Origin of the sequence: Streptomyces sp. NPDC048825, from assembly GCF_043198355.1 — a bacterium.
Classification (GTDB): domain Bacteria; phylum Actinomycetota; class Actinomycetes; order Streptomycetales; family Streptomycetaceae; genus Streptomyces; species Streptomyces xiangluensis.
On the sequence record NZ_JBICUR010000008.1, the window covers coordinates 57,672 to 171,448 of the forward strand.

100 protein-coding genes, 1 tRNA gene and 8 pseudogenes (2 of these 109 cut by a window edge) are annotated in these 113,777 nt (G+C 69.7%); 60 read left to right on the plus strand and 49 right to left on the minus strand.

Annotated elements, in window-relative coordinates; all coding sequences use genetic code 11:
- The 3 genes in view from ACGFNK_RS20550 to ACGFNK_RS20560 are tightly spaced (at most 10 nt apart) and all read right to left on the minus strand, a layout consistent with a single transcriptional unit that may run on beyond the window.
- A protein-coding gene (locus ACGFNK_RS20550; RefSeq protein ID WP_393417790.1) for an acetate--CoA ligase family protein crosses the window boundary here: on the minus strand, positions 1-709 show its start. The gene continues 1,493 nt to the left of window position 1, outside the view; 709 of the gene's 2,202 nt are visible here — the first part of the coding sequence; its start codon is at positions 707-709; its stop codon lies beyond the left edge, outside the window.
- A 3-nt stretch (positions 710-712) separates the two neighbouring features.
- Positions 713-1,990, minus strand: coding sequence for a formyl-CoA transferase (frc, locus tag ACGFNK_RS20555; RefSeq protein WP_393417792.1), 1,278 nt, complete (start codon positions 1,988-1,990; stop codon positions 713-715).
- 10 nt (positions 1,991-2,000) lie between these two features.
- Positions 2,001-3,686 carry a thiamine pyrophosphate-binding protein gene (locus ACGFNK_RS20560; protein WP_393417794.1) on the minus strand — a complete coding sequence of 562 codons (1,686 nt, stop codon included), beginning with the start codon at positions 3,684-3,686 and terminating at the stop codon, positions 2,001-2,003.
- A gap of 188 nt (positions 3,687-3,874) precedes the next feature.
- Between ACGFNK_RS20560 and sucC the strand changes: the two genes are divergently transcribed.
- The 4 genes from sucC to ACGFNK_RS20580 all read left to right on the plus strand — a co-directional run bounded on the left by sucC (position 3,875) and on the right by ACGFNK_RS20580 (position 7,861).
- Positions 3,875-5,005: an ADP-forming succinate--CoA ligase subunit beta gene (sucC, locus tag ACGFNK_RS20565; protein WP_393417796.1), complete on the plus strand. Its 1,131-nt coding sequence runs from the start codon at positions 3,875-3,877 to the stop codon at positions 5,003-5,005.
- 11 nt (positions 5,006-5,016) lie between these two features.
- Positions 5,017-5,913 carry a succinate--CoA ligase subunit alpha gene (gene sucD / locus ACGFNK_RS20570; RefSeq protein WP_393417798.1) on the plus strand — a complete coding sequence of 299 codons (897 nt, stop codon included), beginning with the start codon at positions 5,017-5,019 and terminating at the stop codon, positions 5,911-5,913.
- A gap of 87 nt (positions 5,914-6,000) precedes the next feature.
- Positions 6,001-7,542 carry an aldehyde dehydrogenase family protein gene (locus ACGFNK_RS20575; RefSeq protein ID WP_393417800.1) on the plus strand — a complete coding sequence of 514 codons (1,542 nt, stop codon included), beginning with the start codon at positions 6,001-6,003 and terminating at the stop codon, positions 7,540-7,542.
- Positions 7,543-7,776: 234 nt separating this feature from the next.
- Positions 7,777-7,861, plus strand: a tRNA-Leu gene (locus ACGFNK_RS20580).
- Between the two features lie 201 nt (positions 7,862-8,062).
- Here ACGFNK_RS20580 and ACGFNK_RS20585 read toward each other — a convergent pair.
- Both ACGFNK_RS20585 and ACGFNK_RS20590 read right to left on the minus strand, forming a co-directional pair.
- The gene (locus ACGFNK_RS20585; RefSeq protein ID WP_393417802.1) at positions 8,063-8,278 is read right to left on the minus strand and encodes a tautomerase family protein; all 216 of its coding nucleotides are present in this window, start codon (positions 8,276-8,278) and stop codon (positions 8,063-8,065) included.
- Between the two features lie 263 nt (positions 8,279-8,541).
- Complete coding sequence (locus ACGFNK_RS20590) at positions 8,542-9,324, minus strand: SDR family oxidoreductase (RefSeq protein WP_393417804.1); 783 nt, start codon at positions 9,322-9,324, stop codon at positions 8,542-8,544.
- A gap of 198 nt (positions 9,325-9,522) precedes the next feature.
- Between ACGFNK_RS20590 and ACGFNK_RS20595 the strand changes: the two genes are divergently transcribed.
- From ACGFNK_RS20595 to ACGFNK_RS20610, 4 genes are all read left to right on the plus strand, one after another.
- Positions 9,523-10,395, plus strand: coding sequence for a helix-turn-helix transcriptional regulator (locus tag ACGFNK_RS20595; protein WP_393417806.1), 873 nt, complete (start codon positions 9,523-9,525; stop codon positions 10,393-10,395).
- 405 nt (positions 10,396-10,800) lie between these two features.
- Positions 10,801-11,673, plus strand: coding sequence for a helix-turn-helix transcriptional regulator (locus ACGFNK_RS20600; protein WP_393417808.1), 873 nt, complete (start codon positions 10,801-10,803; stop codon positions 11,671-11,673).
- A 103-nt stretch (positions 11,674-11,776) separates the two neighbouring features.
- On the plus strand, positions 11,777-12,637 hold the full coding sequence (locus tag ACGFNK_RS20605; RefSeq protein ID WP_393417810.1) for an oxidoreductase: 861 nt from the start codon (positions 11,777-11,779) through the stop codon (positions 12,635-12,637).
- Positions 12,583-13,317 (plus strand): SDR family NAD(P)-dependent oxidoreductase, encoded by a 735-nt coding sequence (locus ACGFNK_RS20610; RefSeq protein ID WP_393417812.1) that lies wholly within the window; start codon positions 12,583-12,585, stop codon positions 13,315-13,317. The genes ACGFNK_RS20605 and ACGFNK_RS20610 overlap by 55 nt, the downstream gene beginning before the upstream one ends.
- Positions 13,318-13,825: 508 nt before the next feature.
- Here ACGFNK_RS20610 and ACGFNK_RS20615 read toward each other — a convergent pair.
- From ACGFNK_RS20615 to ACGFNK_RS20625, 3 genes are all read right to left on the minus strand, one after another.
- Positions 13,826-14,590, minus strand: a complete 765-nt coding sequence (locus ACGFNK_RS20615; protein WP_393417814.1) for an SDR family oxidoreductase — start codon at positions 14,588-14,590, stop codon at positions 13,826-13,828.
- A gap of 422 nt (positions 14,591-15,012) precedes the next feature.
- A complete protein-coding gene (locus ACGFNK_RS20620; RefSeq protein ID WP_393417816.1) occupies positions 15,013-15,999 on the minus strand; it encodes an NAD(P)/FAD-dependent oxidoreductase in 987 nt (328 codons plus the stop codon).
- A gap of 95 nt (positions 16,000-16,094) precedes the next feature.
- Positions 16,095-17,135, minus strand: coding sequence for a methyltransferase (locus tag ACGFNK_RS20625; RefSeq protein ID WP_393417817.1), 1,041 nt, complete (start codon positions 17,133-17,135; stop codon positions 16,095-16,097).
- 452 nt (positions 17,136-17,587) lie between these two features.
- On the opposite strand from ACGFNK_RS20625, the gene ACGFNK_RS20630 reads away from it, so the two are divergent.
- Both ACGFNK_RS20630 and ACGFNK_RS20635 read left to right on the plus strand, forming a co-directional pair.
- The gene (locus ACGFNK_RS20630; protein ID WP_393417819.1) at positions 17,588-18,613 is read left to right on the plus strand and encodes a helix-turn-helix domain-containing protein; all 1,026 of its coding nucleotides are present in this window, start codon (positions 17,588-17,590) and stop codon (positions 18,611-18,613) included.
- 93 nt (positions 18,614-18,706) lie between these two features.
- The gene (locus ACGFNK_RS20635) at positions 18,707-18,829 is read left to right on the plus strand and encodes a hypothetical protein (protein WP_393417821.1); all 123 of its coding nucleotides are present in this window, start codon (positions 18,707-18,709) and stop codon (positions 18,827-18,829) included.
- A 26-nt stretch (positions 18,830-18,855) separates the two neighbouring features.
- On the opposite strand, the gene ACGFNK_RS20640 is transcribed toward ACGFNK_RS20635, so the two are convergent.
- The 10 genes from ACGFNK_RS20640 to ACGFNK_RS20685 all read right to left on the minus strand — a co-directional run bounded on the left by ACGFNK_RS20640 (position 18,856) and on the right by ACGFNK_RS20685 (position 28,472).
- Entirely contained in the window at positions 18,856-19,290 is a 435-nt protein-coding gene (locus ACGFNK_RS20640) for a carboxymuconolactone decarboxylase family protein (RefSeq protein WP_393417823.1), read from the minus strand.
- On the minus strand, positions 19,287-19,625 hold the full coding sequence (locus tag ACGFNK_RS20645) for an NIPSNAP family protein (RefSeq protein ID WP_393417825.1): 339 nt from the start codon (positions 19,623-19,625) through the stop codon (positions 19,287-19,289). The genes ACGFNK_RS20640 and ACGFNK_RS20645 overlap by 4 nt, the downstream gene beginning before the upstream one ends.
- On the minus strand, positions 19,622-21,304 hold the full coding sequence (locus ACGFNK_RS20650) for a bifunctional 3-(3-hydroxy-phenyl)propionate/3-hydroxycinnamic acid hydroxylase (RefSeq protein WP_393417827.1): 1,683 nt from the start codon (positions 21,302-21,304) through the stop codon (positions 19,622-19,624). The genes ACGFNK_RS20645 and ACGFNK_RS20650 overlap by 4 nt, the downstream gene beginning before the upstream one ends.
- A complete protein-coding gene (locus ACGFNK_RS20655; protein WP_393417829.1) occupies positions 21,301-22,173 on the minus strand; it encodes an alpha/beta fold hydrolase in 873 nt (290 codons plus the stop codon). Before ACGFNK_RS20655 ends, ACGFNK_RS20650 begins: the two co-directional genes overlap by 4 nt.
- A gap of 1 nt (position 22,174) precedes the next feature.
- Entirely contained in the window at positions 22,175-22,777 is a 603-nt protein-coding gene (locus ACGFNK_RS20660; protein ID WP_386341515.1) for an amino acid synthesis family protein, read from the minus strand.
- Between the two features lie 86 nt (positions 22,778-22,863).
- On the minus strand, positions 22,864-23,391 hold the full coding sequence (locus ACGFNK_RS20665) for a VOC family protein (RefSeq protein ID WP_386341517.1): 528 nt from the start codon (positions 23,389-23,391) through the stop codon (positions 22,864-22,866).
- A gap of 2 nt (positions 23,392-23,393) precedes the next feature.
- Positions 23,394-24,416: a WD40/YVTN/BNR-like repeat-containing protein gene (locus tag ACGFNK_RS20670; RefSeq protein WP_393417831.1), complete on the minus strand. Its 1,023-nt coding sequence runs from the start codon at positions 24,414-24,416 to the stop codon at positions 23,394-23,396.
- A gap of 63 nt (positions 24,417-24,479) precedes the next feature.
- Entirely contained in the window at positions 24,480-25,274 is a 795-nt protein-coding gene (locus tag ACGFNK_RS20675) for an SDR family NAD(P)-dependent oxidoreductase (RefSeq protein WP_393417833.1), read from the minus strand.
- A 76-nt stretch (positions 25,275-25,350) separates the two neighbouring features.
- Positions 25,351-26,871, minus strand: a complete 1,521-nt coding sequence (locus ACGFNK_RS20680; RefSeq protein ID WP_393417835.1) for an aldehyde dehydrogenase family protein — start codon at positions 26,869-26,871, stop codon at positions 25,351-25,353.
- Positions 26,872-26,882: 11 nt separating this feature from the next.
- A complete protein-coding gene (locus tag ACGFNK_RS20685) occupies positions 26,883-28,472 on the minus strand; it encodes an acetolactate synthase large subunit (RefSeq protein ID WP_393417837.1) in 1,590 nt (529 codons plus the stop codon).
- A 115-nt stretch (positions 28,473-28,587) separates the two neighbouring features.
- Between ACGFNK_RS20685 and ACGFNK_RS20690 the strand changes: the two genes are divergently transcribed.
- From ACGFNK_RS20690 to ACGFNK_RS20700, 3 genes are all read left to right on the plus strand, one after another.
- Positions 28,588-29,367: an IclR family transcriptional regulator gene (locus tag ACGFNK_RS20690; protein WP_393417838.1), complete on the plus strand. Its 780-nt coding sequence runs from the start codon at positions 28,588-28,590 to the stop codon at positions 29,365-29,367.
- A 373-nt stretch (positions 29,368-29,740) separates the two neighbouring features.
- Positions 29,741-31,210 (plus strand): APC family permease, encoded by a 1,470-nt coding sequence (locus ACGFNK_RS20695; RefSeq protein WP_393417840.1) that lies wholly within the window; start codon positions 29,741-29,743, stop codon positions 31,208-31,210.
- Positions 31,211-31,271: 61 nt separating this feature from the next.
- The gene (locus ACGFNK_RS20700) at positions 31,272-33,218 is read left to right on the plus strand and encodes a primary-amine oxidase (protein ID WP_393417842.1); all 1,947 of its coding nucleotides are present in this window, start codon (positions 31,272-31,274) and stop codon (positions 33,216-33,218) included.
- An 80-nt stretch (positions 33,219-33,298) separates the two neighbouring features.
- Here ACGFNK_RS20700 and ACGFNK_RS20705 read toward each other — a convergent pair whose 3' ends face one another.
- Positions 33,299-34,006: an IclR family transcriptional regulator gene (locus ACGFNK_RS20705; protein ID WP_393417844.1), complete on the minus strand. Its 708-nt coding sequence runs from the start codon at positions 34,004-34,006 to the stop codon at positions 33,299-33,301.
- Between the two features lie 210 nt (positions 34,007-34,216).
- On the opposite strand from ACGFNK_RS20705, the gene ACGFNK_RS20710 reads away from it, so the two are divergent.
- On the plus strand, positions 34,217-35,716 hold the full coding sequence (locus ACGFNK_RS20710; protein ID WP_393417846.1) for an aldehyde dehydrogenase family protein: 1,500 nt from the start codon (positions 34,217-34,219) through the stop codon (positions 35,714-35,716).
- A 56-nt stretch (positions 35,717-35,772) separates the two neighbouring features.
- The gene (gene wrbA / locus ACGFNK_RS20715; RefSeq protein WP_393417848.1) at positions 35,773-36,408 is read left to right on the plus strand and encodes an NAD(P)H:quinone oxidoreductase; all 636 of its coding nucleotides are present in this window, start codon (positions 35,773-35,775) and stop codon (positions 36,406-36,408) included.
- 183 nt (positions 36,409-36,591) lie between these two features.
- On the opposite strand, the gene ACGFNK_RS20720 is transcribed toward wrbA, so the two are convergent.
- The gene (locus tag ACGFNK_RS20720; RefSeq protein WP_393417850.1) at positions 36,592-38,079 is read right to left on the minus strand and encodes an APC family permease; all 1,488 of its coding nucleotides are present in this window, start codon (positions 38,077-38,079) and stop codon (positions 36,592-36,594) included.
- 80 nt (positions 38,080-38,159) lie between these two features.
- Positions 38,160-39,815: an amidohydrolase gene (locus tag ACGFNK_RS20725; protein WP_393417852.1), complete on the minus strand. Its 1,656-nt coding sequence runs from the start codon at positions 39,813-39,815 to the stop codon at positions 38,160-38,162.
- 181 nt (positions 39,816-39,996) lie between these two features.
- On the opposite strand from ACGFNK_RS20725, the gene ACGFNK_RS20730 reads away from it, so the two are divergent.
- The 3 genes from ACGFNK_RS20730 to ACGFNK_RS20740 all read left to right on the plus strand — a co-directional run bounded on the left by ACGFNK_RS20730 (position 39,997) and on the right by ACGFNK_RS20740 (position 43,853).
- Complete coding sequence (locus ACGFNK_RS20730) at positions 39,997-40,611, plus strand: TetR/AcrR family transcriptional regulator C-terminal domain-containing protein (protein WP_393417854.1); 615 nt, start codon at positions 39,997-39,999, stop codon at positions 40,609-40,611.
- Between the two features lie 55 nt (positions 40,612-40,666).
- Positions 40,667-41,230, plus strand: coding sequence for an MBL fold metallo-hydrolase (locus tag ACGFNK_RS20735; RefSeq protein ID WP_393417856.1), 564 nt, complete (start codon positions 40,667-40,669; stop codon positions 41,228-41,230).
- A 148-nt stretch (positions 41,231-41,378) separates the two neighbouring features.
- Positions 41,379-43,853: a SpoIIE family protein phosphatase gene (locus ACGFNK_RS20740; protein ID WP_393417858.1), complete on the plus strand. Its 2,475-nt coding sequence runs from the start codon at positions 41,379-41,381 to the stop codon at positions 43,851-43,853.
- Positions 43,854-43,869: 16 nt separating this feature from the next.
- Here ACGFNK_RS20740 and ACGFNK_RS20745 read toward each other — a convergent pair whose 3' ends face one another.
- Entirely contained in the window at positions 43,870-44,922 is a 1,053-nt protein-coding gene (locus ACGFNK_RS20745) for a LacI family DNA-binding transcriptional regulator (protein ID WP_393417860.1), read from the minus strand.
- Positions 44,923-45,313: 391 nt separating this feature from the next.
- On the opposite strand from ACGFNK_RS20745, the gene ACGFNK_RS20750 reads away from it, so the two are divergent.
- Positions 45,314-46,651: a ferric reductase-like transmembrane domain-containing protein gene (locus tag ACGFNK_RS20750; RefSeq protein WP_393417862.1), complete on the plus strand. Its 1,338-nt coding sequence runs from the start codon at positions 45,314-45,316 to the stop codon at positions 46,649-46,651.
- A gap of 155 nt (positions 46,652-46,806) precedes the next feature.
- Here ACGFNK_RS20750 and ACGFNK_RS20755 read toward each other — a convergent pair.
- From ACGFNK_RS20755 to ACGFNK_RS20825, 15 genes and pseudogenes are all read right to left on the minus strand, one after another.
- A pseudogene (locus ACGFNK_RS20755) lies at positions 46,807-47,313 on the minus strand (sensor histidine kinase); the annotation flags it as partial.
- 78 nt (positions 47,314-47,391) lie between these two features.
- Positions 47,392-48,663 (minus strand): discoidin domain-containing protein, encoded by a 1,272-nt coding sequence (locus ACGFNK_RS20760; protein WP_393417864.1) that lies wholly within the window; start codon positions 48,661-48,663, stop codon positions 47,392-47,394.
- A 147-nt stretch (positions 48,664-48,810) separates the two neighbouring features.
- The gene (locus ACGFNK_RS20765; protein ID WP_393417866.1) at positions 48,811-50,721 is read right to left on the minus strand and encodes a prolyl oligopeptidase family serine peptidase; all 1,911 of its coding nucleotides are present in this window, start codon (positions 50,719-50,721) and stop codon (positions 48,811-48,813) included.
- A 771-nt stretch (positions 50,722-51,492) separates the two neighbouring features.
- Positions 51,493-52,419, minus strand: coding sequence for an ABC transporter permease (locus ACGFNK_RS20770; protein ID WP_393417868.1), 927 nt, complete (start codon positions 52,417-52,419; stop codon positions 51,493-51,495).
- Positions 52,406-53,203, minus strand: coding sequence for an ABC transporter ATP-binding protein (locus ACGFNK_RS20775; RefSeq protein ID WP_393417870.1), 798 nt, complete (start codon positions 53,201-53,203; stop codon positions 52,406-52,408). Before ACGFNK_RS20775 ends, ACGFNK_RS20770 begins: the two co-directional genes overlap by 14 nt.
- Positions 53,204-53,242: 39 nt before the next feature.
- The gene (locus tag ACGFNK_RS20780) at positions 53,243-54,349 is read right to left on the minus strand and encodes an ABC transporter substrate-binding protein (RefSeq protein ID WP_393417872.1); all 1,107 of its coding nucleotides are present in this window, start codon (positions 54,347-54,349) and stop codon (positions 53,243-53,245) included.
- 235 nt (positions 54,350-54,584) lie between these two features.
- Positions 54,585-54,686, minus strand: a complete 102-nt coding sequence (locus tag ACGFNK_RS20785; RefSeq protein WP_393417874.1) for a putative leader peptide — start codon at positions 54,684-54,686, stop codon at positions 54,585-54,587.
- 263 nt (positions 54,687-54,949) lie between these two features.
- Complete coding sequence (locus ACGFNK_RS20790) at positions 54,950-55,849, minus strand: TauD/TfdA dioxygenase family protein (protein WP_393417876.1); 900 nt, start codon at positions 55,847-55,849, stop codon at positions 54,950-54,952.
- A 364-nt stretch (positions 55,850-56,213) separates the two neighbouring features.
- Complete coding sequence (locus tag ACGFNK_RS20795) at positions 56,214-57,560, minus strand: LLM class flavin-dependent oxidoreductase (protein ID WP_393417878.1); 1,347 nt, start codon at positions 57,558-57,560, stop codon at positions 56,214-56,216.
- Between the two features lie 116 nt (positions 57,561-57,676).
- Positions 57,677-58,636, minus strand: a complete 960-nt coding sequence (locus ACGFNK_RS20800) for an ABC transporter permease (RefSeq protein ID WP_393417880.1) — start codon at positions 58,634-58,636, stop codon at positions 57,677-57,679.
- A complete protein-coding gene (locus ACGFNK_RS20805) occupies positions 58,633-59,481 on the minus strand; it encodes an ABC transporter ATP-binding protein (RefSeq protein WP_393417882.1) in 849 nt (282 codons plus the stop codon). Before ACGFNK_RS20805 ends, ACGFNK_RS20800 begins: the two co-directional genes overlap by 4 nt.
- Positions 59,482-59,485: 4 nt before the next feature.
- Positions 59,486-60,529, minus strand: a complete 1,044-nt coding sequence (locus tag ACGFNK_RS20810) for an ABC transporter substrate-binding protein (protein WP_393417884.1) — start codon at positions 60,527-60,529, stop codon at positions 59,486-59,488.
- A gap of 221 nt (positions 60,530-60,750) precedes the next feature.
- On the minus strand, positions 60,751-60,834 hold the full coding sequence (locus tag ACGFNK_RS20815) for a putative leader peptide (RefSeq protein WP_393418244.1): 84 nt from the start codon (positions 60,832-60,834) through the stop codon (positions 60,751-60,753).
- Between the two features lie 179 nt (positions 60,835-61,013).
- Positions 61,014-62,243 carry an acyl-CoA dehydrogenase family protein gene (locus ACGFNK_RS20820; protein WP_393417886.1) on the minus strand — a complete coding sequence of 410 codons (1,230 nt, stop codon included), beginning with the start codon at positions 62,241-62,243 and terminating at the stop codon, positions 61,014-61,016.
- 13 nt (positions 62,244-62,256) lie between these two features.
- Positions 62,257-62,826 (minus strand): winged helix-turn-helix domain-containing protein, encoded by a 570-nt coding sequence (locus ACGFNK_RS20825; protein WP_393417888.1) that lies wholly within the window; start codon positions 62,824-62,826, stop codon positions 62,257-62,259.
- 965 nt (positions 62,827-63,791) lie between these two features.
- Between ACGFNK_RS20825 and ACGFNK_RS20830 the strand changes: the two are divergent.
- The 17 genes and pseudogenes from ACGFNK_RS20830 to ACGFNK_RS20910 form a co-directional block, all read left to right on the plus strand.
- Positions 63,792-64,145, plus strand: a pseudogene (locus ACGFNK_RS20830) (LLM class flavin-dependent oxidoreductase); the annotation flags it as partial.
- Positions 64,146-64,159: 14 nt separating this feature from the next.
- Complete coding sequence (locus ACGFNK_RS20835) at positions 64,160-64,696, plus strand: GNAT family N-acetyltransferase (protein WP_393417890.1); 537 nt, start codon at positions 64,160-64,162, stop codon at positions 64,694-64,696.
- 104 nt (positions 64,697-64,800) lie between these two features.
- Positions 64,801-65,838 carry an amino acid ABC transporter permease gene (locus tag ACGFNK_RS20840; protein ID WP_393417892.1) on the plus strand — a complete coding sequence of 346 codons (1,038 nt, stop codon included), beginning with the start codon at positions 64,801-64,803 and terminating at the stop codon, positions 65,836-65,838.
- Complete coding sequence (locus tag ACGFNK_RS20845; RefSeq protein ID WP_393417894.1) at positions 65,835-66,641, plus strand: amino acid ABC transporter ATP-binding protein; 807 nt, start codon at positions 65,835-65,837, stop codon at positions 66,639-66,641. The genes ACGFNK_RS20840 and ACGFNK_RS20845 overlap by 4 nt, the downstream gene beginning before the upstream one ends.
- 38 nt (positions 66,642-66,679) lie before the next feature.
- Entirely contained in the window at positions 66,680-67,663 is a 984-nt protein-coding gene (locus tag ACGFNK_RS20850) for an ABC transporter substrate-binding protein (RefSeq protein WP_393417896.1), read from the plus strand.
- A gap of 112 nt (positions 67,664-67,775) precedes the next feature.
- Complete coding sequence (locus ACGFNK_RS20855) at positions 67,776-68,885, plus strand: LLM class flavin-dependent oxidoreductase (RefSeq protein ID WP_393417898.1); 1,110 nt, start codon at positions 67,776-67,778, stop codon at positions 68,883-68,885.
- A 52-nt stretch (positions 68,886-68,937) separates the two neighbouring features.
- Positions 68,938-69,495, plus strand: coding sequence for an NADPH-dependent FMN reductase (gene ssuE, locus ACGFNK_RS20860; RefSeq protein ID WP_393417900.1), 558 nt, complete (start codon positions 68,938-68,940; stop codon positions 69,493-69,495).
- A 114-nt stretch (positions 69,496-69,609) separates the two neighbouring features.
- On the plus strand, positions 69,610-70,743 hold the full coding sequence (locus ACGFNK_RS20865) for an LLM class flavin-dependent oxidoreductase (protein WP_393417902.1): 1,134 nt from the start codon (positions 69,610-69,612) through the stop codon (positions 70,741-70,743).
- Positions 70,744-70,969: 226 nt separating this feature from the next.
- Positions 70,970-71,893 carry a glutathione S-transferase C-terminal domain-containing protein gene (locus tag ACGFNK_RS20870; protein ID WP_393417904.1) on the plus strand — a complete coding sequence of 308 codons (924 nt, stop codon included), beginning with the start codon at positions 70,970-70,972 and terminating at the stop codon, positions 71,891-71,893.
- Positions 71,894-71,979: 86 nt separating this feature from the next.
- Entirely contained in the window at positions 71,980-72,102 is a 123-nt protein-coding gene (locus ACGFNK_RS20875; protein WP_393417906.1) for a putative leader peptide, read from the plus strand.
- A 266-nt stretch (positions 72,103-72,368) separates the two neighbouring features.
- Positions 72,369-73,589 (plus strand): LLM class flavin-dependent oxidoreductase, encoded by a 1,221-nt coding sequence (locus ACGFNK_RS20880; protein ID WP_393417908.1) that lies wholly within the window; start codon positions 72,369-72,371, stop codon positions 73,587-73,589.
- A gap of 20 nt (positions 73,590-73,609) precedes the next feature.
- Positions 73,610-74,995 carry an NtaA/DmoA family FMN-dependent monooxygenase gene (locus tag ACGFNK_RS20885; protein WP_393417910.1) on the plus strand — a complete coding sequence of 462 codons (1,386 nt, stop codon included), beginning with the start codon at positions 73,610-73,612 and terminating at the stop codon, positions 74,993-74,995.
- A complete protein-coding gene (locus ACGFNK_RS20890) occupies positions 74,992-75,273 on the plus strand; it encodes a hypothetical protein (protein ID WP_393417912.1) in 282 nt (93 codons plus the stop codon). Before ACGFNK_RS20885 ends, ACGFNK_RS20890 begins: the two co-directional genes overlap by 4 nt.
- A complete protein-coding gene (locus ACGFNK_RS20895) occupies positions 75,266-76,414 on the plus strand; it encodes an LLM class flavin-dependent oxidoreductase (protein WP_393417914.1) in 1,149 nt (382 codons plus the stop codon). Before ACGFNK_RS20890 ends, ACGFNK_RS20895 begins: the two co-directional genes overlap by 8 nt.
- 168 nt (positions 76,415-76,582) lie before the next feature.
- Positions 76,583-77,704, plus strand: coding sequence for an amidinotransferase (locus tag ACGFNK_RS20900; RefSeq protein ID WP_393417916.1), 1,122 nt, complete (start codon positions 76,583-76,585; stop codon positions 77,702-77,704).
- Positions 77,705-77,973: 269 nt separating this feature from the next.
- Positions 77,974-78,057 (plus strand): annotated as a pseudogene (locus ACGFNK_RS20905) (Hsp20/alpha crystallin family protein); the annotation flags it as partial.
- Between the two features lie 91 nt (positions 78,058-78,148).
- A complete protein-coding gene (locus ACGFNK_RS20910) occupies positions 78,149-78,544 on the plus strand; it encodes a DUF2267 domain-containing protein (protein ID WP_393417918.1) in 396 nt (131 codons plus the stop codon).
- 141 nt (positions 78,545-78,685) lie between these two features.
- Here the strand turns inward: ACGFNK_RS20910 and ACGFNK_RS20915 are convergent, their stop codons facing one another.
- Positions 78,686-79,387: a winged helix-turn-helix transcriptional regulator gene (locus ACGFNK_RS20915; protein WP_393417920.1), complete on the minus strand. Its 702-nt coding sequence runs from the start codon at positions 79,385-79,387 to the stop codon at positions 78,686-78,688.
- 252 nt (positions 79,388-79,639) lie between these two features.
- On the opposite strand from ACGFNK_RS20915, the gene ACGFNK_RS20920 reads away from it, so the two are divergent.
- The 3 genes from ACGFNK_RS20920 to ACGFNK_RS20930 all read left to right on the plus strand — a co-directional run bounded on the left by ACGFNK_RS20920 (position 79,640) and on the right by ACGFNK_RS20930 (position 82,647).
- On the plus strand, positions 79,640-80,539 hold the full coding sequence (locus ACGFNK_RS20920) for a class I SAM-dependent methyltransferase (protein WP_393417922.1): 900 nt from the start codon (positions 79,640-79,642) through the stop codon (positions 80,537-80,539).
- A gap of 109 nt (positions 80,540-80,648) precedes the next feature.
- Positions 80,649-81,461, plus strand: coding sequence for an N-formylglutamate amidohydrolase (locus tag ACGFNK_RS20925; protein WP_393417924.1), 813 nt, complete (start codon positions 80,649-80,651; stop codon positions 81,459-81,461).
- A gap of 382 nt (positions 81,462-81,843) precedes the next feature.
- Positions 81,844-82,647 carry a ribonuclease BN gene (locus ACGFNK_RS20930; protein ID WP_393418246.1) on the plus strand — a complete coding sequence of 268 codons (804 nt, stop codon included), beginning with the start codon at positions 81,844-81,846 and terminating at the stop codon, positions 82,645-82,647.
- A gap of 215 nt (positions 82,648-82,862) precedes the next feature.
- On the opposite strand, the pseudogene ACGFNK_RS20935 reads toward ACGFNK_RS20930, so the two are convergent.
- The 3 genes and pseudogenes from ACGFNK_RS20935 to ACGFNK_RS20945 form a co-directional block, all read right to left on the minus strand.
- Positions 82,863-82,976: pseudogene (locus ACGFNK_RS20935) on the minus strand (ATP-binding protein); the annotation flags it as partial.
- A gap of 198 nt (positions 82,977-83,174) precedes the next feature.
- Positions 83,175-83,405, minus strand: a complete 231-nt coding sequence (locus ACGFNK_RS20940) for a D-alanyl-D-alanine carboxypeptidase (RefSeq protein ID WP_393418248.1) — start codon at positions 83,403-83,405, stop codon at positions 83,175-83,177.
- On the minus strand, positions 83,324-84,397 hold the full coding sequence (locus ACGFNK_RS20945; RefSeq protein WP_393417926.1) for a D-alanyl-D-alanine carboxypeptidase: 1,074 nt from the start codon (positions 84,395-84,397) through the stop codon (positions 83,324-83,326). The genes ACGFNK_RS20940 and ACGFNK_RS20945 overlap by 82 nt, the downstream gene beginning before the upstream one ends.
- A gap of 125 nt (positions 84,398-84,522) precedes the next feature.
- Between ACGFNK_RS20945 and ACGFNK_RS20950 the strand changes: the two genes are divergently transcribed.
- Positions 84,523-84,792: a hypothetical protein gene (locus ACGFNK_RS20950; protein ID WP_393417928.1), complete on the plus strand. Its 270-nt coding sequence runs from the start codon at positions 84,523-84,525 to the stop codon at positions 84,790-84,792.
- 205 nt (positions 84,793-84,997) lie between these two features.
- Here ACGFNK_RS20950 and ACGFNK_RS20955 read toward each other — a convergent pair whose 3' ends face one another.
- Positions 84,998-85,603, minus strand: coding sequence for a hypothetical protein (locus ACGFNK_RS20955; RefSeq protein WP_393417930.1), 606 nt, complete (start codon positions 85,601-85,603; stop codon positions 84,998-85,000).
- Positions 85,604-85,896: 293 nt separating this feature from the next.
- On the opposite strand from ACGFNK_RS20955, the gene ACGFNK_RS20960 reads away from it, so the two are divergent.
- Positions 85,897-86,118: a hypothetical protein gene (locus ACGFNK_RS20960; protein WP_393417932.1), complete on the plus strand. Its 222-nt coding sequence runs from the start codon at positions 85,897-85,899 to the stop codon at positions 86,116-86,118.
- 60 nt (positions 86,119-86,178) lie between these two features.
- On the opposite strand, the pseudogene ACGFNK_RS20965 reads toward ACGFNK_RS20960, so the two are convergent.
- Positions 86,179-86,283, minus strand: a pseudogene (locus ACGFNK_RS20965) (ATP-binding protein); the annotation flags it as partial.
- 126 nt (positions 86,284-86,409) lie between these two features.
- Here ACGFNK_RS20965 and ACGFNK_RS20970 point away from each other — a divergent pair.
- On the plus strand, positions 86,410-87,498 hold the full coding sequence (locus ACGFNK_RS20970; RefSeq protein WP_393417934.1) for a MerR family transcriptional regulator: 1,089 nt from the start codon (positions 86,410-86,412) through the stop codon (positions 87,496-87,498).
- Positions 87,499-87,702: 204 nt separating this feature from the next.
- Here ACGFNK_RS20970 and ACGFNK_RS20975 read toward each other — a convergent pair whose 3' ends face one another.
- Positions 87,703-88,485 carry a DUF5937 family protein gene (locus tag ACGFNK_RS20975; protein WP_393417936.1) on the minus strand — a complete coding sequence of 261 codons (783 nt, stop codon included), beginning with the start codon at positions 88,483-88,485 and terminating at the stop codon, positions 87,703-87,705.
- Positions 88,486-89,073: 588 nt separating this feature from the next.
- Here ACGFNK_RS20975 and ACGFNK_RS20980 point away from each other — a divergent pair.
- The 6 genes from ACGFNK_RS20980 to ACGFNK_RS21005 all read left to right on the plus strand — a co-directional run bounded on the left by ACGFNK_RS20980 (position 89,074) and on the right by ACGFNK_RS21005 (position 98,617).
- Positions 89,074-89,517: a hypothetical protein gene (locus tag ACGFNK_RS20980; RefSeq protein WP_393417938.1), complete on the plus strand. Its 444-nt coding sequence runs from the start codon at positions 89,074-89,076 to the stop codon at positions 89,515-89,517.
- 177 nt (positions 89,518-89,694) lie between these two features.
- Complete coding sequence (locus ACGFNK_RS20985) at positions 89,695-90,108, plus strand: VOC family protein (protein ID WP_393417940.1); 414 nt, start codon at positions 89,695-89,697, stop codon at positions 90,106-90,108.
- Between the two features lie 144 nt (positions 90,109-90,252).
- Positions 90,253-93,495 carry an FtsX-like permease family protein gene (locus ACGFNK_RS20990; protein ID WP_393417942.1) on the plus strand — a complete coding sequence of 1,081 codons (3,243 nt, stop codon included), beginning with the start codon at positions 90,253-90,255 and terminating at the stop codon, positions 93,493-93,495.
- Between the two features lie 217 nt (positions 93,496-93,712).
- Positions 93,713-96,490, plus strand: a complete 2,778-nt coding sequence (locus tag ACGFNK_RS20995) for a hypothetical protein (protein ID WP_393417944.1) — start codon at positions 93,713-93,715, stop codon at positions 96,488-96,490.
- Complete coding sequence (locus ACGFNK_RS21000; protein WP_393417946.1) at positions 96,487-97,431, plus strand: ABC transporter ATP-binding protein; 945 nt, start codon at positions 96,487-96,489, stop codon at positions 97,429-97,431. Before ACGFNK_RS20995 ends, ACGFNK_RS21000 begins: the two co-directional genes overlap by 4 nt.
- Positions 97,432-97,729: 298 nt before the next feature.
- Positions 97,730-98,617: a universal stress protein gene (locus ACGFNK_RS21005; RefSeq protein WP_393417948.1), complete on the plus strand. Its 888-nt coding sequence runs from the start codon at positions 97,730-97,732 to the stop codon at positions 98,615-98,617.
- Here the strand turns inward: ACGFNK_RS21005 and ACGFNK_RS21010 are convergent.
- Both ACGFNK_RS21010 and ACGFNK_RS21015 read right to left on the minus strand, forming a co-directional pair.
- Positions 98,547-99,806, minus strand: coding sequence for a cation:proton antiporter (locus ACGFNK_RS21010; protein ID WP_393417950.1), 1,260 nt, complete (start codon positions 99,804-99,806; stop codon positions 98,547-98,549). The two genes, ACGFNK_RS21005 and ACGFNK_RS21010, sit on opposite strands and share 71 nt — an antisense overlap.
- Before the next feature lie 3 nt (positions 99,807-99,809).
- A complete protein-coding gene (locus ACGFNK_RS21015; RefSeq protein ID WP_393417952.1) occupies positions 99,810-100,289 on the minus strand; it encodes a cation:proton antiporter regulatory subunit in 480 nt (159 codons plus the stop codon).
- A gap of 284 nt (positions 100,290-100,573) precedes the next feature.
- Here ACGFNK_RS21015 and ACGFNK_RS21020 point away from each other — a divergent pair, with 284 nt between their 5' ends.
- The 5 genes and pseudogenes from ACGFNK_RS21020 (at position 100,574) to ACGFNK_RS21040 (ending at position 103,593) form a co-directional block, all read left to right on the plus strand.
- Entirely contained in the window at positions 100,574-101,455 is an 882-nt protein-coding gene (locus ACGFNK_RS21020; protein ID WP_393417954.1) for a universal stress protein, read from the plus strand.
- Between the two features lie 17 nt (positions 101,456-101,472).
- Positions 101,473-101,667, plus strand: a pseudogene (locus ACGFNK_RS21025) (cation-transporting P-type ATPase); the annotation flags it as partial.
- 178 nt (positions 101,668-101,845) lie between these two features.
- Positions 101,846-101,983 (plus strand): annotated as a pseudogene (locus ACGFNK_RS21030) (hypothetical protein); the annotation flags it as partial.
- Between the two features lie 133 nt (positions 101,984-102,116).
- Entirely contained in the window at positions 102,117-102,428 is a 312-nt protein-coding gene (locus tag ACGFNK_RS21035) for a cation transporting ATPase C-terminal domain-containing protein (protein ID WP_393417956.1), read from the plus strand.
- Positions 102,429-102,687: 259 nt separating this feature from the next.
- Positions 102,688-103,593 (plus strand): universal stress protein, encoded by a 906-nt coding sequence (locus tag ACGFNK_RS21040; protein ID WP_393417958.1) that lies wholly within the window; start codon positions 102,688-102,690, stop codon positions 103,591-103,593.
- 205 nt (positions 103,594-103,798) lie between these two features.
- On the opposite strand, the gene ACGFNK_RS21045 is transcribed toward ACGFNK_RS21040, so the two are convergent.
- Entirely contained in the window at positions 103,799-104,017 is a 219-nt protein-coding gene (locus ACGFNK_RS21045) for a heavy-metal-associated domain-containing protein (RefSeq protein WP_393417960.1), read from the minus strand.
- Between the two features lie 168 nt (positions 104,018-104,185).
- Here ACGFNK_RS21045 and ACGFNK_RS21050 point away from each other — a divergent pair, with 168 nt between their 5' ends.
- The gene (locus ACGFNK_RS21050; RefSeq protein WP_393417962.1) at positions 104,186-105,088 is read left to right on the plus strand and encodes a DUF5134 domain-containing protein; all 903 of its coding nucleotides are present in this window, start codon (positions 104,186-104,188) and stop codon (positions 105,086-105,088) included.
- A 16-nt stretch (positions 105,089-105,104) separates the two neighbouring features.
- On the opposite strand, the gene ACGFNK_RS21055 is transcribed toward ACGFNK_RS21050, so the two are convergent.
- Positions 105,105-107,378 carry a heavy metal translocating P-type ATPase gene (locus tag ACGFNK_RS21055; protein ID WP_393417964.1) on the minus strand — a complete coding sequence of 758 codons (2,274 nt, stop codon included), beginning with the start codon at positions 107,376-107,378 and terminating at the stop codon, positions 105,105-105,107.
- 189 nt (positions 107,379-107,567) lie between these two features.
- Here ACGFNK_RS21055 and ACGFNK_RS21060 point away from each other — a divergent pair, with 189 nt between their 5' ends.
- Positions 107,568-108,560, plus strand: coding sequence for a hypothetical protein (locus ACGFNK_RS21060; protein WP_393417966.1), 993 nt, complete (start codon positions 107,568-107,570; stop codon positions 108,558-108,560).
- A gap of 200 nt (positions 108,561-108,760) precedes the next feature.
- Here the strand turns inward: ACGFNK_RS21060 and ACGFNK_RS21065 are convergent, their stop codons facing one another.
- Positions 108,761-109,591 carry a CDP-alcohol phosphatidyltransferase family protein gene (locus ACGFNK_RS21065; protein WP_386341636.1) on the minus strand — a complete coding sequence of 277 codons (831 nt, stop codon included), beginning with the start codon at positions 109,589-109,591 and terminating at the stop codon, positions 108,761-108,763.
- Between the two features lie 166 nt (positions 109,592-109,757).
- Here ACGFNK_RS21065 and ACGFNK_RS21070 point away from each other — a divergent pair, with 166 nt between their 5' ends.
- The 5 genes and pseudogenes from ACGFNK_RS21070 to ACGFNK_RS21090 all read left to right on the plus strand — a co-directional run.
- Positions 109,758-110,744, plus strand: a complete 987-nt coding sequence (locus ACGFNK_RS21070; RefSeq protein WP_393418250.1) for a zinc-binding alcohol dehydrogenase — start codon at positions 109,758-109,760, stop codon at positions 110,742-110,744.
- Positions 110,745-110,932: 188 nt separating this feature from the next.
- Positions 110,933-111,331 (plus strand): 6-pyruvoyl tetrahydropterin synthase family protein, encoded by a 399-nt coding sequence (locus tag ACGFNK_RS21075; RefSeq protein WP_386341638.1) that lies wholly within the window; start codon positions 110,933-110,935, stop codon positions 111,329-111,331.
- Positions 111,332-111,354: 23 nt separating this feature from the next.
- Positions 111,355-112,455, plus strand: a complete 1,101-nt coding sequence (locus ACGFNK_RS21080; RefSeq protein ID WP_393417968.1) for a glycosyltransferase family 4 protein — start codon at positions 111,355-111,357, stop codon at positions 112,453-112,455.
- Positions 112,456-112,463: 8 nt separating this feature from the next.
- The gene (locus ACGFNK_RS21085) at positions 112,464-113,402 is read left to right on the plus strand and encodes a class I SAM-dependent methyltransferase (protein ID WP_393418252.1); all 939 of its coding nucleotides are present in this window, start codon (positions 112,464-112,466) and stop codon (positions 113,400-113,402) included.
- Positions 113,399-113,777 (plus strand): annotated as a pseudogene (locus ACGFNK_RS21090) (lysylphosphatidylglycerol synthase transmembrane domain-containing protein); its annotated part runs 626 nt beyond the window's last position; the annotation flags it as partial. The gene ACGFNK_RS21085 and the pseudogene ACGFNK_RS21090, both read left to right, overlap by 4 nt.

The following is a 113,777-nucleotide window of genomic DNA, read 5'->3' on the forward strand; positions in this document are numbered from 1 at the left end:
CCGCGAGGATCACACGGATATCCGCCGCGATCGCCCCCTCCGGAGTGGCGATCACCGGATTGAGGTCCACCTCGGCGATCTCCGGGAAGTCCGCGACGAGTTCGGAGACCCGGCGGATCTGCTCGGCGATCGCCCACCGGTCCACGGCCGGCGCGCCGCGCACCCCATGCAGGATCTCCGCCGAGCGGATCGAGTCCAGCATCGACAGCGCTTCGTCGGCGTCCACGGGGGCGAGGCGGAAAGTGACGTCCTTCAGGACCTCCACCAGCACCCCGCCGAGCCCGAAGGCGATGACTTTCCCGAACGTCGGATCGGTCACCGCTCCGACGATGACCTCCTGCCCCTGGGGCAGCAGCTCCTGCACCTGTACGCCCTCGATACGGGCATCGGGCGCGTACGCGCGCGCGTTGTCGATGATTTCGCGGAAGGCGGCCCGTACGTCGGTCGCGCCTTCCACTCCGACGATCACGCCGCCCGCGTCGGTCTTGTGCAGGATGTCCGGGGAGACGATCTTCATCACGACAGGCCCGCCGAACCGCGCCGCGTACGCGACCGCCTCGTCGACGTCCGTCGCCAACTCCTCGCCGGGGACGGCGATCGCGTACGCGTCGGCGATCACCTTGCCCTCGGGCGCGGTCAGCGCGGTCCGGCCCTCGGCCCGTACGGCGTCGAGGAGCCGACGCACCCTCAGCACCCGGTCTTCGGCCATCAATCAGATCACTCCGTTCGACTTGAGCAGGCGCAGCTCCTCGTCGCCGAGGCCGAGCTCGCCGACGTACACCTCTTCGTTGTGCTCGCCGAGCAGCGGCGAACTGGTCACGTCCACGGGGGAGTCGGAGAGCTTCAGCGGACTGCCCACGGTCACGAACTCGCCCCGTTCGGGATGCGGCACCTTCACGACCATCTCGTTGGCGACCAGCGACGGATCCTCGATGATCTCCTTGGTCGACAGGATCGGCCCGCATGGGATGTTGTGGGCGTTGAGCCTCTCCAGGACCTCCCACTTGGGGAGCGTGGCCGACCACTCCTCGATCAGCTGGAACATCTTGTTGAGCTGCGGCAGTCGCGCCTCCGGCGTCGCCCACTCGGGGTCGTCCGCCAGCTCCGGCCGTCCGATGAGCTCGGTGATCGGCTTCCAGCCGACGGGCTGCACGATGACGTACACGTAGTCGTTGGGCCCGCCCGGCGCGCACTTGACGGCCCAGCCGGGCTGGCCGCCGCCGGACGCGTTGCCGGACCGGGGAACTTCGTCGCCGAAATCGTCGTTCGGATATTCAGCGAGCGGGCCGTGTGCCAGGCGCTGCTGATCGCGCAGCTTCACCCGGCAGAGGTTGAGCACAGCGTGCTGCATGGCCACATTGACCCGCTGACCGCGCCCGGTGTTCTCCCGCTGAAGCAGCGCCGCGAGAATCCCCGCCACGGCGTGGATGCCCGTGCCCGAGTCACCGATCTGGGCCCCCGTCGCCAGCGGCGGCCCGTCCTCGAAACCGGTGGTCGACATCGACCCGCCCATGGCCTGAGCGACGACCTCGTACGCCTTGAAGTTGGTGTACGGGCCGTCCCCGAACCCCTTGATGGAGGCATAGACGATACGCGGATTGATCTCCTGGATACGGTCCCAGGTGAAGCCCATGCGGTCGATCGCGCCCGGTCCGAAGTTCTCGACCATGACATCCGAGCGCCGGATCAGCTCGGTGAGGATCTCCTTGCCGCGCTCGGTCTTGGTGTTGAGGGTGATGCTCCGCTTGTTGCAGTTGAGCATCGTGAAGTAGAGGGAGTCGACGTCCGGGAGGTCACGCAACTGCTTGCGCGTGATGTCACCGGTCGGCGCCTCCAGCTTGACCACGTCCGCCCCGAGCCAGGCCAGCAACTGGGTTGCGGAGGGGCCGGACTGGACGTGCGTCATGTCGAGGACACGGATGCCTTCGAGAGCCTTGGGCGCGAGGTTCGGTGCTTCGTTCGTCGCGGTGTGCGTCGCGGTGCTGGTCATGGCGGGCACCTCACTTGTACATCGTCTGGTTCATGGTTCCGGGGGCGTACGCGTCCGGGTCGACCCAGACGTTGATCAGCGAGGGCTTGCCCGACTCGCGGGCGCGCCTCAGGGCGGGACCGATGTCGGCGGGGTCGCGGACCTCCTCGCCGTAACCGCCGAGCATCTGGGCGAACTTGTCGTACTGGACGTCGCCGAGGGTGTTGCCGACGCGCTCGCGTGCCTCGCCGTACTTGGCCTTCTGGCCGTAACGGATCTGGTTCATCGAGGAGTTGTTGCCGACGATCCCGACGAAGGGAAGGTTGTAGCGGACGAGAGTCTCGAAGTCCCAGCCGGTGAGCGAGAAGGCACCGTCTCCGAAGAGGGCCACCACTTCCTTGTCGGGCCGCGCCTGCTTGGCCGCGAGCACGAACGGGACGCCGACACCGAGCGTGCCGAGCGGTCCCGGGTCCATCCAGTGCCCGGGTGACTTGGGCTGCACGACCTGACCGGAGAAGGTGACGATGTCGCCGCCGTCGCCGATGTAGATGGAGTCCTCGGTGAGGAAGTCGTTGATCTCGCTGACGAGCCGGTACGGGTGAATGGGCGAGGTGTCTGACTTCAGGCTGGGCAGCCGCTTCTCGATGGCCGTCTGCTCGGCCGCGCGCAGTTCGTCGAGCCACTCCTTGCGCTTCGACGCGCCCCCGTTGAGACGTCCGGAGGCGGCTTCGGTCACCGACTTCAGGATGAGGCCCGCGTCGCCGACGATCCCGAGGTCGATGTCCCGGTTCTTGCCGACGGTCCGGTAGTCGAGGTCGATCTGCACCACCGTCGCGTCCGGCGACAGCCGCTTTCCGTAGCCCATACGGAAGTCGAAGGGCGTGCCGACGATGACGATGACATCGGCGTTGGAGAAGGCGTACCGGCGGGAGAGCTGGAAGTGGTGCGGGTCCCCGGGCGGCAGGGTGCCGCGTCCCGCGCCGTTCATATAGGCGGGGACGTTCAGGGCACGTACGAGATCGATGGCGGACTCGGTGCCGCGGGTCGTCCACACCTGGCTGCCCAGCAGGATCGCGGGCTTCTCGGCATGCACGAGGAGGTCGGCGAGCTTCTCGATCGCCTCGGGGTCGCCGGCCGAGCGGGTCGAGGCCCGGTAGTGGCCGGCGGCGGGGACCCGGGCCTTCTCGGCCGGCACCTTGGCGTCGAGCACATCGCGCGGGATCTCCAGGAAGGAGGGCCCGGGCGCGCCGTGGTAGCACTCGCGGAAGGCCATGGACACCATGTCGGCGGCGCGTGCGGTGTCCGGCACGGTCGCCGCGAACTTCGTGATCGGCGTCATCATGTCGACGTGCGGCAGGTCCTGCAGGGATCCCATCTTGTGCTGCGTGTGCGCCCCTTGGCCGCCGATCAGCAGCATGGGGGACTCCGCACGGAAGGCGTTGGCGACACCCGTCACGGCGTCGGTCGTGCCGGGACCCGCGGTGACGACCGCGCAGCCGGGCTTGCCGGTGATACGCGCGTAGCCGTCGGCGGCGTGGGCGGCGACCTGTTCGTGGCGTACGTCGACGACCTCTATGCCTTCGTCGACGCAGCCGTCGTAGATATCGATGATGTGGCCGCCGCACAGGGTGTAAATGACCTCCACACCCTCGGCTTTGAGTGCCTTGGCGACCAAGTGCCCACCGGAGATGAGGTTCTGGCTGTTGTCGTCGGGCATGGCGAAGTCCTGTCCCTTCGTAGGGGATCGGGCACGCGAACCTGCACTTCGGACACGGTTCGCGCACTGCTCATGGCTGCCGTCGCGGTTGATTGCATACAGTCGACGAATACTGTATGAAACTTGTTATCCCGCATCCGGTGGGTGGTGTCCAGGGGGCGTGCGGCACTTTTGAGGCAGGAGCCGGAATGGACCTGTACGAACACCAGGCAAGGCAACTCTTCGAGGAACACGGCATCTTGGTGCCGCGGGCCGAGACCACCGACTCGTCCAAGGAGGCACGCGAGATCGCCCGCAGGCTGGGCGGGCGCGTCGTCGTCAAGGCGCAGGTGAAGACCGGTGGACGCGGCAAGGCGGGCGGGGTGAAACTCGCAGCCGACCCGGCCGCCGCCGAACTGACGGCACGCCAGATCCTCGGCATGGACATCAAGGGGCACACCGTCGGCAAGGTGATGCTGGCCCAACCGGTCGACATCGAGAGCGAGTTCTACGTCAGTTACGTACTCGACCGTGCCGCCGGCCGTTTCCTCGCGATCGCCTCGGCCGAGGGCGGCATGGAGATCGAGGAAGTGGCCGCGACAAGGCCGGAAGCCGTGGCACGCATCCCCATCGACCCGGCTGAGGGCGTCACCGCGGCGAAGGCGGCGCACATCGCCGACACGGCGGGCCTGCCTCCGCAGACCGTCGACGTCCTCGTACGACTCTGGGAGGTGCTGACCCGCGAGGACGCCGTACTCGTCGAGGTCAACCCTCTCGTGCGTACCGCTCGAGGGCAGATCCTCGCGCTCGACGGCAAGGTCACCCTCGACGACAACGCCCGTTTCCGGCAGGCCCGCTGGGGCGAACAGGAGTCGGCGCACGATGACGCGCTGGAGGCGGCGGCAGCCGCGAAGGGCCTGAACTACGTGAAGCTGGACGGCGAGGTCGGCATCATCGGCAACGGCGCGGGCCTCGTCATGTCGACCCTCGACGTGGTCGCCGGCTGCGGTGCCCGCCCCGCCAACTTCCTCGACATCGGCGGCGGAGCCAGTGCACAGATCATGGCCGACGGCCTCTCCGTCATTCTCTCCGACCCGGCCGTCAAGTCCGTCTTCGTCAACGTCTTCGGCGGCATCACCGCCTGCGACGCGGTCGCCGACGGCATTGTGCAGGCCCTGGAGGCCGTCCAGTTGACCAAGCCGCTGGTCGTACGCCTCGACGGAAACAACGCTGGACGCGGTCGGGCGATCCTCGACGACCGCGCGCATCCCCTGGTCCAGCAGGCCACCACCATGGACGGCGCCGCGCGCCGCGCCGCCGAACTCGCCAACGCCGGCTGAAGGAGCGGGACATGGCCATCTATCTCACCAAGGAGAGCAAGGTCCTCGTCCAGGGCATGACCGGCGGCGAGGGCATGAAGCACACCCGGCGCATGCTCGCGGCCGGCACCGACGTCGTCGGCGGCGTCAACCCGCGCAAGGCCGGGCAGACCGTCGACTTCGACGACCGGGCCGTACCCGTCTTCGGCTCCGTACGCGAAGGAATCGAAGCGACCGGCGCCGACGTCACCGTCGTCTTCGTCCCACCCGCCTTCACCAAAGCGGCAGTTGTGGAGGCCGCCGACGCGGGCATCGGACTCGCCGTGGTCATCACGGAGGGCATCCCCGTCCACGACTCGGTCGCCTTCGCCACGTACGCGAAGACGAAAGGCACCCGGATCATCGGCCCCAACTGTCCGGGCCTGATCACCCCCGGACAGTCCAACGCGGGCATCATCCCCGCCGACATCACCAAGTCCGGCCGCATCGGCCTGGTGTCCAAGTCGGGCACGCTCACCTACCAACTCATGTACGAACTCCGCGACATCGGCTTCTCGACCTGCGTGGGCATCGGCGGCGACCCTGTGGTCGGCACGACTCACATCGACTGCCTGGCGGCTTTCGAAGCGGACCCCGAGACCGAACTCGTCGTGCTGATCGGGGAGATCGGCGGCGACGCCGAGGAACGAGCGGCCGCATACATCCGAGAGCACGTCACCAAGCCAGTCGTCGGCTACATCGCGGGCTTCACCGCGCCGGAGGGCAGGACGATGGGGCACGCCGGCGCGATCGTGTCCGGTTCGTCCGGCACGGCGCAGGCGAAGAAGGAGGCACTGGAGGCGGCCGGGGTCCGCGTGGGTGGTACGCCGACTGAGACGGCGCAACTGGTGCTCGCCGTACTGGCCGCGGAGCCGTGCCGTCACTCATAGTTGAGCAGAGGTGACGTTCCGAAGTCACGTCACCTCGCACCGTTATGTCCCCCGCCCCCGACTGTGCACCGAGAGCGGAGCAATCGCATGGCATCCACCCTCACCCTCAAATCAGGCACGTCCTGGACCGACGCCTGGCAGCGTTGCCTGGCCGTGGCCCCCGAGGCGTTCCGGGACGACCGTGTCCTCAACCTCTGGAACGCCGCCTGGCAGGCGGACGGCCGGGCCCTGCCCGCCACCAGCCCCGTCGACGGCAGCCCGATCGCCGGGCCGCCCCGCCTCGACGGCGCCACTGCCCGGCAGGCCGTACGCGCCTGTCTCGACCAGCACCGCGCCTGGCGCCACGTACCCCTGGACGAACGCCGCGCCCGCGTCGCGGCCACCCTCGACGCCCTCACCCAGCACCGCGAACTCCTCGCCCTCCTCCTGGTGTGGGAGATCGGCAAGCCCTGGCGGCTCGCGCAGGCGGACGTCGACCGGGCCATCGACGGCGTGCGTTGGTACGTCGACGGAATCGAGCCCATGCTCGAGGACCGGACCCCGCTCGACGGGCCCGTGTCCAACGTCGCGAGCTGGAACTACCCGATGAGCGTGCTCGTTCACGCAGTACTGGTACAGGCATTGGCAGGGAACGCGGTCATCGCCAAGACCCCGACCGATGGTGGCGTCGCGTGCCTCACCCTGGCCTGCGCGCTCGCCGCACGCGAAGGGATTCCCGTCACCCTCGTCAGCGGCAGCGGAGGCGAACTGTCGGAGGCGCTCGTGCGCGCGCCCGAAATCGGCTGCGTCTCCTTCGTCGGCGGCCGCGACACGGGCGCCGCGGTGGCCACGGCCGTCGCCGACCTCGGCAAGCGACACGTACTCGAACAGGAGGGACTCAACACCTGGGGCATCTGGAACTACACGGACTGGGACGCGCTCACGGCGGTCGTCCCGAAGCTCTTCGACTACGGCAAGCAGCGCTGCACGGCGTACCCACGCTTCGTCGTCCAGCGTTCACTGTTCGACGAGTTCCTCGCCGCGTACCTGCCGGCCGTACGCACCTTGCGGATCGGCCACCCGCTCGCGGTGGAGCAGCCCGACGACCCGTATCCGCAGCTCGACTTCGGGCCGGTGATCAACGCGGCCAAGGCGAAGGAGCTTCACGACCAGGTCGCCGAGGCCATCGACCGGGGCGCCGTCCCGTTGCATCGCGGCAAGCTCACCGACGCGCGCTTTCTGCCCGGCCAGGACACGGCGGCCTACGTCCAGCCCGTCACGCTGCTGAACCCGCCGCCGTCCTCACCGCTGCACCACGCGGAGCCCTTCGGCCCGGTCGACACGATCGTCCTGGTCGACACAGAGGCCGAGCTGCTGGCAGCCATGAACGCGTCAAACGGCGCCCTGGTCGCCACCCTCTCGACCGACGACCCGGCCACGTACGAGCGGCTGGCCCCGCAGATCCGGGCGTTCAAGGTCGGTCACGGGAAACCACGCTCCCGCGGCGACCGGGATGAGCTGTTCGGCGGCTTCGGAGCGTCCTGGCGCGGCGCCTTCGTGGGCGGCGAGCTGCTCGTGCGCGCGGTCACCCAGGGCCCGGCGGGGGAGAGGCTGCCCGGCAACTTCCCTGACTACCACCTGATGCCCTGAGTCACACGACGTGACCACGTGACTGCGTGACCGCGTGACCGGGGGAGCTCCGCACGTCGTCGGCCTGCTGCGACTCCTCGGCGTTGTGGCCGCCCGATTACTCGCGGTGCCTCCCCCGGTTTGCTCTCCCGCCCCCTGTGCGGCCCGGATACGCAGGTGAATCGACGTCCCAAAGCTTGGTATTGTTGTCCCTGTCGCCGCGCGGAACACTCCCCGCAAGGCGGCAGACACCTGGTCCGGGTGGCGGAATGGCAGACGCGCTAGCTTGAGGTGCTAGTGCCCTTTATCGGGCGTGGGGGTTCAAGTCCCCCCTCGGACACATACCGTATTCCCAACTTGTGCGGGTCGAGCTGAGCCTCGGCCCGCACGAGCTGTTTTCCGGGGTCGTAGGTGAGCCGGAGCCCGAGGTTTTGGTAGACGTCGGCCTTGTCGTGTGGTTCGGCGTCGGCGAGTGCGTCGCGGATGTTGCCGAGTGATGTGATCATCGCGCCTGGGCGCTTGCCGTGGGTGTCTGGAGGCGTCAGGCCTCGGGCGATTGCTCCAGCATGGCGAGTGTCAGGACGTTGCCGCCGATGCCCCAGCCGCCGTCGGCGACCTCCTCGACCAGGACCATGGTGCTGGCGCGGGCTCGTTCGCCGTAGATCTCGACGTAGAGCTCGGTGGTGCGGGTGACGATCTTCTCCTTCTGCTTCTCGTCGAGGGTGCCGGCAGGGACCTTGAAGTTGGCGAACGGCATGGGGGTTCTCTTTTCTGGAATGGGTTACAAGGAGGTGCGGCCGCGCGGTCGGTGTCGGCGGGTGCACCGGCGTGGACGAAGTGGTTGGTGCCGGAGGTGAAGGCGCCGGGGGCACTGTCGACGCCGAAACGCAGCACTTCAGGACGTGGGCGATGGCGGCGTCGGCGGATGCCTGGGAGGTGACGTCGAGTTTCGACGGCGTGCAGGTCGGCGTTGTGGCCGACGGCGTAACGCCTCATGTCTTCCAAAGGCGCCGTGGTCGGTCAGATGATGCCGCCGTTGGCGCGGACGACCTGGCCGTTGACCCAGTGGCCGGCCGGCGAGGCGAGGAAGGCGACGACCTCGGCGATGTCAGCGGGGGTGCCAAGCCGTTCCAGCGGGGCCTGGGCGGCCAAGCGGGCGATGGTCTCCTCGTCCTTGCCCTCGAGGAACAGGTCGGTGGCCGTTGGACCGGGGGCGACGGCGTTGACGGTGACGTCCCGGCCGCGCAGCTCTCGGGCGAGGATCATCGTGAGCGCCTCGATGGCACCCTTGCTGGCGCTGTAGGCACCGTAGCCGGGAAAGGCCAGGCCTACTACGGAAGTTGAGAAGGTGACCATTGCTCCGCCGCTGCGGATCTTCCGGGCGGACTGCTGGGCGACGACGAAGCTCCCGCGGATGTTGGTGCGGTGGACCGCGTCCAGCTCCGCCAGGTCCAGGTCAGCGACCGGGGCCAAGTACAGCCGGCCGGCCGCGTGGACGACTACGTCGACGCCGCCGAACTCGGATTCGGCGGTGTCGAACAGCGTGGCCACCTGCTGCTCGTCGGCGACGTCCGCCTGGACGGCGATGGCCCGGCCGCCGGCGGCGGTGACCTTCTTGGCGGCGGCCTCGGCCAGTTCACGATTGCCCGCGTAACCGACCACGACGGCGAATCCGTCGGCGGCCAGCCGACTCACCGTCTCGCGGCCGATACCGCGGGAGCCTCCGGTGACGATGGCGACGCGGGGCTGGTCTGCATGGTGGTTGAGCGCGGTGCGACTCGCCGCGGTTTCTTGGGAGGACATGGAGACTCCTGTGAGAGATGTCAGAGGTGGGATGCCACGAGGGGTGGATCGTGGCGGGGGGGGCGTCGGCGCTGTCGCCGGCTGCTCCCTGTTTGCGTCTCCAGCGTGGGCCGGTGCTGCCGCGACAGCCATGGCTGTCTCTACCCAGGGGTTGCCACCCCCTGGCTCAGAACGCCGGTGCGAGTGACGATAGGCAGCGTGAACCACTCCGAACTCGCCGCGTTTCTGAAGTCCCGGCGCGCCCGAATCCGCCCGCCCGACGTCGGCCTGCCGACCGGTCCGCGGCGCCGGGTGCCCGGACTGCGACGCGAGGAGGTCGCCCAGCTGGCGGGCCTGTCCGCCGACTACTACACCGAGTTGGAACGTGGACGCGGCACCCAGCCCTCTGCTCAGGTGCTGGCCGCGCTGGCCCGGGCGCTGCGTTTGAACGGCGACGAACGCGACCACCTGTTCCACCTCGCCGACCGGATGGTCCCCCCGGCTGCGCACGCCCCGACCGCGCACGTCCAGCCTGGCCTGCTCGGCCTGCTGGACCAGTTGACCACCACTCCCGCCCAAGTCATCACCGACCTGCACGAAACCCTCGTCCAAAACCCCCTGGCAGTCGCGCTCGTCGGCCGGCCCCCGGCGGCGCGCGGCCCCGCGGCAAGCTTCGTCTACCGCTGGTTCACCGATCCCGATGCCCGCACCCTCTACCCGGCCGAGGACCACCCCTACCACTCCCGGGTCTTCGTCGCCGACCTACAGGCGGTCGCCGCCCGGCGCGGCCGCGACACCGAAGTGACCCAGATGGTGGCCGCGCTTCGACGGCGCAACCAGGAGTTCGCCGGACTGTGGGACACCCACGACGTCGCCCTCCGACGGACCGACCACAAACGCATCGTGCACGCCACGCTGGGCGTCATCGAGCTGGACTGCCACAGCCTGTTCAGCGAGGACGGACGCCAGCGTCTGCTGTGGTTCAGCGCCCCACCCGGCACCGAAGGCGCCGCCCAGCTGCAACTTCTCTCCGTCATCGGCACCCAGGACATGACTCCCAGCGCGAACGAACTCGGACGGCCACAGGCCTGAGCAGGGTCTTCAAGCGGCACGGTAGCGGCCAGACCGGGAGCGCGGGTACGCCGCCGCGCGCAGGTGCAACGAGCGGGAGGCGCACTTGCGGTGCCGTACCGTCCACGATGAAGGCGCCGCCTCGTGGGGCAGTGGATGGTGGAACAACGCTGCGCGTACGGGCCTGCCATAAGCCGGGCGAGCGCACCGAACGACTGGAGGCCCTCGGCGTGGCCTGGGGCGCCGCTCGCTCTCGGCGCCCGCGTAGCCGGGGTCGCCAGGACGCCGACGACGATCCCGCGAGACCGGTGAGACCGGACAAGCACGGGGTGAGGTCCCGTTCCGCCCGGGCATGGCGATCCTAGGAGTATCGCGGCCACCCTGCGCTGCTGCATGGAGTGTGGTGCCGGGGCTACCGTCGATGGCATGGACAGCGACAACCTTCTGGGGCAGTTTCTGCGAGCTCGACGCGGCCTTGTGCGGCCCGAGGAGCAGGGCGTGCCCGTGATCGGCCAACGTCGTGTGGCGGGCTTGCGCCGGGAGGAAGTGGCCATGCTGTCCGGGCTGAGCACCGACTACTACGTGCGCCTGGAACAGGGCCGCGAGAGGAACCCCTCGGTTCAGGTGGTCGACGCGCTGGCCCGAGCACTGATGCTGGACGACGACGCGATCGCCCATCTTCACCGGCTGGCCCGGCCCGTGCCGGGACGCTCCCGCAAGAACACCCGGCGCCAGCGGGTCAGTCCCGCTCTGCTGCAGATGATGAACAGCTGGACCGGCACACCTGCCGTGATCCTGGGGCGCCGTATGGATGTGCTGGCGCACAACCCCCTGGGCGGCGCCCTGTTCGCCGGCCACACCTACAGCGGGGACCTGATGCGGCTCGTCTTCCTCGACCCCGACGCCCGGGATTTCTACCCGGACTGGGACCGGGTCGCCGCCAACACGGTCGGCGGCCTGCGCGAGGCAGCGGGAACCGACTACGACGACCCGCAGTTGATCGAGCTGGTGGGCGAACTGTCACTCAAGAGTGAAGCGTTCCGTACGTTGTGGGCGCGTCATGACATCCGCCAGAAGAGGCATGAGACCAAACGCTTCCGGCATCCGGTCGTCGGCGAACTCACCCTGCACTACGAGTCCTTGACCATCAACAGCGCGCCGGGTCAGCAACTTGTCGTCTACCAGGCCGAGCCCGGCAGCTCCTCCGCCCACGCACTGTCGCTGCTCGGCAGCCTCACCGCGACGGAGACGGCGCAACCTTCGGATTCCGTGCGGCAGGACATCGCCGCAGACGACTGAGTTCACTCCGGCCGCATTCCTTGGAGTCCGCCGCGCCCGTATGCCGCGGCGTCTCACTCAATGACGCGCTCAACGACGCGCTCAACGAAGGGACATATCTCCTATGTCAGTAAATGCTGAGCCCGTCTGGTTCATCACGGGCTGCTCGACCGGACTCGGCCGCGCCCTGGCCAATGCGGTTCTCGACCGGGGTTGGCGAGCGGTGGTCACCGCCCGCGACACGCGGTCAGTGGCGGACATCGTCGCCCGCCACGAGGACCGAGCACTGGGCCTCGCGCTCGATGTCACCGATGCCCAACAGATCGGCGAGGCCGTCGCGGCCGCGCAGGAGTCCTTCGGCCACATAGACGTACTCGTCAACAATGCGGGCTACGGCTACCTCGCGGCTCTCGAGGAGGGCGAGGACGATGAGATCCGCGCCCTGTTCGACACGAACGTCTTCGGCCTCGTGGATGTCACGCGCGGCGTTCTGCCGGGAATGCGCGCCCGCCGCCGCGGCCACATCGTCAACATCTCCTCTCTCGGCGGCCTGGCCGCCTTCGGCGCCACGGGTTACTACCACGCCACCAAATTCGCCGTCGAAGGGCTCTCCGAATCGCTCGCGGCCGAGGTGTCACCGCTGGGCATCAACGTGACGATCGTCGAGCCCGGAGCCTTCCGCACCAACTGGTCCGGTCCCTCCATGCGCCAGTCGGCCACGCAGATCGACGACTACGCGGACACCGCCGGCGCCCGCCGCAAGAGCACCCTGGACACGTACGGGCACCAGCCCGGCGACCCCGAACGCGCCGCCGCCGCCATCGTCGAAGCGGTGCAGTCCGAAAACCCTCCGCTGCGCCTGCTCCTGGGCAAGGTCGCTCTCGACGTCGCCCTTGCCCGGCTCGACACCCTCAAGACCAACTTCACCGCATGGCGCGACGCCACCCTCAGCGCCGACTACCCCGAGGACCGCACCGCTGTCTGACGGAAACGACCCCTTACTGGAGGAGACATGCCCACCCTGGCGATCATCGGAGCCGGACCGAACCTCGGTCTGGCCGCTGCCGCCAGATTCGGAGCGGAAGGCTTCGACGTAGGCCTGGTCGCACGCAACCGCGACAGGCTGCAGCACATGCAGGACACACTGAAGAGAGAGGGCATCACTCCTGCGGCGCGGCAACGGACATCACTCGTCCGCAGGCCGCAGCCGCTGCACTGACGGAGTTGGCGGAGCGCCTCGGCCCGATCGATGTTCTGCTGTACAGCCCGCTGCCTTCCCTGGACTGGATCAAGTCCGTCACCCACACCGCCTCCGACGACGTCCGGTTGTCGCTGGGACTGAGCGTCCTCGGCGCCATCGACTCGGTTCAGGCCGTGCTGCCCGCCATGCGAGAGCGTGGCCGAGGAACCCTTCTCTTCACCACAGGAGGTGCCGCCGTCGCACCCAGCACCGCGCGTGCCAGTTCCGCCGTCTCCTACGCCGCGGAGGTGGCGTACGCCCGTCTGCTGCACGAAGAACTGAGCCCCGAAGGCATACGTGTGGCACACACCGCGATCGTCGGCGCCCTTGGCCCCGGGCTACAGCATGAGCCCGCGACGGTGGCCGAACTCCTGTGGCGACAGCATGCCGAGGGCGGCGACTTCCAAACCGTCTGCGCGAGATGAAGCCATTGGCCCACAGGGTCGTGCACCGGGACTCGACGTTCGGATGTGGTGCGGCTCGCGCGGGCCGCGTTGTCCGGGCATTTCGCGGTGCGCCGTCAGCGACGAGGCCGGATGGGGCGCCTCGCTGGTGTCGGGGGATCAGCCGGTGCCGCCGATGGCTGACAGCAGCCGTTCTCGGGTGGGCGAACATGGTCCGCACACGCTCCGGATCCGGTGGGTGAGCGGACGGTGGATACGGCTCCACTCTCAGCCGCCGACCAGGCCCGGACCAGCCCTTTCCCTGTCCGCTAGTTGTTCACTTCGCGCTCAGTCGACCTTCGCTCCCGGCGCACCCGCGTCGTGCTCCAGCTCCCTGGGACCGTCAGGCCACCGATGCCGGTTCGTCAGCGAGATCGGCGTGCGCGACACCGTCGCCCACGCCAATTGTCGCCGCTTCGACCAGCACGGAGTGCTCGTTGTGCACCGACATGCGCACGCCTGCGGGCGCAGACCGCCAACAGCCGCGACGCTACGGGCGCTGCCGCACAGGCCGGATGACCAACTCGTTGACGTCGACATCGGCGGGCTGGCTGATCGCATAGGAGATCGCACGAGCGATGGCATCGGGCGAGATGGCCGCCGAGCGGTAAGCCTTCATTGCCGCCGCGGCTTCCGGTTCGGTGATGGTGTCGGCCAGTTCGGACTCGACCACGCCAGGTGAGACGGTGGTAACCCGGATGAAGGGCTCGGCCTCCTGCCGCAGTCCTTCTGTGATCGCCCAGGCCGCATACTTCGTGGCGCAGTACACAGCAGCCGTGGGAACCACGGAGTAGGCACCGATCGATGCAATGGTGATGAAGTGCCCGCTGTTCTGCCGCTGGAAGTGCGGCATGGCCGCGGCGATGCCGTGCAGCAGACCCTTGACGTTGACATCGATCATCCGGTCCCATTCGTCCACCAGCAGTGAGTCAAGGCGCGACAGCGGCATGACGCCGGCGTTGTTGACGATCACGTCGATGTGCCCCCGGGCAGTAACCGTTTCGTCGACGAACCTGGCCACGTCGGCCCGGTCGGTGACATCGAGACGGCGTACATCGATGCTGCCGCCGTCGGCTCGGACGCTCTCCGCCAGGCTGGTCAGCCGATCCTCTCGACGCCCACCGGCAACGACGTGGTGGCCTTCCGCAGCAAGCCGCCTGGCGATGCCTTCGCCGATGCCGCTCGTGGCACCCGTGACGAGTACGACCTTCCGGTTGCTGCCCTGCTCCGTGGTCTCCGGGGTAGTCCGTGTCACCGCGTCCTCCTTGCTCAGTCAGGGCAGAAGCCCCGTTGACGGATCGTTCACCTGCGAACTTGCCGTACTTTCCTTGGCACAAGAAGGCCGGGATCTTCCTAGGAGCACTGCACCCACCGCACTGGCTGACGAGGCAGTGCGGCCGTCACTGACACACCCCGCGTCGGGTCACAAGGTCAAGTCCGCGGCGATCCACTCGGTGACCGAGCCGTGGCGGGGCTTCCAGCCGAGAATGTCGCGGGCTCGTGTGGCGCGGACGCGACTGTTGGAGGCCAGGGCCTCGGTGGTGAATTGGGGCCCCAGAAGGCGCCGACGGCCTCGAAGATCTCCTGAGGTCGGGGGCACGGTGCGGTCTCAGCTCACTCGGCCAGGGACACGAGGCGAATGCGCGGTGCCCCGATTGGGCGGGTGTTGTGGGACGTTCACCGGCTCCGACGAGTGGCCACGGCCTGGCGGGTGTCCTCGGATACGAGGTCGGCGTTGATGGCCGCTGCCGTGTTGACGCCGGCGGCAGCGGCGCCGATCACCTGCTCGGCGAGGTTGGTGACGTTGCCCGCCAGCCACACACCGGCCACCTCCGTGGCGCCGGTCGGATCGGTGGCCGGCACGTAGGTGCCGATGCGCTGTGTGCCGAACTGCTGCGAGGTCGTGCGCAGGCCGAGCGAGACGAGTACATCGGCGCGGGCATGGGCGTTGGGCGGGACGACGACGGCACGCACCGCGACGGTAGGCCCGTCGTGAAGCCGGACACCGCTGATCCCGTCGTCGGTGACCTCCAGACTTTCCACCGTGCCCTCCACGAGGGCGACCTGCCGTGCCGCGAGCTGTTCTCGTTCCTGGTCGGTGAGTTCCAGGCTGCCGTTGAGGAACACGGTCAGGTCGGTGGTCCACTGCCGCCACAGCAGGGCCTGGTGCATGGCGGCCGGGCCCTGGGCCAGGATGCCGATGGGCTGGTCACGAACCTCCCAGCCGTGGCAGTAGGGGCAGTGCAGTACGTCGCGGCCCCAGCGCTCGGCCAGCCCGGGAATGTCCGGCAGTTCGTCCACCACGCCGGTCGCTACGAGGAGACGCCGTGACTCCACCGCGGAACCGTCGGCGAGGACGACCCGGAAGTGTCCTTCGGCGAGGCGTTCCGCCGAGAGGACGCTGCCGTCTCGGAATTCGCCGCCGTAGCCGGCGACCTCGGTCCGCCCGGTCGCGAGCAGCTCCAGCGGCGAAATGCCCTCCCGGCCCAAGTAGTTGTGCGCGTGGGCGGAGGGTGCGTTGCGTGGCTTGCCGGAGTCGATCACCAGGACGGAGCGGCGAGCTCGGCTCAAGGTCAGGGCGGCGCTCAGCCCCGCTGCCCCGCCGCCCACCACGACGACATCGAAGCGTCTGCCCTGCGAGGGCTCGGTCATCTGAGCGTTCATGTCGTCAGAGTGAGTCGACCGCCACCGGACTGGCCAAATCGCTTGCGGTTTCGGCAATTCTGGGTTCGACCGGCACCGCCCACGTCGCTCAACCGTCAGACGGCGACGAGCTCCATGCCGAAGTAACCGCCACCCACGGGGTACGTCTGCGAGCGGCGCCATCCCGAGGCCGCGAAGAGGACGTCGAATTCGTCCAGATCGCGTTCCATGCCGTTTGTCATGGTGAGCATGGTCATGTCCGCCCGGGTGGCGAAGTCGGGCTTACCGATCTCGCCGATGACCATCTCGACGACCAGTGCGCGTCCCCCCTCGTTCACGGCTGACCGGCAGTTCCGAAGGATCACCGCGCATTGGGTGTCGTCCCAGTCGTGCATGATCGTCTTGAGGAGGTAGAGGTCCGCGGAAGGAACCTCCGCGAAGAAGTCGCCCGCCACCGCGGAGAAGCGGTCGGACAGACCACGCTTCTCGGCCTCGCCGCGTGCGCTCTCGACAGCGTGAGGCAGGTCGAGCACCTGTCCGCTCAGCTGGGGGTTGGCCTCCATCAGCGCCAGGACGAAATCACCGTTGGCACCGCCGACGTCGACAACGGTGGACACACCGGCGATGGAGACCGCGCCCACCGCTCCCTGCGTCACCAGGCCGGACAGGTCTCCCATCGCCTGAGCGAAGAGCGCGGCTTCGTCAGCGTTCTCCGGTTGCGCGAAGTACTCGAAAATGTCCGATCCCAGCGCCTTCTTGGTCTGAGAGGCTCCCTGGCGCACCGCATCGGGGAAGTGGGCCCAGGACTGCCAGTGCGAGTGCCCAGTCTGGGTCAGTACCAACGAGCGCAAGGAGCCGGGCACACCTGAACGCAACAGCCGGCCTCGCCCGGTGAGAGCGAATCGATGACGCCCCTCGTGGCTCAGCAGGCCCAACGACGAGGCCGCGCGCATCAGCCGGTACGTGGCCTGCGGATGACTGCCCTCGCGCTCGGCCAACTCTTCGGCCGTCATGGCTCCGTCGGCGAGGTGATCGGCTATGCGCAGCGCGGCCAGGGCGCGCAGGGTCTGGGCGACGACGACGCCGCTCAGCAGGTCGAAGACAGCGGCGGCATCCGCTGCGGGATCGCTCGGCACGACGTCAGTGCCACGCACCATGTCAACCTCATCAGCCTTATCGGGCATATCAGTCATAACAGTTGGAAACCTCTCAGGGTTCAGAATGGGCCGGAGACTGTCGAAGGCAAGCGCGGGAGACCCGATCCGGCGGCGCGGCGGCTCCTCGAGCGGCACGACGCTGGAACGAGCTGACCTCCGTCCGCACGGGACCGAGCTGCTGTCCGTCCGCTGCAGAAAAGGCGAAACCCGGCCTCCGCGCTCCGCGGCATCGGCCCCACCACTCACCCTAAGGAGATCGCTGCGGCGCACGCTTGTACCGCAGCGTCACTCCGGTTGAACGTCAGCGTCATGGACGGGGCGTCATGGACGGGGCGTCATGGTGAAAGATGAGGCCGTGTAAGCCTGCGAGCCACTGTCGAGTTGGGAGGTTGGCAATGAGCAACACGGGAAGCACCGCAACGAGGGCCGGAGGGCCAGGCAGGAACTTCTTCGTGGATGTCACGGCCCCGACCGCCAGGCGGGACGGCTTCGACGTCTTCCGACGCGAGTGGGAGGGACAGGTCGGAGAGGCGCTCCCGCTGCCCCCCTTCGAGCCGCTCGGGTCCGGTGACTTCCGGGTCATTGTCCGCGCCTCCAAGGTGCACGACACGGTGATCGCGGACGTCTACGGTGAGTCGATGGCCGGCGGCACCCGGGGTGCCTCCCACCACTTCGACGACCGGGTCCTGGTGCATGTGATGCAGCGCGGCAAGTGGCGCTTCGTCCGACCGCGCGACCGTGGCGAGGCCACCGTGCCGGCCGGGCGTTTCCTCGTGCGGCACAACGGCCCGCCGGTGCGGTTCGAGATAGAGCCGCGCACGGCAGCGAAGGTGCTGATCCTGCCGGCCTCGCAGCTCGGACCGCTGGGCGACCGGCCGATCGTCGGAGCGGCCGACTCGACCGAAGTACGTCTGCTCATGGCCTACGCCAAGTTGGTCGACGCGACGCTGAACGACCTCACGCCCACCGGTGTACAAGCCGCCCGCAGCGCTCTGATCGAACTGGTCAAGGGAGTGCTGACACAGGGGTTCGACGACAACGAGCCCCGGCTGGCCCCCGCGCTGGCCCAAGCGGCGAAGGACCTCGTGGACAGCCGCCTCACCGATCCTGATCTCTCCCCCTCGGCCCTGGCCCGCGAACTCAACGTCTCCGTACGGACATTGCACCGGGCGTTCGCCACGGCTGAGGAGTCAGTGAGCGCGTATGTCCGCCGCAGGCGGCTGGAACAGGCCCGCCTTGAGCTCGCGTCATCGGCCGGCCGACCGAGCACTTCCGAACTCGCCGCCCGCTGGCGATTCGCCGACAGCAGTCACTTCATCCGTGCCTTCAAGAAGCAGTACGGCCAAACGCCCACCCAGTTCGTCCGGTCGGGCAGCACGGTGCCTGGACGACCCACCAGTTCCGTAATTCATGGCCATGGCTCCATGACGTCCGAGGCGATCGAACCTCCAATTGCACCCACAGTCGACAGGCGCTGACGTCGGCAGGTGCTGAGTCCGTCCAGGGTGAGGTCGAGAGGGCGCGGGCCGCATGTCCAGAACGGCGAAGCCACCTCGGTAGTGCTTGCTGCCGTGACCGACTCCCTCGGCCCGTGGGCCACCGACACGATGGCCGTCCTGCTCGTCTCCTCGCTGCTCGCAGCCTCTGGCCAGGCACGCCAGGAGGGGCGGTCTCCAGGAGACCGCCCCTCCTGACGCTGCGGCACCGGGGTCCGTGCCGCTCACTGTGTCGTGCCGGAACCGCCCTCGTGAACGGCGGCCCTCGGCTCGATTCCGGTGGCACCGACCGTCTCCCGCCAGGCCTCCAGGCCTGCCTGGAACGCGACGATGCCCGCCTCCGGGAGGGCGATCTCGATCGCCTCCAGGATCTCCTGCGGCGTGACCCCGAGGTCGAGGGCCACCCGGATATGGCTCTGGATGTGTCCTTTGCCGGCCCTCATCACGGTGAGGCTGAGGATGAACAACAGCTCCTTGGTGCGGCGATCCAGGGCACGGGGCCTCAGATAGGCCGCCTCGACCAGGCCGTTCGTCGCCTGGAGGACATCGAAGTCGTGCTGCGCCATGACCTTGTGATAGTCGAGGACGTACCCGCGGTCGCGGGCCATGGCGTCGATGTACTCCTCCGCGGTCTGCGGGGGGACCGTGTCGGCGGTCATCCTCGGCCTCCTTCGTGCAGGGCGGTACGGATGTGAGGTGTGGCGGGGACGAGGAGGCGGTTGGTCTGGCGCACGAGCAGCTCGCGCACGCGCCCTCGGAAGGCCGTGAAGTCGTCGTCGCCCGCCAGTTCGGCACGCCTCTTGGCACGGTCTTCCAGACCCTCGAAACCCCAGAAATAGACCACCGTGTTGAGTTCACCGACCTCGGTGGTGCAGCAGCCGAGCAGGTTGCCGAGGATCCGTACCTGAGGCTCGCGGCCGTACTCTTCCCACAGCCGGACGTAATGGGCCGCCGCACCCGGCTTGAGAACGTAGTCACGTTGCTCGATGATCACGACGCCTCTCCCTCCGCAACGGGAACCGAGCGCCAGGCATCCTTGAACTCCGCGGACCGCGAAGGCGCGAGAAGTCGTTCGAAGGCGTCGCTCACCGTCGCCAGGTCGCGGGGATCGGTCAGGGCCGCGAGATACCGATCGGGCCGGACGACGGCGACGCTGCCCTGATGCTGGGCGAACCAGTCCCGCAGCGTGCCGTCGACGTCCTCCACCGTCACCGAGTCGGTCATCGACGTGCGCCGCTCGGTACGGGACCGACCGGAGCGGGATTCGACGACGGTGATGTAGCGAGTGCCGATACGGTCCCAGAAGGCACGGGAGTCGGCATCCAGATGTACGAGCGGATCAGTGCCGTAGCCGATGAGGGCGAACCACTCGCCGAGTGTCTCGTCGAGCGGCAGCACCCGCCCTTCGGCGGTCTCGACCCTGGGCTGGATGATCATCCGGCCCGCCGGTGAACTCTTCCGCACGGTCCCGTGGCGGTGCAGCATGATGCCCTCGCTGTACCGGGGCAGGGGCTTGAACCGCATCTGTATGACCCAGTCGCGCACTGACGGTGCCACCGTGAGTCCGCGCAACAGGGTGTCGCGCGCGCGGGCCACGGTGGCACTCGTCGGTGAAAGGAACCGGCCGAGGGCGTCCGACAGTTTCACCATCGTCTTGGCGTGCTCGCGCCGCTCGGTGTCGTATGTGGCGAGAATCCTCGGATGGGCGCGGCCGGTGACGACCGCCGCCAGCTTCCAGGCGACATTGGTCGCGTCCCGTATGCCGGTGTTCATGCCCTGCCCTGCCCATGGGGGCATGAGGTGGGCGGCGTCGCCCACGAGGCAGATCCGGCCGTCCACGAAGCGGTCAGCGACCCGCGAATGGTGCGTGTAGACGCGGGCTCGGATGATGTTGAGCGCCGTGGGATCGGGCACGTGCCCGCTGAGGAGTTCGCGTACCTTCTCGGGCCGGAGCATGGCCTCGGCGTCCTCGCCGGGGAACAACATGAACTCCCAGCGGCGGTAGTTGTAGGGCAGGTCCAGGCAGACGTACGGGCGCTTCGGGTCGCCGTGCAGTCCCGTGTACGGGGCGTCGAGCGGATCGTTGTCGCACTCGATCACCACCCACTTGCGCGGGTGGGTGTCGCCGCTCAACGGGATGCCGAGTTGCTCGCGTACGGTGCTGCGGCCGCCGTCGGCGGCGACCACGTACTCGGCGTGGACGAGTACGCGTTCGCCCTGGGGGTCTGTGACGTGGAGCCGTGCTTCGGTGCCGTCCTGCTCCACACGTATGAGTTCGTGCCCCAGCAGAGGCCGGACGTGGGGATAGCGTTGGAGGCCGACGCGCAGCGTGCGCTCGGCGAGTTGCTGCATGAAGATGTTGCGCCGGGGCCAGCCGTACTCCTTGGTTTCCGGCCGGATGTCGGCGAGACAGAAGCCGTTCGCGGCGAACATCCTCAGCGGAACGTTCTGGATCATGTCGGCCAGCATCTCGTCGGCGAGCCCGATGCCCTGGAAGCTGCGCAGGCATTCGTCGTCCATGCCGGCCGCGCGCGGGTAGTCGACGATTTCCTCACTGCGGTCGATCAGCAGGGTGCGCACACCGTAGAGGCCGAGGTAGTTCGCGACCGTCGCTCCGACGGGTCCGGCGCCGACGACGGCGACCTGGGTGCGGTGTTCGACGGGTTCGGTCATCGGAGAACCTCCGAACTCCTGAGGAATCTTGTGAGGTGGTGATGGAAGAGATCCGGGGCGTCGTCGTGCACGTAGTGGCCTGCCCCGGGGATCTCCACCGTGTGGATGCGCGGGTTGCGTTGCGCCATCGCGGCCATGGTGGTGGCGGGGAGGAAGTCCGACTCCCCGCCCCGGACGATCAGGGTCGGGCACCGCAGGGCCTCGACGTACGGCCACAGGTCCACCTGCCGGGCCGGATCCGGGTCGAGGCGGGCTGCCGCGATGCCCGCCAGGTCGAGCTTCCAGCGCCACCGTCCCTCGTCGTCCGGAGCGAGGGTGTGCCGCACCCTGGATTCGAGGGCGTCTTCGGAGATGTGCGGACGGATGCCGCGCCAGTACGCGCGGGCCGCCTCCCGGCTGGGGAAGTCGCGGGGGGTGTTCGCCACTTCGCGTTTGATGCGCTCGGCTCCCTCGCCGGACAGCGACGAGCCGGGTCCGATGTCCTCGACGACCGCCGCGCAGACCCGTTCGGGGTGACGCGCCGTGTAGACGTACGTGGTGGTGCCGCCCATGGAATGGCCCAGCAGCACGAACCGGTCCAGGCAGAGGCGGTCGGCGAACTGCTCCAGATCGGCGACGTAGGACTCCGTGTAGTACTCGCCTTGCGGATCCCAGTCGCTGTCACCTCGCCCACGAGCGTCCGGGGCCAGGACGCGGTAGCGGTCGCCGAGCCGCGCGGCCAGCGGCTCGAACGTCCGGGCGTAGCTGCGCAGGCCGTGCAGCATGACGATCGCGGGCCGGTCCTCGTCGCCCCACTCGACATAGTGCGTGCGCAGGCCGCCCAGCGTGATGAAGCGGTCCTGCCCCACTGCGGTGGTGTCGGCGGCCATCTCAGTGCAGCCCGTCCTGGCCCTGCACCTCGTCGGCGCTGATGCCGCCCAGCCGGGCGTGCAGCCGGCCACGCGTGGCGAACGCGAACACGACCACGACCTCGTCCGGGTTCGGGGTGTCGGAGAAGCTCACCGTGACGGTGTCGTAGTGCGAACGGACGTAGAGAGCGTCCTTGTGGGCCAGCGGAACGTCGAGGACGGTACCGGGCCCGCCCCGCTTTCCGGTCGAGGGCACCCACGCTTTCCCGCCGCCGACCGCCTCGCGCACCGGGTCCGCGAAGACCGCTGTGAGGAAGGCGTTGCCGTGTTCGTACTCGCCTGCCGTGCCGACCAGGCACGCCTTCCCGTAGCTCTGGACGGCACGGCCGCCGGCCGCCTCCTGGATGCGCCGGCCGAACTCCTCACCCAGCTTGGGCGAATCGGCGACGATGTCGCCGAGGTCCTGGCTGAACCGTCCGGCGTAGGGATTGTGGATCGCCGCCGCAATGACGATCTTGCTCACGGGCTCGCCGTCCGCGAGGGCGCCTGTCTCGTTGGCGAGGGTGTCCTCGGTCTGGGTGAACCACTTGCGGATGTGGTAGCCGGCGAAGTTGGGCTGGGGCACGGGTGTTTCCTCGGGGTACGGATGGGGACGGGATGCGGGCATGGCGGACTCCGGTGAAGAGGCGGGGCGGGTCAGAGGTGGCAGGACTAACCGCGCAGCGGTTCGATCTCCATCGGGTCGCTCGGGGCGCCGTAAAGACCGAGGATGCGCTTGCCCTCCTCGTCGTCGGTGACCGTCTCGTGGAAGAACTCGAAACGGTTGCCGTCCGGATCCGTGAAGTAGAGACCGAAGCCGATCTTGTGATCGGTGGTCTTGACCACGGGCACGTCCTTGGCCAGCAGCATCCCGTACAGCCGCCGCCACTCGTCGAGGTCGCCCTCCACCTCCAGCCCGTAGTGCTGCAGGCCGAGGCCTCCGGTGGCGGCTCCTTCCTCGGCGCGGATGAGGGCGATGTCATGGTGCTTCTTCCCGAAGGACAGGAACACCCACTGCGGGCCGCGTGCGGTGACCTCCATGCCGAGGACGTCCTCGTACCACTTGGCCGAGGCCTCCGGGTCGCGGACGAACAGCGACAGATGGGTCCGGCGCACCCGCGGCTTCACGATGTCCTGCGGATCGGCGGAGATCGGCGTGGGCTCCTCATGCGGGCCGAGCACGCGCTCGTCGGGCTCCATCTTCAGTGTCCTTCCGTGGTGGGGGCTATTGCCGGGGTCCAGGTCACGTCGGTGATCTCGCTGAACTCGCGCCACTCCTTGCGCCAGGTGCGACCGGCGTCGGTGGAGCGCAGGAGATGGCCGTACTTCGTTCCCGCGAAGACCAGTTCCGGGTCGGCGGGGTGGGTTCCGAAGGCCCAGACGGTCGAGTTGGCGGGCGTGTCCAGGGCGGTGTCCTGCCAGGTGCGCCCCAGATCTTCGGAGCGCAGGATCTTGGTGGTGGTGCCGGGGGTGCCGTCGCCGATGCCGAGGAGCAGGTCGTTGGTGCCGGGGAGCTGCCGGACCAGCCGGGTGTAGTAGATGCCGAACGTCTTGCGGGAGTCGGTACGGGTCCAGGTCTCACCGTCGTCCTGGCTGACGAAGAGCGCGTTGACGACGGCGACGACGATCGTCTTCGGCGGGCCCTCCAGGACGAGCACACAGTGGATGTCGGAGTTGGTGACGCCTTGGGGCAGGGTGGCGGGTGTGCCGTCGATCCGCTCCCAGGTGTCGCCCCGGTCGCCGCTGCGCCACAGGCCGCCTTCCTCGATGCCGAACCACATGTTCTTGGGGTCGTAGCGGTCGACGACGCAGGTCAGGATCCTGGGACGGTTGACGCCCGCGCAGAATTCCGGGATTTCAGGGGGGAGTTGTTCCCAGGTCGCCCCGCCGTCCGTGGTGCGGAACATGGCGGCCCGGGAGGGAGCGCCGGTTCCGACGAGCATCGTGTCCGGATGTGTGGGGTCGATCGCCAGCGACCAGATGGTCCGGTCGTCCATGGGCGAGTCGACGCGGCGCCAGGTGACGCCGGCGTCGGCGCTGCGCACGAGTCCCGCGTCGGCGCCTGCGAAGACGACGTCGGGCTGTTCGGGGTGTACGGCCAGGCAGCGGACGACGGCGTCGAACTCCAGGGCCTGCCCGAGTCCGAGACGGGACCAGGTGGCGCCGTCGTCGGAGGAGCGCAGGACGCCCTGGCCCGCGGTGGCGACCAGGATGGTGCCTTCCATGTCGTGGGTTTCCCTTCGGAACTGCGGAACGAACGGGTGGGGTGAGGGGCTGGTGGCCGTGGGCTAGAGGAAGATGCCGCGCGTGAGACCGCCGTCGATGCCCAGTGACTCGCCGGTGATCGCGGCGGCCCTGGGTGAGGCGAGGAAGCACACGGTCTGGGCGATCTCGACCGCCTCCAGAATTCGGCGGATCGGTGTACGGGCGACGAAGTCCGCCTCGACGTCGGCCGCGGTGATGCCGCGCTTGGCGGCCTCCTTCTCGTACAGCTCGTGGATGTGCTCGGTCTCCACCACGCCGGGATGCAGGGTGTTGACGGTGATGCCGGACGGGCCGAGCTGGTCGGAAAGGGCCTTCGTCAGGTGGACGATCGCGAGGTTGCGCATGCCGGAGAGAGCGTGGCTGGAACGGCCGGTCAGTCCGCCGATGTTGATGATGCGGCCGTAGCCGCCCGCCTTCATGCGCGGGGTGACGGCCTGCGCGCAGCGGAAGTAGCCGACGACCTTGGTGTTGATGTCGGCCAGCAGCAGTTCGGGGTCGGCTTCCTCGACCGAGTTGCGCACCAGCCCGGAAGGGGCGGCCGCGCCGTTGACGAGGATGTCGATCCGCCCAAGGTCGTCGGCCACGCGCCGCACCATGGCGCGTACGGACTCGGTGTCGTTGGTGTCCGAGGTGAGAGGGATGACCCGGCCGCCGGTCTCGGCCTCGAGTTCCTTGGCGGTGCGTTCCAGCAGGGGCAGCCGACGGGCGGTGATGACGACGGTCGCACCCTCGGCGGCCAGTTCACGGGCGGTGGCTCGGCCGATGCCCAGACTGCCGCCGGTGACGATGGCGGTCCTGCCGCCCAGTTCCAGGTCCATGCGTGTCTCCCACAGAGGCGATTGGCAATAAGGGGCTTCAGTGACAAGGTGTTTCGGCGACAAGGGCCTTCGGATGTCAGCTGAGGTTGACCCAGACGCTCTTGACCTCGGTGTAGTGGTCGAGCACGGTCCGGCCCATCTCCCGGCCCCAGCCGGACTGCTTGAACCCTCCGAAGGGCGACGCGGGATCCGTGAGGTTGTAGCAGTTGATCCACACCGTGCCCGCCTGCAGTTCGTCGGCGATGCGGTGGGCGTGGCCCAGGTCGGAGGTCCAGATGCCGGCCGAGAGTCCGAAGGGGGAGTCGTTGGCCCGCTCGACCAGGTCGTCCACGTCGTCCCATCGCATCGCCGCCAGCACGGGACCGAAGATCTCTTCCTGGACGATGCTCAGGCTGTCGTCGGGCGCCACGAACACGGTGGGTTCGACGAAGTAGCCGCCGTCGTACGGCGTGTCGAGGTCGGGCCGCCCGCCACCGGCGGCCAGTCGGGCGCCCTGCTCCCGGCCGGCGGCGATGAACCCGGCGACTCTCTCGTGGTGTCTGGCGGAGACCAGCGGCCCCATCTCGGTGGCCGGGTCGCTGCCGGGCCCCACGACGATGTTGCGGGCGCGCTCCGCGACGGCGTCCAGCACCTCGTCGAAGATCTTGCGGTGCACGTACAGCCGCGAGCCGGCCGTGCAGACCTGGCCCTGGTTGAAGAAGACGGCCTGGGCGGCGGCCTCGGCGACGGCCTGCGGATCGGCGTCGGGAAGCACGATGTTCGGGGACTTGCCGCCGAGTTCGAGGGAGACCTTCTTCAGGTTCCCGGCGGCGGCACGGACGATGGCGCGGCCCGTCTCGGTGGACCCGGTGAAAGCGATCTTGTCGACTCCGTCGTGCGCGGCGAGGGCGGCGCCCGCCGTGGCACCGCGCCCGGTGACGACGTTGACGACACCGTCCGGCACCCCTGCCTCCTGGAGCAGCTCGGCGAGCCGCAGCGTGGACAGCGGGGTCTCCTCGGCTGGCTTGAGGACGACCGTGCAGCCGGTGGCCAGCGCGGGCGCGAGCTTCCAACAGGCCATCGACACGGGGAAGTTCCACGGCACGATCAGACCGGCCACGCCCACCGGCTGCCGCGTGGTGTAGTTCAGCACCCGCAGTCCGCCACGCGGCGAGACGGGGATCGTGCTGCCTTCCAGCTTGCTCGGCCAGCCCGCGAAGTAGCGGAAGAGCTTCACACTGGTGCCCACGTCCACGGCCCGCGCCACCGAGACCGGCTTGCCGTTGTCGCGTGACTCCAGCAGGGCCAGTTCCTCGGCGTGCGCCTCGATGACGTCGGCGACATGGTTCAGCAGCGCGCCCCGCTCCATGGGGCTCATCCGACGCCAGCCGGGGTCGTCGAAGGCGCGGCGCGCCGCTTGGACGGCGCGGTCGATGTCGGCGGCGTCGCCGTCGGGAACGGTGGTGAGCACGGTACTGGTGGCGGGGTCGATGCTCGGATACGAGCGGCCGCTCAGGGCCCCGACCCAGTGGCCCCCGATGAACATGGTCCGCGGTTCGGCCAGGAAGCGAGTGACCGCTTCCGCCGCGCCGGTGACCGGGGCTGCTGCGCTGTGCATGGTGGCTCCTCTCACAGGGCCATCTCGATGAGCTGAGGACCGTCGGCTGCGAGCGCGCGGCCGAGTTCGCGCCGAAGCGCCTCGCCCGTCTCCACCCGTGTGCCGGGCACGCCGTAGCCGCGGGCCAGCGCGGGCCAGTCGAAGGCCGGGTCGTCCAGGCTGGTGAGCGCCGTCGCGCCCGGGCCCGGCCGGCTCTGTCCATGCCGGCCGAGCTCTGTGCGCAGCACGTTGTAGGCGCGGTTGGAGGCGATGAGCGTCACGACGGGCAACTGCTCGCGGGCCATCGTCCACAGCGACTGGATGGTGTACTGCGCGCTTCCGTCGGACTGCAGGGCGACGACCTTGCGGCCGGGTGCGGCGATCGCGGCGCCGACGGCGGCGGGCAGGCCCTGGCCGATGGCTCCGCCGGTGTTGGTCAGTGCGGTGTGGCGGGCGGCGCGCGACGACGCGGTGAAGAAGGGGTAGCCGCAGGTGCCGCCCTCGACCGAGACGATGGCGTGTTCGGGCAGCATCGCCGAGACGATCCGGCCGACCGACTGCGGCGTCAGCGCTCCGTCCGGGAGCCCTTCACCGTCCGGTCGGGGCTGTGCTGCAGGCTCGGCAGCCCCGAGCGTGTCCGCGAGGACTTCCAGAGCGAGTGCGCCGTCCTCTTCCGGAGTGCTCAGCACCTCCACGGTGCCCGGCGGAGCCAGCAGGCTGGGAATCCCTTCGTACCCGAAGTACGACACCGGTTCCAACGCGCCCGCCAGCACGACCAGTTGAGCCTTGGCCAGGGCTTCGACGGCCTTCTCCGGGAAATAGGGGAGCCGGTCGAGGTCCGGAAGGCCGCCACCGCGCTCGGCGGCGGCCGGGAAGGTCTCGCTGTACAGCACCGCCCCGGTGGCGGCGGCGATCCGGGCAGCCGCCCGTTGACCGCGCTCGTCGAGTGCCGCACCGCCCAGCAGGAGGACGGCGCGCTCCCCGGCGCGCAGCCGCTCGGCGATCGGGTCGATGACCTCCGCCGCCACGTCCCGCCTGAGCCGGGTGTCGGGCAACTCCACGTCCACGGGAGCCGTGAGCACCTCTTGTTGGAAGTCGGCGGGGGCGATGAGCGTGGCCCCGCAGCCGGGCGGGGCGGTGGCGGCCGCGATGGCGCGGGCGGTGAGCTGGGCGAGGCCCGCGCCGGAGGCCGCGGTGCCGACCCAGCCGGAGACGGGGCTCGCGAGCGAGACGATGTCCGAGGTCAGGGGAGCGTCATGTACGAGATGCCAACTGGCGTGATCTCCGATGACGTTGAAGACCGGCGAGTGGGCCCGCCGTGCGTTGTGCAGGTTCGCGATGCCGTTGGCGAAACCGGGGCCCAGGTGCAGCAGCGTCATCGCCGGCCGGCCGGCGATGCGGGCGTAGCCGTCGGCCGCTCCGGTGCAGACACCCTCGAAGAGCCCGAGCACCGCGCGGGTGCCGGGAACCGAGTCCAACGCGGCGACCAGGGGCATCTCCGTGGTCCCCGGGTTGGCGAAGCAGACGTCCACTCCGGCGGCGAGCGAGGTCTCGATCAGGGCCTCGGCCCCGGTCAGGTCGCCGGACCTGTTCGCCTGCCAGACGGTGGTGGCGTGGGTCATGGAAGTTCCTCCGTGCACTATGCGCACCGTCCGTGCGTATAGTGCACAGCATCAGCATGGGACGACTCCGGCGTCAACCCCCGGGGCCAACAGACCCGTGCCATACGCTGAACGCGTGAGCGGAACTCGGAAGGTGGTAGGCGGCGTGCGGGCAGAGGCCGCGAACGACACGGGGGGCGGCGCCGGTGACGGACGCGAGGAGAAGGCGAAGCGCCCCAGTCAGCCGCCGTCGCAGACGCTCGTCCGAGGTCTGGCCGTCCTGCGGGCCGTCGCTCACCAGCCCCGTGGCCTGACGGTCGCCGAGATCGCCGCCCGGACGGGGCTGCACCGGACCGTCGTGCACCGCCTCGCGGGCACACTGGCCGCGGAGGGATTCCTGGCGAAGAGCGCGGACGGCGCGTACGTACCCGGGGGAGAACTGCACACGCTCGCGGGTGCTTCGCGGCCGACCCTCGCCGAGTTCGTCCAGCCGCTGCTGCAACAGCTCGCGGACCGGTACGGCGGTACGGCGATCCTGTTCTTCCCGGAACCGGACTGTGTCGTCGCCGTGGCCACGGCGGTTCCCCAGGACGCCGACTACCACCTCGCCTACCGCAAGGGGTCTCGCCAGCCGTTGGACCGCGGGGCCGCCCCGTGCGCGATCCGGGCCGGGCGGGCGCCCGCCGCCGACGACTCGGACGCCGTGCGTGAGGCGCGCCGCCGGGGATGGGTCACCACTCATGGCGCGGTGGAGCCCGGAGCCCACGCGGTCGCCGCTCCGCTGGCCCGCGACGGAGACGTACTGGACGCCTGCGTCATGTTCGTCTCGCACCGGCAGGACCGCGTCGACGAGGCCACACCAGAAGTGGTCTCCGCCGCGCGAGCGGCCCGAGCGTTCCTGCTGGGCCCGCGCTGAGCGCTCCGCCGATAGTGGCGCGCTGTGCCGTCTTTCGTCTGCGGCGCCGTCGTGGCTGGTCGCTCCCCCACTCTCGGCTTCTCCCCCACTCTCGGCTTCGCTCGAGCGGGGGGACCCCCATGAGCGGGGGGACCCCCATCGCGGCGGAGCCGCACATTGATACAGCCCCGCGCCCCTTAGGGGCGCTACCGAGCAGCCCATCTCGAATTTCTCCCCGGTCAACCACCGCCCCCACCGAAGGACTTCGGTGGGGGCGGTCGCATTTGTGTCCGCCGGGCCTTGACACCTGCCACGAGCCACAACACGATGTGCTCTCAACAAACGTACACCATGTACGAATAGCGCACAGCGGCGAAACTGGAGGCTGATCGGGATGACAAGCCCTGATCGCACCACCCTGGCCCAAGGCCGCCTGTCCCTGATCGGCGTCCTCACTCAATCACTCGGCTTCATGGGACCGGTCTTCTCGGTCGCGGCCCTACTGCCCCTGATCGTCGGTCTGTCGGCCACGGGACGCGGTGCCGGCGTCGCCACGCCGGTCGCGATCATCATCGCGGGCATCGGCATGTGCGGCGTGGGATGGATCATCGCCCAGTACGCGAAGCGCATCCATCTGTGCGGCTCTCTCTACGAGTATGTGAGTGACACCGCCGGACCGCGCATCGGTGTGATCACCGGATGGCTCTACTACGGAGCCATGATGGTTCTGGGAGCCGCGACATTCCTCGTCCTCGGCGGACTCACACAGGCATGGCTCAAGAGCGCCATGTCCGTGGACGTGCCGTGGTGGCCGCTGTCCCTGGGATACGCCGCTGTCGCCTTCACGATTCTCGTGGTGGGCGTCAACGTCTCGATCCGGGCGCAACTCATCCTCGCCCTGAGCGCCATGGTCGTCGTCCTTGCTTTCTCGCTGGTCATCATCTTCCGCGGCGGCCAGAACGGCGAAAGCTGGTCCGTCGAACCCTTCAATCCCTTCGCCGTGGGGAGTCTGAATCTTCTCTTCGGTGTGCTGTACGGCATCAACATGTTCATCGGGTTCGAGTCGGCGGCCAATCTCGCTGAGGAGACCTCGGACCCCAAGCGCCATGTGCCGCGGGCGGTCATGCTGTCGCTGGGCATCGTCGGGGTCTATTACGTGGTGGTTGCCTACGCGCAGGTCATGGGGTTCGGCCTCGACGCGGAGGCGTGGAAGAACAGTGTCTTCCCGCTGGAAACGCTCTCGTACGGTGGGGAGTTCGGGTCTGCCGCGTTCGGAAACTTCCTGGCGGTCCTGATCATTCTCGACATTCTCGCGGTGGCAATCGGAGTCGGCGTCGCATCGACTCGAGGCATGCTCTCGATGGCCCGCAGTGGTCGGCTGCCCTCGAAGCTGGCGGTTCTGCACCACCGGTTCCGTACTCCTGTATGGGGCGCCGTACTGATGGGCGCTGTTTCGTGTGTAGCCATCGTCGGTGTGCGCGTGGGGGGCGACCGGATGTTCGGCCAGGGGACCGGTCAGCCGCAATGGGCGTCGGCGTTCGGCTGGATGGCCGGCTTTGGCGGAACAGGCATGGCGATCATGTATCTCGTCGTCGGTGCCGCGGGGGTGAAGGGCCTCTGGAACCATGTCAGCCGAACCAAACTGCTCATCGCGGGAAGCGCCGGTGTAGCAGTGGCGGCCGGTGCGGTGTTCGGTTCGTTCTACCAGGCGGCCAGCCCTCTCGACACCGTTCCCTGGGCTCTGCTCGTGTGGGTGGCACTGGGCGCGGTCTGGTCCTTCTTCGCGCTCGGCCGGTCCTCCCGCCAGGGAGAACCCGTGACGGACCAGGCGGCGGAAGGCACCAGTGCAGTGACCCCACTTTGACGACAACCCGGACCACCACTCACCTCACCCTTCATCGCCCATGCCATCAGGAGGAAAGGCAGTGACCACCACCACGGCACACCCGTACGATCCGCTGAGCGCCAAGGAGATGGAGCAGGCCGTCGGCGTGGTGCGTGCCGGTCAGGCGCAGCGAAAGGCGATCAAGTTCCCGCTGATACGTCTGGACCTGCCGGACAAAGAGCTGGTGCGGGAGTTCGATCCCTCGCGCCCGATCCCCCGCGTGGCGTTCCTCGTCGTCTACGACCCCGAGGCCAGTGCCATGTTCGAGGCGCGGGTCGAACTCACCGACGACAGCATGGTCTCCTGGGAGCATCTTCCCGGCATGCAACCGCCGATCATGATCGACGAGTTGATGGCGCTCGACGAGATCGTCAAGAACGACCCGGCCTCGGTGGAGGCCCTGGCACGGCACGGTGTCGACGATCTCTCGCAGGTGCAGTTCGACCCCTGGTCGACGGGCACGCTGCCGATCGAGGGTGTGGACGCGCGACGACGCGTGATCCGCGCGACCGCGTACGTCCGGCACTTCACCGCGGACAACGGCTACGCCAGACCCGTAGGGAACCTCGTCTTCGTCATCGACTGCGACACCCGCTCGGTGGCGGCCATCTCGGAGGGGGATCCGCTGCCGCTCCCGCCGGAGAGCGGGAACTACGACGCGGGCAGCGTGGGACCGCTGCGCGACGACCTCCGCCCGATCGAGATCACGCAGCCCGAAGGACCCTCCTTCACGGTGTCCGGCAATGTCATCGAGTGGCAGCGATGGCGGCTGCACGCCCACATCGACGTGGTGGAGGGCCTGGTCATCAGCGATGTCTCCTACCAGGACGGGGGACGTCGGCGCCCGATCGTGCACCGGGCCGGCATCAGCGAGATGGTGGTGCCCTACGGCGACACCAGCGACGACTTCTACTTCCGGAACGTCTTCGACGCGGGCGAATACAGCCTGGGGAAGACCGTGGGGTCGCTCAGTCTCGGATGCGACTGCCTCGGGGAGATCCGGTACCTCGACGCCGTGCTCTCCGACGAGTCGGGCACCCCGCACACCATCGCCAACGCCATCTGTCTGCATGAGGAGGACTACGGAATCCTCTGGAAGCACTGGGACTTCCGGTATGTCGAGCAGGCGGAGGTCAGGCGTTCCCGGCGTCTCGTCGTGTCGTCGATCCACACGATCGGCAACTACGAGTACGGCTTCTTCTGGTACTTCTACCTCGACGGGACGATCCAGTTCGAAGCCAAGCTGACCGGAATCGTCCAGACGCGGGCCGTGGCTCACGGCGAGAAACCCGCCTACGGAACGCTCGTGGCGCCCCAGTTGGACGCGCCGAACCACCAACACCTGTTCAACATGCGACTCGACATGGAAGTGGACGGGCCGCGCAACACGGTCGTGGAGATCGACGCGGTGGGTCTCCCGATGGGACCGGACAACCCGTACGGAAACGCGATCGTCGCCCGCCGCACGGAGATCACCAACGAACGTGACGGCCGCAGGATGTGCGATCCGCTCACCGCTCGCACCTGGAAGATCACCAATCCCGGTGTGCGCAACCGCTTCGACGAGCCCGTCGCGTACAAACTGGTCCCCTTCGTCGGCCCGACGCTGCTCGCCGCTCCCGAAAGCGATCTGGCACGACGCGCCGAGTTCGCGCGGGCGCATCTGTGGGTGACCCGGTACAGCCCGGACGAAGTGCATGCGGCCGGCGACTACCCGAACCAGCACCCCGGGGACGGGATCGGCAAGTGGATCGAGCAGGAGCGCGACCTGGCCGACACGGACGTGGTGCTCTGGCACACCTTCGGCACCTCGCATCTGCCACGGCCGGAGGACTGGCCCATCATGCCGTGCGAGTACGTCGGATTCGCGTTGAAGCCGGTCGGGTTCTTCGACCGCAACCCCTCGTTGGACGTGCCGCCCCCGGCCGGGCATGGCGCGAAGAGCTGTCACCCCGCACCGCAGCCGGGTGACCGGCACGGCGAGTGACCTTGCCGGGCCCGCACCCGTACACCGGACGCGTGCGGGTTTCCGGCTGTCCCGCCGGGGCGACGCACCGGCGTGGGGCGCTATCGCCTGACCACTTCCGGGGCGGCCGCGCCGACCAACTGGGTCGCGGCCGTCCCGGCGGCCTCCGTCACCAGATGGGGAACCTGGTCGTCGACGAGCTTGAGGCCGAGTTGCACCACTCCGAGGCTCGCGGTCGACCAGTCCGAGACCCGAATGGGGGCCGCGATGCCGATCGCACCTTCCTGGATCGAGCCCACGCTGACGGCGTAGCCGCGACGACGGGCCTCGCGGACGTCGTCGGTGTCCTCGTCGCTCTCCGGCCTGCCGGCGAGGATGGCGATGCCGTCCGCGCCGATGGTCAGAGCGTGCCGGGCGCCTTCCCGCATGGCGAGGTGCATGGTGGAGTTCGGCGGCTCCGCCGTCAGCAGGATCAGGGCCTGGTCGTCGTCGGCGACGCTCAGCAGCGCCGTGCTGTTGGTCTGTTCGCTGAGCCGTCGCAGAATCGGCAGGACGGTGGCCTGCAGCCGTGGTTTGAGTTGCCCGGCCAATTCGGCCACGCCGAACCCGAGGATGTATCGCGTGCCGATACGGGCGACGAGGCTGTGTGCCTCCAGGGTGCGCAGAAGACGGTAGACGGCCGCCCGGGCGATGCTCAGCTGCTCGGCGAGCTCCGCCGCCGTGAGACCGTCGGCGTTTCGTGCGAGCAATGACAACACCGTCAGCCCGCGGTCAAGAGTCAGGGACGTTTCCCCGCCGGTCGCCGCCACGATCTTCTCTCGCCTCCTGCCCTTTTGTGCCGGACATCATGTCACGGCCGCCCGAACGGCCCCCTGCCCGCGGGACGAACTCTCGTCCCCCGGCGCTCCCCTGACACGGGATGCGGCGCGCGATCCCCGCATGGTTCCGACCCCTTGACCGGGGGTCGCCCTCATCCCTATGGTTTCGAATATCGTCCAAATAGAACGGTAATCGTACTCATGCTAGCACGCACAGAAGCCGAACAGCTGGTCAGCACGGTTCCGACGGAGCCCTACTTCGCCGGGCGATGGGGCAGCGGTCAGAGCATCGACACCTTCGACGTGATCGACCCGGTGACCGAACGAAGGCTCACCACCGTGGCCGCCGCCGGGGCCCGGGAAGTACACGAGGCCGTATCCCACGCCCGGTCCGCTCTGGATGAAGGTGAGTGGGGGAGAACGGACGGAAGCGCCAGGGCGCTCCTGCTGCACCGTCTGGCCGATCTCGTCGAGGCCCGGAGTGAGGAGTTCGCGACGCTGGAGTCGCTGGACATCGGCAAGCCCGGCTTCGAGCCGCGGGCCATCGACCTGCCCCAGGCGATCGGGGCCTTCCGGTACTTCGCCGGCTGGGCCGACAAGCTGGAGGGCCGCTCCGTCCCGACGTCCCCCTACATGGGCCGGCCCACGCACAGTTACACCGTGCGCGAGCCGGTCGGAGTCGTCGCGGCCATCACGCCCTGGAACTCGCCGACCATGATCGGATCGTGGAAGATCGCGCCCGCGCTCGCCGCGGGGTGCGCCGTCGTCCTGAAGCCTCCGGAGGACGCGCCCCTCACCTCTCTTCTCCTCGCGTCGCTGATCGAGGAAGCCGGGTTTCCGGCCGGGGCGTTCAGTGTGCTTCCGGGGCTCGGAGCCGTGACGGGCCAGGCGCTCATCGATCACCCGGGGGTGGACAAGATCTCGTTCACCGGAAGCCCCGAGACGGGATACAAGGTGGCCGTGGCGGCCGCGAAGGGATTTCGGCGCACGACCCTGGAACTCGGCGGCAAGAGCCCCCAGATCGTCTTCGGGGACGCCGATCTGGACGAAGCCTCGCAGGGAGTGGCGGTCGGAATCTTCGCCAATCAGGGCGAGGTGTGTGCCGCGGGCAGCCGCATCCTGGTCGCGCGTTCCGTGTACGACGAGTTCGTCGAACGTCTGGTGGCGCGTGCCCGCGACATCAAGGTCGGCGACCCGTTCGACGACGACACCACGATGGGCGCGTTGATCAACGCACGGCAGCTGGAGCGCGTTTCCCAGTACGTCGCGGCCGGAATCGACGACGGCGCCCGCCTGATCACCGGGGGCGGCCTACCGGACGGCAAGGGCTTCTTCGTCGAACCGACATTGTTCGCCGAAGTCGACAACACCATGATGATCGCCCGGCGGGAGATCTTCGGGCCCGTGGGTGCGGTCATCCCCTTCGACTCGGAATCCGATGCGATCGGGATCGCCAACGACAGCGATTACGCGCTGGCCGCCACCTTGTGGACGTCCGACGTCAGCAGGGCGCATGTGGTCGCTCGCCGCGTGAAGGCCGGGGCTGTCGCGATCAACGGCTGGGCGCCCCTCGACCCCCGCCTGCCGTGGGGCGGTTCCAAGCTCAGCGGTCAGGGGCGGGAACTCGGCTGGGCCGGTATCGAAGCGAACACCGAGGAGAAGACGGTCACCGCCGTCCTCTCGTACACACCTGACAAGTGAACCGGCGCCAGGCGCCCACTTCGTGATCGAGCATCATCCCTCGGAAGGGGTTTTCCGTGTCAGCACACGTGTTGGTCGTCTACTACAGCGCGACGGGGTCCGTGCATCAGCTGGCGAAGGCAGTGACCGAAGGAGCTGAATCCGCGGGCGCCGAGGTACGGCTCCGCAGGGTAGCCGAACTCGCTCCCGCCGAGGCGATAGCCGCGAATCCGGACTGGGCCGCGCATCGGCAGGAGACGGAATCGACCGTCGAGGTGGTCGAACTCGCCGACCTGGAGTGGGCCGACGGATACGCCTTCGGCACACCGACGCGTTACGGCGCGCCGGCGGCCCAGCTGAAGCAGTTCATCGACACCGCGGGAAGCCTCTGGCAGGCGGGGAAGCTGTCGGACAAGCCGGTGACGACCTTCGTCTCCTCGGCCGAGCAGCACGGCGGCCAGGAGTCGACGATCCTGTCGCTGAACAACGTCTTCTACCACTGGGGCGCGGTCATCGTCTCTCTCGGCTACACGGACGACATCGTCTACGCCGCCGGTGGGAACCCCTATGGGACATCGTGGCCCGCAGGATTCCCCTCGAACGCCCCGGACGAGGTCACGCTGGATTGCGCCCGTTTCCAGGGAGCCCGGTTGGCGCGGTTCGCGACGCTGCTCGCGGCGGACAGGGCGCAGGCGTCCGCCGCGCAGGGCTGAGCGGGCAGTCAGGACGCGGTGACCGTCACACCGGTCCCGCAGGGCGCCCGACGTGAACCGATGAGGCACTGCGCCCCGTGAGTTGGAACGTCGACTCCTCGCCGGCGCGGCGGCGAGACGTCGGCGTGCGGCTGCGGCCCCGTCGCGGTGATCTGCCGTCCCGCGACGGGGCCTGCCCGTCGGTCACACGGAGTCGACGTCGGTGGTGGCGAGCTTCGCGTAGACCTCCGGCCGCTTACGGCGGATCCGCATCGCGAGGACCGCGCCGATGGCGAAGACGACCGGAGTGAGCGCGGCGAGCGTCCAGTTGACGGCGGGCGGGGCGCCGGTGAAGAGATTGAGGCGGGTGCAGACCAGCCCTGTGATCGCGGCCAGGAGGAGTGCGGCGGTCGCGGGTGCGGCGACCGTGCGCAGGCGTCCGGCCCCGCCGGCACCGGGGTTGCGGCGGAAGAAGACGACCACGGCGCAGGCAGCGAGTGTCTGCAGCGCGAGGATGCCGACCACTCCGGGGGTGTTCACCCACAGCAGGAACTCGTTGTACGGGTGCGCGCCGATCGCGGCGAAGACGGCGGTGACGACGGCCGCCAGCACGGTCTGCGCGATGCCGGATATCCAGGGCGAGCCGTGCCGGGGGTGGATGCGGCCCAGGCGGGCGGGGGCGGCGCCCTCGACGGAAAGTGCGTAGCCGTAGCGGGTGATGGCGTTGTGGAAGGCCAGCAGGGAGGCCAGGAGGCTGCTGACGATCAGGACGCGCTGGAGGTCGGTGGCCCAGTCGCCCACGTAACGGGTCATGGCGGTGAAGAACATCTCGGCGGGGTTCTTTGCCGCTGTCCCGACGGCTTTATCGTCGCCGAAGGCCTGGACGATGACCCAGACGATGAACGTGTAGAAGAGGCCGAGGAAGCCGACGGCCAGGTAGGTGGCGCGGGGCACGGTGCGGTCGGGATCGCGGGCCTCCTCGCGGTAGAGGACGGTGGCCTCGAAGCCGATGAAGGCGGCGATGGCGAGTCCCAGCGGTGCGCTCATCTGCGAGGTGAAGACGTTGGAGGGGGCGAAGGAGGCCAGGCTCAGGCCGTCCGCACCGCCCTTGACGAGGATCGCGCCGGCCAGCAGCACCAGGATGGCGGTCTCCGCGATCAGCAGGGCGCCGAGGACCTTGGCGCCCACGTGGATCGACCGGAAGCCGAGGAACCACACCACGGCGATCGCGGCGAAGGCGTAGACCGGCCAGGGCAGGTCGACACCCAGAAGGTCGTTCGCGGTGCCGGCGGCGAAGAAGCCGAAGGCGCCGTAGGTGCCGATCTGCAGGGCGTTGTAGGAGAACAGCGCCAGCAGCGCCGCTCCCAGTCCGGCAGGGCGGCCCAGGCCCCGGGCGATGTACGAGTAGAAGGCGCCCGCGTTGCGGATGTGAGGCGTCATGGCGGTGAAACCGACCGCGAACAGGCACAGCACGACGCCGACCGCCAGATAGGCGACCGGGGCGCCGATGCCGCCGAAGAGGATGGCGAGCGGGGCGATACCGGCCATCACGGTGAGGGGAGCGGCGGCCGCCACGACGAAGAACACGATGTCGGTGACGCCGAGCGCGGCCCGCTGTAGTTGGCGGGTCGGCTCCGACCCGGGGGCCGTTGGAGGCTGTTGGGGAGCGGTGGAGGTGTTGGGCTCGGTCATGGAGGTCTCCGCGTGATGCGTGAGGTCGACGGGTGGGTTACTGACCTGGTGCGCGGTCCTGCCGTGACGGCGCCTTTCGGCTACCGTCCTTCGGCAGGAACGGGGGAGGGGACGTAGGAGCCGTAGGTGCGCCGTCCGGCGAGCCACGTGCCCAGGACGGGCAGGCCTGCCAGGTCGCGCGGAGCGATCTCGACCGGGTCGGCGGCGAGATGCACCAGGTCGGCCCACATACCGGGGCGCAGGACGCCCCACTTCTTCTCCTCGAACGCCTGGTAGGCGCATCCGGCGGAGTAGGCGGCCAGGGCGGTCGCGGTGTCGATCCGCTCCTGGGGGAGCCAGCCGCCGTCGGGGATTCCCTCGGGCGTCTGGCGGGTCACGGCGGTGGCGATGCCCCGCAGTGGTTCGTGATCGGTGACCGGCCAGTCGCTGCCGAAGGAGATGCGGGCGCCGGAGGCGAGCAGGGCGGCGATCTGGTACTGCCGCGCGCCGCGTTCCGGGCCGATCTTCGGCAGGATGAGCTCGGTCATCAGCCTGTCGGGCTGGGCCCACAGCGGCTGGAGATTGGCGATCACCCCGAGTTCGGCGAAGCGGGGGAGGTCGGCGCGGTCGATCAGCTGGGCGTGGGCGATGACCGGGCGGCGGTCACGGGTGCCGTTGGTGCGCACCGCGGCCTCGATCGCGTCGAGGGCGACCCGGACGCCGCCGTCGCCGAGCGCGTGGATGTGCGGCTGGAAGCCGAGGGCGTCGACCGCGGTCACGGCCTTCGCCAGCTCCGCCGGTGTCCAGTTGGCGATGCCGTGGGAGTGGGGGCAGTCGCTGTACGGCTTGAGGAGGGCGGCCGTGCCGGATTCGATGACCCCGTCGGCGAAGAACTTCACGGTGTGCGCGGTGAGCAGCCCGGGGGCGGCACCCTCCACACGTTCACGCTCGGCAGCGAGCCCGGCGATCCGTTCGCCCCAGTGCTCAGGCCCCACGAAGAAGCCGAGGTCGGCACGGACGGGAAGCCCTGAACCGCTGGTCGCCGCTGTGATCCAGACATCGGCATGGTGCGGTTCCACCCAGGCGTCCTGCACCCAGGTCACGCCGGAGGCGGCGAATCGGGCGGCGGTCTCGCGCAGCGCATCCACCTGCGCTTCGTGGGACGGCTGGGGTACGAGGTCAAGTACGGGCAGCACGGCACCGAACTCCCGAAGCGTGCCCAGCGGTTCGGTGGAGCCTTCCCGGCGCACTATCTCCCCGCCGTCCGGGTCGGGCGTGGCGGCGGTGAACCCGGCCCGGCGCAGCGCCTCGGTGTTCACCCACGCCGTGTGGTGATCCATCGTGCGCAGTACCACGGGCCGGTCGGGGACGGCCGCGTCCAGCCAGCGGGCGTCGAAGCGACCGTCAGGGGCGAGCCAGGCGTCGAAGCCGTCGCCGGTGATCCACTCGGCCTCGGGGTGCCCGTCGGCCCAGTGCCGTACGGCCTCGACGATCCCCTCCATGGAGGTGCACTCGCGCACGGGTGCTCCGAGCAGGCCCAGACCGCCCATCACCGGGTGCGCGTGTCCGTCGCCGAACGCGGGCAGCAGCGCGCCTCCTCCTAGATCGACGACGGTGGTGTCCCTGCCCCGGGCGGCGAGCGCCTCCGGCCCGAGCGCACTGATCCTGCCGCCCGTGACGGCGAGTGCGTCGAGCACCGGGCTTTCGGCGGCCCCGGTCCTGACGGTCCCTCCGGTGAACACGATGTCGGCATGCATGGCGGTGACGCCCTCCCGTCGTACGACGACTTAACTGAAAGCCATTCGGTTTTCGGTAATGTAGGGGTCCCTCGAACAGCCGGGAAGAGTTTTACTGAAAGTCATTCGGTAAAGTTCCGGTGACGTCGTGCAGGCGACCGTGCCGCCTGCCGCACGGGGAGACATACGAAGAGGAGCCCTAGTGCCAAGGCCGCGCACCCCTCTGCTGGACCGCCGACGCATCGGTGCGGCAGCGCTGAGACTCGCCGACGAGCAGGGCGTCCTCACCATTCCCGCCCTGGCCAGGGAGCTCGGCGTCGCCCCGTCCGCGCTCTACCACCATGTGTCCGGCCGGGGCGAGATCATCTCGCTCATGCGGGAAGAGCTGGCCCTGGAGACCAGCCCCGACGACTGGAACTCGTCACAGCCCTGGGAGCAGGCCCTGGAGGAATGGGCCCGCTCCTACCGCAAGGCCTTCGCCGCGCACCCCGGGGCGGTGCCCCTGCTCGCCACCGCCCCGCTCGCCGAACCCTTCATGCACGTGATGTACGAGAAGGTCGCCGAACTCCTGCTGACCGCCGGCTTCACCGCGAGCCAGGTCATGCCTCTGATCACCGCCATGGAGAGCTTCATCCTCGGCTCCGCTCTCGACCTCGTGGCCCCGCCGGTGATGGTCTCCGACGTGACCCGCGAAACCGCCCCGCACCTCACCGCCGTACTCGACGACACCCCCACCGACCACCGCCGCGCCGAACTCGCCTTCGACGTCGGTCTCCGCGCCCTGATCACCGGCTTCCGGGCGCTCCTTCCCCGGTGACCGGCTCGCACGGCCCCACACCCGCCACTCAAGGCCTCACCAGAGGAGCCCCGTCATGACCGCCTCGTTCCACGTCCTGACCACCGGCTACGCCGACACGCGGGTCGCCGGCACCGTCACCCTGGTCGTCGACGGCGCGACCGTCGCGATAGTCGACCCCGGCATGGTCGCGGACCGCCGGCTCATCCTGGACCCGCTGGCGCCCCACGGGCTCGCCCCCGAGGACGTCACCGACGTGATCTTCAGCCACCACCACCCGGACCACACGCTGAACGCCGCCCTGTTTCCCGAAGCCCGCTTCCACGACCACATGGCCATCTACCAGGACGACGTCTGGGAGGACCGGAACGCCGACGGATACCGGCTCTCCTCGTCGATCACTCTCATGACCACGCCCGGCCACACCGCCGAGGACGTCAGCACCCTGGTGACGACGGACGAGGGCCTGGTGGTCCTGACCCATCTGTGGTGGACCGCCGAGGGGCCGGCCGACGACCCCTTCGCGCCCGACCGTGATCAACTGCGCGCGGCCAGGGAGAAGGTCCTGGCTCTCGGCCCGGCCCTGATCGTGCCGGGACACGGGGCACCCTTCGTGCCTTCGGCGTCGACGCCCCTCTAGCCCCGGCTTGTCCTCGAGGCTCGTCGGCCGCCTGGCCTGCTGCGGCCGGTTGAGCGCCGTGTCCCGCGGCGGGATGCTGGAGGCAGCACCCGTGACGGGTGACGCAGCGCCGTGCCGGGGCGCGGCAGGAACGAGGTCGGGATACCCCATGGACGATGAGCCCGACACGACCATAGGAGCAAGGGGAGTAGCCGCACCCGACGACTTCGCGGTCGTCATCGACGCCCGCGGAGCCGTCATGGTGTGGAGCGCCGGAGCCGGGCGGCTGCTCGGGTACGAGCCGGAGGAAGTGACGGGGCGGCCGGCCGCCGACCTGCTCGCCGCGGAGCTGCCCTATGCCATGCGGCACCACGTGGCCGCCAGGGAGCCATGGACGAGCGATCTGGCGCTGCGGAACCGGGATGGAGACCGTGTCACCGTGCAGCTCCGGGGCACGCCGCTGGTGGACGCGGACGGAGGCACCCACTGGATCGTCACCCCGGCGGCGGTGACGTACGCCTCCGGGCCGACCGATGCGGGGACGGCGGAGCTGTGGGACCTCACGCTCGCGCAGTTCCCGTTGCCCGTGGCCGTCTACGACAGCGAGGCGCGTTTTGTCACCTGCAACCAGGTGATGAGCCAGGCCATGGGGCTGACACCGGAGGAGATGAGGGGCCAGACGTTGTGGGAGATCTATCCCACCCCGCCCCTGGACGAGATCGACCGCCTCCAGCACCAGGTTGTGCGCACCGGCGAGATGATCTTCCGCGAGGAGCAGCCGTTCCGGGCCTCGGGTGAAGTCCGCGACCACGCGTGGTCGCTCTTCCTCTCCCCGCTCAAGGACCGGGCGGGCGCGGTGCTGGGGTTGTCGGCGCTGGTGATCGACATCACCGAGCAGTACTGGGCCCGGCGTCGCCTCGCCGTGCTGAACGACGCCGGCGTGCGCATCGGCAGCACTCTGGATGTGACCCGGACAGCCGAGGAACTGGCCGAGGTGGCGGTGACGGGGTTCGCCGACTTCGCCACCGTCGATCTGCTGGAGTCGGTCGTCCAGGGACATGAGCCGCAACCGATACCGCCCGCCACGCCGGTCGTCTGCCGCCGTACCGCGCAACGGTCGGTGTTCGCAGGGTGCCCGGAATCCGTGGTCGCTGTGGGCGACACCGACGTCTGGCCTCCCGGCTCGCCACCGGCCCAGGTGCTGATCACCGGCCGGGGCAGCCACTACAGTGCGGGCGATCCGCTGCTGCGCGCATGGTCGACGGCTTCCCCGGCCCGCGCCGAGAGTATGAGCCGATTCAAGACCCATTCGGTGATGATGGTGCCGCTGAGCGCGCGGGGCGTCACCCTGGGCGTGATGCACCTCGTGCGGCACCGTACTGCGGATCCCTTCGTCCAGGACGATCTGACGCTCGCCGAGGAGATCGCCGCCAGGGCGGCGGTGAGCATCGACAACGCCCGCCGTTACACCCGCGAGCACCGGACCGCGCTCACCCTGCAGCGCAGTCTGCTGCCCGAGCGGCTGACGGGAGCGGAGGCGGTGGACCTCGCCCACCGATACCTCCCCGCCGGTTCGGGGGACGAGATCGGCGGAGACTGGTTCGATGTGATCGCCCTGTCCGGGGGACGGGTCGCGCTGGTGGTCGGCGACGTCGTGGGCCACGGCGTGCACGCCTCGGCCACGATGGGCCGCCTGCGCACAGCGGTACGGACCCTCGCCGACGCCGATTTCACCCCCGACGAGCTGCTCACCCGGCTGGACGACCTGGTCATCCGCCTAGACCGGGAGGAAGGCCCGGATACGCGAGGGCAGGCGGAGGGGGCGGTGGGAGAGGTCGGGGCCACCTGCCTCTACGCCGTCTACGACCCCGTCACCGGCCGCTGCGACCTGGCACGGGCAGGGCACCCGCCGCCCGTCCTGGTGAGCTCCGACGGCACCGTACAAGTACTGGACCTGCCCGCCGGGCCACCGCTCGGCCTGGGCGGACTGCCCTTCGAGGCCGCCCGGATCGAGATGGGCGAGGGCAGCCTGCTCGCCCTCTACACCAACGGCCTGATCGAGACCCCCGACCGCGACATCGACGTCGGACTCGACCTGCTGTGTGAAGCGCTGCGCCGCCCGGCAGCCGAACTGGAGGAAACCTGCGACGAAGTGCTGCGCAGGGTTTTGCCCGAACCCCCTGCCGACGACATCGTCCTGCTCCTGGCCCGCACCTCCACGCTCGGCGCGGACCAGGTGCACACCTGGCAGCTGCCCATGGATCCCGCGGCCGTCGCCGGGGCCCGCAAGGTGGCGGGTGAGCAGCTCGACGCCTGGGGGCTGGCCGAGCTCGAGTTCGCCACCGAGTTGATCGTCAGCGAGCTGGTCACCAACGCCATCCGGTACGGCCACGACCCCGTCCAGCTGCGGCTCATCCGCGCCGACGCACTCATCTGCGAAGTCTCCGACGGCAGCAGCACCGCCCCGCACCTGCGGCGGGCCCGCATCTTCGACGAGGGCGGACGCGGACTGCTGCTCGTCGCCCAGGTCGCCGAGCGCTGGGGCAGTCGTCAGACCTCCGTCGGCAAGACGATCTGGGCAGAACAGCCCCTGCCGGATGAGCGTGCGCGCGAGCGCGACAGCCGGCCCAGTGTGAGCGCCTGACGCACACCCGCCGCGGTCAGGGTGTGCCGTTCTCTCGCCGTACCGGGCGTCGTGTGGACCGGCGAGGGACCAGGACCGGCTGCACGAGCCGATGCCGGTCCACACCGCTACGGGCGTTGATGAGAGCGATCAGCAGGTCGACCGCTTCGTCGCTCACCCGGTCCGGGCGGAGGCTGAGGGTGGTGACGGGCGGGTTCGTCGTCGCGTAGTCCGGATCCTCACTGATGCACGCCACCAGCAGATCCTGCGGCACTCGAAGCCCGTGGTGCCGGGCGGCGGCGAGGATGTTGTGACCGGAGTCGGAGTAGATGCCGATGACGGCGTCCGGTCGTGGATCGCGGTTGAGCAGCCGGCTGACCGCGTCCCGTTCAGCCGTGAAGTAGTCGGGCAGCGCGGCGTACTCCTCGACGAGGGCGGGCATGTCCTGCTCGGCGCACCAGGAGGCGTAGGCGCGTCCGATCAGGTGCGGGTACTCGTCGTCGTGCAGCGGCTGGGAGAGTGCGATCCGCCGGGCGCCGGCCTCCGTGAGGTGGTCGAGCAGGAGGCGCAGGCCCGCGTCGTAGTCGGTGTCCACCCACACGTCGCCCCAGTGCGGCTGGGGCGGCCGGCCGTCGCAGACCATGGGGATGCCCCGCTTCCGTAGGAGGGAACCCACCGGGTCGTCGGCGCGCGGTTCGACGTGGATGACGCCGTCCATCGGCGTGTTGAGCCACATCCACGGTGACAGCGAACATGGCATCACCATGAGCAGGTAACCGCGCTCATGCGCTGCGGCGATGGCGCTCAGCGCCAGCTGTGCGTAGTACGGGATCTCGGTGTACGGGACGGGAAGGTCGCCGTATGTCGTCATGGTCAGACCGAGCACTCCGGTGCCGCCGCGGGCCAGGGCACGGGCCGTGCTGGCCGGGGCGTAACCGAGTTCGCGTGCCGCGGCGAGCACGCGCTGCCTGGTCGTCTCGGACAGCCGGCCGGTGCCGTTGAGCGCGTTCGACACCGTGGCAGTGGACACCTCGGCCCGTGCGGCCACGGCACCGAGCGTGGGGCGTTGCCAGACACGCGAGCTTCTCATGTGTACCCCAACAGCGCCTGTTGTTCCCCAACAGCCCCATGACGGCTTGTGGTTAACACCTTAATCACTCAGCGTACCCGGCGACGGCGGCCAGGACGACGGCCGCCGGGTGGGGAGTTATCAGATGCCAGATGTTCACGGAGGTCTCCGCGACCACGGAATCTCGTGCCGGGTGATGCGAGGTCGGAGTCCAAGCCTGTAAGGCACGGTATGGTCCGCTCGACCAGCGTGCCGATCGCGGAACAAGAACGGCCGAGGCGAACAGAGCCTCGTTACGTCAAGTTCCCTTTTCCTGCCCCGATCGGGGCCGTATCAGACCAGGACGCTCGGTCCTCGCGATCTCGCGGGTGCCGGGCGCGAACGTGTCACATGGACATAAAAAGGGGAAGCGGTGGAGGCGACGAGTACGCAGGTGCGGACAGGCACCATACCTCCGGTCGTTGCGGCGCGTTGGGCGCTGTGGACGTTTGTCATCGTCAACTTGGTGATCGTCGAGGCCTTGTTCCTCACCGCCGGGACCGGCAAGAACGAGGTGCTCACGGTCGCGAAGTTCTTCGGCCTGCACGCCGCCGTACTGATGCTGTTCCAACTGCTGTTGGTGGCCCGGCTGCCGTGGCTCGACCGCCGTATCGGCATGGACCGGTTGACGGTGTGGCACAGGTGGGTCGGCTTCACCCTGCTGTGGACCATCCTCACCCACGCCGTACTGGTGGTGCTGGGCTACGCGAGGCTCGATGACGCGTCGATGACGAAGACGTTCTTCGCACTGGCCGGAGTGCCCGCCTCCCTGCTCGGGATGGGGGCCGCGGCGATCATCGTCGTGGTCGCCGCGGTGTCCGCCCGGAGTGTCAGACGGCGGCTTCGGTACGAGACCTGGCACGGCCTGCATCTGCTGCTGTACCTGGCGTTGGGACTGGCATTCGTCCACCAGTTGCAGGAGACCACGACGTTCAGCTATTCCGCGCCCGCGAAGATCTACTGGTGGGCCCTGTGGCTGTTCGCGTTCGGTGCCCTGGTCACGGGCCGGATCGTCATGCCTCTGTGGCGCAACGCCTATCACCGATTCGAGGTCACGGCGGTGGTGCTGGAGTCGGACGACGTGGTGTCGGTGCACGTCACCGGCCGTCACCTCGACAGGCTGCCGGCCAGGGCGGGCCAGTTCTGCATCTGGCGGTTCCCCGGGCACAACCACTGGTGGCTGGCCAATCCGTTCTCGCTGTCGGCGGCACCCGACGGCCGCACGCTGCGCCTGACCGCCAAGGCGGTCGGCAGCACCAGCGCCGGCCTGCGACACGTCCCGGTCGGGAGCCGCGCGTTCGTCGAGGGGCCGTACGGGGCGTTCACCTCGTTGCACCGAACGCGGCCCGGCGCACTGCTGATCGCCGGAGGAGTGGGGATCACGCCGGTTCGAGCCCTGCTGGAGGAGGAACCGGCCGACGACGTCGTCGTGCTCTACCGGGTGCGCAGCGAGGACGACGCGGTGCTGGTCGACGAGGTACGAACTCTGGTCGCGGACCGCGGCGGGCGGCTGCACCTGCTCACCGGCCGCACGGGGGAGGGCAGCCCGCCGTTCGAGCCCGACAGCCTCCTCGCCCTGGTTCCCGACATGACCGAACGCGACGTCTACGTCTGTGGCCCGCCCGCGATGACCTCGACCGTGCTCAGCACCCTGCGCACGCTGAAGGTTCCTCCCCGGCAGGTGCACGCCGAGCGGTTCGGCCTGGCATGACGGGCGGGGGCGGCGGGCGCATCGAAGCCTCAGCGCAATCCACGGGCTTAGCCCCGCCGCCCCCACCGTGCGGTTCCGAAGTCCTGTGTCCCGTAGCTGCCTGGCTGAGCGAGACGACGTCGCCCCAAGCGGTCTTCGGCCCGTCGGGCCCGCAATACGTCGTCGCCGTCCTGCCACAGCTCGACGCGGGCCGTGGCGCCGGGGGCGTGCTTGCGGACGTTCGTCAGCGCCTCCTGGACCGTGCGGTAGAGGCCCCGTTGCGCGGGTGTGCCCACGGTGGGCGGAAGCTCACCCGACAATTGCGCCTGGGTACCGCTTGATTCCACTAGTTTGTGCAGGTCGGCCAGGGTGGGCTGAGGAGTGAGCTCGGTGGCGTGGCCGCCGGAGGCGCGCAGCAGCGTGACCATGGTGCGCAGTTCGTCGAGCGTGGTGACGCTCAGCGAACGGATCGTGCGGGCGGCCTCTTTGGCTTCCGCATCCTTGGTGGCGACCTGCAGCGCTCCGGCCCGTACGGCGATCAGGCTGACCTGGTGGGAGACCACGTCGTGCATCTCGCGGGCCAGCTGGGCGCGTTCGCGGGCGAGCACGGCCTGGGCGTGCAGCACCCGCTCGTGCTCCCTGGCCTCCTCGACCTCCGCCAGCCGCCGCGCCAAGCTGCGCCGGAAGGCCAACGCGGCGCAGCCGAGTGTGGCCAGCGGAGCGCTCCGTCGAGGGGCCGCGGAGCGCTCCGAGCGAGCCGGTCAGAACTGGCAGGTGTCCATCCAGCGCGTGACCAGGGAGGTGTTGTTCTTGTCGGCTTCGCGGGCGGGACCGCACAGGAACGGGCTGAAGCGGGTGTCGGCACGCAGCCAGAGGCTGAAGAACGACACGATCCACTTGCCCTGCTTGGCCTTGTTGCCGTAGCCCGTCATCGGGCACAGATGGTCGCCCGGAACCTCGATGTACAGCTTCTCGGCCTGGGACATGGAGTTGTACCAGGGCACCGCGTAGCTGTTGCCGCCTGCGACGGGGTCACTTTGACAGGTCATGAAGAAGGTGGGCTCGGTGACTCCGGAGAAGTTCCCGTTCACGTAGTACGGGGCCGTGGGCACGCCCGCCCGGAAGCGCGCGTCGTCCCGGAGGGCCGCCATCACGCCACCGCCGCCCATCGAGTGACCGGTCGCGCCCAGGGTGCCGTTGAGCTTCCCCGATATCGGGTTGCCGGTGGCGTTGCCGAGCGCGAGTAGCTGGGTGCCGGCGGCGGTGATCTGGCGGCCGCGCGATTCGGGATCGTCGGTGAGTGTGTTGGTTCCGACGTTGATGACGACGAAGCCCCAGGAGGCGAGGCGCGGTGCGAGCCACTGCAGGTTCTGCTGCGTGCCCTGATAGCCCGGCATCAGTACGACGCCCGGGTACGAGCCCCTGGTCGTCGGGTACGTGACCGTGCCGGAGCCGTACCCGCTCGGGTTGGGAACGGTGTAGGTGGCGGTGGTCAGCGGCCCGTTGGTGGCCTCGAGGGAAGCGGTCGTCGGGTCCGGGATCCCGTTCCCCGGAGAGGTGCCGCCACCGGAGCCGTACACCTGGAACTCCCGCAGCGAGTAGCCGTAGGCGGTGCCGCGCTGGGTGCCGTGGACGCGGACGTACCGGCCGCTGCCGTTCACGTCGAGGGTCTGCACGCCGCCGGTGCCTGTCGTGGTCGAGTAGATGGTGGTCCAGGCGGTGCCGTTGTCGGAGGTCTGGATCTGGAACGCGCGGGCGTACGCGGCCTCCCAGCGCAGCACCACTTGGCTGATGGTGGCGGTCGTGCCGAGATCCACTCTGAGCCACTGCGGATCACTGAACGTGCTCGACCAGCGCGTCGCGGTGTTGCCGTCCACCGCCGCCGACGCGGGGGTGGACGCGTTCTCGGTGGACGAGGAGGTCGCGGGCTTGCCCTGGGACAGCAAGTCGGCGGCGGCCGCCGGCGGGGCGGTGGCTGTCAGCAGAGTCAGCGCCAAGCCGATGGTGGTTGCCAGTGCGATCAGTGCCGTCATGGCACGGGAGCGGGTCCGTAACGGCGCGGTCGAGTCGGTTGAACAACTGGATGGACGCATTGATTTACCTCCGGGAATCGGTGAGAGCGGTAACCGGATAGCGAGGTGCGCCCGCACTGTGAGCGCTGCCGGACTCGCCAGTGCCGGCTATCGGGACTGGTCGAAGAGCCAGTCGATGACCACGTCGTTCTCGTACGTCTGGGCCCATGACAGGTGTGGGTTCACCGGTGTCGTTCCGGGCGTGTAGCTCGTGAACAGGACGTGACTGCGCGTGGCCCGGGCCTGCCGCAGGAGCGCCCGGGAGCGGGGCTCGAACTGTGCCTTGGGCAGATCGTTGGCCCATTCCCCACGGGTGACCCGTGCACCGGCGGTCTCCAGCGCGTTCATCAGTGTCCAGGTGCCGGGATTGCCGAACCGGCCCTCCCGGTAGGGGACGACCGGGTCGTCGACGGAGTGGTCGGCCCAGATCGGGATGTGCGTGATCCTGTCCATGGAGGCCGTGTCGCCCCAGCCGGCCGTGGGCAGGGCTGCCGCGAACACGTCGGGTCGCTTGGCCAGCAGGCTGTAGATACCGCGCCCGCCCGAGGACAGGCCGACGAGATAGAGCCGGGCTGTGTCCACGTTTCGGGAGTGCTCGCTCACGAAGGTGTCGATGAGTTCGGTCAGCGCGGCCTGGACCTTGGCGTCGGTCCAGTCCGTGCCGTCGGGTCCGTCCATGGGACGGGGCAGGGGGATCTGCGGAGAGAGGACGAACGCGGGGTTGCGGCGCTGTCGTTCCGGTTTGGCGAACGTGACCGCGATCCGGTTGGAGGTGAGCTGGGTCATGTTGTTGTCCGCGACTTCGCCACCGCCGTGCAGGGTGACGACGAGCGGGTACCGCGTGCGCGTCCGAGGGTTCCGTATGAATCCCTCAGGCTGGTACAGCCGGAAGTCCAGTTCGAAACCTGCGGAGTCGGTGAAGGAACCGGCGGCGAAGTCGTCGACCACGGGATTGATGACGTCGTCGTTCCGGCTCGCGAACGGACCGGCCTTGAGTACGGGTTCACCTTTCGGGGTGCGCACGTCCTCCACCTGTCTGACGGAGTACGCGCGGTCGAGCGGAAGGGGATCGGTGCCGACGGCCCGCGCGTTGGAGTCGTTCGGGTCGAGTTCGATGATCAGGCGGTCCCCCGGCCGTCCGGGGTGAGATCGGTCGTCCACTTCGGCGGTGGCGTTGGAGTAGACCCGGGTCACCGTGCGAGCCGCTGTTTGCCCGCCCACAGTGGCCTTCACCTGGAAGGCCGAGGGCGGGATCACCCCGCCGCGTAAGTCGATGCGATGCGAGTACTGGATGGCGACGGCTGTCACCAGCCAGTTGTTCCTCGGCGTCACCCGCGTGACGAGGTCCGTTCGCAGGACCGGATTGAGTTCGGAGGCCGCTTGTCGTCCTTCAGATGTGGCTGTCGTGGTGTCGGCGGCCGCGGGGGTAGCCGTGCTCACGGCCGGCGCCGCGACGGCACCTGCGGTGACGGCGAGCACCGTACGTCTGGTGATCCATCTCATGGGCCCTCTTCTCGGTCGGTGGGGCACCCGGACCAGGTGCCTCTGTGTGTGGATCCGGTCGCCCGGCTCGGGCTCCCGGAGCGGGCGGCACGTTCGAGACTTGAGCGGCATGTGCGGTGGGCTGCTCTTGGCGTGTTCGTCGAGCAGCGCCTGTTGCTGTTCGCAGGTGGGGCGGTTGACCAGCGGCGGGACCCGGACAGGGCCGGGCCCTTCCCCGGGGGCCGGAGGGCCTGCCGCTCCTGCCCGTCGGGCGTCGTGGGAGTGACTGACCTGCCGGCTCGACTCGGCTGCCGTGGCAGTCGTGGCAGCCGTCGAAGCGGCCGGTTCACGGTCGTTCCACTCGACCTCGCCCTTGCGCACGTCGGTGGCAGGACCCCGCGGGGACAGCGCGCCGAGACGGTTGCGCGCCTGGCGGCAGCGCAGGTACGAGGCCACCAGCGCCCAGGCGATCCCGAAGCCCATCGCGGGCAGCACAGGGTCGAAGACCTCGGAACTGTCCAGCTTCAGCGCCGCCATGGCGCGTACTTTCGAGCCAGGCCAGGGGATCATGTTCACCACGCCCGCGGCCAGGCAGACCACTCCGGACAAAACCAGGCTGTTCGTGCAGCAGTAAGGCGGCGGTCGTAGCGAAGCACAGGGCTGCCGGCATGGCGGCGCTCGCTTTCTCGGGGACGGCCCTCGGCGGCGGTGGGCGGGGGCTGTGCGCGGGCAGGCCGAGGTGTTATGCGAGAGTTTCGGAGCACGGACGGATCGGTGTCCAGCATCAAACCGAGATCGGTCCATGCGACAAGCGCATCAATGCAAGCGGGCGCGCCCTGTGCGAGGCGAAGGACGAGAACCGCCTGAACGGTCGCAGTGGGGATGCATGCCATGTTCAGGTCGGCGCGCAGAATGACCGGTTGGGGTCTTGGTGCAAGCCCCCAACCGGACACACGCAGCACGCCTACAGGAGGTGCCGGCCGGGATTCGGCCGGCACCTCCTGTTTTTCGTGGTCGTAGGTCAGGCATAGCCCGAGCTGCCGGTAGACCTCGGCAGCGGATCTCCTCTGGGTGAAGCCTTTGGCGGATGTTGGGCGACTCCGTCAAGTGGGCGGCGCCATGGGCGCATTCCCGGGCCGCGCCAGGAGGGCTGCAATCCGGCCAGGGCTTCCCACCGCGATCGCATCGTCTCCCGCTCGGCGGCCGGGGTGGGAGAGGTCCTCCGGCGGCGAGAACGAGCGGTGCTGCGCACCCCGTCAGTTACACCGCGGTGCACGCCGTGCGGTGTATCGGTCGCGATCTGTTCGTTCAGCTCCTGACCAGCAGGCCCCGGCTGCGCAGCACCCGCCGCTCGAGCGGGCTGAAGATCAGCAGATCGATGGCGATACCGACCAGCAGGATCAGGAAGATGGCCAGGAACACCTGCGACATGCTGGCGTTGGTCCGCCCGTTCTCCAGCAACTGGCCAAGACCGACGCCGAGATCGGGCGAGGAGGCGATGATCTCGGCGGCCATCAGCGAACGCCAGGAGAACGCCCAGCCCTGCTTCAGCCCCGCCAGGTAGCCGGGGAGAGCCCCGGGCATCACGATGTGCCAGGCCTCGAGCAGTCCCGTCGCGCCGAGCGTCCGCCCCGCCCGCAGGAACAGCGGCGGGATCTGATCGATGCCGGCGACGAGGCCGTTGGCGATGGACGGGACCGCGCCGAGCAGGATCACGGCGTACATCATCGAGTCGTTCAGGCCCAGCCAGAGCACGGCGGGCGGAACCCAGGCCACTGACGGCAGCGACTGCAGACCGGACAGGATGGGGCCGATGGCCGCCCGGACAAACCTCACCCGGGCGACCAGCAGGCCGAGTGGCGTACCGATGGCGAGCGCCATCAGGAAGCCGAGCAGACCGCGCGAGACGCTGGTCCAGATGTAGTCGAGAAGCGTGCCCTGCAGCCAGGCCTCGGTCACCTCGTCCCACACCGCGGACGGTGAGGGCAGCTTGTAAGCGGGGACGACCGCCGCCCACACCAGCAGCTGCCAGACCACCAGCACCAGCGCGACTGCGGTGACCGGCGGCAGCACCTTGCGTATCAGGGTCTCGCGCAGTGGCGTACGGCCGACCTGCACCGTGTCCAGCGCGTCGAGCCCGGCCTCCAGTCCCGCCAGATCGTGTGAGTCCTGGGGCTCCCCGGCCGCCGGAGAGCCGTCCTTCTTGCTCTCGGCGCCGGTGTCAGTGCTGGCCATGGCGGCGGATCTCCCTGCGTAGTTCTTCGGTGATGTCGGCGGACAGCTCGGCCACCGCGCTGTCCTCGATGCGGCGCGGCTGCGGGATGCCGACCTTCCACTCCCGGGCGATCCGCCCCGGCCGCGAGGACAGCAGCACCACCCGCTGCGCCAGCCGCACCGCCTCCCGCACGTTGTGCGTCACGAACAGCACTGACAGTCCCGTCTCGCGCCAGATGCGAGTCAGCTCGTCGTGCAGTACGTCCCGGGTGATCGCGTCCAGCGCCGCGAACGGCTCGTCCATCAGCAGCAGCCGACTGTCCTGGGCCAGCGCACGGGCCAGGGCCACCCGCTGGCGCATACCGCCCGACAGTTCGTGCACCCGCTTGCGGTACGCGCCCTGCAGCCGCACGAGTTCCAGCAGCCGTTCCGCCTCCTGCCGGCGCCCCGGCTTCGCGACCCCGCGCAGCTTCAGCGCGAGCTCGATGTTCTTGCCCGCGGTCAGCCACGGGAACAGCGCGTGCTCCTGGAACAGCAGTGCGGGTCGCCCTTCCGTGCCGATCGAGCCGGCGGACGGCAGGTCAAGGCCCGCGACCAGATTCAGCAGCGTCGACTTGCCGCAGCCGGAGGCCCCCAGGAGGGTGACGAACTCTCCCGGTGCGACATCGAGCGTGATGTCGTCCAGCACGAGCTGCTGTCCGCCGGGCGCGCCCGGCGCGGGGAAGGACTTCGAGACATGCTCGATACGGGCGGCGTACGTCACCGCCGTGGCGTCCTCGGCAGCCTTGGCGATCGTGGTGGCCATGGTCGTCACCTCCTGGGAACTCATCGGGCCTGGTTGTCGTTACTCGGCGCCGAGACCGGCGTCGTCGACCTGATCCTTGCCCTCGGCCTTGAGGACCTTGTTGAGCGGCGCGAGGTCGTAGATGCCCTTCAGATCGGGCTCCTCCAGCAGACCGGCCTTCACCGCGTGCTCCGCCTCGGTGTTGAGAGTGGCGGCCAGCGGGTCGTCGAGGAAGGTGATGGACTTCCAGGCCGGATCGATGACCTCGGCGGGCAGCGCCTTGCCGGACTCCTTCTTCAGCGCCTCGTTGGCGGCGGCCTTCGCCTCCTCCGGGTTGGCGTTGATCCACGCGTTGGTCTCCACCGAGCCGCGCAGCACGGCCTCGACGACGTCCGGGTGCTCCTTGAGGAACTTCTGCGACACGATGATGTTGGTGATCACGAACTTCTTGTCCGGCCACAGATCGGCCTCGTCCAGCAGCACCTTGCCGCCCTCGGCGACGAGCTTGGACGCGGTCGGCTCCGGCACCCAGGCGCCGTCGATGGAGCCGGACTTGTAGGCGTCCGGGGTGATCTTGTTGTCCGTACGGACCACGGACACGTCGCCCCCGCCGCTCTGCGCGTCGACCTTCCAGCCCTTCTCCGCGATCCAGTTGAGGAACGCGACGTCCTGGGTGTTGCCGAGCTGCGGCGTGGCGATCTTCTTGCCCTTGACGTCGTCCAGGGACTTGATCTTGTCCGGGTTGACGACGAGCTTCACGCCACCGGAAGCGGAACCGCTGATGATGCGCAGGTTCTTGCCGCTCGACTTCGTGTAGCCGTTGATGGCGGGGGAGGGGCCGATCCAGCCGATGTCGATCGACCCGGCGTTCAGCGCCTCGATCTCGGAGGGGCCGGCGTTGAAGGTGGACGCCTTGATCGTGGTGCCGCCGAGCTCCTTCTGGAGCAGACCCTCCTGGACGCCGACCAGGGCGGTGGCGTGCGTGAGGTTGGGGAAGTAGCCGATCTTGACTTCGTCGACGGAGAGCTTCTTGGCGTCCGCAGCGACCTCGGCCTGCTTGCCGTCGTCGGTGGACTCGGCACCGTAGCCGCAGGCGGTGAGCAGGAGAGGAAGCGCGGCGATGACGGCGATGGTGCGCAGGGCGGTGAGCGGTCTTGCGGCAGACACGGAGGTGTCCTCTCAGGGAATGGGCGATCAAGGAGGTACGAAAACGCGAGGCGTGCTGATTTGTCGGCACACACCAGCACTCCACTCCTCGGCCTCGGCGGCACACGTGCCGTCGCGGGCTGAGAAGCGGAACGTGGGGGGAGTGGTCAGCGGAGGCTGTCCGATCCGCTGGCGGAGGCGGTGGCGGAGCGGGCGGGGAGGCAGTCCTGGTTCGGGCAGAGTCAGATTCTGCGCGTCAGACGGGCCGACAGATGGCACTCGACGTACGGCCGAGGTCGATGTGACGGCGGGAGGTAAGCAGGGGCAACAACCTGTGTGTGCGGTCGAGCGTTCGCATGGCCACCCCCGTGTTTCCCTAGTTTTCCTACCCGGTTGCTAGGGATCGTGGCAGAAGGATGCGCCTACCCCAAGGGGGTGTTCGTATGGTGGACAATGTCATCTCACAGCATGGGATCGTCCATGCATGGCCCAGCGTGTCAGGGGTTCACCCAGGCGCCCGGGAGACTGGTCAACGCGGGCAGGTCGACGGGAAGTTGGGCCGATGCGACGTCGCCGAGCCGCCGGGGAGGGGCACGTGCCCCTCCCCGGCGGCCGCTGGGCTCAGGCCGCGGCGGGGGTGTAGTGGGAGGCTTCGTCGCCCTCGACGACGTGGCTGAGAGTGCCGTCGATCCCGGTGGGGACGTCTCCCGCGACGGTCACCCGGTGCAGCAGGCGCGGCAGGTCGCCGTAGTCGTCGGGGGCGTAGTGCTGGGTGATGCGGTTGTCGAACAGGACGAGGTCGCCCGGCGTCCAGGCCACCCGCACGATGTTCTCCGGGCGGGTGACGTACGACTGGAAGATGCGCAGCAGGTCCCGGGAGTCGGACGGGCCGAGGCCGACGATGCTCTGGGCGAAACCGCCGATGAACAGCCCGCGCTCCCCGGTCTCGGGGTGTACGCGGACGACCGGGTGCGCGGTGCGGTACTTGCGGGAGATGAACCGCCTGCGGTGTTCGGCCGCCTTCTCGTTCTTGGGGGCCGCGTAGTCGTAGTCGTTGGTGTGGACCGCCCACAGCTTGTCCGCCAGCTCGCGCAGCGGCTCCGGCAGATCCCGGTACGCAGCGGCAGAGTTGGCGATCAGGGTGTTGCCGCCGTAGGGCGGGATCACGATGCCGCGCAGCGTGGATGCCTTCGGAGGCGTACGGACGAAGGTGACATCCGTGTGCCATTGGTTGGCGCGGATGCCCTCGTCGCCGTCGACGGGCAGGATGTGGGGCTGCCCGTCGACGGAGGGCACAGTCGGGTGCGCGGTGGTGAGCTCGCCGAAGAGGGAGGCGAAGCGGAGCTGGTCGGCGTCGTCGAGGTTCTGCTCGCGGAAGACGAGCGCCTTGTGCTCCAGGAGCGCGGTGTTGATCTCGGTGACGACGGCGGGGTCGAGGTCGGTGGACAGGTCCACGCCGAGGATTTCGGCGCCGATACGGCCGCCGATCCGGCGGATGTCGAAGCCGGTGCTGGTGGTCATGTGCAGGTGTTCCTTTCAGAAGGTGATCAGCGGATGGGGATCAGTCGGGAGGTCGTCAGCAGGTGATGGGCAGGGAAGCTCCCTTGGACCCCGGTGGTCCGAGGGGGGGGCCGACGGCCTGAAGCGCGCGCCGGGGGTGCGGCCCTCGTCCCGAGCCGACGTGCCGGTGGTAACTGCCGAGCAGGCGGTCCCCGTCCAGGGGTTCCTCGTCCCGGGCGGTGGAGCCGTCGGGCAGCGGGCGGGTCAGGGGCGCGACGTACAGAGCGTCGGCCGGGCAGGAGCACGTGCCCCTGCCCGGCGGCCGCCGGGCTCAGGCCACGGGCCGCCGCTGACGACCAGGACGTCCGCGGTGAGGTCCAGCCCGTCATGCGGGCCGCCCTTCTGCCGCGGCCAGGCGGTTGGCGGGGCGGGCCAGGCCGTAGTGCTCGCGCAGGGTGCGGCCGGTGTACTCGGTGCGGAAGAGGCCGCGCTGCTGCAGGATCGGGACGACGTGGTCGACGAAGTCCTCCAGGCCGCCCGGCAGATGGGGCGGCATGATGTTGAAGCCGTCGGCGGCACCCTGGGTGAACCACTCCTCGAGCTGGTCGGCCATCTGTTCCGGTGTGCCGGCGAACACCCGGTGACCGCGGCCGGCACCCAGGCGGGCGATGAGCTCGCGCAGGGTGAGGCCGTCCCGGCGGGCGAGTTCGGCGACGAGTGTGAAGCGGCTCTTGTTGCCGTTGATGTCCCGCTCCTCGGGGAGTTCGGGCAGCGGCCCGTCCAGCGGCAACCCGGTCAGGTCGGTGCCGAGCATGGCGGACAGCTGGGCGAGCCCGTATTCGGGTACCTGAAGGCCCATCAGCTCCTCTTCAAGTGCGCGGGCTTCTGCCTCGGTCGAGCCGATGACGGGGGCTATGCCGGGAAGCACCAGCAGCTGGTCCTCGGCGCGGCCGTGGCGAGAGAGCCGTGACTTGAGGTCCTTGTAGAAGGCCTGGCCGTCGGCGAGGGTTTGCTGGGCGGTGAAAACGGCCTCGGCGTACTGGGCGGCGAACTCCTTGCCGTCCTCCGACGAACCGGCCTGTACCAGCAGCGGGTAGCCCTGCGGGGTGCGCGGTACGTTCAGAGGGCCCTGCACCCCGAAGTACGTTCCGCGATGGTTGATCGCCCGCACCTTGTCGGTGTCGGCGTAGACGCCCCGCTCCCGGTCGAGCAGGATCGCGTCGTCCTCCCAGCTGTCCCACAGCTTGGTGGCGACGTCGACGAACTCCCGCGCCCGCTCATAGCGCAGCTCGTGCTCCAGGTGCTCGTCCTGCCCGAAGTTGCGGGCCTCGTTCACGGTGCCGGAGGTGACGATGTTCCAGCCGGCCCGGCCGCCGCTGATGTGGTCCAGGGAGGCGAACTTGCGGGCGGTGTGGAAGGGCTCGTTGAAGGTGGTGGAGACGGTGGCGATCAGGCCGACGTGCTCGGTGACCGCCGCCAGGGCGGACAGGAGGGTGAGCGGCTCGAAGCCGCCGAGCGCGTTGTGCCGGACCTTGCCCCACAGGGCCAGGCCGTCGGCGAGGAAGACCGAGTCGAGCAGGCCGCGTTCGGCGGTCTGCGCGAGTTGCTGGAAGTAGCGCAGATCGGTGACGCGTTCGGGCTGGGTGCGGGGGTGGCGCCAGGCGGCGTCGTGATGGCCGGCGTTCATCAGGAAGGCGTTGAGATGCAGGCGTCGGGGGCTGGTCGCGGTCATGGGGTTCCTCGGATCGGAGGTGGTGAGACGCAAGGGGCAAGGAGACCAACGGGGCAGGAGACGAGCGGGGCGTTGCGGCGGGGCCGGGCGGCGGGGAGACGAGAGGGCGGCCGAGGTCAGCTGTCGGCCGGGCTGCGCCAGGAGCTGAGCCGCCGCTCCACGGTGACCAGGAGCTGGTTGAAGGTCACGCCGATGGCGGAGATCGTGATGATGCCCGCGTACATCTGCGGGATCGCGAAGTTGTACTGCGAGGCGTTGATCAGATAGCCGAGTCCCGCCTTGGCGCCGATCATCTCGGCGGCGACCAGCACCAGGATGGACACCGCTCCGGCCAGCCGGATGCCGGTGAACATCACCGGTACCGAGGCCGGCAGGATGACCTTCTGGAACAGCCGGGGAGCGGAGAGGTTCATCGACTTCGCCAGCTTCAGCAGGGTCGGGTCGACGTTGCGGACCGCGCTGATGGTGTTGAGCAGGATCGGCCAGGTGCACGCGTACACCACGATGGAGATCTTCGAGGTCTCGCCGATGCCCAGCAGCAGTACGAACACCGGCAGCAGGGCCAGCGCCGCGGTGTTGCGGAACACCTCGAGCAGCGGTCCGAGGAGGTCGGCGACCGGCCGGTACCAGCCGATCAGCAGGCCGAGCGGCACGGCGACGGCCACGGCGAGACCGAATCCGCTGAATGAACGCGTCAGGCTGGCACGCGCGTTGTCGGCGAGCTGACCGTCGGCGGCCAGCCCCCACCAGGCGTGGGCGACCTCGCTGAACGGCGGCAGGAAGGTCCGGTCGACCAGGCCAAGTCGTGGTGCGGTCTCCCACAGCAGGAGCAGAGCCACGATCGCAACGGACTTGGTCGCCCCCTTGACGAGCAGGTACGGCAGGCGGCGGACCGCATGGCGGAACCGGGCCGCCGTGGAGCGGACCTTGCGCACGCTGGGCGGTGATGCGTCATGTGGCGCCGGCACAGCGGACACTGTGGACATAGCGGGGGAAACGGCCGGGACGGGTTCGGCGGTGCTCACAACGCCCGGCGCCGTGGTCTTCTCGGTGGCCGTGCCGGTGGTGGGGCTCATACGGAAGCCTCCTCCTTCTCCAACTGCTGGGCCCTGGCCACCTCGTCGTGCAGCAGAGACCAGATCTCGTGCCGGTGTCGCGCGAACTCGGGACTGGAGCGGAGGTCGTCCGTCGCCGTACGGGAGTCGAAGGCGACTGGCACGATCTGCTTGATGCGGCCCGGCCGGGACGTCATGACGGCGACGCGCTGTCCGAGGTAGACGGCCTCGTCGATGCCGTGCGTGATGAAGACGACGGTCTTGCCGGTGCGCTGCCAGATGCGCAGCAGTTCGTCCTGCAACGACTCCCGGGTCTGGGCGTCCAGCGCGGCGAACGGCTCGTCCATCAGGAGCACATCGGGGTCGTAGGCGAGGCTGCGGGCGATCGCCACCCGCTGCCGCATCCCGCCCGACAGCTCGTGCGGATGGCGGTCCTCGAACCCGGTCAGGCCGACCAGATCCAGGAACTCCCTGGCTCGAGCGGCACGTTGGCGTCGTGGGACGCCGGTGGCCTCCAGGCCGAACTCGACATTGCCCTGGGCCGTCCGCCACGGCAGCAGCGCATACTGCTGAAACACGATGCCTCGGTCCAGGCCCGGGCCGGTGACGGGTGTGCCGTCCAGCAGGATCCGTCCGCCGGTGGGCTCGTTGAGGCCGCCGAGCAGATCCAGCAGCGTGGACTTCCCGCAGCCGCTCGGACCGACAAGAACGATGAACTCGCCGGCCGCTATCTCCAGATCGATGCCGTCGAGGGCGGTGAACCGGGTTGCCCGTCGAGCCCTCGTCCGGTCCTTGACGGTGAAGTCCTTCCGTACGTCCTCGAACACAATCTTGGGTGTAGTGGGTTCCGTGGTGGATTCCGGCATGGGATCAGCTCCCGCTCTTCGTGGCGGAGGAGGACTTCTGGTTGCGGTTGAACTCATTGGTGTAGAGGTCCGACAGCGTGACCTGGCCCTTCTTGATGTCACCGCGGTCGGCCAGCCAGTCGATCCACAGCTGGAGTTCCTTGCCGGTGATCAGGCCCGCCTTCTCGGCGACGCCGTAGGAGCGCCAATACCTCAGGGGAGCGGTGTCCTCGTTGCGGCCGCGCTTCTTCACGATGTCCGTCATCCGGGCGATGACCTCTTCGTGCGGAGTGGAACGGGACCACTCGATGGCCCGCCCCACGGCGGTGACGAAGATCCGGGCCGTATCGGGGTTCTGCTTCAGGAAGCGGTCCGTCATCACGTAGGTGCCGGCGCTGAACTCACCGAGCAGTTGGTAATCGGTGAACAGCGGGCGGATGCCGCCGGCAGCCAGGGCCTTGTCGCGAAGGATGCCGCCGAGCACGGCCACGTCGATCTGCTTCTGACGCAGCGTCTGTTCGGTGTTGACCGGAGGTACCACGAGGGGCTCGGCCTTGTCGATGTCCGCCCGGGACAGACCGCCTCGCTGCAGGTAGATGTCGAGCATGGCCTCGGAGTGGGCTCCGAGGGTGTTCATCCCGATCTTCTTGCCGGTCAGGTCCCTGGCCGAGCGGATCGGGCTGTCCTTGAGGACGTAGAAGCCGTTGTAGGCGTACTTGTCGGCGCCGTAATAGCTGATGACGGCCTTGATGGGGGCGTTGTTCGCGGCCAGTTTGACGACCGCGCCGTTGAACGCGCCGCCGAAGTCGACCTGGCCCGTGGCCGCGGACTGGATGTCCTGCGGCCCGCTGATGGTGTTGCCCACCCACTCCAGCTTCACGTCCTCCAGATAGCCGAGATCCTCGGCCAACTCCGGCAAGATCACCTGACCCGCCCAGCCCTGGTACCTGAGCGTCTTGGTCTGGCCCTTGCCCGAGGTGGCCCCGGCGGTCGTGCCGCAGCTCACGGCCACCGCCGAAAGACCGAGCAGGGAGAGGAACTGGCGTCGGGTCGATGCCGTAGTGGCCATGGAAAGGTCCTGTTCACACGAATGGGGACTTAGGTGGAATCGATGGCATGAAGAAGCCGTAACCGAGAGTGGTGCTCGGTAATTGGGCGCAAGCAAGGCGGATTCCGAAAGGGGCAAGAGATCCGTCAGGAATGCCTGCTGGAAATCAGTCGTCTACGCCGACAACGGTCGTGGTGGCCGACTGTGAAATTGGAGCGGGAGAGGGGTGCCCGGCAGCGCGTTCAGCGGCCGGCGGCACAGATGGCGCTGGCCTGACGTCGCAGGTCGACGTGCAGGCGCGCGGCGAGGTTCTCGGACTTGCTCACAGCCAAGAGAGTTGCAGCGAAATCCGGCCAAGTCAATGTCGCCTGCGTGAGCGTCTCATATTCTCAACCGGCCGACATGTGAGTGAAGTGCGGCGTTCACAATTGTCTGGATGCCGGGCTGCGTGGCGAATACCGATCATGCCGAGTTCGCCGGGGAAAAGCCGAGCGGCAGCGCAAGGTCAGACAGGCAGGACGAACGGAGGGTACGCGCCGTTGAGGAAATAGTCTCCGATATCGCGGAGCCGGTGAGTGACGGGCTCGTACAAGGTGTGCGTCCGGGCATTGCGCCAGAAGCGGTCGAAGCCCAGCCGCGAAGACGCGGAGCGGGTGCCGATGATGTCGAGGGCGCGGGAAGTCGACTCCTGCGCAGCCCTGGAGGCGGCGGCTTCGGCCATGGCCACGAGGACCGAGATCTCCGCGTACTCGTCGTAGGTGAGGTCTTCACCGCGTGCCAGCCCGCCGTGCACGGCTACCAGTGCTTGATCGGCGAGCGCGGACGCTGAGCGGGTGAGAAGTGTGAGTTCTCCATAGACGCTCAGCACATGTGGGTCCTGGGGAGAGCCGACGGGCCAGGCGGGGTGCCAGGGGGAGTGGCCTGCCCTGCTGTACTCACGGGCTTCGTCGAGCACTCCCTCGGCCATGCCGAGACAGAGCTGGACGGAGAGAAGACGCCCGACCGGCGATACCAGAGCAGCCAGGGGCGACAGAACGTCCTCGTCCTCGGACAGGGAACCGAGTACGTCGTCGGCAGAGACCGGGACGGCGTCGAACTCCACGCTTCCGCCGGCCGCGAGCCGCTGGCCGAAAGTGTCGGCATCGCCGTCGATCCCCACGCTGTGACGGGCGGGATCGACGACGACAGCGAGTGGTTCGCCGGTGTCGGCCCGTGCGGCCCGCACGGCGAGGCGGTCGGCTACCAGGACCCCGGTGGCGTAGCTCTGCCGGCCGTCGAGCACATAGCCGGCGGCTGTCCTGGCCAGTGTCAGAGGCGATTCCTGGCGGGCGAAACCACCACCCCAGCACCACTGCTCCGCCGCGGACTGCTGCTCGACCTGAGTGGCGAGGGAGGGCTCGGTGAAGAACCGGGCGCTCCACGACAGGAAGTAGTGACAGCCGAGCAGTTGACCGATCGCACCGTCGGCCGCGGCGACCTCCCGGACGACGGCGTAGGCCGTGGGCCAGTCCGCGCCGCCTCCCCCGAGCTCGGCCGGTATGAGGAGCGTCAGCAGTCCCGCCTCGCGCAGCCGGGACACCTCGTCGAACGGGGCCTTGCCCGCCTGCTCCCTGGCCACCGCGTCCGTGGCCAGGTCGTCCGCCGTCTCGCGGGCCACGAGCAGCCAGTTCGCGCGGCCGGGCCCGGTCCGGTCGGATTCCGAGGCGGGGCCGGACGGCGCGATGGCAACGCCCATGGCGGTGGTCTCCTCAAGGTCGGCGGCAAGGTGCGGTGTCGATGCTCTCTTGCTGGTCGGGCACGTACTTGTAGCCCACGCGCCGTACGGTGATGATCCGGTGCCGGTGAGCCCTGCCCAGCTTGCGGCGCAGCCGCGCGATGTGGACATCCACGGTGCGGCCGTCGCCGATGTGGCCGTATCCCCAGATGCCGGCCATCAACTGCTCTCGCGAATGCACCTGGTGGGGATGCTGTGCGAGATGGGACAGCAGCCCGAACTCCAGGTAGGTCAGGCTGAGTTCGCGTCCGTCCACCTCTGCGACATGGCGCGCGGGATCGATGCGGACAACACCGCCTCCTGTCTGCTGCACGGGAGGCGAGTCCGTGTGGGCGACCGGTCGGATCTCCGGCCGCGTCACGTCCTTGGCGAAGAGCCGGGCGGGATCGGTGCCCTTGGGGACGAGGATGAGATAGCCGACGAGGGGAGCGGAACCGTTTCCCTCGTCGCCGTCCTGCGCGATGTCGCCCACGAGGCGGAGATGGCGCGTGTCGGGGAGTGGTGAATCCGATGGAGTGGCCTGGGCCGGAGGTGCCGTGGTCATGGCGGTCGTCCTTCAGAAGTACGTCGGCGCAGTGAGTGGGTGCGCCTGATCAATGAGGAGGAGAGAGAAGGAGCGGAGCGGCACGCGCAAGGTGTGAGCCGCGTGCCTTACACGCGACAGCAGGCGGCGCTGACGACGTGACCAAAGTCGACATGCCGACGACTGACGAGTCGTTGCTGCGTGTGGGCCATGTGCATCATCCTGCGCGCCCGCTGGGCGGGCCGTCAATGCTTTCCTAGTAAATCAATAGGAAATGCAGGGCATGCGACACCAGGGGCGGGCTCACCGGTCCCGCCCGACCGCCGGGCGGGCGGGCGTCACGGTGACCACCCGGCGGCACAGGTGGGCAAGCACTGCGCAGGTCGTGGACAGGGCGTGGGCAGGTCCACGCAGGTACGGTGCGGCCGGGGTCCGGCGTCATCACGCTCGCCGCGTCCCTCAACGCGGCCGGAGGGGCTTGCGCACGCGGCGGAGCCGATCCGCCATCGATCTTTGGGACCGCAGCGGGGATCTGTCCACAAGGAGTCGGAGTCGGTCAAGGCCGGTCCGGCATACGAGCGCTGGTTGACGAAGAGCGAGATGTACTGCTCAATTAGTCGCATGGATGCCCATCAGCGCTTGGTCTCGCGCGACCACATCGACTTCGGTCGAGTGTGGTCCGCAGCGTGTTGCGCCTGACGCGGCAGCGGGCCGTCTGACCGGCCCTTCCCTCGCTCGGTGACCCCGTCGCGGGCCGAGTTCTCCCTTCGTATCACCGTCGCGCGCGGGCGCTGATCCGCGTACGGACACGGTCCCTGCGAGCCCTTGCGCGCGCTGCCGCCGCCCCGATTTCCCGACACCCCGGTTTCGTCACGCTCCCGCCAGTCAGCGATTCCCTGACGTTCCGTCACATCTAGTGCACCAAGGGCTGTTCCGTCCTGCCCGCGTGCGCCCTCAGGCCCATAGCCCGTACGAAAGGCATTCCCATGCCCGTGGAGTTCCTTGGCATCGCCGCGCCCAACAACGGCTCCGAAACCACCCCGCGCTCCGGCGCCGCCTTCGACAAGGAGTACACACTCCGGCTCGCCAGGGCGCACGAGGACCATGGCTGGGACCGGGTGCTGTTCGCCTACGGGTCCGGATCACCCGACCCCGCACCGGCCGCCGCCTACATCGCGAGCAGGCTGGACCGCCTCCAGATCCTGCTCGCCCACCGGCCCAATGTTTCGTACCCGACGTACGCCGTGAAGACCTTCGCCACCCTCGACCAGATCAGCGAGGGCCGCCTGACCGTGCACTTCATCACTGGCGGCAACGACCACGAACAGGGCCGCGAGGGCGCGGCGGTGAACGGGTGACCTCCGTCGCGCAACCACCGCCGCCCTCCACCGAGTTGACGGTCGTTCACGTGACCGTGGCCGACCCACGGGTCGAACCACTGCTCCGCGAACTCGGCGACGAGTACTCGTCCCGCTACGGCAAGGATGCTAACGCCGAACTCGCCCGCTACCCCGACGAGGAGTTCACCGCACCGCACGGCGGCGTCCTGCTCCTGCTCCTGGAGCGCGGTGAGCCGGTCGCGGGCGGTGCCTTCCGCCGGTACGACGAGACCACGGCCGAGCTGAAGCGGATCTGGACGCACTCCGCCCACCGTCGGCGTGGCCTGGCCCGACGGGTCGTCGCCGAGCTGGAGCGCGAGGCGAGCGCTCGCGGCTACCGGCGCATCTACCTGACGACCGGGCCGCGCCAGCCCGAGGCGCGCGGCCTGTACCTGGTCACCGGCTACATCCCGTTGTTCGACACGGAAGCCGACCCGGAAACCATCGGCCCGCTGCCCTTCGAGAAGCACCTGACCGCCGAAGCAGATACACCAAGGTCAGCCGGCCTGTGAGCCTCCGAACGATCAGAGTCCGTCCACGCATCGTCACCGCCCCGCAGCATGGCCGCAGGGTTCAATCCGCCCGAGCACACTGAGAGTTGAGCAGGAACACCAAGATGGGACTCACCACCGATTCCGCCGCCGCGCCACCCGGCGCGGCTTCCCCGGGCGCGGGCGCCGGAGCCCGGCCCGTTCCACCCGCCAAGGACGACCCGGCCTCGCTCAAGGTCGTACCCGCCCGCCACTACGCCCGGTGGGTGGCGGCCGTCGCCGTGACCGTGCTGGTCGTCCAGTTCGTGCACGGACTGGCCACCAACCCCGTCTGGGAGTGGAACGTCTTCTTCGACTACGTCCTGTCGGAAACGATCGTCCAAGCGGTCGGCGTGACTCTCCAACTCACCGCCTACGCAACGGTGCTGGGTTTCCTCATGGGTTCCGTACTGGCCTTCATGCGGCTGTCGCGCAGCCCCGTGCTGCAGACCGTCGCCTGGACCTACATCTGGATCTTCCGGTCGATCCCGATGATCGTCCAGCTGGTGTTCTGGTTCAACCTCGGTGCCCTGTACGAGGAGTTGGGCGTCGGTATCCCCTTCGGTCCGGTGTTCTGGTCCGTCGACAGCAACAGCCTCATCGGCACCATCGGCGCCGCCATCATCGGGCTGACGCTGCATCAGGCCGCGTACGCCGCCGAGATCGTGCGCGGCGGTGTCATCGCCGTCGACCACGGACAGCTGGAGGCCGCCGCCGCACTGGGTATCCCCCGGCTGCGCCAGATTCGCCGGATCGTGCTGCCGCAGGCCATGCGCGCCATCCTGCCCACTGCCGGCAACGAGGTCATCGGCCTGCTCAAGGGCACCTCGGTGGTCTACGTCATGGCGATCGGTGAGCTGTTCTACCAGGTGCAGGTCATCTACGGCCGCAACGGCCGGGTGATCCCGCTGCTGATGGTCGCCACCGCCTGGTACGTGGTCCTCACCTCACTGCTGTCGGTCGCGCAGTACTACGTGGAGCGGCGCTACGCCCGGGGCGCCAACCGCACCCCGCCGCCCACACCGTTCCAGCGCACTCGTCGCTTCGTACGCAACCTGCGGGCCGCGGCGGCACAGCGCAACCAGCCCGTCGTGTCCCTGGACCTCGCGGGAGGCAAGCGATGAGTGACGTGACGATCGACGTCGACGACGTGACGGATGACGTCGGCAACGTGATGGTGGACGTCCACGGCGTCCACAAGAGCTTCGGCCCGCTGGAGGTGCTGCGCGGCGTCGACCTGACGGTCCGCGCCGGCGAGGTCACCGTGATCCTCGGCCCGTCCGGCTCCGGAAAGTCCACGCTGCTGCGCACCATCAACCACCTGGAGAAGGTCAACCGCGGCTGGATCAGCATCGACGGCGAACTCATCGGCTACCGCCGCTCCGGCGGGAAGCTGCATGAACTGAAGGAGAAGGACGTTCTGAAGCAGCGCACCCACATCGGGTTCGTCTTCCAGAACTTCAACCTCTTCCCGCACCTGACCGTGCTGGACAACCTCGTCGAGGCACCGGTCTCCGCGTTGCGTCGCCCCCGCAAGGAAGCAGAGGAAACCGCTCGGCGGCTGCTGGAGCGGGTCGGTCTCGCCGACAAGTCCGACGCCTATCCACGGCAGTTGTCCGGAGGCCAGCAGCAGCGCGTCGCCATCGCCCGCGCACTCGCCCTCGAACCCAAGGTGTTGCTCTTCGACGAGCCCACCTCGGCGCTCGACCCGGAGCTGGTCGGTGAAGTCCTCGACGTCATCAAGGACTTGGCCCGCACCGGAACCACCATGATCGTCGTGAGTCACGAGATCGGCTTCGCCCGCGAGGTCGCCGACACCGTGGTGTTCATGGACGGCGGTGTCGTCGTGGAGCAGGGCCCGCCCGCAGCCGTCCTGGACGCCCCGCAGCACGAACGCACCCGCGCCTTCCTCTCCAAGGTCCTCTGACCAACCTCACCCGCTTTCTACAAGCCAGGAGCACGACCATGTCCACCTCGATCACCCGCCGATCCACCGCCGCCGCGCTGGGACTCACCGCTGCCCTCGTCCTCGCCGCCTGCAGCAACCCCTCGGACGGCGGAACCACCGAGGTCGCTGACAAGACCGGCGCCCGCACGAAAATCAACCTGAGCCCGGATCAGAACCGCATCACCACCGACAAGGTCGACTCCATCGCCGCCGAGGTACCGGAGAAGATCCGCAAGAGAGGAACCCTGGAACTCGTCTCCTCGTCCGGCTCCGCCGCGCCGCTGACCTTCTACGCCACCGACAACAAGACCATCATCGGCGTCGAGCCCGACCTCGCCCACCTCGTTGGCGACGTGCTCGGGCTCAAGCCGCACATCAACACGGTCTCCTGGGAAAACATCTTCGTCGGCCTCGACAGCGCCAAATACGACGCCGGCCTCAGCAACATCACCGTCACCGAGGAGCGCAAGGAGAAGTACGACTTCGCCACCTACCGCGAGGACAACCTGGGCTTCGAGGCGAAGAAGGGCAGCGGCCTGAAAGCCACCGGGCCCGAGGATGTGGCGGGCAAGACCGTCGCCGTGGGCAGCGGCACCAACCAGGAGAAGCTCCTCATCGAGTGGAGCAAGGAGAACGAGAAGGCCGGCCGGAAGCCGGTGGACATCAAGTACTACCAGAACGACAGCGACACCTACCTCGCTCTCCAGTCCGGCCGGATCGACCTCTACCTCGGCCCCAACCCGACCGCCGCCTACCACGCGGCCACCACCGGGAAGACGGAGGTCGTCGGCACGTACTCCGGCGCCGGAGCCACCCTCCAGGGACTCATCGCGGCCACCACGAAGAAGGACAGCGGCCTGGTCAAGCCGCTCGCCGACGCGATCGACGAGATCATCGACAACGGCGCGTACGCCAAGGTGCTGAAGCGCTGGGGCCTGTCCGACGAGGCCGTGACCAAGTCCGAGATCAACCCGCCCGGCCTGCCCAGGACCGCCGAGTAGCAGACCCGGAGCGGAGGCCGCACGCCTCCGCGTCCCTTCCCTCCCCTTCCTTCGCGTCTTCGTGCAGGACTCGTTCCGGCGCGCAGGACTCCTTCGTACAGGACACGAGGTCATGCCCCGCGAACTCCACCTCTCCATCGAACTCGACGGGACCGGCCACCATCCCGCCGACGCCGGTCCCACCGCACCCCCGACCGCCGCCCACTGGCCGGACCTGGTTCGTCTCGCCGAGCAGGGCGCCCTGGACTTCGTCACCTTCGGCGACGCCCCCGCGCCGCCACCCGACGGCAGTGGCGACAGCGGCGACCGGCTCGACGCGGTGGCCGTACTGGCTCGCGTCGCCGCCATGACCAGCCGGATCGGCCTTGTCCCGACCGTGACCACCACCCACACCGAGCCCTTCCACACATCCACCGCCCTCGCCAACCTGGACTTCCTCAGCGACGGCCGGGCCGGCTGGCAGGTCGACGTCTCCACTACCGGGGCTCGCGCCGTGGGCCGCTTCCCCCGGGCAGCCGCCGCCGAGCTGTGGGCCGAGGCGACCGACACCGCCGAGTTCGCCGCCCGGCTGTGGGACAGCTGGGAGGACGACGCGGAGACAGGGGACACCGCCACCGGCCGTTTCACCGAACGCGACCGGCGCCATCACACGGACGTCGACGGCCCGCACTTCTCCGCCCGCAGGCCGCCCATGGTCCCCCGCCCGCCGCAGGGGCGGCCGCCCCTCGCCGTCGCCCTCGATGTGCACGACTCGGACGGGCAGTGGGAACTGGCCGCGAGCCACGCCGACGTCGTACTGCTGGACGCCGATCAGCCGGCCACCGCCCGGCTCGCCCGCGCGGCGCTCCAGCACCGGACGGCGGAGGCCGGACGCGATCCGGACGCGCTGCGGGTGCTGATACGCGTCGCGGTCGATCTCGGCGGTGGATCCGGGCCGGGACCCCACTCAATCCCACCCGCCGACACGGTGCGCTTCACCGGCACCGCCGCGGACCTCGCCGGACTGCTCGCCGACTGGCACGCGGCCGGCGGCGCCGACGGCTTCCACCTCCTTCCGGCCTCGGCCCCAGCCGATCTGCCCGCCGTGGTCCACGAGCTTGTCCCGCCGCTGCGTGAGCGCGGAATCTTCCGCGCCGACTACACCGGCCGCACCCTCCGCGACCACCTCGGCCTGCCCCGCCCCGCAGGCCGCTACGCCCGACGGACGGGCACGGCCCGATGACGCACACCGCGACGACCGCACGAGCGACCACCGCAACCTGAAAGGTCTCCGCATGTCCACCGTCCTCTCCGTCTCAGGAAGCCCCTCCGCCACCTCCCGTACCGCACGGCTGCTGCGTCACCTGGACGACCGGCTCATCGCGCAGGGGCACGAGGTCATCCCGCTGGACGTCCGCACCCTCCCCGCCGAGGCGCTGCTCGGGGCCGACTTCCGGCACCCGGCGATCGTCGAGGCCACGGCCCTGTTCGAGCGGGCGGACGGGTTGGTGATCGGTACCCCCGTCTACAAGGCCGCCTACTCCGGGCTGCTGAAGTCGCTGCTCGACCTGCTCCCGCAGTACGCACTGCTGGGCAAGACCGTTCTTCCACTGGCCACCGGCGGTACCACCGCCCACGTCCTGGCCATCGACTACGCCCTGCGCCCGGTGCTGAGTTCCATGGGTGCCGCGCACGTCGTCCCCGGCTGGTTCACGCTCGACAAGGACATCGCGGTGGGCGACGACGGCACGCTGACCGTCGCGCCGGGCTCGGCCGAGGCCCTGGCGCAGGTCACGGATCAGTTCTCCGCCGCGCTGGGCGGCCGTACGACGCTGCTGGCGGCCACCGGTTGAGCGCCGCGACCGTGATCGGCGGCGACACCGAGGCCCTCGCCCTCGCCGCCGAACCGGCCGTGGACTTCCACAAGAACGCCAAACGATCCCGACGATCCTGATCGGAGACCCCAAGTGTCCCTCACCTTCCACTGGTTCCTGCCCACCAACGGCGACAGCCGCCACGTCGTCGGTGGCGGTCACGGCACCCCGGCCACCGCCTTCGGTCGGGACCGGCCACCGACCGTCGCCTACCTGAGCCAGATCGCCCGCGCCGCCGAGGACCTCGGCTTCGTCGGCGCGCTCACCCCGACCGGCGCCTGGTGCGAGGACGCCTGGCTGACGACGGCGATGGTCAGCCGGCACACCGAACGCCTGAAGTTCCTGGTCGCCTTCCGGCCCGGCTTCGTCTCGCCCACACTCGCCGCCCAGATGGCGTCCACCTTCCAGCGACAGACCGGCGGACGGCTGCTGCTCAACGTCGTCACCGGCGGCGAGGGCCACGAGCAGCGCGCCTACGGCGACTTCCTCGACAAGGATGCCCGCTACCGGCGTACCGGCGAATTCCTGCAGATCGTCCGGGAGTTGTGGCAGGGCAAGACCGTCGACCAGTCGGGCGAGCACCTCCGGGTCGAGGACGCCACACTGGCCCGGTTGCCCGACCCGGTCCCCGAGGTGTACTTCGGCGGCTCCTCGCCCATCGCCGGCGAGGTGGCCGCACGGCATGCGGACGTCTACCTCACCTGGGGCGAGCCCCCTGCCGCCGTCGCCGAGAAGATCGCCTGGATCCGGGCACTGGCCGAGAAGGAGGGCCGCAGCATCCGCTTCGGCATCCGCCTCCACGTCATCACCCGCGACACCGCCGAGCAGGCGTGGGCCGAGGCCCGGCGGCTGCTGGACGGCTTCGACGCGGAGACCGTACGGGCCGTGCAAGCGGGTCTCGCCCGCAGCGCGTCCGAGGGACAGCGGCGCATGCTGGCCCTGCACGGCGGCAGCCGGGACGACCTGGAGGTCTACCCCAACCTGTGGGCCGGGATCGGCCTGGTGCGGGGAGGCGCCGGCACGGCACTGGTCGGCAGCCATGACGAAGTCGCCGAGCGGATCGCCGAGTACCACCGGCTCGGCATCGACGAGTTCGTGCTCTCCGGCTACCCGCACCTGGAAGAGGCGTACTGGTTCGGCGAGGGCGTGCTGCCCCGGCTGGCCGAGCAGGGCCTGTGGACTCACCCGGTCCGCCCGGCGTCGGGAGAGACGGTAAGGCCCTCTTGACTTGGCACGTAGGCGACCTGACACTCCAAAGCAGGTATCCCTAGTGGATTGGTAGGAAATGATGGAGTGTCTGGGGTCGCCCGCCGACCGTGCCGTACGCGCGGCTCGGCCATCTCTCCTTCTGACCTCCCGCCGCCACATCGATCTCCTGCGTGTCTGCAGCGCGGCGAGCCCTCTCCCGACGCACCTCTGAGAACCAGAAGCCGGACCGGACCCAGGGAGACACATGCCCGCCGTACCCTCGACCGCCGTGCCGTCCCTCCCCTCCCCGCCGTCGTTCCGGGGCAGGATCGGCTGTGACGCGAGCAGTGGCTACTACGCCGTGCCGAGCCGCTACCGCCTCCACCTCTCGCTGTCCTGTCCCCACTGTCTGCGGATCGCCATCACCCACAGCCTGCTCGGTCTGGAAGAGATCCTCCCGGTGGCACTGTTGCCGGCCGTGCCCGAAGGCCCCGACGGCGGACACTCCGCTCTGCGCCCGTTGTACGAGGCCACTTCGCACCGGCATCCCGGTCCGGCCGTCGCACCGGTGCTGAGCGACGACTGGACAGGACGGATCGTCAGCACGCACACGCCGGACATCCTCCGGGACCTGGCCCGGCACTTCGGTGGTGACGGCCCCGACCGGCCCGCCCTCTACCCGCACGGCGCGGAGGACGACATCGAGGCCGTCGGTCGCCTCTGCGAGTACCGCATCAACGAAGCCGCACAGCACGCCGGGCAGGCCGGCGCCGACCTAACGGTGCGCCGGACCGCCCTCAATTCCCTGCTCCGAGTCCTGGGCTCAGTGGAATGGCGGCTCGCCCACCACGACTTCATCCTGGGCGACGAAATGACCGCCGCCGATGTGCAGTTGTGGGTGATCCTGGTGCAACTCGACACCGTTCACCGCCTGCACCTGGACGCCGCCGCGGTCCACCGCATCGCCGACCACCCGCACCTGTGGGCCTACGCACGGCGGCTGGCCGCCCACCCCGCCTTCGGCACCCGCCTCGACCTGGACGGCATCGCCCGCAGGCATCATGCGCACTGCCACGGGCTGGAGGCCGCGGGGGCGGCGGTGCAGATCGTGGACTGGTCCGGGCTGATCCCCGCCGATCGAATCGGGCTGCACAAGGTTGCAACAGACCAGCAATACAGCGGATGTTGACGGACCGTGGCCGATGCATGGAGCATCGGTGGGAAGAAATGCAACGAGTCGGCGGAGCCATCCGCGGAGAACAGAGGGGAGTCGCGATGCAGCGCCGTCGGCCGGTGTACGCGTACGACCCGGCCCTCGTTCCGCTCCGCGCCCCGCGCTGGGTCATGCGTCGTCACGTCGATCTGCACCGCGTCTCCAGCGCCATCTGTCACGCCTGACGCCTCCGGCTGCCCGCACACCGCGTGCAGTCAACGCCGCGTTTCTGCGCCCCTCTTCGCGCTTCTCCACGCTCTTTCGCGTGTCTTCGCGCGTCTTCTGAATTCCTCTTGACTTCTTCGCAACCCCTGCCCCGGCTTGTCACGCGCGGGGCCGGTGATCTCGTACGGACCTCACCCGGACCTCACGGATCTCACTGATCTTGTTGGAACTCGCGGACCTCATTGGATCTCAGCGGAACTCACGGACCTCACGGAAGGCACCCACCGTGTCCTCAGCACCCCCTTCTCGGCTGCACCTCGCCGTCGCCCTCGAGGGCACCGGCTGGCATCCGGCCTCCTGGCGCGAGCCGGTGGCCCGTCCCCGGGATCTGTTCGCCGCCGGTTACTGGGCCGATCTGGTCGCCGAGGCCGAGCGCGGCCTGCTCGACTTCGTGACCTTCGAGGACGGCCTCGGCCTGCAGTCCTCCCAATTCCTCGAGCCGGACGGCCGCACCGACCAGGTCAGCGGTCGACTGGACGCCGTCCTCCTCGCCGCCCGCATCGCCCCGCTGACCCGGCACATAGGCCTGGTCCCGACCGCGGTGGTCACTCACACGGAGCCGTTCCACATCTCCAAGGCCATCGCCACCCTCGACTACGTCAGCACCGGCCGTGCGGGCCTGCGGGTGCAGATCACCGCCCGCCCCAACGAGGCCGCGCACTTCGGCCGCCGCACGATCCGGCGTATCGACGCCTACGACAGCCCTTCCGCGCAGGAGGTGATGACCGACCTCTTCGACGAGGCCGCCGACTACGTGGAGGTCGTCCGCCGGCTCTGGGACAGCTGGGAGGACGACGCGGAGATCCGGGACGCCGCCACCGGCCGTTTCATCGACCGCGACAAGCTGCACTACATCGACTTCGAGGGCAGGCACTTCAGCGTGAAGGGCCCGTCCATCACCCCGCGCCCGCCGCAGGGCCAGCCCGTCGTCAGCGCCCTCGCCCACCAGACCGTCCCGTACCGGCTGGTGGCCCGCCAGGCCGACATCGGCTACGTCACCCCGAACGACGCCGGCCAGGCGCGCGCGATCGTCGAGGAGATCCGTGCCGAGCAGGAGGTGGCCGGCCGCGCCGAGCAGCCTCTGCACATCTTCGGCGACCTGGTGGTCTTCCTCGACGACACCCCGGCCGCCGCCACCGCCCGACGCGAGCGCCTCGACGCCCTCGCCGGGTCCCCGTACACCAGCGACGCCCGCATCTTCACCGGTACGCCCGCCCAACTCGCCGACCTGCTCCAGGAGTTGCAGTCGGCCGGGATGGGCGGCTTCCGGCTGCGTCCCGCCGTTCTCGGCCATGACCTCCCGGCGATCACCCGGGGACTGGTCCCCGAACTCCAGCGCCGGGGTGCTTTCCGCCGCGCATACGAGGCCGACACGCTGCGCGGCCTGCTGGGCCTGGCCCGCCCCGCAAACCGATACGCCGCAGCTGCCACTGCTGTCACCGCCTGATCCGGAGGAACCGTACGACGATGAGCAAGCCTCTGAAGCAGATCCACCTGGCAGCCCACTTCCCCGGCGTCAACAACACCACCGTGTGGAGCGACCCGAGGGCAGGAAGCCACATAGAGTTCAGCTCCTTCGCACACTTCGCGCGCACGGCCGAACGCGCCAAGTTCGACTTCCTGTTCCTCGCCGAAGGACTCAGGCTCCGCGAACAGGGCGGGAAAATCTACGACTTGGACGTCGTCGGCCGCCCCGACACCTTCACCGTCCTCGCCGCGCTCGCCGCCGTCACCGAGCACCTCGGCCTGACCGGCACCATCAACTCCACCTTCAACGAGCCCTACGAGGTCGCCCGCCAGTTCGCCAGCCTCGACCACCTCTCCGGTGGCCGCTCCGCCTGGAACGTCGTCACGTCCTGGGACGCCTTCACCGGCGAGAACTTCCGCCGCGGCGGCTTCCTCCCGCAGGAGGAGCGCTACTCCCGCGCCAAGGAGTTCCTAGCCACCGCGAACGAACTGTTCGACTCCTGGCACGGTGACGAAATCCTCGCCGACCAGGCAAGCGGCACCTTCCTGCGCGATGCGAAGGCCGGCGCCTTCGTTCACACCGGGCAACACTTCGACATCGAGGGCCAGTTCAACGTCCCGCGCTCCCCGCAGGGCCGCCCGGTCATCTTCCAGGCGGGCGACTCCGACGAGGGACGCGAGTTCGCCGCCTCCGACGCCGACGCGATCTTCAGCCGGTACGCCACCCTCAAGGAGGGGCAGGCCTTCTACGCGGACGTCAAGAACCGCCTGGCCAAGTACGGCCGCCGCCCGGACCAGCTGCTGATCCTGCCCGCCGCGACCTTCGTCCTCGGCGACACCGACGCCGAGGCCGACGAACTGGCCCGCGAGGTGCGCCGCCAGCAGGTCAGCGGGGCAACGGCACTCAAGCACCTGGAGTTCGTCTGGAACCGGGACCTCTCCTCGTACGACCCGGACGGCCCGCTCCCCGACATCGACCCGGATCTCGCCGATCACCACATCGCGAGGGGTCGGGCCCAAGTGCGCATGTACCGCGATCCGCTGGCCACGGCCCGCGAGTGGCGAGAACGCGCCGCCGCCAACAACTGGTCCATCCGCGACCTCGTCATCAATACCGGCAACCGCCAGAACTTCGTCGGTTCACCCACCACCGTCGCCCGGACCATCAACGACTTCGTCCAGGCCGACGCCAGTGACGGCTTCATCCTCGTCCCGCACATCACCCCGGGCGGCCTCGACGTCTTCGCCGACAAGGTGGTCCCGCTGCTCCAGGAACAGGGAGTGTTCCGCACGGAGTACGAGGGCCCGACCCTGCGCGACCACCTCGGCCTCGCCCACCCGGACGACGTACGGAGCGAGATACCGAGTGAACGGGTGGCGTCGTGAAGTTCCTCGCCATCACCCTGATCGTGCACGCCCCGGCCCCAGTGACCGGCCTGCAGAAGCCGACCGACGAACGCTTCCGCGAGGTTCGGTTCGGCCACTCGATGCCTCATCTGCACACGGCTGTCAACGGATTGACGGGCAGTCAGCCCCAGGACGCGCTGGAACTGTTCCCGTCCGAGGTCGCTCCGGTGCTGCGCCGCGGGATCCCCGACCCGCCGTTCGATTGGGGCCCTGTGCTCCCCGTACCACCGATCCCTGAGGAGCCCGCCCATGTCTGACATCCGTCTCGGCGTACTCGACCTGGTCCCCATCCCGTCCGGCTCGACGGCGGCAGACGCCCTGCGCAATTCCATCGACCTCGCACAACAGGCCGAGCGCTTCGGATACGCCCGCTACTGGTTCGCCGAGCATCACCTGAATCCAGGTGTGGCAGGTACGTCCCCTGCCGTCGTCCTGGCCCTGACCGCCTCCGCCACCTCCACCATCCGGCTCGGCTCCGGAGCCGTACAGCTCGGACACCGCACCGCCCTGTCCACAGTGGAGGAGTTCGGCCTGCTCGACGCACTGCACCCAGGCCGGCTCGACCTCGGCCTCGGCCGCTCGGGTGGCCGCCCACCGGGACAACCGGCCACCCCGCTGCCGACCGCGACCCCGGTCGTCGACGGCCGCGCCCCGAACGGCCTGGTCATCCCACCCCGCTTCTCCTTCGAGCACCTGCTCGGCTCGCCCCGAATCGCCCTGCAGCGCAAGCTGCTCCTCCTGCCGGGCGCCGAGTCGCAGGATTACGCGGAGCAGATCGACGACATCCTCGCCCTGCTGGCGGGCACCTACCGCTCCCCGGAGGGCGTAGAGGCGCACATCGTCCCGGGTGAGGGGGCCGACGTGGAGGTGTGGATCCTGGGCAGCAGCGGCGGCCAGAGCGCCGAGGTGGCGGGCGCCCGGGGCCTGCGCTTCGCCGCGAACTACCACGTCAGTCCGGCCACGGTCCTGGACGCGGTGGAGGGTTACCGGGCCTTCTTCGAGCCCTCCGAGTTCCTCGACAAGCCGTACGTCAGTGTGTCCGCTGACGTCGTCGTCGCCGAGGACGACGCTACGGCCCGCGAACTCGCCACCGGCTACGGCCCATGGGTCCGCAGCATCCGCACCGCGGAGGGCGCCATCGAGTTCCCGACGCCGGAGGAGGCGCGCGCCCTCGCATGGACGGACGAGGACCGGGCCTTGGTCCAGGACCGCCTCGACACGCAGTTCGTCGGCTCCCCGGTCCGGGTGGCCGATCAACTGGAACAGCTCCAAGAGGCCACGGAGGCCAACGAGTTGCTCATCACGACGATCACCCACGACCATGCGGACCGAGTCCGCTCGTACCAACTGCTGGGGGATGAATGGCGCCGCCGGGGGCACTCGTTCCAATCGAGCTGATGCTTGAACAAGCAAGGCCGTCGTGACTGATCCTTTACGGGCCCCGTCCGGACGCCGTTCGGTCTGAGCCGGTTCTGCGTGTCGACGCGGACAGCCACGCCACCTTGAACAATGTGTTGGGCATGAGGTCGGTTGACGATTTCCGCGCTCGGAGGCGGTTGAGTATCGATGTCTGCACCATCGGTCACGGCTCACAACGCTGTGGAGCCCCTTGTCTCGCCGGTCAACTCACACAACGAGTGGGACCCGCTGGAGGAGGTCATCGTCGGGCGCCTCGAGGGCGCGACGATCCCCTCCCACCACTCGGTAGTGGCCTGCAACATGCCACCATGGGCGGCGCGATTGCAGGGGCTCGCCGCCGGTTTCAGGTATCCGCCCGTGCTGATCGAGCGGGCGCAGCAGGAGCTCGATCAGTTCATCGCTCTCCTGCGGTCCCTCGGCGTCACGGTCAAACGCCCGGACGAGGTCGACCACAGGCGACGCTTCGGCACCCCCGACTGGTCGTCGCGCGGTTTCTGCAACACCTGCCCGCGGGACAGCATGCTCGTGATCGGCGACGAGATCATCGAGACCCCGATGGCATGGCCGTGCCGGTATTTCGAGACCCATTCCTATCGCGCGATCCTCAAGGACTACTTCCGGCGCGGCGCGCGCTGGACGGCCGCACCAAAGCCGCAGCTGACCGACGAACTGTTCGACGCGGATTTCCGCATACCCAAGGCCGACGAGCCGGTGCGCTACATCCTGACCGAGTTTGAGCCGGTATTCGACGCCGCGGACTTCGTGCGCGCGGGACGCGACCTGTTCGTCACACGGAGCAACGTCACCAACCGGATGGGAATCGAGTGGTTGCGCCGCCATCTCGGACCCGGCTATCGCATCCACGAGATCGAGAGCCGCTGCCGCACGCCCATGCACATCGACACCACGTTCGTCCTGCTCGCGCCCGGCAAGGTACTGGTCAATCCGGATTACATCGACGTCGACCGCCTGCCCGACGTGCTGAACTCCTGGGGCATCCTTGTCGCCCCCGCCCCCAATCCGATCTACGATCCCTTGCTCAGGATCACCTCGATGTGCGGCAAATGGCTCAGTATGAACGTTCTCATGATCGACGAGAAACGGGTGATCGCGGAGCGGCACCACACCGAGATGCTGCGCGCGCTCGAAAGGTGGGGGTTCGAGCCGATCCCCTGCGACCTGCGGCACTACGCGCCGTTCGGCGGATCGTTCCACTGCGCGACACTCGACATCCGGCGTCGCGGCACGCTCGAGTCCTACTTCGACTGATCCGCCCGCCGATGGCGCGTGCCAATGGCCCGGACGCGCCATTGCAGCTGAGGCTCGGCGGTTCGCCTCGGCGGACCCTCGAACGATCCCCGGCGGGCTGATGGCCGAGGATCACGTTCCCGTCGCCGGCGGAGACCGGCACTGTCTCGCCATCGTCCTCACTTCCGGGGCCGGCGGCTGAGGCATAAGCCTTGGAGCGGGTCGAGGCAGAGCCATCCGAGCCGGCCGCCGGTCGGCCGTCCCCTGTCGATTGTCGATGCATGCCGCGGCTCCGGATCCCGGTTGCCGAGCAGGCCAAGCCTCGTAGGATCGCCATCAACGGCAGCGACCCACCCAAGCAGATCAGCGGCTGAACCCCGCAGCCACGGGCGGGCGCCTGGGCACGGGGCTCTCGCCGGGCAGCGCACCCTTTCGCAGCCGTGACCGTCCGATCGGGAGGACACCATGCGCACGGACTGGGACGCCTTCCTGTCCGACGTTCAAGAGCGCGGCGAATACCCCACACAGGCGGAGGCAGAGCGCGCTTCCCGAGTAGTCCTCGCTCTGCTCGGCGCGCATCTGGTGGGCGAAGTGCGCCTGGAGTTGGCAGCCGTGCTCCCTGAGACGCTGGCGGGCATCCTGCTCAACCCTCTCCAGGCGCATGAACCGCTCCCGCCCGAACGGTTCATCCGGGCGACCGCGGCCTGGATCGAAGGCGCCACCGAGAAGACCGCGGCCTGGGACGTCAGCGCTGTGCTCAGCGTCGTGGCCGACACCGCGGGCGAAGACCTGACCCAGCGGATTCTGCTCCAGCTCCCGCCCGGCTACGACCTGCTCTTCGGCCGCCCTCAGCCGATCTGACGGCGAGGGCAGTTCTTTCCCCCTACGCCACGCTCGGCTTCAGCGACCAGGCGAACCTCGGCGAAGGCACCATGTGGCCCACCGCCCACCGCCCACGCCCTGACGGAGCTGCCCCCTGCCACCGAGGCACGGATCCCACGCTCACAGGGGCATGTCCGCCGTGAGGGCAACGGGTCGGGGCACCGCGGCGAACGCCGACAGCGTGAACCACTCTGGCACCGCCCGGCGCAGCGCCTCAGGGCCGTCCAGCTTGACCGCGCCGACACGCAGCGCCTCGGACCAGCTGAGGTCACCACGCCAGACTTCGATCATGCGGCGCAGGCCGGCGGTCACCGTTACCGTCACCGCGTAGCCGGGGTCCACGTCGCAGACGTCGGTGTCCTCGGGCGTAATCACCAGCCACCAGTCCCGAGTGCCCGTGGGGACGTCCGGGAAGCTGAAGTGGACCACTGTCCGTCCGTCGGGGACGGCATCACGGACGACGTTTCGATGCAGGTCCCACAACAGCAGTTTCGGATCGAGGTCCTCGTCGCCGATCTGTCCGATCCAGCGGGTGCCCCAGATGCCGAGTGCCTCGATCACCGGCCGCAGTTCGAGTCCGGCCGCGGTCAGAACGTACTGGACCTCTTTGCCGTCGGTTTGCTTCTCCACGACGCCGGCGCGCACCAGCTGGTGCAGCCGCTTGGACAGCAACGTGGGGGACATCCGCGGCACACCGCGGCGCAGATCATTGAAACGTCGGCTGCCGAGGACGAGCTCACGGATGACGAGCAGCGTCCAGCGCTCGTCGAGCAGCTCCATCGCCTTGGCAACAGGGCAGAACTGGCGATACGAGGACCCCATGCCGGGCAGAGTATGCCCCCGCCGCCGGACAAACCAGGCCAGCCGCAGCCGGACGGTCTCGAATGCTGACGCCCCGGTACAGATCTGGGACTAGTAGACGGCGTACCCCGTTCCTAGGCTCTGTGCCGTGGCGGACAACGCGGAAAATGCGGACAACGAGAACAACACAGATAACGCGAACAACGCGGACAACGAGTTCGGGGTTCCCACAGCCGTTGTAGTGCACGGAAGGCGTCCAGAAGGAGTGCTGTCATGAGCGAATTGACCGACGCGGTCGAGGTCGACCGTGCTCTGAAAGCCAAGCACCGGGCGATGTGGGCGCAGGGTGACTACCCTGCCGTGGCAGCCGAGATCATCCCCGAGCTGGGTGTGATCCTGGTCGAGGCGTGCGGAGTGCGCGGTGGTGGCGAGCGAAGCGACATGGGGTCCTCCGGGGGCGAAGGCCGGGGGAGGAGGCTGCTGGACGTGGCGGCCGGCTCGGGCAACGCCGCGATCCCCGCGGCGCTGGCCGGCGCGAGCGTGGTGGCTTGTGACCTGACCCCGGAGCTGTTCGAGGCCGGGTGGCGACTCGCCGCGCAGCGCGGCGCCGAAGTGGAGTGGCGAGAGGCTGACGCCGAGGCGTTGCCGTTCGGGGACGGCGAGTTCGACACGGTGCTGTCCTGCGTCGGGGTCATGTTCGCCCCGCATCACCAGCCCGCCGCCGACGAACTGGTTCGCGTCTGCCGCCCGGGCGGCACGATCGGCTTGCTCAGCTGGACGCCCGAAGGCTTCCTCGGCCAGATGCTCGCCACGATGAAGCCTTACGCGCCGCCGCCCCCGCCGGGTGCGCAGCCTCCGCCCCTGTGGGGAGACGAGGACCACGTCCGCGCCCTGTTCGGAGCCCGGGTCACTGACATCGAGGCGCGTAAACAGACGGTGCTGGTCGACCGCTTCAAGAGCCCTGAGGAGTTCCGCGACTACTTCAAGGCACGCTACGGCCCGACCATCGCCACCTACCGAGCCATCGCCGATGACACCGCCCGCACCGCCGCGCTGGACCGTGACCTCGCCGAGCTCGCCCGGCGATACGACCAAGGGGCGGGCAGCACGGCCATGGAGTGGGAGTACCTGCTGTTCACCGCCCGCAAGTCAGGTGATGAGGTGCATGCTTGATCCTGTGAACGGGCGGGCAGCGGCGTCCGCGTCTCCCGGATGAGACGCCCGCCCTTCACACCCCTGGCCCAGCCGAGGGTGAGCAGCTCACCCAGCAAGGAGCCCACGCATGAACGACGTGTCGGCCTCCTGCCGGCTCATGCCGGGTGCGTCGGACTCTCCGGTGATCCTGCACGTGCCGCACTCCTCGCGGGCGATACCTGCGGACGTACGGGGCGGGATCGTGCTCCACGATCGAGCGCTGGAGCGGGAGTTGGACCACATCACCGACTCGCACACAGCTCGGATCGCGGCGGAGGCCGCCTCTCGTGCCGCCACTGAGCCCTGGCGGTTCGTCAACCGGCTGTCGAGGCTGGTCATCGACCCCGAACGGTTCCCGGACGAGCGGGAGGAGATGCTGGCCGTCGGCATGGGCGCGGTCTACTCACGGACCACACACGGGGAGGAGCTGCGCCCGGCCGACTACGACGCACAGCCGCTCATCGAGCGGTTCTTCCACCCGTACGCCGCCGCCATGACGGACGCCGTGACCCAGCGGCTGGACGCGGTCGGGCGGGCCGTGATCATCGACGTCCACTCCTACCCGACCGAGCGCCTGCCCTACGAGCTCCACGGTGACGGACCCCGGCCGCCCATCTGCCTGGGCCGGGACGACTTCCACACCCCGGCCGATCTGCTGGCCCGTGCCGAGAAGGCGTTCGCGGGCTTCGGCGGCACGGGAGTCAACAGCCCCTTCGAGGGGACGTATGTCCCGCTGAAGTACTACGGGAACGATCCACGGGTCAGCGCCCTGATGATCGAGATTCGGCGGGACGTCTACATGTCCGAGCCGGGCGGCCCGGCCGGCCCTGGCCTCGACGCACTGGCGGGCGCGCTCGCCGAACTGGTCGACATGGCGGGTGAGACCTACCGAGGCCGCTGAGCCGGTCGCACATCCGGAGCGGGAGGGGCACGCTGGAATCAGCCACTCGCGCTGCACGGGCCCGCCGGTGCGGGGACGAGCCCGTACGCCGGTGCACGGGAACAGGACGAGGTGACCACGGATGCGCCACGGGGTCGTGCCACCACTGCGCCTGGCCTGCCGGGGCCCTTTCGGCGAGGAGCGGAGCGGCGGGCATGACCGGCCTGTGGGACCCGGGGAACCCATAGAACCCCTCGGATCGTCGAGCCCGTCTGGGCCAGCCGGCTCGCCGGGTGCTCCGGATTCTTCCGGGGCGACTGATTCTCGGGTCTCCCCGGACACGGCCGACCCGGTGAGCGCAGGCAGGAGCCACCTCCGCAGCCGCGGGCACCGGAGAAGGGAACTGGGTCGCTTCATCCGCATCAGAAGTACGCGCGTATGGCAGCGCGGCAGGGAAGTGGAGCTGATGCACCGGGCCATGGGCTTCGCCGCGCTGGGACTGGTGACGATCGCCCCGCTGCTGATCGTGGTCGCGGCGACCGCCCCGATCCAAGAGCGCGGCTTCGCCCAATGGGTCGTGGACGGCATGGGGCTGACCGGGCGTCCCGCCGACGCCGTGCAGGACCTCTTCGCCGCACCCGGCAAGGTCCTGAGCACGACCAGCGTCCTGAGCGTGGTGCTGCTCGCGCTCTTCGGCGTGCCGTTCGCGGGCAGTGTCCAGACCGGTTACGAAAAAGTGTGGGGCCTGGCGGCCGGGCGCTGGCACACCGTATGGCGACGCGTGGCGTGGCTCGCCGCGCTGACGGCCTACCTCTTCGCCGTAGCGCACAGCGGGGACGTCCTGGGGCCGGGAGCCCTGGGCACATGGGCCCGCATCGGGCTGTCCTCGCTGCTCGGCGCGCTCTTCTTCTGGTGGGGGCAGCGCTTCCTGCTGGGCGGACGGATCTCATGGCGCGCCCTCCTGCCGGGCGCCATCGCCACGATGGTGGGCCTGGGCGGCCTGCGTCTGTTCTCCTCCCTGGTCTTCTCCCCGCTCATCGTGAGCAACGCGGTCTCCTACGGTTCGGTCGGCACCGTCCTGATAGTGACGTCCTGGCTGGTCGGTGTCGGCTTCGTCGTCTTCGGCGGCGCTCTGGTCGGCCGCTACTGGTACCTCCACGAACCGCACTACATTCCGCATCCCCACGCCCGCTCGCAGAAGCACTGAATCGTTGTTCGCAGCCACGACCTCATGATGACGGCGCACTCATCGGACGTCGCCGGCTCGTCCGCATCGGGTGTGATGCGTCAGCAGATCGAACCACTGAGGCATTGCAATGCATACAAGGACGTTCCCGTACCTTCGCCGCGCCGACAGACTGGGCCGATAAGACGATGGAGGTGTACGGGTGGCACGTCGGGCATGTGATGGTTGGGTCCGCAGAACGGCTCGGTGCCCCAGCGGTCGGCCAGTGCGGCGACCAGGAGCAGGCCGCGGCCGGACTCGTCGTCCGGTTGGGGTTCCGGAGGGAGTGCGGGCAGCTTCTCGCCGCTGGTCAGTCCACCTGACGCGAGTCGATCGCCGGGGAGTCGTGACGTGCTCACCCCGACGAGGGAAATCGCACCCGACCGCGTGTTGCTGGCCGTAGGTGCGCAGATCTTCCTCGCGCTCGACCAACCCCTCACCGTCAGCCAGGCGTGGGCGCGCTTCAATTCGGCTGGGTTCAGAGCCCGGGTACCGGATCCGGCCCCGGATCAGAAGCAGCCGTTGACGGTGGCGGCGAGGCCGTCGAGGACTTCCTTGGTGTCGGCCGGGTCGGCAGAGGCCCCGTTCTCGATGAAGGAGAAGACCTTCCAGCGCCCGTCCTGGCCGACGGTGAGACCGCTCAGGGCCAGGGCGCCGGTCAGAGTGCCGGTCTTGGCCTGGACCTCGCCCGTGGCGCAGATGCTGGGTTCGGTGTCGAAACGGCCGAGGCCAGGCCCCAGAGTGGGATCGGCCCGAGGACGGTCTTGTGGCGCGGGTCGGTCAGCAGATCCACCAGGTCCGCGAGAGTGGTGGCGGGTATCCGGGCGGAACGGGACAGCCCGCTGCCGTCGAACAACTCCACGCCGTCGAGCGGGACGCCGTACTCCTCGCTGAGTACCGTGCGCACGGCCGTCGCCCCGCCCTCGAACGTGGCGGGCTGCCCGGCGGCGATCGCGGTCATCCGCAGCAGCGTCTCCGCGATGTTGTTGTCGCTGTTGAGGATCATCCTTTTGACGATCTCGGACAGTGGCGGAGAACTGTGGCTCGCGACCGGCACGTCGCCGGCTGCAGTGGTGCCTCGGACGACCGTGCCGTCCGTGGTGATTCCCCGGTCGGCGAGCAGCCCGGGGAAGACCTCCCCGGCATCGAGGGAGGTGTCCATGACGGGGTTGCCGTCGACCACCAGGGGCCGGACGGGGGAGACCACGTCCGGGAAGTAGCCGTCGGTCCAGCCGGTGGCGAGTGCGGGCTCGGGGAAGAGGCTGTCGTCGACGCGCACCTTGACCGAGGTCAGGCCGGCGGCGGACAGGCCGTCGGCGGCCGTCTTCGCGAGGGCGGAGAGATCGTCGGTGGTCAGGACCCGGTCGCCGCCGCCGATCAGGGTGAGCGTGCCGTCGCCGTAGACGACGCGGGTGGTGAAGCGGTGGTCCGGGCCCAGCGCGGTCAGGGCGGCGGTCGCGGTGGCGAGCTTGGTGTTGGACGCGGGCATCAGTGCGGTGGACGCGTTGTTGCCGAAGATCTCACGGTCGGACTCGGCGTCCATCACGAAGCCGCTGAGATTGGCGCCGAGGCCGGCTTCTTTGATCCGGGACTCCAGATCGTCGGCGATCTTCTGGTCGGTCGGACTCAGGGGGGTGCCGTCGGCCGCGAAGGCCGGGTGGCCTGCCAGGATGGATCCGATGATGGGTCCGGTCGCGGTGAGGCCGAGCACGCGCCGGGCCGTCGGGCTCATGGGTTTTCGCTTGCGATGACGCCCGCCGGCAGACGCGCCGCCGTGGGCGCTGTGAAATCGCCGAAGGCCTGAGCAAGCGGAGTCAGCACCCGCAGTTGATGCTGTGGGTCGCGTGGCTCGTCATCATGGCGGACCAAAAGATCGCCGACAACGAGTCGCTGTTGATGCGGCACCTGGTGAGGCAGGTCCGGGAGCAGCATCAGGTGGTCGACGAACAGCTCGCTCACCTCGTCGATATCGACCCCGACGAGGTGTGGGAGCGCATAGACGCCGAGCCAGGGGATCTGAGCGACATCCTCGACATGGCCGACCAGGTGGCCACGGTGGACGGTGACGTCAACGCGCGCGAGAAAGCCGTCATCTCCGAGCTTCGATATCGCTGCCGCCGAGCCTGACGCCGTCATGCGCTACCTCACACGATGGCGAAGATCTGACGCGTGAGTTGTGGCCTGAACCGCCGTGTGTCCCGCATGCGAAGAGGGCTGTGCGCCCCCTCGCGTTCGCCGAGAGGGAAGCAATCGGTCTCCGCCCAGTTGGTGCTCGGGACGGCTGGGTGGAGCCGCCCGCCCGCCTCTGCAGGACGGGCGGCTCGGGCAGGGCTCAGTAGAGCTTGTTGACAGCCGTCACCGTGGTCGCCTTGAAGTCCGCGACCTGCGCATGTTCGAAGGTGCCCATCTGCGCCCACCGGACGTAGGTCACGGTCCTGCCGTCCCGGCCCACCGAGAACAGGCTGACGTCGGAGGAGCCCCAGTCGGAGACGGTGTGCAGGCCGTGGACGGTCGCGCCCTCCTCGACGTCGATTTTGCCGTAGTCCTTCTCGGTCGCCGTGAGGTCGGGAGTCTCTTCCATGAGCCGCTCGGCACAGTCGGCGATCTTCTGGCGCAGCAGGGCGGCAAACGCCTTGGCCCGCTGCTCACTGCGCTCCACCACGGTGACCTGGAACGCGTTGGTGTCGTACTCGGTCCAGTACTCACGGTGGCTGGAGATGGACGGCAGCGCCTCCCCCACGCAGACCGGCGGGTGCTCGGGCTGCCCGGCGACGACCGGACCGGCGTACCAGGGCGACATCGGGTGCGGCGGCAGCTCACCCGGTTCCAGGAACCGGGGAGAGCCCGCAGCCATCGCCGGGGCGGCAGCCAGGGTGAGTACGGCCCCGGTGGCCAGCGCGGCCAGCGCGAGCCGGGTACCGCGGATGCGGACGTTCATGATTCCCCCATGCGTTGTGTGTCGAGACGACCGGATGCGGAAGGAGGGGACGCGCTCGTGCGGCCCGCCAAGAACCTTCCGGTCATGACGTCTCGTAAGGCTCATTAAGGTGCTCTTCTGTTGCTCTGCACTCTTGCTGCAGATATGCAATGAATGTCACCGGACGGCAACGGAGCACGTGTTCTCCCGTGCCCCGGAGGGGGTTGGGTCCGCTGTTAGGGTGCTGCGCAGAAGTTGAGTACGAGGCGGGGGCGTTGAATATCGGCCGGTACCGGATCACAGACGTTGCGGACATGCCGCCTGCGTTGGCGACGGTCTTGGGGGTGGTCGTGATCGCCCTTCTCGCCGGGGTGGTGTGGGCACTGCTGTGGCTACCGGACCACACGAAGCTCAGGAGTCCGGCCGCACGCGAGCGCGCGAAGCGCCGCAAGGAAAGCCAGAAGCGACAGAAGGAACTGCGCTCGCGCCGGGAGTCCCTGCAGCGCAAGGCAGCCCGGCGCGAAGACACGACATAGCAGCGCTCCCCCTTGGCGGACCGGGGAAGTCTCCCCAACTGACCTGCTGGCGTGAGGACTTCAGCCGGACCGGGAACCCACTTCGGCCCATACGGTCTTGCCGCTCGGTGCATACGGCTCCGTGCCCCAGCGGTCGGCCAGCGCGGCGACCAGGAGCAGGCCGCGGCGTGGTGCCGGACCTCTGACGGACCCGTCGCGAGACGCACCCCTGACGGATGCGTCACCGCGCTATGTCCATGAGTTGACCCTCGACCTTGTGAAGGGCTCAGAGTTCGAGGTGTGGAGAGCGAGATGCGCAGCATTGGTGAGATGGCCCGGGACAGTGGACTGGGCGTGAGCGCCCTGCGGTTCTACGACCGTGCCGGAGTGCTTGTCCCCGCCTGGGTGGATCCGGTGAGCGGCTACCGCTGGTACGGCCCCGAGCAGCTTGAAGAGGCCCGGTTGCTGGCCCGGTTGCGCCGGGCGGGCATGCCGTTGGCGGACATCCGGCTGGTGCTGGCCGGCTGGTCCAGTGCGGACAGCGACCTGGTGCGCAAGCTCCTTCAGACGCATCTGCGCCGTCTTGAGCAGGGGTTGTCCGATGCCCGCAGTGAGTTCTCCACGCTCCGAGCACTACTCGACCACAGGGAGAACGCCATGACTTCGCTCCGCACCGCCACCGTCAAGCTGTCTGTCTCCGCACTTGAACTGGCCGCCGCGTTGGACGCGGTCCGTTTCGCCGCCAGTACCGACCCGGAGCTGCCGATGCTTGGCGGTGTCCTTTTCGACATCGAGGGCGAGGCACTCGACGTCGTGGCCACCGACCGGTACCGGATGGCCGTCGCCCGGGCGAGTACCGCAGGGCACGGCGGTACCCGCGTGCAAGTCATCGTGCCTGCCCCGCTCGCCGATGCGATGCGGGCGCTGCTGAGTGGCGAGGGACCGGTCCAACTCACCGTTGACGGTGACCGCGTGACGCTGGAGACCGGGGACGGGCGCGGTCAGGCGGCCGGCCAGTGCCTCGATCACGACTTCCCTGACTACCGTCGCCTCGTCCACTTGCCGGCCGGGCGTCGCGTCCTCGTCGATGTGTCGGCGTTCCAGGAGACGGTGAGGACCGGTCCCGTCCGCGCGAGCGACGTGCGCAAGCCGGACGACGTGTCCTGCGACCTCAGCGTGCTCAAGGTGACGGACGACGGCACGGTGACCATCTGCGAGGACGGTGACGACGGCCAGGACCATGTCGCCGTCAACCGCGAGTTCCTGCTGGACGCGCTCGCCGCCGGAGCCAGGGACCAACTGATCCTGGAGTTCGGCGCCCCCACGGCGCCCCTGTCAATCCGCCGTCCCGACACCGAGGACACGTTCTCGATACTGATGCCGGTCCGCCTGGAGAACTGACCGCGGGGCACGCGTCCCCGGGCCGCTCGCTCCTGCGCAAGCCGGGCGCGGCGATGGTCGCGTGGCAAACGTGGTGCACCGCTTCCTCCGACACGCGTGGGACCTTCGCTGGGTCCGGACAGGCTCGCCGTACGGAGCGTGCGGCCCTCTTGTGCGGGCCGAGGACCCCCTCGCCCCGCACAAGCCGTCTTCCGGGCTCGACCGTCATGGCGCCGTCGCGTCAAGGAGCCGCAGCCCCAAGGGAGTTGCCGCGTGCAGGACGGACTTGCCGTCGCGGTGGCTGGCCACTAGGCCGCCGTCGCGCAGGACGCCGATCTGGTAGCTGACGCTGGGCAGGGCCAGGCCCACTGCCGCGGCGACGTCGGAGGTGGTGGGGGCGTTGCGCCGGGCGACCGCCGTGAGGATCGCTGCGCGGGAGCGGCCCAGTAGGCGGATTAGTCCGTCTTCTGTCGTGTGCGGGACGTCGAGCGGGTTCTTGGGCACCGGGTAGACGAGTACGGGGGGTAGGTCGGGGTCCGCCAGGGCGGTTGGGCGGCGCCAGCAGAAGTAGGAGGGGACCAGGAGGAGGCCGCGGCCGTCGAGGTGGAGGTTGCGTTCCACGGGATAGTCCACTTCGAGGATCGGTTCGTTCCAGCGTGCCAGGGGGCGCAGCCCCTCCAGCAGGGCGCGGGTGCCGCCGTCCAGCAGGGCTCGGGTCCGCAGGGCGACATCGTTGGCTACCACCGTACGGACATGGGTCCAGTGCGGCTCCAGCAATGCCCTGTAGTACACGGCAAGGGCGCGGGCCAGCGAGGCGAGTGCGGCATTGCCCGGTCTGGCCAGTGACGTGGTCCAGCTCGGGAGGGGGCGGGACTCGGCCAGCTGCCCCAGCTCCCTGGCCAGTCGGGGGCGCGGGGTCGCGCGTACCTGGTCGAGTGCGGCCGACAGGTCGGGGCCAGTTGTCGGCGGTGTCAGGAAGTCCGGAATGTAACCGGTGCTCGGGATCAATCCCCTCAGCGGCTGAAGGGCATGGTGCAAAGCCGTGTCCCGCTTGATTCTGTCGCGGGCCGTATGGCGCCAACGGCCGAATTCAAGCGGTCCTTGTCCTGTTTGCAATCGGCACATACTGCAGACGAGTTCCCACAGCGGATCGGGCTGCCGGGCGATGCGAATGTTCTGGAGATCGTGGGAGGTGAAGTGAATGCGGAGCATGCATCCTCTTTCGCTCGCAGTCCGGTACGAGCCACGGTCACCCCACGGGCGGTGCGACCGCGGGGAAGGACGAGTCCCGTAGATTCCTGGTTGCGCGGTTGGGCTCATGGAGCGCCCGTGGGGGGCGGTTTTCGGCGCCAGAATGCGAAGTTCCGGATTCCCGCTCAGCGGGCACGGCGGCAGGCATGGCATCAGGCATGGCATCAGGCATGTATCCGGAATGGCGATGCCACATTTCGATGGGTTTCGAAAAGATGGCGGGTGGGGTGCGGGTCCTTCGAGAATCGGGTGGCGCCGAGGAATGACCGGTCGAGCTCGGTCGTCACTCGCCTCTGCCCAGAGCATCCATGAGAGCAAGAGCATCCCTGAGAGAAGGAGTCCGAAATGCGCTTACGTCGTCTGGCCACCGCGACACTCGCGACCGCCGCCTTGACCGCGGGCCTCACGGCCACAGCCGCCGGCCCCGCGTCCGCGGACCGCGACCTGCGCAAGGCCGAGTCCGGCTCGAGCGCCGCCGCACGGACCGCCGGCCAGGAAGGGGAGCAGAAGATCCAGGCCCGCTACACCGTCTGGGCCACGAATGTGAACGTCCGCTGGAATTACCCGAACCTGGCGTGCAACGACTACCCGTCCACCACGAATTGCCAGCTCATCGTCGGCAAGGTGTCGGCGGGCCAGTACTTCAACGTCGGGTGCCAGAAGCCCGGCCAGCCCGTCGGCGGCAACCCGAACTGGGTCTTCATCACCGCGAACGGCTTCTCCGGCTTCATGGCCAGTTACTACATCGAGTATCCGGACAACGTCCTTCCCGACGTTCGGTGGTGCTGATCGCGGACCGGCCTCGGGCCTTCGGGGAGGACTGGCCGCCGCGCAGGGGCTGAGGCCCGTACGCGATCCCGTCGTCACCAGTGCTTCATCCATCCCTGTCGCAGTCGGCAGGCCGTTGTCAGTGGCCCGCGCTAGTCTGCGCGCATCTGACCGATTTCCCCGATCAGGGAGGTTTTGATGGCCACGCGGCTCAATCCGTATCTCAGCTTCGATGGTGACGCCCGGCAGGCGATGGAGTTCTACAAGGAGGTGTTCGGCGGCACGCTGTTGCTGAACACTTACGGCGATTTCGGGCAGGAGAACACGCCCCTCGCCGACAAGATCATGCACGGCATGCTGGAGACCCCGAGCGGCTTCACTTTGATGGGCGCCGACGGCGCTCCGGGGGAGGAGTACACGCCGGGCAACAACTTCTCGGTGGCCCTGACCGGCGACGACGACGCCGAGTTGCGTGGGTACTGGGAGAAGCTGTCGGTCGGCGGCTCGGTTTCCGTGCCGCTGGACAAGCAGATGTGGGGCGACGTATTCGGTATGTGTACGGACCGGTTCGGCATCCAGTGGATGGTGAACATCATTCAGGCGCAGAGCTGAGCTCAGAACGGGACGGGGCGGAAGCGGATTCCTCCGTTTCCGCCCCGTGCCAAATGCACTATGCCCGCCGGCTTCTTCCACACCATTGCGGTCCTCGAACGTACCGACCCATACTGTGCCCGACTACGGGGGGAGACCGGGCAGTTGAGCGGGAGACGTACGCCTGCCGCGGTGCGGGGGACCGGATATCACGGACTGGTGCTGGGCGCCGCGGGCCTTGCCGTGCTGCTTGCCGCCACCGTGCTGGCGGCGCTCGCGGCGCTCTCCGAAAAGGCTGTCGAGGGCGGGGTGCAGCGGCGGCTCGCCGGTGATCCCGAGGCCGTGGTCGATGTCTCGGGGGCGTACCCGTTGAGTGGCGTGGGGGAGCTGGACGGTCTCGTACGGGCCGCTGTCGACCGTGCCTTCGGTGGCGTACCGCATCACACCTGGTCCGCGTTACGGGTCCCGGCTGTCCGGTCCGCCGAGCTGAGCGTGACGGAGGCGGACGGCCGTCGGCGGGACGACGCCAGCCTGTCCGTGGTGGCTCTTCAGGAGACGCGGCGGCATGCCCGGCTGGTGGCGGGGCGCTGGCCGAGCGCGGCCGGCGGGGGAGGACTCGTCGAGACCGCGATCAGCGATGTGTTCGCGGTGGAGCTCGCGGTGCGGCCCGGCGACGAGCTGCGGGTGCAGCCGGACGGCGGGCCGCAGGTGCGGATGCGGGTGGCCGGGCTGTACCGGGCGGACGGCCGCAGCCCGGCCGTCTGGGCGAACCTGAGCACCACCACCTTCGGTACGTCCGACTCCGTGGCGCTGGTGGAGCGCGAGGCGCTGACGGCGGCGCCCGCTCTGGCCGGGGACGCGGGCGTGCTCTGGCTCGGCGTTCCGGCCACCGGCGGGCTGCGGCTCGGGGACATCGGGCCGTTGGAGCGGCGGGCCGGACGGTTCGGCGGCAGCGACGTGACGCTCTCCGTGTTCCGCGGTACGAAGCCCACGACAGAGCTTGTTGCCAAGTCCACCCTTGACGATGCGCTCGACGACCTGGCGGCCCCCATCGCCGTGGCCCGGGCCGGCCTCTACATCCCGGCGACCCTGCTCGCCGCCCTGGCCGCCGCGGCCCTCGTACTCACCGCGCGCCAGCTCGCCGAGCACCGCCGCCCCGAACTCGCGCTGCTGGCCTCGCGCGGGGCCGGAACCTCGCGGCTGGCCTTGGCGACGGCCGTGCAGTGGGCGGCCGTGGCCGTGCCCGCGGGGCTGGCCGCGCCGTTCCTCGCCGGTCCGCTGCTCCGGCTGCTCGACGGGGCCGGGCTGATCCCCGGCGACGTACCCGCGTCGGCGACGCTTACCGCGGGCTGGGCTGCCGCGCTGCTCGCCGTCGCGGTACATGGTGCCGCGCTGCTGCTGCCGACCGTGCGGACCGTACGGGACCGGCATGCGGTGCGGAGGCTGAGGCTGCGCCTGGGGCGGTTCGCGGGGGCGCAGCGGCTGGGCGCCGACCTGGGGCTCGCGGCTGTCGCCGTGCTCGGCTGGCTGCAGCTGCGGCAGTATCGTTCGCCGGTCACGGGCGGCGGCGTCGACCCCGTACTCGTCCTCGCGCCCGTCGCGATGACCACCGCCGCGGCGCTGCTCGTCCTGCGGGCGCTCCCAGTGCTCGCGCGGGTCACCGAGCCCCTCGCGCGGCGCGGCACCGGGCTCGTGCTGCCTCTCGGCGGCTGGCAGATCGCCCGGCGGGCCGCGCGGCACGCCGGGCCCGCGCTGCTGGTGACGCTCGCCCTGGCCGTCGCAGCGCTCAGCAGCACCGCGCTCGCGATCCTGGACCGCGGCGACCATGACCAGGCGGTTTTCCAGGTCGGTTCCGACCTGCGGATCGACCCCGACGGGCGGCTCGCGCCCGGCGAACGGCGCACGGCGTACACGGCACTGCCCGGCGCCCGGGCCGTCACCCCCGTCGTCGACACCGAGGGCTACCTCGGCCAGAGCTGGGTCACCGTCACCGGCATCGACACCACGCGCGGCCCCGCGCCCGCCCTGCGCCCCGACCTCAGCGACCGGCCGGTGTCCGAGCTCGTAGCCCCGCTCGGCCGGAACATCCCCGCGTACGGGTTGCCGCTCGACGGTTCTCCACGCGAACTCCCGCTGCGCGTCCGGCTGTTCGCCGACGGGCCAGGCACCCCTGTGCCCGTGCGGCTCACCGTGCACTTCGTGGACGCGGACGGTCTCGCCCACGCGAGCGAGGTCGCGCTGGAGGACACGGACGGCGCGGCTCGTACCGTACGGCTGAAGGTTCCGGCCCAGGGAGATGGCGTACGCATCGTTCAGCTCGGCCTGAGCATGACCGGCGAGAGCGTACGGCGCACCTACCGCCTCAGCGTCGACCGCGTGCCCGGGCTCACGCGGCCCGCCGCCTGGCACGACTTGCGCACCGACGCCCCGGACCAGTGGGTCGCCGGCTGTCCCGGGGCCACGCCTTCGAAGAAGACTGGGAGTGCTCCGGGGCCCGTACTGTGCTCCGACCGTCCGGCGCCCGGCACGCTCCTGAACGCGGTGCTGCGCGGGCCCGACACCGAGATCAAGTACCCGACGTGGAGCGTGCGGCTCGGCACGGACCGCGCCAAGGGACGTCCCGCCGCGCCCGCGCTCGCCGACCGGACGATGCTGGACACCGGTGTGGTCCGTGTCGGGGACACGGTCAGGTTGCAGCGGGTGGGCGGCGGCAGCGCCCGTATCAAAATCGTCGGGGAGATCGACGCCGTGCCGGGCGTCGAGCGCGACGGACCCCGGTTGCTCGCCGACTCCCGTGCCATGGCCGCTCAGTTCGTACTCGACGGTGCGCTGCCCGGCGCCGACACCGCCTGGTGGGTGGCCGCCGAACGGGGGGATGCGGGTGCCGCGTTGCGCGCCGTCCGGGCGGACCCCCGGCTCGGCACGGCTGTCGACGTGCCGGGGACCCGGGCCCGGCTGGCCGCGGACCCGCTGCGGCAGGGTGCCCGCGGGGCGCTCACTCTGTGCCTCGTCCTCGCGCCGGCCTTCGCCGTCGTCGGCTTCACCTTGCACACGGCACTCTCGGCGCGGGCCCGGGCCCGGGAGTTCGCACTGCTGCGGGCCCTGGGTGTACGTCGCCGCCAGCTCGCCGCGTACCTGTGGACCGAACAGTTGGCTCTGGCTGCCGTGGCGGCGGTACTCGGCACGGTGCTGGGCACCTTGCTGGCCGCGCTGATCATGCCGGTGGTCACGGTCGACGACACAGGTCGGCCGGTCTATCCCGGGCTGCTGACCGAGGTGCCGTGGGGGCGGGTGGTGCTCACGGCGGCGGCGACGACGTTGGTGATCTGCGGCGTTGTGACGGTGGCGGCGCGGTTCCTGGGGCGGGTTGATCTGGCGAGGGTGTTGCGGGCGGGGGAGGACCGGTGAGGCGCGTTGTGTGGCTGCCAGGCCCGGTCGGCTTGGGCCGGGGTGCGGACCGAACTGCCCCTGTTCGTCTGCCTCTTGGTGAGGGTGTTGCGGGCGGGGGAGGACCGATGAGGCGCGTTGCCTTGCCGCTGAGTCCCGTCGGCTTTCGTCGGGGTGTGGCCGGAACTGCCCCTGCTGGCCTGCCTCTTGGCGAGGTGCCGCACGCGGGGGAGTGCATATGAGGCGCCCGACACGGCCGGTCCGTTCCGTCTCCCTGCGCGAAGCGCGGGCCGAACTGCCCCTGCTGGTCTGCCTTGTGGTGCTCGTGGCGTTGCTCACCGGTGTCGCTGCCGCGGGACCGGGGCTGCTCGACCGGCTTGCCGGGCGGGCGCTCGTCTCGCGGCTGGAGCAGGAGCAACGGGCCGAGCCGGGGGTTCAGTTGAGCGCGCGGTTCGACCCGGCGGGGAATGCGGGGGAGGACAGCCCTGCGGATGATCTGGGTGACGATCTGGGTCCCGTCACGGATGTGATCGAGAGCGCGGCTCCCGACGGCCTCGACGGCGGCCTCGTGCATGACTCGACCCGTGTCGAGCTGCCGCTCGTCCGCACCGCCACGGGTGCTGGGGAGGTGGGACTGGGGCTGGTGTACGCCTCCGACGCGCCGGGCCGTGCCGCCTACGCCGAGGGACGGCCGCCCGACCCGGACAGCAAGGCCGTGGAGATCGCCGTCTCCACCCGCACGCGCGATGCGCTGAGGCTGCGGCTCGGGCAGCAACTCCCGGTCCAGCCCGGGGCGTTGAGGCACGTCAACGCCACCGCCGTTGTCGTCGGGTTCTTCACCCCGCATCGCGACCGCTTGTGGCGCGAGCAGCCCCAGCTGGTGCGGCCCTCGCAGCATCTCCCTCGCAGCATCTCCGGAATCGACTGGGAGGCCCGCGCCCTCGTCGCCCCGCGCACCGTCACCACCCTCCAGTCGCAGGCGGGCGCCCCGCTCACCGTCGACTGGGGCCTGCGCCTCGACCTCGACGCGGACACCGCCACACGGTTCGCCGACGAGCAAGGACAGGGCGAACTCCAGCGGCTGCTCGCGCGCTACCCGGACGAGGCACGGACCGTCTTCTGCGGCGACATCGCCGACTACGGCGGCAACTTCTGCCAGATCGGCTCGCATGCCGCCTCCACCCTGCAGAACAGCAGCCAACTTCCCGACGCGATCACGGAGTTCGGCACGCAGTGGCGGCAGGGCCGCACCGTGATCTCCTTCGCGATGGCGTCCCTGCTCGTCACCGGACTGCTCACCGCCGCCGTCACGGCGCTGCTCGCGGTACGCCGCCGCCTCGACGCCCACCGGCTGCAGATCGCCCGCGGCGCCTCCGCGACGGGCCTCGCACTGGCACGGGCGGCACAGACCGCGCCCGCCGTGCTGCTCGGGCTCGCGGCCGGACTCGCCGTCGCGCGGGCACTGCCGGGCCCTTCACCCTCGTACGACTACGGAGTGCTTGTCGCCGCGCTCGTCTGGCTGCTGCTCCCCGCGCTCACCTGGCACGCCCTGCGCGACCGCACCACCCGCACCCGGCATGAGCCGAGCCGGCATGCGGCGGGCCGCCGGATCGTCGCCGAGGCGCTGGTCCTGCTGCTCGCCGCGGCCGGGGTGTGGGCGCTGCGGACCCGCGGCACGGCGGGCGACGCCGGGCCCGACCCCCTGCTCGCCGCGGTGCCCGCGCTGCTGGGGCTCGCCACCGTCGCCGTACTGGTGCGCTGCTACCCGCTGCCGGTACGGCTGTTGGCGCGCTGGTCCGCGCGGCGGCGTGGCGTGGTGGCCCTGATCGCGCTCTCCCGGGCCGCGAAGGAGGCACCGGCCCGGGCGCTCGCGCTGCTCGTCCTGGTGGTGACGCTGGCAGGAGCGGTGTTCGGGGGGCTGGTGGCCGGGACCCTGACGGACGGGCGCCGCGAGGCCGCCGCCTGGCAGGTCGGCGCCGACGCCTCCTTCCGCGGCGCGGGCCGCAACCCCGACGTCGCCGAACGGCTGACCCGGGTGCGCGGAGTGCGCGACACCGTCAGCGTGCGGCAACTGCGCGTCGACCCGACGAGCGGGACCAGCGGCGAGCGGTACGGCATCGCGAGCCTCATCGGTCTCGACGGCGCGAAACTCCGGGCGGTGGCGCCCGGTTCGGCCGCGGGCCGTGCGCTCGACGACGCCGGACTCACCGCACCGGGACGCGGCCGGGACATCCGCGTCCTGGCCACCGGAGCACGCGCCGGCGACCTGCTCACCATCACCTCGCACGGCAGGAAGATCGGCCTGCGTGTCGTCGGTGCCCTCCCCGACGACGTACTCCGCGACCCGGCGATCGGCCCCGTCCGCGCTACGACAGCTACCCGCGACCAACTGCTCCTCGCCGACAACCGCGACCTGAAGGCCTTCGCAGGAAGCGACTTCGAGGAGAGCGCCCTCCTGCTGTACGGCCCACGGCTGGACGTGGCGGACCTGCGGGCCCTCGTGCCGCGCGCCGCCTCCGACACCGCCGTCGGCGAGCTGCGCATCCGCGCCGAGGAGGAGGCCGAGGCCGACGCGGACGGCATGGTCGACGTCCTGGCGGCCGCGCATACCGCGAGCACCGGGCTCGCCGTACTCCTCGCCCTGCTGGCCCTCGTACTCGAACTGATGCTGTCCGCCCCGGCCCGCGGTCGCACCGCCTCCTACCTGCGCACGCTGGGCCTGGGTCACCGTGCCACCTCGGCGCTGCACCTGCTCCAACTGCTGCCGATGGTGCTGGCTGCCGTGGCGGGCGGCACCGCGCTCGGCCTGACACTGCCCGCGCTGCTCGGACCCGCCCTGGAACTGCGGGAGTTCACGGGCGGACCCGCCGCCCCCACGCCACGCCCCGACCTGCTGCTGACCGCTGCCCTGGGCGTCGGCCTCGGCCTGCTGGTGATCGTCGCGGTGGCGGTGGAGACCTGGATCGGACGGCGCCGCGGACTCGGCGCCGTCCTGCGCCTCACGGAGGAACGTTGACCGAACCTCACGGGAACGACTTGCGCAAACTGGAGGAGCGGGCCCGTGACGCCCAGCGTCCGCGCGCGGAGGACGGGCTCGTCGTCTGCGACAACCTGGTCCGCGTCTACCGCACCGAAGAGGTCGAGGTGCAGGCGCTCCAGGGCCTCGACCTCGTCGTCGAGGAGGGCGAGTGCATGGCGCTCGTCGGCGCCTCCGGATCCGGGAAGTCGACGCTGCTGTCCATCCTCTCCGGGCTCGACCTGCCCACGGCGGGCCGGGCCAGGGTCGCCGGACACGATCTGCTCGCCATGGGGCGCCGCGAACGGCTCGGCTACCGCCGGCACACTGTCGGCTTCGTATGGCAGCAGACGGGACGCAACCTGCTGCCGTATCTGACCGCCCTGGAGAATGTCGCGCTGCCGATGAAGTACACGCGCGTGCCGCGCGGCAAACGGGCCGCGCGCGCAGCCGAACTCCTCGACGTACTCGGCGTCGCCCACTGCCGCCACCGGCGGCCCGCCGAACTCTCCGGCGGCGAACAGCAGCGCGTCGCCATCGCGGTCGCCACGGCCAACGCGCCACGTGTCGTACTCGCCGACGAACCCACGGGCGAGCTCGACACGGCGAGCGGCGAGGAGGTGTTCGCCACGCTGCGCCGCGCCAACGAGGAGTTCGGCGCCACCGTCCTCGTCGTCACCCACGACCCCCTCGTCTCCGGGCAGGTCCGCCGCACGGTCCGCATCCGCGACGGCCGCACGTCGACGGAGACACTCCGCACGCCCGACGGCGCGGACGCGGAGGAGTACACGGTCCTCGACCGCACGGGCCGTCTCCAACTGCCCCGCGACTACGTGGAACGCTACGGACTGCGCGGCCGGGTCCGCCTGACAGCGGAGCCGGACCATGTGGGCGTATGGCCGGACGAGAGCGACCGGCCCGGGCCTGCCGGTCTGCCTTAGCAGTGTTCTGTGGACACACGCTGTGTTGCCTCAGGTCGTGTTTCGAGCGGGTCGGCGACTGCTGCGCCGCCCAGGCGCTTGAGGCGTTCGCCACGCCGAAAATGCTCGACAAAGCGCCGTCGCGGCCGGCGCCGGACCGAACAGGGGACGGTCCGGCCCGTGAAGTCCAGGGCCGTCGTGCCGGACAACGGGCACAGGACCGGTCGGCCCTGACGGTGGCCACTAGGCCCCATGACAACGAGGGTGTTTCCGGGTGGGCTGGGAGGAGAGAGCAAGGCGTCTGGACGTAGGAGGCATGATGAGTGGTCTGGTGGTCGTGGGTGTGGACGGGTCGGCGTCGGGTCTCGCTGCGGTGGAGGCGGCGGCACGGGAGGCGCAGGCGCGTGGAGCGGGGCTGCGCGTGGTGTACGCGTTCATCTGGCCGACCATGCATGTGGCCTTGGGCCCGTCGTCGCTGGGGCCGCCCGAGGGCGGGCTCCAGAAGATGGCCGACCGTCTGGTGGCCGAGGCGGTCGAGCGTGCCCGGGCGACGGCGCCGGAGGTCGATGTCAGCCACGCGGTGGTGACCGGCGAGCCCTTGACGGTTCTGGAGTCACAGTCACGTGCGGCCGAGCTGGTGGTGGTGGGGTCCCGGGGCATGGGAGGGTTCGTTGGGGTGCTGGTCGGGTCGACGGCGATTTATCTGGCGGCGCACAGCCGGTGTCCGGTACTGGTGGTCCGCGAACAGCCGAGTGCGGACGGGCCGGTCGTGCTGGGCGTCGACGGCTCGGCCGCGGGAGAGGCGGCGGTGGAGTTCGCCTTCGCCGAGGCCGAGCTGCGGAAGGCACCGCTGGTGGCGCTGCACGCCTGGACCACATGGAACGCGCCGCTGCCCGCGCCGCAGGACGCGTCGGTTCCGTACGCCAACCCGCCGGGCGCTCTCGCCGCGGAGGAGGAGCGCTTGCTGTCCGAGGCGCTCGCCGGCCACCGGGCACGGTACCCGGGTGTGGTGGTGGAGCACAGGGTGGTGCACGGCAGGACGCGCGAGGCGTTGATCGAGGCGAGCCGGTCCGCGCAGCTGCTGGTGGTCGGTGCCCGGGGCCGCGGTGGTTTCGCCGGGCTGTTGCTCGGTTCGGTCAGTCAGGCCCTGCTGCACCACGCCCACTGTCCGGTCGCGGTGGTGCGGGCAGCGGACGCGCGGCACTGACCGCGTTCGGTGCGAGGCCCCCCGCCCTGTTCCGCGGTGCGGGCGGGCGGGGGGCCGCCGGCCGGGTGGGTGCGAAGCGGGTGAGGACGGGGCCGCAGACGGCGAGGAGCATCACGTAGGTGGTGACCAGCGCCGCGAGGCGGCCCTGCGCGGGGGCGGCCAGGCCGATGATGACGACGGAGAACTCGCCGCGGGCGATGAGCGCGGTTCCGGCCCGCAGCCCACCGCGGCGGCCCGCGCCGTCGCGGCGGGCCGCGTACCAGCCGGTGGCCAGCTTGGTGGCCCCCGTGACCACCGCCAGCGCCACGGCAGCGGGCAGCATCGGCAGCAGGTCGCCCGGATCGACGGAAATGCCGAGGGCCAGGAAGAACACGGCGGCGAAAAGGTCGCGCAGCGGGCTGAGCACGGTTCTGGCCCGGTCGGCGGCGGCTCCGGTCAGTGCGAGTCCGATCAGGAAGGCGCCGACGGCGGCGGAGACGTGGATGATCTCGGCCAGCGCAGCGACGATCAAGGTGATGCCGAGGACCCGGAGCAGTACCTGCTCGGGATCGGGGTGGGACAGGATCCGGCTCACATGGTGGCTCCAGCGCCAGGACACGGCGATGGCCGCGACGACGGCTGCCATGGCGGCCGCGACGGCCAGCAGCGCCTGCCACCAGGTGCCTCCGGAGGTGACGACGGCGAGCAGTGGCAGGTAGGCGGCCATCACAAAGTCCTCCACCACCAGCAAGGACAGCACCGCCGGGGTCTCCCGATTGCCCAGTCGGCGCAGGTCGCCGAGCAGGCGGGCGATGATGCCGGAGGAGGAGACGTAGGTGGCGCCGGCGAGCGCGAGGATGCCGCCCGCGTCCAGACCGAGCAACCAGCCGGCCACGGCGCCGGGGGCGGCGTTGAGGGCGAGATCGACGACGGCGGAAGCGCGGTGACGCCGGACGCTGACGGTGAACTCGCGGACGGTGAAGTCCAGGCCGAGGACGAGCAGCAGGAGGATCACACCGATGGAGGCGCCCGTGTCGACGAAGTCCCGGGCGGCGGGAACCGGGGCGATGCCGCCGTCGCCCAGTACCAGTCCCGCCACCAGGTACAGCGGCACCGGAGAGAGGGCGAAGCGCCGTGCGACCGTGCCGAGCAGGCTCAGCGCGGTCAGGATGACCCCCAGCTCCAGCAGCAGGGCGATGGGTGTGTGCACCGGTCAGCCCTGGACGATGCGCTGGACGCCGGCGATGCCCTCGCGGGTGCCGATCACCACCAGGACGTCACCGGCGCGCAGGGTCTGGCCGGGCCCGGGTGAGGCGATCACCTCCTCGCTGCGGACTACGGCCACGATCGACGCGCCGGTGCGGGTCCGGGCCCGGGTGTCGCCCAGGACGCGTCCGGCGAACGGGCTGCCAGGACCCACGGTGACCTGACCGGAGCTCAGGCCGGGCACCTCGCGAGTCAGGTCGGCGAACCGCTCCGCGATGCGCGGGGCGCCGAGAATCTCGGCGAGGGTGTCGGCCTCCTGATGGGTGAGCCGGACCACCGGCCGGGCCTCGTCGGGGTCGTCACCGGGATAGACCACCAGCTCGAAGTCGCCCGAGCGCTGGGCGATGACCCCGATCCGGTCGCCCTCGTGGTTGACGAACTCGTACCGCAGCCCCACGCCAGGCAGCAGCACCTCGTTGACGTCCATGTGGCTCTCCCCGCCAGTCATCAATTCGGGTCTCCCGCGCGGACCCGTGGTCGCGGCCCGCCGTGCCCATGTCTTCGGCAGGCGCCGCGGGGGGCTCAAGTTCCCGTACAGGGGGTGTACGACCCGCTCGGTCGTGGCCATTGTCCTGACCGCCCGGGAGGACCCGGCAGGGCCGAGTGGCCCTCGGGACGGCCTGATGGCCCCTAGGCGCAGCGGGTGGCTGCGCCGAGGCTGAGGAGCGGAAGAGCGGCGCGTCGGCGGCGTTCCGGGACGGGAGAAACCCAGTGACTGATCCGGTGATCGTAGGTGTGGACGGCTCCGCCTCCAGTCTTGAGGCGGTCGACGTCGCGGCTCGTGAGGCGCACCTGCGTGGCGCCCCACTGCGGATCGTGCACGCCTTCGGCCATGCCCCAGGACACCTGCCGACCGGCGGACCGCCGTGGAGCCCGGCCGACCACGGTCTGGAGCCGATGACACAGGGAGTCCTGGCCCGCGCCGAGGAACGGGCGTACGGGGTCGCGCCGGGCATGACCATCACCCGGTCGGTGGTGGCCGGGGAGGCGCTCCAGGTACTGGAGATCGAGTCCCGGTCGGCATCGCTGGCCGTGGTCGGCAGCCGGGGCCTGAGCGGCTTCTCGGGGCTGCTGCTGGGCTCGACGGCGGTGCATCTGGCCACGCACGGCCGCTGCCCGCTGATGGTGGTGCGCGGCCGTCCCGATCCGGCCGGTGCGGTGGTCCTGGCCGTGGACGGCTCCAAAGCCGGCGAGGCGGCGGTGGAGTTCGCGTTCGCCGAGGCGGCACTGCGCAAGGCCCCGCTGGTGGCCCTGCACGTGTGGAACACCTGGAGCGAGCGCGCCTACGAAAGTCCCGGCGACCCCCTGAACGCCATGGTGGCGGACGTCGACCAGCTCCGTGAGGCCGAGCAGCACCTGCTGGACGAGACGGTCACCGCCTGGCAGAAGGTCTTTCCCCAGGTCGCGGTGGAGCGCCGCCTGGTGCGTTCCCGGATTCGTCCGGCCCTGATCGACGCGAGTCGGGGGGCCCAGCTGGTGGTGGCCGGCGCCCGGGGACGCGGCGGTTTCACCGGCCTGCTGCTCGGCTCCGTAAGCCAGGCCCTGCTGCACCACGCACACTGCCCCGTCACCGTCGTCCGCGGCAAGGGGTGACCGTGCCTCAGCAGACCATGGCCGGGAACCACCCCCTGCCGGTACAGACGCCCCCGCAGCCGGATGCCTACCGGCGCGACGCCGCCGAGGTGGCGGACTTGCTCGCCGTGGTCCCGGCCACGGGCCTGGCCACGGCGGACGCCGAGCGGCGGGCCGCCGCCTGGGGAGCCAACGAACTGGCCGAACCGGCCCGCAGGCCGCAGTGGCTGCGCCTGCTGGACCAGTTCCGCAGCTGGCTGATCGGCATCCTGCTCGCCGCCGCCGTCATCGCCGGAATCATCGGCGAGATCAAGGAACGCCCTCGTCATCGCCGTCGTCCTGCTCATCAACGCCACCATCGGCTACCTGCAGGAACGCCGTGCCGAGCGCAGCCTGGAAGCTCTGCGCCAGATGCTGGTCCCCACCGCGCGCGTGCGCCGCGACGGTCAGGTGAGGGCGATCCCGGCCAGCACCCTGGTGCCCGGCGATCTCGTCCTCCTGGAAGCCGGCGACCGTGTCCCGGCCGACGGGCGCCTGGCCGTCGCCGAGTCGGTCGAGGCCGCCGAGGCCGCGCTGACCGGCGAGTCCCACCCCGTGGCCAAGACGACCGCGCCCGCCGCGGCCGACGGCGACGACCCGGTACCCGTCGCCGACCGCTACCGACACCGCGACAGCCGCCACCATGGCCTTCAGCACGTTCGTCCTCTTCCAGCTCTGCAACGCCCTGGCCGCGCGCAACGAGGACGGCCCCGTCCCAGGACGCCACCAACTGCACAACCGCACCCTCTGGATCTGCCTGGCCGCCGTCCTGGCTCTCCAGGTCGTCGCCGTACAGGTGCCCGTAGCCCAGGGAGTGTTCGACACCGTCTCCCTCAGCCCGGCCCAGTGGGCGATCTGCCTCGCCACCGCCTCGACCGTGCTGCTGACCGAGCATGTCTGGCGGGCCGCACAGGCACGGTTCAGCCACCCGGCCGACGTGAAGCACGAGAACTGACCCTGTGAGACTCCACAACTTCGCCGGCTGGCGAGGCTCAAGAAGGTGACCGGAGGCGACCCGGCCGACGGGATGCGGGCCCGGCTCCCGTTCATCCGCGGCAACGGATGGCTGCGCTGAACACCACCGGTGCGGCGGGCCCGCCGCACCGGTCCGCGATGGGGCCGGGCGGACCGTGCCCGGGACCAGTGGCCCCTGCCCCGGAAACCCGCTGAACGAGACGCTGAAGCCGCATCACCCGACACAAGAGGAGGACACCATGGCCCGCACGATCACCGTAGGACTCGACGGCTCTGCCGAGAGCCTGGCCGCCGCTGAGTGGGCGGCCCGTGAGGCGAAGCTGCGCGACCTTCCGGTCAAGCTGGTCCACGTGTGGCAGCCGGTGCCGGAGCGCATGGCCCAGGCATCGCTCCTCGGAGCCGAGACCCACCAGCACTGGACCGAGCGGATTCCCCGCGAGGCCGCCGAGGGCCTGAGACTGCGTCACCCCGGAGTCGAGGTGAGCACCGAGCAACGTGCCGGCCGGCGCTCCGACGTACTCGCGGAAGCCGCCCGTGATGCGGAACTGCTGGTCATCGGCTCCCGGGCGCTGAGCGGGCTCGGCGGCTTCCTGGTCGGTTCCGTCGGTCAGGGCGTGGTCGCCCGGACCGAGGTGCCCGTGGTCCTCGTGCGCGCCGGTGAACAGTCTGACGACGAACACGCCATGGATCCCGCCGGCGTCCCGTCCGGCGCCACCGCGTTCCGGCCCGTCGTCCTCGGCCTCCCCGCAGGCAGCTCCGACGAGGCGGTGATCGCCTTCGCCTTTGAGGAGGCACGGCTCCGCGACACCGAGTTGCACGTCCTCCAGGGCTGGAACCAGTCGCCCTATTCCGTCTACACCATGGGATCCGGATTCGAGCCCCACGAGGAGTTCGCCCGCGAGAGGGCTGCCGTACTCACTGAGGCGTTGGGTGCCTGGAGGCAGAAGTACCCGGACGTCGAGGTCGTCGAGGTGTCCCGCCCCGGCAGCGCCGCCGACCTCCTGATCGACGCCTCTCGTGACGCCTCCCTGGTTGTCGTCGGCCGGCGCGTGCGCCGCAACCCCGTCGGCGCCCACATCGGTGCCGTCACCCACGCGGTGCTGCACCACGCCACCGCACCCGTCGCCGTCGTCGCCCACGACTGACGCTCTTCATGCCCCGGGCTGGGCATCGCTGCCAGGAGATCCTGCACCGAGCGCGGCGTCCGACGGCGTCCCGGCCCGGTAGTTCCAGGGCCGGCGGCAGCTTCGAGGGCGGTGGCTTGAAGGCCGGTGGCAACAAAGACGGTCCCGCCCGTACGCGACGTACACGGGCGGGACCGTTCCGGGCTGCTGCGCATGGCCGCGAGCCCTACTGCTCGCTGCGGCCTATCAGGTCGTAGCCGGCCTCGTCCACGGCCTCGGCGACCGCGTCGTATGCCAGGCGGTCGCCGCTGGACACCGTTACCCGGCCGGTTTCCAGGTCGACCTCCACGCCCGTGACGCCGTCGAGCGCGCCGACCTCGGACGAGACGGCCTTGACGCAGTGGTCGCACGTCATGCCCTTGACCTCGTAAATGTCCTGCACCATGACTCTGCTCCTCTCGCTGCCTGCCCGGCTCTTGGCTTCCTGCTTCTTCCTGACGCCTCCATCATACCCCTAGGGGGTATAGGTGTTGTCAAGGGCTTGAACGGCCTGTCTCCCCGTCACGTACTAAGGCACCAGCAGGTGCCGCAGTCGGTCGATGCGGAGGTATCGATGGGAATCCTGGCCTTGACCTGGTCCATCGCGGTGCTCGCCGTGCTGGTCGCCGCGTTCAGCTCGGTCCGGATGGCGACCACGAGAGGCGGGGCCCGGTTCGCGGCAGGCGGCGATCTGCTGATGAGCGTGTGCATGGCCGTCATGTCCTTGCCGGCGACGGTGGGTTGGTACGCGGAGTACGGCGTCGGGTGGGCGGTTGCGTTCGCGCTGCTCGGGCTCGGCGGGGTCGCGCTGGCCGTGAAGCACACGCGTGAGGGTGGGTGGAGGCGCGGTCGGCACTGGGTGCATCTGATCGTCGGCAGCGCGGGCATGGTGATCATGACGCTTGCCATGACGAGTACGTCCTCCGGGCCGGTGCTCGCTCTGGGCGGCTCCCATATGGCGCACATGCCGGGGATGGAGCACATGGCGGCAGGCGCCGAGCCGGCGGCGCACTCGCACACGGAAGCCATGAACGGTCACGGTCACGGGAGCGGCCAGGGGCTCGGGCAGGGGCACGGGACGGAGTCGTCCGAACTGGCCGCTGCCGCCGGAGCGTCCACGTCCTCGGGAGCTGCTGTCTGGCGTCTCGTGGTCGTGGCGCTCGCGGTCTACTTCCTGTTGTCGATCGCCGCGTCCGTGTGGGCGCAGGTCCGGGATGCGAACCGGAGCCACCGCCTCGCGGAGGGCCGCGAAGGCGGCCGGCGCCGCAGCTGGAGCCGTTGGCTGCTCGCCATGCCGGACACGGTCGTCGTGTTCCTGGCCTCGCTGACGTTCGCCGTCCGGGACAGGGCCCGGACGGCGAAACGCGGCCCTCACGGCCACCGCCGCCGCCCCGGCGCCGCACCCGAGGCCGCGCTGGCCGCCCATATCGGTATGGGCGGCACCATGGCGGCGATGCTTCTGCTGATGGCGGTTTAGGGCGGGCCTGTCTGTTTCAGTTCGCCGCCTGGAACCCCCGCAGCCGCAGGCTGTTGCCGACCACGAAGACCGAGGAGAAGGCCATTGCCGCTCCCGCGATCATCGGGTTGAGCAGACCGGCTGCCGCGAGGGGGAGGGCGGCGATGTTGTAGGCGAAGGCCCAGAACAGGTTGGACCTGATGGTGCGGAGGGTGCGGCGCGAGAGGCGGATCGCGTCTGCCGCGGCGCGCAGATCGCCCCGTACGAGAGTCAGGTCGCCGGCCTCGATCGCCGCGTCCGTGCCCGTACCCATGGCCAGACCCAGGTCCGCCTGTGCCAGCGCCGCCGCGTCGTTGACGCCGTCGCCGACCATCGCGACCGAACGGCCTTCCGCCTGGAGCCGCTTGACCACGTCCACCTTGTCCTGGGGGAGGACCTCGGCGATGACCTCGTCGATACCGACCTCGGCGGCGACCGACCGTGCGACCGCCTCGTTGTCTCCGGTCAGCAGGATCGGGGCCAGGCCGAGCGCCCGCAGCCGGGTGATCGCCTCGGGGCTGGTCTCCTTGACTGCGTCGGCCACCTCGAGAACCGCACGGGCCTCGCCGTCCCAGGCGACCGCGATCGCCGTACGTCCGGCCGCCTCGGCTTCTGCCTTGGCGCGCTCCAGGTTCACGGGCAGCCGGATCTCCCACTCGCCGAGCAGCTTCTCCCGGCCGACCAGAACCGCGTGACCCTCGACGATGCCCTGGACGCCGAGACCCGCGACGTTCGCGAAGTCCTCCGGGGTGGGCAGCTTGCCGACCTTCTGCGCGGCGCCCGCGGCCACGGCCTTCGCGATCGGGTGCTCCGAGGAGTGCTCCAACGCACCGGCCAGGCGCAGTACTTCGTCCTCGGTGGTGCCGTCGGCGGTGTGCACGGCCAGCAGGGTCATCCGGCCGGTGGTCACCGTGCCGGTCTTGTCGAGGACGATCGTGTCGACCTTGCGCGTGTTCTCCAGCACCTCGGGGCCCTTGATCAGGATGCCGAGCTGTGCGCCGCGCCCGGTGCCGACCATCAGCGCGGTCGGAGTCGCGAGCCCCAGGGCGCACGGGCAGGCGATGATCAGGACGGCGACCGCGGCGGTGAAGGCGGCGGTCAGCCCGGAACCGTTGCCGAGCCAGAAGCCGAGGGTGGCAAGGGCGAGGCCGATCACGACCGGTACGAAGACCGCGGAGATCCTGTCGGCGAGCCGCTGGGCGGCGGCCTTGCCGTTCTGCGCGTCCTCCACCAGCTTGGCCATACGGGCGAGTTGGGTGTCGGAGCCGACGCGGCTGGCCTCGACGACGAGCCGTCCGCCCACGTTGAGCGTGGCACCGGTGACGCCGTCGCCGACCGCGACCTCGACCGGCACCGACTCGCCGGTCAGCATGGAGGCGTCCACGGCGGAGGAGCCCTGGACGACGACGCCGTCAGTGGCGATCTTCTCGCCGGGGCGCACCAGGAAGCGGTCGCCGACCTTCAACTCGGCCGTGGGTACGGTCAGTTCGCGACCGTCGGCACGCAGGACCGTCACCTCCTTCGCACCGAGTTCCAGCAGCGCCTTGAGTGCCGCGCCCGCCTTCCGCTTGGACCGGGCCTCGAAGTAGCGGCCCGCGAGGATGAAGGCGGTGACCCCGGCGGCCGCTTCGAGGTAGATGTTCCCGGCGCCGTCGCTGCGGGCGATGGTCAGCTCGAAGGGGTGTGTCATGCCGGGAGTGCCGGCCGTGCCGAAGAACAGGGCCCACACCGACCACAGGAACGCGGCCGACGTACCGACCGAGATCAGCGTGTCCATGGTGGCCGCACCGTGCCGGGCGTTGGTCCAGGCGGCGCGGTGGAAGGGCCATGCGGCATACGTGACGACGGGCGCGGCCAGTGTCAGGGACAGCCACTGCCAGTACTCGAACTGGAGGGCCGGGATCATCGCCATCGCGACGACCGGCACGGCGAGGGTGACGGCGGTGATCAGGCGCTCGCGGAGCGGCCGCAGCTCGTCGTGGGCAGCGGAATCGGGCCTGTCCTCGCTACCGGTTGCCGGCTCTGAGCGTACGGGCGCGGGCTCGTGGGCGGTGTAACCGGTGGCCTCGACCGTGGAGATCAGGTCCTGGACGGAGACGTCCTCGTCCCGGTACGTGACCTTGGCCTTCTCGGTGGCGTAGTTGACGGTCGCCTCGACGCCGTCCATGCGGTTGAGCTTCTTCTCGATCCGGGCCGCGCACGAGGCGCAGGTCATGCCGCCGATGGCGAGTTCGACCTCGACCTCGGCGGCGCCGGGTGTGGTGGTGGCCATGTGCGCTCCTCGCAGCGTGATAGGCGGAGATATCGGCAATACCCCTCGGGGGTATGAACTGCGTCTCCATGTATACCCCCCTCCCGTATTCAAATCAAGGGCCGATTCGACTTGACTGTGTACCCCCTGGGGGTATGTTGGACAGCGTTGGTCGCCCCCGAGCGGCGACCCTTGAGAAGGGATCACGCCATGCACACCGCACTGAAGCTCACAACCTTCGCCGCTGCGCTCGCCGCGACCTTCGGCACGGCCTACGGAGTGGGCAACGTCATCGACCCCGTGGTGTCCGACGACCAGACCACCGAGGCCGCGCAGCACGGCGGCCACGCGACGGGCAAGGAGAAGGAGGGAGGCGGAGGCGCTGAGGCGGCCGGCGGGCACGCGGCGGAACCGCCCGGCGGGCTGCAGACCTCCGAGGGCGGCTACACGCTCGACCTGAAGACCTCGCGCATCGAGGCCGGCGCGGCCACCGAGCTGAGCTTCGCCATCGTCAAGGACAGCACCGGACGGAACGTGACCGCGTACCAGCGCGAGCACGAGAAGGAACTGCACCTCATCGTCGCCTCACGCGACCTCACGGTCTATCGCCACCTCCACCCCACCCGTGCCGCCGACGGCACCTGGTCGACCCCGGTCGATCTGCCGAAGGCGGGCGGCTACCGCGTCTTCGCCGACTTCAAGCCCAAGGGTGCTGCGGAGGGTCTGACCCTCGGCTCCGACCTCGCCGTGGCGGGCCCGTACAAGCCGGCCGAACTTCCCAAGGCCGCCCCCACCGCGATCGTCGACGGCTACAAGGTCACCCTCAACGGCGAGCTCCGCCCCGGCACGGGCAGCGAACTGAAGCTGAACGTCACCAAGGACGGCAAGCCCGTGCGCAACCTCCAGCCCTACCTCGGCGCATACGGCCACCTGGTCGCCCTCCGCTCAGGAGACCTCGCCTACCTCCACGTCCACCCCAACGGCGAGCCCGGCGACGGCGAAACGGAGTCCGGCCCGGAGGTGTCCTTCACGGCGACGGCCCCCAGTAAGGGCGCGTACCGCCTCTTCCTCGACTTCAAGCACGAGGGCAAGGTCCGTACGGCGGCCTTCACGGTCAACGCGGGCGGCACACCGGCAGCGGCGGAACGGACGACGGCGGAGCCGACCGCGGAGGAGCACGGTTCGGACGGCCACGGGCACTGAAAGTGGTGGGCGGTGCTGCGCCGGACGGTGACCGAGTCGAACTGGCAACCTGTCCACTTACGACGCCGAGTACGTGGCCCTGGCTGAAAGCTTCGGGGTGCCGTTGGTCACCAGTGACGCCAGGATGGGGAAGAGCGGCGCGTCGCGCTGTGAGATCTCGACCTTCGACGCATCTCCCTGCTGGGCGGCGTCACAGCAGGTCAAAGCCGCGATGAACCAGTCGCCTTGCCCGACGTGGCGAGTACGGGAAGCGGAGAGGACACGGTGGAGTAGTGCTCGGCGCGGGCGGGCTCGCGCGTCTCGCGAGGCGTCGGCCTGCCCTCGCGGTTCCTCCACAGCCAGCCGATGTCGCGGCCGAACGACCACACCAGCGAGCCCAGTGCCAGGACGACCGTTGCGAGGGTCGCGGCGTACGGGAGGATTTGCGCTCCCGCGAGCAGCAGGGCCACGCCCTGGAGCGCCGCCACCGTCTTGCGGCCTGTGCTCGGGGGGAGGGCGGCGTTCAGCCAGGGGAGGAAGCGGGCCGCGGCGACGAAGGCGTAGCGCATGGCGCCGATCAGGAGGACCCAGGGGCCGAGCTGCGTGGAGACGTACACGCTCAGAACCAGGATCAGGAAGGCGTCGACCTCCATGTCGAAGCGGGCACCCAGCGCGGTCGAGGAACCGGTGCGGCGGGCGACCTTGCCGTCGACCGCGTCGAGGATCAGGGCGACCGCGGTCAGGGCGACCAGGAGGGTGACCGGCGGCGGGCTCTGGAAGGAGTCCGCGACCAGGGCCGTGACGCCGCCGACGAGCGTGGCGCGGCCCAGGGTGACCCGGTTCGCGGGGCCGAAGGAGCGGGGGCGCGTGCGGTGCAGTGCGCGGGCGAGCACGGCCCAGGTGGCGAACGCGAACACCAGGCCCGTCAACCAGCCCACCGGCCCCATGCCGATCGCCGTGCCGATCACGGCCAGCAAGAGCAGTTGCACACCCGCTCCCACCGCCGTCTCCTGCTGCAAGAGCCTCGCGTCGTACGTGTTGTTCAGGGCCACCGCACATCCTCCGGCCAGATGACAAAGTCGATCACTGCCGCTTACGTTGTCCGCGGCTTCGCAACGGTCGGTACGTGCACGGTCGCCGGATCGTTCAGCCGGACTCAGCAGGTTCACAGCTCGGGCACGACTGAGCGGCACGACTTTTCAGGAGGATGACATGCCGATGGACCGCGCCGCGCGCGCATTCTGGCTGGAATCTCCGGGGCAGGGCGGGATACGGAACGTCGACCTCCCGAGCCCCGTCGAGGGCGAGGTTCTGGTGCGCACGCTGTTCTCCGGAGTCAGCCGGGGAACCGAGACCCTCGTTTTCCGCGGTGGCGTGCCGGAGAGCCAGTACGGCGCGATGCGGGCGCCGTTCCAGGAGGGCGATTTCCCGGGGCCGGTCAAGTACGGGTATCTCAATGTGGGCCTGGTGGAGGAGGGGCCGGCGTCGCTCGTCGGGCGGACCGTCTTCTGTCTCTATCCGCATCAGACCCGGTACGTCGTCCCGGCCGCGGCCGTGACCCCCGTACCCGAGTCGGTGCCCGCTTCGCGTGCCGTCCTCGCCGGGACCGTGGAGACCGCGGTGAACGCCCTGTGGGACGCCGCACCGCTCGTCGGTGACCGGATCGCGGTGGTCGGCGCCGGGATGATCGGCGCGAGTGTCGCCGCCCTCCTCGCCCGGTACCCCGCCGTCCGCGTCCAGCTCGTCGACGCCAACCCGGCACGCGCCGAACTCGCCCAGGCGCTCGGCGTCGACTTCGCGCTCCCGGCGGACGCCGCCGGGGACTGCGACCTGGTCGTGCACGCCAGCGCCACCGAGGCGGGGCTCACCCGCTCTCTGGAACTCCTCGCCCCGGAGGGGACTGTCCTCGAGCTGAGCTGGTACGGCGACCGGCGGGTCAGCCTGCCGCTGGGCGAGGCCTTCCACTCCCGCCGCCTGGTCGTCCGCAGCAGCCAGGTGGGCACCGTCTCCCCGGCCAGAAGCGGCCGCCGTACGTACGCCGACCGGCTCGCCCTCTCGCTCGAACTGCTCGCCGACCCCGCCCTGGACGCGCTGATCACCGGCTCGTGCGCCTTCGAGGAACTGCCGGAGGCGATGGCCGCGCTCGCCGCAGGCGAGACGCAGGCGCTGTGCCACCTGGTTCAGTACGACACTGAAGGGGCATGACCGGCCCGGATCGGTTCGGGACTACGCCCGGTGACCGGTCCACCGAACGACGCGTCCGAGCCACGCGTCCCAAACGAAAACCCGCCGAAACTTCCTCCCGTACCGCCTGAACACGGAGAACGGACCTGCCGTACTACACGGCACGCCCGGCAGAGGGATCAGACGCGCCGCACCTGGAGGGTCGTCCGTTGTTCAGCATCACCGTCCGCGATCACCTCATGATCGCCCACAGCTTCCGCGGGGAGGTCTTCGGACCCGCGCAGCGCCTGCACGGGGCGACGTTCCTCGTGGACGCCACCTTCCGGCGCGCAGAGCTGGACGACGACAACATCGTCGTCGACATCGGACTGGCCACTCAGGAACTGGGCGGGGTGGTGAGCGAGATGAACTACCGCAACCTCGACAACGAGCCCGACTTCGCCAACACGAACACCTCCACGGAGTTCCTGGCCAAGGTCATCGCCGACCGCCTCGCGGAGCGGGTGCACAAGGGAGCGCTGGGCGAGGGCGCCCGCGGACTGTCCGGCATCACGGTCACTCTGCACGAGTCGCACATCGCCTGGGCGAGTTATGAGCGTGGGTTGTGAACAAGTACGCGGACATCATCCCCATGTCTCTTCGCGCCATGCACTTCGTGATGCCCGGCGGAGTGGACGACCCGAGGACGCCCAGCGGCGGCAACACCTACGACGCCCGGGTGTGCCTCGATCTCCCCGCCTTCGGCTGGCAGGTCCACAAGCACGCGATCGACGGCAGCTGGCCCCGGCCCGGAGCCGCCGCCCGCGCGGAGCTGGCCCGCACCCTCGGTGAGATGGCGGACGGCAGCCGCGTACTCCTCGACGGACTCGTCGCCTGCGCCGCCCCCGAGATCATCGCCGCCGAGACCGAGCGGCTGCGCCTGGTCGTCCTCGTTCATCTGCCGCTCGGCGACGAGACGGGGCTCGACCCCGGCGTGGCGGCGGAACTGGACGCCCGCGAGCGCCGCACGCTGCGTTCCGTGCCCGCGATCGTGGCCACCAGCGAGTGGGCGGCCCGCAGGCTGGTCGCCCACCACGGGCTGGCCCCCGACCGGGTCCATGTCGCCGCGCCCGGCGCCGACATCGCGCCCCTGGCCGCCGGCACCGACGGCGTCTCGCGGCTGCTGTGCGTCGCCTCGGTCACCCCGCGCAAGGCGCAGCACCGCCTCGTCGAGGCACTCGCCACCCTCACCGAACTGAACTGGAGCTGCGTCTGCGTCGGCGGCCTGGGCCAGGACCCCGGCTATGTCGCCGAACTGAGGGAGCTCATCGACCACCACGGCCTCGGCGACCGGCTGCAACTCGTCGGCCCGCAGGCCGGAGCCGAACTCGACGCGAGCTACGCCTCCGCGGACCTCATGGTGCTCACCTCGTACGCGGAGACGTACGGCATGGCCGTCACCGAAGCGCTGGCCCGGGGCATCCCCGTCCTGGCCACGGACGTCGGCGGGCTCCCCGAGGCGGTCGGGCGCGCTCCCGACGGCGGGATGCCCGGCATCCTCGTACCGCCGGACAACTCGGTGGCGCTCGCGGCGGAACTGCGCGGCTGGTTCCTCGACGCAGATGTACGACGCCGGCTGAGGGCCGCCGCACGCGGACGCAGGGCCGCACTGGACGGCTGGGCCGCGACGGCCCGGAGTCTGGCCGGTGTGCTGGGGCGACTTGGACGAGACGAAAGGAAGGGGGCAGCGTGAGTACGAGCATGACGCCACCCGGGCGCGCGACGACGAAGGTTCCGGCGTACGAGGTGGGAACGATCCGGCTGGGTGACCGCAGGCGCGGCGCCGACACGGAGGCCGACGACGACGTGACGCGGTACGCCCCCGAGTGGCTTCAGCTGCGCGAGCCCGCCGACGCCGCCGCGCGGGCGGTCGAGCTCCTCGATCCCCTGCGGATCCGGCTCGCGAACCTGCCGCAGCGCCGGTCCAACGGCCTGGTGATCCACGACCTCGGCTGCGGCACCGGCTCCATGGGCCGCTGGCTCGCCCCGCGACTCGACGGCCCCCAGCACTGGGTCCTGAACGACCACGACCCCTATCTGCTGCACTTCGCCGCCGTCGGCTCGCCCCGCACGGCCGCCGACGGCAGCCGCGTCACCGTCGAGACGCAACGCGGCGATGTCTCCCGGCTGACCGCGGACGCGCTGGCCGGTGCCTCGCTGGTGACCGCCTCCGCCCTGCTCGACGTACTCACCGCCGAGCAGATCGAGGCGCTCGCCGAGGCCTGCGCCGGAGCCGGCTGCCCCGCCCTGCTGACGCTGTCGGTGGTGGGGCGCGTCGAACTCACGCCCGCCCACCCGCTGGACGACGAGATCGCCGAGGCGTTCAACGCCCACCAGCGCCGCGGCGACCTGCTCGGACCCGACGCGGTCACCACCGCCTGCGACGCCTTCGCCCGGCACGGCGCGACGGTACGGGTGCACCCCAGCGCCTGGCGGCTCGGACCCGACGAGTCCCCGCTGATGGCGGAGTGGCTGCGCGGCTGGGTCGGCGCGGCCGTCGAGGAGCGCCCCGAACTCGCCGAGCGTGCGGGCGCCTATCTGCGGGAGCGTCTCGCGGCGTGCGAGGCGGGGGAGTTGAACGTCGTGGTGCACCACAGCGATCTTCTCGCCCTCGCCCGTCCGACGGGAGGAGCGGCATGAGTGCGCAGGCGGTGGCAGCCGACGCGCAGCCACGCGCCGTCCGGGCCGAGCCCACGCCGAGGCCGGTCCTGGACGGCGGTGACGAGCAGGTGACACGGGGCGCACGGGCGGCCCGGACACCGAGGCCGGTCCCGGACGCGCGCCGCACCCTTCGCACGCTCTGGTCCCGTATCGACTCCCGCGCCCTGCGCACCCACTTCGGCACTTTCGCGGGCATCGCCATTCTCGGCGTACTCGTGTGGCGGACGGGCACCGGCGTCTTCGTGGACGGACTGCGCCGGGTCGACGGCCCCACGGTGCTGGCGGCCCTCGGGATCGGCGTGGTCACCACGGTGTTCAGCGCCTGGCGCTGGTGCCTGGTGGCCCGGGGCCTGA

Excerpts from the sequence above, each read along its gene's own strand:
- ACGFNK_RS21035 (WP_393417956.1), top strand. The coding sequence starts at position 102,117 with ATGGCCTTCAGCACGTTCGTCCTCTTCCAGCTCTGCAACGCCCTGGCC.
- ACGFNK_RS20825 (WP_393417888.1), bottom strand. The coding sequence starts at position 62,826 with ATGACCACGGCACCTCCGGCCCAGGCCACTCCATCGGATTCACCACTC.
- ACGFNK_RS21085 (WP_393418252.1), top strand. The coding sequence starts at position 112,464 with ATGACGCCACCCGGGCGCGCGACGACGAAGGTTCCGGCGTACGAGGTG.
- ACGFNK_RS20590 (WP_393417804.1), bottom strand. The coding sequence starts at position 9,324 with ATGTCCTCCCAAGAAACCGCGGCGAGTCGCACCGCGCTCAACCACCAT.
- ACGFNK_RS20850 (WP_393417896.1), top strand. The coding sequence starts at position 66,680 with ATGTCCACCTCGATCACCCGCCGATCCACCGCCGCCGCGCTGGGACTC.
- ACGFNK_RS20995 (WP_393417944.1), top strand. The coding sequence starts at position 93,713 with ATGAGGCGCCCGACACGGCCGGTCCGTTCCGTCTCCCTGCGCGAAGCG.
- ACGFNK_RS20625 (WP_393417817.1), bottom strand. The coding sequence starts at position 17,135 with ATGGTGCGTGGCACTGACGTCGTGCCGAGCGATCCCGCAGCGGATGCC.
- ACGFNK_RS20910 (WP_393417918.1), top strand. The coding sequence starts at position 78,149 with ATGCGCACGGACTGGGACGCCTTCCTGTCCGACGTTCAAGAGCGCGGC.
- ACGFNK_RS20925 (WP_393417924.1), top strand. The coding sequence starts at position 80,649 with ATGAACGACGTGTCGGCCTCCTGCCGGCTCATGCCGGGTGCGTCGGAC.
- ACGFNK_RS20820 (WP_393417886.1), bottom strand. The coding sequence starts at position 62,243 with ATGGGCGTTGCCATCGCGCCGTCCGGCCCCGCCTCGGAATCCGACCGG.
- ACGFNK_RS20845 (WP_393417894.1), top strand. The coding sequence starts at position 65,835 with ATGAGTGACGTGACGATCGACGTCGACGACGTGACGGATGACGTCGGC.
- ACGFNK_RS20740 (WP_393417858.1), top strand. The coding sequence starts at position 41,379 with ATGGACGATGAGCCCGACACGACCATAGGAGCAAGGGGAGTAGCCGCA.
- ACGFNK_RS20810 (WP_393417884.1), bottom strand. The coding sequence starts at position 60,529 with ATGGCCACTACGGCATCGACCCGACGCCAGTTCCTCTCCCTGCTCGGT.
- ACGFNK_RS21060 (WP_393417966.1), top strand. The coding sequence starts at position 107,568 with ATGCACACCGCACTGAAGCTCACAACCTTCGCCGCTGCGCTCGCCGCG.
- ACGFNK_RS20915 (WP_393417920.1), bottom strand. The coding sequence starts at position 79,387 with ATGGGGTCCTCGTATCGCCAGTTCTGCCCTGTTGCCAAGGCGATGGAG.
- ACGFNK_RS20895 (WP_393417914.1), top strand. The coding sequence starts at position 75,266 with ATGTCTGACATCCGTCTCGGCGTACTCGACCTGGTCCCCATCCCGTCC.
- ACGFNK_RS21040 (WP_393417958.1), top strand. The coding sequence starts at position 102,688 with ATGGCCCGCACGATCACCGTAGGACTCGACGGCTCTGCCGAGAGCCTG.
- ACGFNK_RS21050 (WP_393417962.1), top strand. The coding sequence starts at position 104,186 with ATGGGAATCCTGGCCTTGACCTGGTCCATCGCGGTGCTCGCCGTGCTG.
- ACGFNK_RS20575 (WP_393417800.1), top strand. The coding sequence starts at position 6,001 with ATGGCATCCACCCTCACCCTCAAATCAGGCACGTCCTGGACCGACGCC.
- ACGFNK_RS20795 (WP_393417878.1), bottom strand. The coding sequence starts at position 57,560 with ATGACCGCGACCAGCCCCCGACGCCTGCATCTCAACGCCTTCCTGATG.
- ACGFNK_RS20885 (WP_393417910.1), top strand. The coding sequence starts at position 73,610 with ATGAGCAAGCCTCTGAAGCAGATCCACCTGGCAGCCCACTTCCCCGGC.
- ACGFNK_RS20710 (WP_393417846.1), top strand. The coding sequence starts at position 34,217 with ATGCTAGCACGCACAGAAGCCGAACAGCTGGTCAGCACGGTTCCGACG.
- ACGFNK_RS20960 (WP_393417932.1), top strand. The coding sequence starts at position 85,897 with ATGCCGCCTGCGTTGGCGACGGTCTTGGGGGTGGTCGTGATCGCCCTT.
- ACGFNK_RS20685 (WP_393417837.1), bottom strand. The coding sequence starts at position 28,472 with ATGACCCACGCCACCACCGTCTGGCAGGCGAACAGGTCCGGCGACCTG.
- ssuE (WP_393417900.1), top strand. The coding sequence starts at position 68,938 with ATGTCCACCGTCCTCTCCGTCTCAGGAAGCCCCTCCGCCACCTCCCGT.
- ACGFNK_RS20640 (WP_393417823.1), bottom strand. The coding sequence starts at position 19,290 with ATGACCGCCGACACGGTCCCCCCGCAGACCGCGGAGGAGTACATCGAC.
- ACGFNK_RS20955 (WP_393417930.1), bottom strand. The coding sequence starts at position 85,603 with ATGAACGTCCGCATCCGCGGTACCCGGCTCGCGCTGGCCGCGCTGGCC.
- ACGFNK_RS20680 (WP_393417835.1), bottom strand. The coding sequence starts at position 26,871 with ATGCACAGCGCAGCAGCCCCGGTCACCGGCGCGGCGGAAGCGGTCACT.
- ACGFNK_RS20670 (WP_393417831.1), bottom strand. The coding sequence starts at position 24,416 with ATGGAAGGCACCATCCTGGTCGCCACCGCGGGCCAGGGCGTCCTGCGC.
- ACGFNK_RS20560 (WP_393417794.1), bottom strand. The coding sequence starts at position 3,686 with ATGCCCGACGACAACAGCCAGAACCTCATCTCCGGTGGGCACTTGGTC.
- ACGFNK_RS20765 (WP_393417866.1), bottom strand. The coding sequence starts at position 50,721 with ATGGCGGCGCTGAAGCTGGACAGTTCCGAGGTCTTCGACCCTGTGCTG.
- ACGFNK_RS20790 (WP_393417876.1), bottom strand. The coding sequence starts at position 55,849 with ATGACCACCAGCACCGGCTTCGACATCCGCCGGATCGGCGGCCGTATC.
- ACGFNK_RS21080 (WP_393417968.1), top strand. The coding sequence starts at position 111,355 with ATGTCTCTTCGCGCCATGCACTTCGTGATGCCCGGCGGAGTGGACGAC.
- ACGFNK_RS20665 (WP_386341517.1), bottom strand. The coding sequence starts at position 23,391 with ATGGAGCCCGACGAGCGCGTGCTCGGCCCGCATGAGGAGCCCACGCCG.
- ACGFNK_RS20770 (WP_393417868.1), bottom strand. The coding sequence starts at position 52,419 with ATGGCCAGCACTGACACCGGCGCCGAGAGCAAGAAGGACGGCTCTCCG.
- ACGFNK_RS20980 (WP_393417938.1), top strand. The coding sequence starts at position 89,074 with ATGCGCTTACGTCGTCTGGCCACCGCGACACTCGCGACCGCCGCCTTG.
- ACGFNK_RS20585 (WP_393417802.1), bottom strand. The coding sequence starts at position 8,278 with ATGCCGTTCGCCAACTTCAAGGTCCCTGCCGGCACCCTCGACGAGAAG.
- ACGFNK_RS20760 (WP_393417864.1), bottom strand. The coding sequence starts at position 48,663 with ATGACGGCACTGATCGCACTGGCAACCACCATCGGCTTGGCGCTGACT.
- ACGFNK_RS21045 (WP_393417960.1), bottom strand. The coding sequence starts at position 104,017 with ATGGTGCAGGACATTTACGAGGTCAAGGGCATGACGTGCGACCACTGC.
- ACGFNK_RS20855 (WP_393417898.1), top strand. The coding sequence starts at position 67,776 with ATGCCCCGCGAACTCCACCTCTCCATCGAACTCGACGGGACCGGCCAC.
- ACGFNK_RS20870 (WP_393417904.1), top strand. The coding sequence starts at position 70,970 with ATGCCCGCCGTACCCTCGACCGCCGTGCCGTCCCTCCCCTCCCCGCCG.
- ACGFNK_RS20600 (WP_393417808.1), top strand. The coding sequence starts at position 10,801 with ATGGACAGCGACAACCTTCTGGGGCAGTTTCTGCGAGCTCGACGCGGC.
- ACGFNK_RS20605 (WP_393417810.1), top strand. The coding sequence starts at position 11,777 with ATGTCAGTAAATGCTGAGCCCGTCTGGTTCATCACGGGCTGCTCGACC.
- ACGFNK_RS20985 (WP_393417940.1), top strand. The coding sequence starts at position 89,695 with ATGGCCACGCGGCTCAATCCGTATCTCAGCTTCGATGGTGACGCCCGG.
- ACGFNK_RS20650 (WP_393417827.1), bottom strand. The coding sequence starts at position 21,304 with ATGACCGAACCCGTCGAACACCGCACCCAGGTCGCCGTCGTCGGCGCC.
- ACGFNK_RS20840 (WP_393417892.1), top strand. The coding sequence starts at position 64,801 with ATGGGACTCACCACCGATTCCGCCGCCGCGCCACCCGGCGCGGCTTCC.
- ACGFNK_RS20720 (WP_393417850.1), bottom strand. The coding sequence starts at position 38,079 with ATGACCGAGCCCAACACCTCCACCGCTCCCCAACAGCCTCCAACGGCC.
- ACGFNK_RS20800 (WP_393417880.1), bottom strand. The coding sequence starts at position 58,636 with ATGAGCCCCACCACCGGCACGGCCACCGAGAAGACCACGGCGCCGGGC.
- ACGFNK_RS20945 (WP_393417926.1), bottom strand. The coding sequence starts at position 84,397 with ATGAGCCCGACGGCCCGGCGCGTGCTCGGCCTCACCGCGACCGGACCC.
- ACGFNK_RS20920 (WP_393417922.1), top strand. The coding sequence starts at position 79,640 with ATGAGCGAATTGACCGACGCGGTCGAGGTCGACCGTGCTCTGAAAGCC.
- ACGFNK_RS21070 (WP_393418250.1), top strand. The coding sequence starts at position 109,758 with ATGGACCGCGCCGCGCGCGCATTCTGGCTGGAATCTCCGGGGCAGGGC.
- ACGFNK_RS20620 (WP_393417816.1), bottom strand. The coding sequence starts at position 15,999 with ATGAACGCTCAGATGACCGAGCCCTCGCAGGGCAGACGCTTCGATGTC.
- sucC (WP_393417796.1), top strand. The coding sequence starts at position 3,875 with ATGGACCTGTACGAACACCAGGCAAGGCAACTCTTCGAGGAACACGGC.
- sucD (WP_393417798.1), top strand. The coding sequence starts at position 5,017 with ATGGCCATCTATCTCACCAAGGAGAGCAAGGTCCTCGTCCAGGGCATG.
- ACGFNK_RS21005 (WP_393417948.1), top strand. The coding sequence starts at position 97,730 with ATGAGTGGTCTGGTGGTCGTGGGTGTGGACGGGTCGGCGTCGGGTCTC.
- ACGFNK_RS21055 (WP_393417964.1), bottom strand. The coding sequence starts at position 107,378 with ATGGCCACCACCACACCCGGCGCCGCCGAGGTCGAGGTCGAACTCGCC.
- ACGFNK_RS20675 (WP_393417833.1), bottom strand. The coding sequence starts at position 25,274 with ATGGACCTGGAACTGGGCGGCAGGACCGCCATCGTCACCGGCGGCAGT.
- ACGFNK_RS20775 (WP_393417870.1), bottom strand. The coding sequence starts at position 53,203 with ATGGCCACCACGATCGCCAAGGCTGCCGAGGACGCCACGGCGGTGACG.
- ACGFNK_RS20745 (WP_393417860.1), bottom strand. The coding sequence starts at position 44,922 with ATGAGAAGCTCGCGTGTCTGGCAACGCCCCACGCTCGGTGCCGTGGCC.
- ACGFNK_RS20610 (WP_393417812.1), top strand. The coding sequence starts at position 12,583 with ATGGCGCGACGCCACCCTCAGCGCCGACTACCCCGAGGACCGCACCGC.
- ACGFNK_RS20970 (WP_393417934.1), top strand. The coding sequence starts at position 86,410 with ATGCGCAGCATTGGTGAGATGGCCCGGGACAGTGGACTGGGCGTGAGC.
- ACGFNK_RS20785 (WP_393417874.1), bottom strand. The coding sequence starts at position 54,686 with ATGCGAACGCTCGACCGCACACACAGGTTGTTGCCCCTGCTTACCTCC.
- ACGFNK_RS20725 (WP_393417852.1), bottom strand. The coding sequence starts at position 39,815 with ATGCATGCCGACATCGTGTTCACCGGAGGGACCGTCAGGACCGGGGCC.
- ACGFNK_RS20950 (WP_393417928.1), top strand. The coding sequence starts at position 84,523 with ATGGCGGACCAAAAGATCGCCGACAACGAGTCGCTGTTGATGCGGCAC.
- ACGFNK_RS20805 (WP_393417882.1), bottom strand. The coding sequence starts at position 59,481 with ATGCCGGAATCCACCACGGAACCCACTACACCCAAGATTGTGTTCGAG.
- ACGFNK_RS20900 (WP_393417916.1), top strand. The coding sequence starts at position 76,583 with ATGTCTGCACCATCGGTCACGGCTCACAACGCTGTGGAGCCCCTTGTC.
- ACGFNK_RS21015 (WP_393417952.1), bottom strand. The coding sequence starts at position 100,289 with ATGGACGTCAACGAGGTGCTGCTGCCTGGCGTGGGGCTGCGGTACGAG.
- ACGFNK_RS20735 (WP_393417856.1), top strand. The coding sequence starts at position 40,667 with ATGACCGCCTCGTTCCACGTCCTGACCACCGGCTACGCCGACACGCGG.
- ACGFNK_RS20695 (WP_393417840.1), top strand. The coding sequence starts at position 29,741 with ATGACAAGCCCTGATCGCACCACCCTGGCCCAAGGCCGCCTGTCCCTG.
- frc (WP_393417792.1), bottom strand. The coding sequence starts at position 1,990 with ATGACCAGCACCGCGACGCACACCGCGACGAACGAAGCACCGAACCTC.
- ACGFNK_RS20875 (WP_393417906.1), top strand. The coding sequence starts at position 71,980 with ATGCAGCGCCGTCGGCCGGTGTACGCGTACGACCCGGCCCTCGTTCCG.
- ACGFNK_RS20655 (WP_393417829.1), bottom strand. The coding sequence starts at position 22,173 with ATGGCCGCCGACACCACCGCAGTGGGGCAGGACCGCTTCATCACGCTG.